The organism is Synechococcus sp. 8F6, assembly GCF_002252665.1.
Classification (GTDB): domain Bacteria; phylum Cyanobacteriota; class Cyanobacteriia; order PCC-6307; family Cyanobiaceae; genus Cyanobium_A.
In genome coordinates this window covers 1-109,203 of record NZ_NQKZ01000002.1, presented here as the reverse complement: position 1 = coordinate 109,203, position 109,203 = coordinate 1, and the positions used below count along the sequence as shown (strand labels likewise).

The 109,203-nt window shown below is 67.2% G+C and carries 115 protein-coding genes, 1 tRNA gene and 2 pseudogenes (1 of these 118 only partly in view); 49 read left to right on the top strand and 69 right to left on the bottom strand.

Annotated elements, in window-relative coordinates; all coding sequences use genetic code 11:
* Both tpiA and folP read left to right on the top strand, forming a co-directional pair.
* A protein-coding gene (gene tpiA, locus CJZ78_RS02580) for a triose-phosphate isomerase (RefSeq protein WP_094559333.1) crosses the window boundary here: on the top strand, positions 1-221 show its final stretch. The gene continues 508 nt to the left of window position 1, outside the view; only the last 221 of its 729 coding nucleotides appear in the window; the start codon falls outside the window, past its left edge; it ends in the stop codon at positions 219-221.
* 13 nt (positions 222-234) lie between these two features.
* The gene (gene folP, locus CJZ78_RS02575; protein WP_233128423.1) at positions 235-1,095 is read left to right on the top strand and encodes a dihydropteroate synthase; all 861 of its coding nucleotides are present in this window, start codon (positions 235-237) and stop codon (positions 1,093-1,095) included.
* Here folP and CJZ78_RS02570 read toward each other — a convergent pair.
* Positions 1,050-5,054, bottom strand: a complete 4,005-nt coding sequence (locus CJZ78_RS02570) for a magnesium chelatase subunit H (protein WP_094559331.1) — start codon at positions 5,052-5,054, stop codon at positions 1,050-1,052. The genes folP and CJZ78_RS02570 overlap by 46 nt on opposite strands.
* Before the next feature lie 107 nt (positions 5,055-5,161).
* On the opposite strand from CJZ78_RS02570, the gene dapB reads away from it, so the two are divergent.
* The 5 genes from dapB to CJZ78_RS02545 all read left to right on the top strand — a co-directional run bounded on the left by dapB (position 5,162) and on the right by CJZ78_RS02545 (position 8,682).
* The gene (dapB, locus tag CJZ78_RS02565) at positions 5,162-6,013 is read left to right on the top strand and encodes a 4-hydroxy-tetrahydrodipicolinate reductase (protein ID WP_094559330.1); all 852 of its coding nucleotides are present in this window, start codon (positions 5,162-5,164) and stop codon (positions 6,011-6,013) included.
* Positions 6,013-6,660, top strand: a complete 648-nt coding sequence (locus tag CJZ78_RS02560; RefSeq protein WP_094559329.1) for a hypothetical protein — start codon at positions 6,013-6,015, stop codon at positions 6,658-6,660. Before dapB ends, CJZ78_RS02560 begins: the two co-directional genes overlap by 1 nt.
* Before the next feature lie 214 nt (positions 6,661-6,874).
* Complete coding sequence (locus tag CJZ78_RS02555) at positions 6,875-7,132, top strand: high light inducible protein (RefSeq protein ID WP_094559328.1); 258 nt, start codon at positions 6,875-6,877, stop codon at positions 7,130-7,132.
* A gap of 79 nt (positions 7,133-7,211) precedes the next feature.
* Positions 7,212-8,423, top strand: coding sequence for an FAD-dependent monooxygenase (locus CJZ78_RS02550; protein WP_094559327.1), 1,212 nt, complete (start codon positions 7,212-7,214; stop codon positions 8,421-8,423).
* Between the two features lie 46 nt (positions 8,424-8,469).
* Complete coding sequence (locus CJZ78_RS02545; protein WP_094559326.1) at positions 8,470-8,682, top strand: DUF2949 domain-containing protein; 213 nt, start codon at positions 8,470-8,472, stop codon at positions 8,680-8,682.
* Between the two features lie 35 nt (positions 8,683-8,717).
* Here the strand turns inward: CJZ78_RS02545 and CJZ78_RS02540 are convergent, their stop codons facing one another.
* Positions 8,718-9,242, bottom strand: coding sequence for an adenine phosphoribosyltransferase (locus CJZ78_RS02540; protein ID WP_094559325.1), 525 nt, complete (start codon positions 9,240-9,242; stop codon positions 8,718-8,720).
* Between the two features lie 41 nt (positions 9,243-9,283).
* Here CJZ78_RS02540 and CJZ78_RS02535 point away from each other — a divergent pair, with 41 nt between their 5' ends.
* The 5 genes from CJZ78_RS02535 (at position 9,284) to CJZ78_RS02515 (ending at position 11,860) form a co-directional block, all read left to right on the top strand.
* Entirely contained in the window at positions 9,284-9,826 is a 543-nt protein-coding gene (locus tag CJZ78_RS02535; protein ID WP_094559324.1) for a DUF3038 domain-containing protein, read from the top strand.
* A 13-nt stretch (positions 9,827-9,839) separates the two neighbouring features.
* Positions 9,840-10,454 carry a DUF4335 domain-containing protein gene (locus CJZ78_RS02530; protein WP_094559323.1) on the top strand — a complete coding sequence of 205 codons (615 nt, stop codon included), beginning with the start codon at positions 9,840-9,842 and terminating at the stop codon, positions 10,452-10,454.
* Between the two features lie 40 nt (positions 10,455-10,494).
* Positions 10,495-10,743 carry a hypothetical protein gene (locus tag CJZ78_RS02525; protein ID WP_094559322.1) on the top strand — a complete coding sequence of 83 codons (249 nt, stop codon included), beginning with the start codon at positions 10,495-10,497 and terminating at the stop codon, positions 10,741-10,743.
* Positions 10,740-11,105, top strand: coding sequence for a hypothetical protein (locus CJZ78_RS02520; protein ID WP_233128422.1), 366 nt, complete (start codon positions 10,740-10,742; stop codon positions 11,103-11,105). The genes CJZ78_RS02525 and CJZ78_RS02520 overlap by 4 nt, the downstream gene beginning before the upstream one ends.
* Before the next feature lie 416 nt (positions 11,106-11,521).
* A complete protein-coding gene (locus CJZ78_RS02515; RefSeq protein ID WP_233128421.1) occupies positions 11,522-11,860 on the top strand; it encodes a hypothetical protein in 339 nt (112 codons plus the stop codon).
* A gap of 42 nt (positions 11,861-11,902) precedes the next feature.
* On the opposite strand, the gene CJZ78_RS02510 is transcribed toward CJZ78_RS02515, so the two are convergent.
* Both CJZ78_RS02510 and nrdJ read right to left on the bottom strand, forming a co-directional pair.
* Positions 11,903-11,987: transfer RNA gene (locus CJZ78_RS02510), tRNA-Ser, on the bottom strand.
* Positions 11,988-12,052: 65 nt separating this feature from the next.
* Entirely contained in the window at positions 12,053-14,419 is a 2,367-nt protein-coding gene (nrdJ, locus tag CJZ78_RS02505) for a ribonucleoside-triphosphate reductase, adenosylcobalamin-dependent (RefSeq protein WP_198953816.1), read from the bottom strand.
* A gap of 129 nt (positions 14,420-14,548) precedes the next feature.
* Between nrdJ and CJZ78_RS02500 the strand changes: the two genes are divergently transcribed.
* The 5 genes from CJZ78_RS02500 (at position 14,549) to CJZ78_RS02480 (ending at position 18,619) form a co-directional block, all read left to right on the top strand.
* Positions 14,549-15,223 (top strand): trans-aconitate 2-methyltransferase, encoded by a 675-nt coding sequence (locus tag CJZ78_RS02500; protein WP_094559321.1) that lies wholly within the window; start codon positions 14,549-14,551, stop codon positions 15,221-15,223.
* A gap of 21 nt (positions 15,224-15,244) precedes the next feature.
* Entirely contained in the window at positions 15,245-16,873 is a 1,629-nt protein-coding gene (locus tag CJZ78_RS02495; protein WP_094559460.1) for a peptide chain release factor 3, read from the top strand.
* 65 nt (positions 16,874-16,938) lie between these two features.
* On the top strand, positions 16,939-17,178 hold the full coding sequence (locus CJZ78_RS02490; RefSeq protein WP_094559320.1) for a hypothetical protein: 240 nt from the start codon (positions 16,939-16,941) through the stop codon (positions 17,176-17,178).
* A gap of 68 nt (positions 17,179-17,246) precedes the next feature.
* The gene (locus CJZ78_RS02485; RefSeq protein ID WP_094559319.1) at positions 17,247-17,936 is read left to right on the top strand and encodes a CPP1-like family protein; all 690 of its coding nucleotides are present in this window, start codon (positions 17,247-17,249) and stop codon (positions 17,934-17,936) included.
* A 44-nt stretch (positions 17,937-17,980) separates the two neighbouring features.
* A complete protein-coding gene (locus CJZ78_RS02480; protein ID WP_143592830.1) occupies positions 17,981-18,619 on the top strand; it encodes a hypothetical protein in 639 nt (212 codons plus the stop codon).
* On the opposite strand, the gene hslO is transcribed toward CJZ78_RS02480, so the two are convergent.
* Both hslO and CJZ78_RS02470 read right to left on the bottom strand, forming a co-directional pair.
* On the bottom strand, positions 18,606-19,520 hold the full coding sequence (hslO, locus tag CJZ78_RS02475) for an Hsp33 family molecular chaperone HslO (RefSeq protein ID WP_094559317.1): 915 nt from the start codon (positions 19,518-19,520) through the stop codon (positions 18,606-18,608). The genes CJZ78_RS02480 and hslO overlap by 14 nt on opposite strands.
* Entirely contained in the window at positions 19,517-20,176 is a 660-nt protein-coding gene (locus CJZ78_RS02470) for an ABC transporter ATP-binding protein (RefSeq protein ID WP_094559316.1), read from the bottom strand. The genes hslO and CJZ78_RS02470 overlap by 4 nt, the downstream gene beginning before the upstream one ends.
* Before the next feature lie 62 nt (positions 20,177-20,238).
* Between CJZ78_RS02470 and CJZ78_RS02465 the strand changes: the two genes are divergently transcribed.
* Together CJZ78_RS02465 and CJZ78_RS02460 are read left to right on the top strand one after the other, a co-directional pair.
* Positions 20,239-20,769, top strand: a complete 531-nt coding sequence (locus CJZ78_RS02465) for a DUF3531 family protein (protein ID WP_094559315.1) — start codon at positions 20,239-20,241, stop codon at positions 20,767-20,769.
* An 8-nt stretch (positions 20,770-20,777) separates the two neighbouring features.
* Positions 20,778-21,560 (top strand): 16S rRNA (uracil(1498)-N(3))-methyltransferase, encoded by a 783-nt coding sequence (locus CJZ78_RS02460; protein WP_094559314.1) that lies wholly within the window; start codon positions 20,778-20,780, stop codon positions 21,558-21,560.
* Here CJZ78_RS02460 and CJZ78_RS02455 read toward each other — a convergent pair.
* A complete protein-coding gene (locus CJZ78_RS02455) occupies positions 21,557-21,958 on the bottom strand; it encodes a hypothetical protein (protein WP_094559313.1) in 402 nt (133 codons plus the stop codon). The two genes, CJZ78_RS02460 and CJZ78_RS02455, sit on opposite strands and share 4 nt — an antisense overlap.
* A gap of 100 nt (positions 21,959-22,058) precedes the next feature.
* Here CJZ78_RS02455 and CJZ78_RS02450 point away from each other — a divergent pair, with 100 nt between their 5' ends.
* Positions 22,059-22,895: a DUF92 domain-containing protein gene (locus tag CJZ78_RS02450; protein WP_233128420.1), complete on the top strand. Its 837-nt coding sequence runs from the start codon at positions 22,059-22,061 to the stop codon at positions 22,893-22,895.
* On the opposite strand, the gene CJZ78_RS02445 is transcribed toward CJZ78_RS02450, so the two are convergent.
* From CJZ78_RS02445 to CJZ78_RS02415, 7 genes are all read right to left on the bottom strand, one after another.
* On the bottom strand, positions 22,814-23,704 hold the full coding sequence (locus CJZ78_RS02445; protein ID WP_158217021.1) for a sigma-70 family RNA polymerase sigma factor: 891 nt from the start codon (positions 23,702-23,704) through the stop codon (positions 22,814-22,816). The genes CJZ78_RS02450 and CJZ78_RS02445 overlap by 82 nt on opposite strands.
* 210 nt (positions 23,705-23,914) lie before the next feature.
* Positions 23,915-24,595 (bottom strand): GDSL-type esterase/lipase family protein, encoded by a 681-nt coding sequence (locus tag CJZ78_RS02440; RefSeq protein WP_094559458.1) that lies wholly within the window; start codon positions 24,593-24,595, stop codon positions 23,915-23,917.
* On the bottom strand, positions 24,552-26,138 hold the full coding sequence (locus CJZ78_RS02435; protein ID WP_094559311.1) for a phosphonate ABC transporter: 1,587 nt from the start codon (positions 26,136-26,138) through the stop codon (positions 24,552-24,554). The genes CJZ78_RS02440 and CJZ78_RS02435 overlap by 44 nt, the downstream gene beginning before the upstream one ends.
* The gene (locus CJZ78_RS02430; protein WP_094559310.1) at positions 26,135-26,878 is read right to left on the bottom strand and encodes an ATP-binding cassette domain-containing protein; all 744 of its coding nucleotides are present in this window, start codon (positions 26,876-26,878) and stop codon (positions 26,135-26,137) included. Before CJZ78_RS02430 ends, CJZ78_RS02435 begins: the two co-directional genes overlap by 4 nt.
* Positions 26,879-26,979: 101 nt before the next feature.
* Positions 26,980-27,216: a hypothetical protein gene (locus CJZ78_RS02425; protein ID WP_233128419.1), complete on the bottom strand. Its 237-nt coding sequence runs from the start codon at positions 27,214-27,216 to the stop codon at positions 26,980-26,982.
* A gap of 61 nt (positions 27,217-27,277) precedes the next feature.
* Positions 27,278-28,237 (bottom strand): putative selenate ABC transporter substrate-binding protein, encoded by a 960-nt coding sequence (locus tag CJZ78_RS02420; RefSeq protein ID WP_094559309.1) that lies wholly within the window; start codon positions 28,235-28,237, stop codon positions 27,278-27,280.
* Positions 28,238-28,284: 47 nt separating this feature from the next.
* Complete coding sequence (locus CJZ78_RS02415) at positions 28,285-29,490, bottom strand: pyridoxal phosphate-dependent aminotransferase (RefSeq protein WP_233128418.1); 1,206 nt, start codon at positions 29,488-29,490, stop codon at positions 28,285-28,287.
* A 112-nt stretch (positions 29,491-29,602) separates the two neighbouring features.
* Here CJZ78_RS02415 and CJZ78_RS02410 point away from each other — a divergent pair, with 112 nt between their 5' ends.
* The 4 genes from CJZ78_RS02410 to CJZ78_RS02395 all read left to right on the top strand — a co-directional run bounded on the left by CJZ78_RS02410 (position 29,603) and on the right by CJZ78_RS02395 (position 33,255).
* A complete protein-coding gene (locus tag CJZ78_RS02410; protein ID WP_094559456.1) occupies positions 29,603-30,232 on the top strand; it encodes a uracil-DNA glycosylase in 630 nt (209 codons plus the stop codon).
* Between the two features lie 81 nt (positions 30,233-30,313).
* Positions 30,314-31,570, top strand: a complete 1,257-nt coding sequence (ispG, locus tag CJZ78_RS02405; protein WP_094559307.1) for a (E)-4-hydroxy-3-methylbut-2-enyl-diphosphate synthase — start codon at positions 30,314-30,316, stop codon at positions 31,568-31,570.
* A 100-nt stretch (positions 31,571-31,670) separates the two neighbouring features.
* Complete coding sequence (locus CJZ78_RS02400) at positions 31,671-33,017, top strand: S41 family peptidase (protein ID WP_094559306.1); 1,347 nt, start codon at positions 31,671-31,673, stop codon at positions 33,015-33,017.
* Between the two features lie 4 nt (positions 33,018-33,021).
* Entirely contained in the window at positions 33,022-33,255 is a 234-nt protein-coding gene (locus CJZ78_RS02395; protein WP_094559305.1) for a DUF6737 family protein, read from the top strand.
* Positions 33,256-33,261: 6 nt separating this feature from the next.
* Here CJZ78_RS02395 and CJZ78_RS02390 read toward each other — a convergent pair whose 3' ends face one another.
* From CJZ78_RS02390 to CJZ78_RS14005, 3 genes are all read right to left on the bottom strand, one after another.
* On the bottom strand, positions 33,262-33,441 hold the full coding sequence (locus CJZ78_RS02390) for a hypothetical protein (protein ID WP_094559304.1): 180 nt from the start codon (positions 33,439-33,441) through the stop codon (positions 33,262-33,264).
* Positions 33,442-33,705: 264 nt separating this feature from the next.
* Positions 33,706-34,368: an HD domain-containing protein gene (locus CJZ78_RS02385; protein ID WP_094559303.1), complete on the bottom strand. Its 663-nt coding sequence runs from the start codon at positions 34,366-34,368 to the stop codon at positions 33,706-33,708.
* Positions 34,369-34,378: 10 nt separating this feature from the next.
* On the bottom strand, positions 34,379-34,606 hold the full coding sequence (locus tag CJZ78_RS14005) for a hypothetical protein (protein WP_094559302.1): 228 nt from the start codon (positions 34,604-34,606) through the stop codon (positions 34,379-34,381).
* 74 nt (positions 34,607-34,680) lie between these two features.
* Between CJZ78_RS14005 and CJZ78_RS14000 the strand changes: the two genes are divergently transcribed.
* From CJZ78_RS14000 to CJZ78_RS02340, 8 genes are read left to right on the top strand one after another with little or no spacing between them, the layout of a single operon-like run.
* On the top strand, positions 34,681-35,343 hold the full coding sequence (locus CJZ78_RS14000) for a MerR family transcriptional regulator (protein WP_158217020.1): 663 nt from the start codon (positions 34,681-34,683) through the stop codon (positions 35,341-35,343).
* 52 nt (positions 35,344-35,395) lie between these two features.
* The gene (locus CJZ78_RS02370; RefSeq protein ID WP_094559300.1) at positions 35,396-36,646 is read left to right on the top strand and encodes a VWA domain-containing protein; all 1,251 of its coding nucleotides are present in this window, start codon (positions 35,396-35,398) and stop codon (positions 36,644-36,646) included.
* The gene (locus CJZ78_RS02365; protein WP_094559299.1) at positions 36,633-37,298 is read left to right on the top strand and encodes a metallophosphoesterase family protein; all 666 of its coding nucleotides are present in this window, start codon (positions 36,633-36,635) and stop codon (positions 37,296-37,298) included. The genes CJZ78_RS02370 and CJZ78_RS02365 overlap by 14 nt, the downstream gene beginning before the upstream one ends.
* Entirely contained in the window at positions 37,295-37,669 is a 375-nt protein-coding gene (locus CJZ78_RS02360) for a hypothetical protein (RefSeq protein ID WP_094559298.1), read from the top strand. Before CJZ78_RS02365 ends, CJZ78_RS02360 begins: the two co-directional genes overlap by 4 nt.
* Positions 37,670-37,716: 47 nt before the next feature.
* Positions 37,717-38,970 (top strand): PD-(D/E)XK nuclease family protein, encoded by a 1,254-nt coding sequence (locus tag CJZ78_RS02355; protein ID WP_158217019.1) that lies wholly within the window; start codon positions 37,717-37,719, stop codon positions 38,968-38,970.
* A 9-nt stretch (positions 38,971-38,979) separates the two neighbouring features.
* Complete coding sequence (locus tag CJZ78_RS02350; RefSeq protein WP_094559296.1) at positions 38,980-42,531, top strand: TM0106 family RecB-like putative nuclease; 3,552 nt, start codon at positions 38,980-38,982, stop codon at positions 42,529-42,531.
* A gap of 57 nt (positions 42,532-42,588) precedes the next feature.
* Positions 42,589-42,930, top strand: a complete 342-nt coding sequence (locus CJZ78_RS02345) for a hypothetical protein (protein ID WP_094559295.1) — start codon at positions 42,589-42,591, stop codon at positions 42,928-42,930.
* Entirely contained in the window at positions 42,930-43,430 is a 501-nt protein-coding gene (locus tag CJZ78_RS02340; RefSeq protein WP_094559294.1) for a hypothetical protein, read from the top strand. Before CJZ78_RS02345 ends, CJZ78_RS02340 begins: the two co-directional genes overlap by 1 nt.
* Positions 43,431-43,436: 6 nt before the next feature.
* Here the strand turns inward: CJZ78_RS02340 and mfd are convergent, their stop codons facing one another.
* A complete protein-coding gene (mfd, locus tag CJZ78_RS02335; RefSeq protein ID WP_094559293.1) occupies positions 43,437-46,985 on the bottom strand; it encodes a transcription-repair coupling factor in 3,549 nt (1,182 codons plus the stop codon).
* A gap of 73 nt (positions 46,986-47,058) precedes the next feature.
* On the opposite strand from mfd, the gene CJZ78_RS02330 reads away from it, so the two are divergent.
* A complete protein-coding gene (locus tag CJZ78_RS02330; protein ID WP_143592827.1) occupies positions 47,059-47,811 on the top strand; it encodes a hypothetical protein in 753 nt (250 codons plus the stop codon).
* Here the strand turns inward: CJZ78_RS02330 and CJZ78_RS02325 are convergent.
* Positions 47,808-48,524 (bottom strand): hypothetical protein, encoded by a 717-nt coding sequence (locus CJZ78_RS02325; RefSeq protein WP_094559291.1) that lies wholly within the window; start codon positions 48,522-48,524, stop codon positions 47,808-47,810. The two genes, CJZ78_RS02330 and CJZ78_RS02325, sit on opposite strands and share 4 nt — an antisense overlap.
* 91 nt (positions 48,525-48,615) lie before the next feature.
* Here CJZ78_RS02325 and CJZ78_RS02320 point away from each other — a divergent pair, with 91 nt between their 5' ends.
* The 5 genes from CJZ78_RS02320 (at position 48,616) to CJZ78_RS02300 (ending at position 52,221) form a co-directional block, all read left to right on the top strand.
* Complete coding sequence (locus tag CJZ78_RS02320) at positions 48,616-49,398, top strand: DUF475 domain-containing protein (RefSeq protein WP_094559290.1); 783 nt, start codon at positions 48,616-48,618, stop codon at positions 49,396-49,398.
* On the top strand, positions 49,395-49,760 hold the full coding sequence (locus CJZ78_RS02315) for a DUF6464 family protein (RefSeq protein WP_094559289.1): 366 nt from the start codon (positions 49,395-49,397) through the stop codon (positions 49,758-49,760). The genes CJZ78_RS02320 and CJZ78_RS02315 overlap by 4 nt, the downstream gene beginning before the upstream one ends.
* On the top strand, positions 49,753-50,436 hold the full coding sequence (locus CJZ78_RS14160; protein ID WP_094559288.1) for a hypothetical protein: 684 nt from the start codon (positions 49,753-49,755) through the stop codon (positions 50,434-50,436). Before CJZ78_RS02315 ends, CJZ78_RS14160 begins: the two co-directional genes overlap by 8 nt.
* A 236-nt stretch (positions 50,437-50,672) precedes the next feature.
* Positions 50,673-51,950: a DEAD/DEAH box helicase gene (locus CJZ78_RS02305; protein WP_369802009.1), complete on the top strand. Its 1,278-nt coding sequence runs from the start codon at positions 50,673-50,675 to the stop codon at positions 51,948-51,950.
* An 85-nt stretch (positions 51,951-52,035) separates the two neighbouring features.
* A complete protein-coding gene (locus CJZ78_RS02300; protein ID WP_094559454.1) occupies positions 52,036-52,221 on the top strand; it encodes a hypothetical protein in 186 nt (61 codons plus the stop codon).
* A 6-nt stretch (positions 52,222-52,227) separates the two neighbouring features.
* Here CJZ78_RS02300 and CJZ78_RS02295 read toward each other — a convergent pair whose 3' ends face one another.
* From CJZ78_RS02295 to CJZ78_RS02240, 12 genes are all read right to left on the bottom strand, one after another.
* Complete coding sequence (locus CJZ78_RS02295) at positions 52,228-52,413, bottom strand: hypothetical protein (RefSeq protein WP_094559287.1); 186 nt, start codon at positions 52,411-52,413, stop codon at positions 52,228-52,230.
* 102 nt (positions 52,414-52,515) lie between these two features.
* Positions 52,516-53,556 carry a methionyl-tRNA formyltransferase gene (gene fmt / locus CJZ78_RS02290; RefSeq protein WP_094559286.1) on the bottom strand — a complete coding sequence of 347 codons (1,041 nt, stop codon included), beginning with the start codon at positions 53,554-53,556 and terminating at the stop codon, positions 52,516-52,518.
* 35 nt (positions 53,557-53,591) lie between these two features.
* Positions 53,592-54,962, bottom strand: a complete 1,371-nt coding sequence (locus tag CJZ78_RS02285; RefSeq protein ID WP_094559285.1) for a TldD/PmbA family protein — start codon at positions 54,960-54,962, stop codon at positions 53,592-53,594.
* A 2-nt stretch (positions 54,963-54,964) separates the two neighbouring features.
* Positions 54,965-56,383, bottom strand: a complete 1,419-nt coding sequence (locus CJZ78_RS02280) for a TldD/PmbA family protein (protein ID WP_094559284.1) — start codon at positions 56,381-56,383, stop codon at positions 54,965-54,967.
* 44 nt (positions 56,384-56,427) lie between these two features.
* A complete protein-coding gene (acsF, locus tag CJZ78_RS02275) occupies positions 56,428-57,498 on the bottom strand; it encodes a magnesium-protoporphyrin IX monomethyl ester (oxidative) cyclase (RefSeq protein WP_094559283.1) in 1,071 nt (356 codons plus the stop codon).
* Between the two features lie 48 nt (positions 57,499-57,546).
* Positions 57,547-57,948, bottom strand: coding sequence for a DUF2996 domain-containing protein (locus tag CJZ78_RS02270; RefSeq protein WP_094559282.1), 402 nt, complete (start codon positions 57,946-57,948; stop codon positions 57,547-57,549).
* Between the two features lie 48 nt (positions 57,949-57,996).
* On the bottom strand, positions 57,997-58,479 hold the full coding sequence (locus CJZ78_RS02265; protein WP_094559281.1) for a hypothetical protein: 483 nt from the start codon (positions 58,477-58,479) through the stop codon (positions 57,997-57,999).
* A gap of 1 nt (position 58,480) precedes the next feature.
* A complete protein-coding gene (locus CJZ78_RS02260; RefSeq protein WP_094559280.1) occupies positions 58,481-59,137 on the bottom strand; it encodes a flavin prenyltransferase UbiX in 657 nt (218 codons plus the stop codon).
* 3 nt (positions 59,138-59,140) lie between these two features.
* A complete protein-coding gene (locus tag CJZ78_RS02255) occupies positions 59,141-61,486 on the bottom strand; it encodes an RNB domain-containing ribonuclease (protein WP_094559279.1) in 2,346 nt (781 codons plus the stop codon).
* Between the two features lie 138 nt (positions 61,487-61,624).
* Entirely contained in the window at positions 61,625-61,957 is a 333-nt protein-coding gene (locus tag CJZ78_RS02250) for a TMEM165/GDT1 family protein (protein ID WP_094559453.1), read from the bottom strand.
* A gap of 15 nt (positions 61,958-61,972) precedes the next feature.
* Entirely contained in the window at positions 61,973-62,326 is a 354-nt protein-coding gene (locus CJZ78_RS02245) for a TMEM165/GDT1 family protein (protein WP_094559278.1), read from the bottom strand.
* 20 nt (positions 62,327-62,346) lie between these two features.
* Positions 62,347-62,733 (bottom strand): YkgJ family cysteine cluster protein, encoded by a 387-nt coding sequence (locus CJZ78_RS02240; RefSeq protein ID WP_233128417.1) that lies wholly within the window; start codon positions 62,731-62,733, stop codon positions 62,347-62,349.
* A 127-nt stretch (positions 62,734-62,860) separates the two neighbouring features.
* Here CJZ78_RS02240 and psb30 point away from each other — a divergent pair, with 127 nt between their 5' ends.
* On the top strand, positions 62,861-62,968 hold the full coding sequence (psb30, locus tag CJZ78_RS02235) for a photosystem II reaction center protein Ycf12/Psb30 (protein ID WP_094559277.1): 108 nt from the start codon (positions 62,861-62,863) through the stop codon (positions 62,966-62,968).
* On the opposite strand, the gene CJZ78_RS02230 is transcribed toward psb30, so the two are convergent.
* Complete coding sequence (locus tag CJZ78_RS02230) at positions 62,947-64,284, bottom strand: chloride channel protein (protein WP_094559276.1); 1,338 nt, start codon at positions 64,282-64,284, stop codon at positions 62,947-62,949. The genes psb30 and CJZ78_RS02230 overlap by 22 nt on opposite strands.
* A gap of 1 nt (position 64,285) precedes the next feature.
* On the bottom strand, positions 64,286-66,181 hold the full coding sequence (gene recJ / locus CJZ78_RS02225; protein ID WP_094559275.1) for a single-stranded-DNA-specific exonuclease RecJ: 1,896 nt from the start codon (positions 66,179-66,181) through the stop codon (positions 64,286-64,288).
* A gap of 88 nt (positions 66,182-66,269) precedes the next feature.
* Between recJ and CJZ78_RS02220 the strand changes: the two genes are divergently transcribed.
* The 3 genes from CJZ78_RS02220 to CJZ78_RS02210 are packed head-to-tail and all read left to right on the top strand — an operon-like array spanning position 66,270 to position 68,250.
* Positions 66,270-67,022: an HAD-IA family hydrolase gene (locus tag CJZ78_RS02220; protein ID WP_094559451.1), complete on the top strand. Its 753-nt coding sequence runs from the start codon at positions 66,270-66,272 to the stop codon at positions 67,020-67,022.
* Positions 67,019-67,366 (top strand): DUF565 domain-containing protein, encoded by a 348-nt coding sequence (locus tag CJZ78_RS02215; RefSeq protein ID WP_094559274.1) that lies wholly within the window; start codon positions 67,019-67,021, stop codon positions 67,364-67,366. The genes CJZ78_RS02220 and CJZ78_RS02215 overlap by 4 nt, the downstream gene beginning before the upstream one ends.
* A complete protein-coding gene (locus CJZ78_RS02210; protein ID WP_094559273.1) occupies positions 67,366-68,250 on the top strand; it encodes a hypothetical protein in 885 nt (294 codons plus the stop codon). The genes CJZ78_RS02215 and CJZ78_RS02210 overlap by 1 nt, the downstream gene beginning before the upstream one ends.
* On the opposite strand, the gene rpmF is transcribed toward CJZ78_RS02210, so the two are convergent.
* Entirely contained in the window at positions 68,211-68,390 is a 180-nt protein-coding gene (gene rpmF / locus CJZ78_RS02205; RefSeq protein WP_094559272.1) for a 50S ribosomal protein L32, read from the bottom strand. The genes CJZ78_RS02210 and rpmF overlap by 40 nt on opposite strands.
* 144 nt (positions 68,391-68,534) lie before the next feature.
* Between rpmF and ftsH the strand changes: the two genes are divergently transcribed.
* Complete coding sequence (gene ftsH, locus CJZ78_RS02200) at positions 68,535-70,388, top strand: ATP-dependent zinc metalloprotease FtsH (protein ID WP_094559450.1); 1,854 nt, start codon at positions 68,535-68,537, stop codon at positions 70,386-70,388.
* Here ftsH and CJZ78_RS02195 read toward each other — a convergent pair.
* The 3 genes from CJZ78_RS02195 to thrC form a co-directional block, all read right to left on the bottom strand.
* On the bottom strand, positions 70,326-71,309 hold the full coding sequence (locus tag CJZ78_RS02195) for a cupin domain-containing protein (protein WP_094559271.1): 984 nt from the start codon (positions 71,307-71,309) through the stop codon (positions 70,326-70,328). The two genes, ftsH and CJZ78_RS02195, sit on opposite strands and share 63 nt — an antisense overlap.
* Before the next feature lie 100 nt (positions 71,310-71,409).
* On the bottom strand, positions 71,410-71,685 hold the full coding sequence (locus CJZ78_RS02190) for a MoaD/ThiS family protein (protein ID WP_094559270.1): 276 nt from the start codon (positions 71,683-71,685) through the stop codon (positions 71,410-71,412).
* Between the two features lie 50 nt (positions 71,686-71,735).
* The gene (gene thrC, locus CJZ78_RS02185) at positions 71,736-73,001 is read right to left on the bottom strand and encodes a threonine synthase (RefSeq protein ID WP_094559269.1); all 1,266 of its coding nucleotides are present in this window, start codon (positions 72,999-73,001) and stop codon (positions 71,736-71,738) included.
* 153 nt (positions 73,002-73,154) lie between these two features.
* Here thrC and CJZ78_RS02180 point away from each other — a divergent pair, with 153 nt between their 5' ends.
* Positions 73,155-76,001 carry a UPF0182 family protein gene (locus CJZ78_RS02180; RefSeq protein ID WP_233128415.1) on the top strand — a complete coding sequence of 949 codons (2,847 nt, stop codon included), beginning with the start codon at positions 73,155-73,157 and terminating at the stop codon, positions 75,999-76,001.
* A gap of 92 nt (positions 76,002-76,093) precedes the next feature.
* Here the strand turns inward: CJZ78_RS02180 and fba are convergent, their stop codons facing one another.
* From fba to CJZ78_RS02105, 15 genes are all read right to left on the bottom strand, one after another.
* Positions 76,094-77,167, bottom strand: coding sequence for a class II fructose-bisphosphate aldolase (gene fba, locus CJZ78_RS02175; protein WP_094559267.1), 1,074 nt, complete (start codon positions 77,165-77,167; stop codon positions 76,094-76,096).
* Between the two features lie 72 nt (positions 77,168-77,239).
* On the bottom strand, positions 77,240-78,310 hold the full coding sequence (locus tag CJZ78_RS02170) for a Gfo/Idh/MocA family protein (RefSeq protein ID WP_094559266.1): 1,071 nt from the start codon (positions 78,308-78,310) through the stop codon (positions 77,240-77,242).
* Positions 78,307-78,693 carry a hypothetical protein gene (locus CJZ78_RS02165; RefSeq protein WP_094559449.1) on the bottom strand — a complete coding sequence of 129 codons (387 nt, stop codon included), beginning with the start codon at positions 78,691-78,693 and terminating at the stop codon, positions 78,307-78,309. Before CJZ78_RS02165 ends, CJZ78_RS02170 begins: the two co-directional genes overlap by 4 nt.
* Positions 78,694-78,741: 48 nt before the next feature.
* Positions 78,742-79,617: an acetyl-CoA carboxylase, carboxyltransferase subunit beta gene (gene accD / locus CJZ78_RS02160; protein WP_094559265.1), complete on the bottom strand. Its 876-nt coding sequence runs from the start codon at positions 79,615-79,617 to the stop codon at positions 78,742-78,744.
* A gap of 48 nt (positions 79,618-79,665) precedes the next feature.
* Positions 79,666-80,511: an A24 family peptidase gene (locus tag CJZ78_RS02155; protein ID WP_233128414.1), complete on the bottom strand. Its 846-nt coding sequence runs from the start codon at positions 80,509-80,511 to the stop codon at positions 79,666-79,668.
* A 7-nt stretch (positions 80,512-80,518) separates the two neighbouring features.
* Entirely contained in the window at positions 80,519-80,908 is a 390-nt protein-coding gene (locus CJZ78_RS02150; protein ID WP_233128413.1) for a hypothetical protein, read from the bottom strand.
* A gap of 41 nt (positions 80,909-80,949) precedes the next feature.
* A complete protein-coding gene (locus tag CJZ78_RS02145; RefSeq protein ID WP_094559264.1) occupies positions 80,950-81,852 on the bottom strand; it encodes a phosphoribulokinase in 903 nt (300 codons plus the stop codon).
* Between the two features lie 81 nt (positions 81,853-81,933).
* Positions 81,934-83,016, bottom strand: a complete 1,083-nt coding sequence (gene leuB / locus CJZ78_RS02140) for a 3-isopropylmalate dehydrogenase (protein WP_094559263.1) — start codon at positions 83,014-83,016, stop codon at positions 81,934-81,936.
* A gap of 78 nt (positions 83,017-83,094) precedes the next feature.
* Positions 83,095-84,147, bottom strand: coding sequence for a UDP-3-O-(3-hydroxymyristoyl)glucosamine N-acyltransferase (lpxD, locus tag CJZ78_RS02135; protein ID WP_094559262.1), 1,053 nt, complete (start codon positions 84,145-84,147; stop codon positions 83,095-83,097).
* Positions 84,148-84,184: 37 nt separating this feature from the next.
* On the bottom strand, positions 84,185-85,273 hold the full coding sequence (gene proB / locus CJZ78_RS02130; protein ID WP_233128412.1) for a glutamate 5-kinase: 1,089 nt from the start codon (positions 85,271-85,273) through the stop codon (positions 84,185-84,187).
* Positions 85,273-85,782: a YqeG family HAD IIIA-type phosphatase gene (locus CJZ78_RS02125; RefSeq protein WP_094559260.1), complete on the bottom strand. Its 510-nt coding sequence runs from the start codon at positions 85,780-85,782 to the stop codon at positions 85,273-85,275. The genes proB and CJZ78_RS02125 overlap by 1 nt, the downstream gene beginning before the upstream one ends.
* The gene (locus tag CJZ78_RS02120; RefSeq protein WP_094559259.1) at positions 85,782-86,336 is read right to left on the bottom strand and encodes a DUF3727 domain-containing protein; all 555 of its coding nucleotides are present in this window, start codon (positions 86,334-86,336) and stop codon (positions 85,782-85,784) included. The genes CJZ78_RS02125 and CJZ78_RS02120 overlap by 1 nt, the downstream gene beginning before the upstream one ends.
* Positions 86,337-86,355: 19 nt before the next feature.
* Positions 86,356-86,856 carry a Holliday junction resolvase RuvX gene (gene ruvX, locus CJZ78_RS02115; RefSeq protein WP_094559258.1) on the bottom strand — a complete coding sequence of 167 codons (501 nt, stop codon included), beginning with the start codon at positions 86,854-86,856 and terminating at the stop codon, positions 86,356-86,358.
* A complete protein-coding gene (locus CJZ78_RS02110; protein ID WP_094559257.1) occupies positions 86,849-87,928 on the bottom strand; it encodes a GNAT family N-acetyltransferase in 1,080 nt (359 codons plus the stop codon). Before CJZ78_RS02110 ends, ruvX begins: the two co-directional genes overlap by 8 nt.
* A gap of 111 nt (positions 87,929-88,039) precedes the next feature.
* Positions 88,040-89,236, bottom strand: coding sequence for a F420-0:Gamma-glutamyl ligase (locus CJZ78_RS02105; RefSeq protein ID WP_233128411.1), 1,197 nt, complete (start codon positions 89,234-89,236; stop codon positions 88,040-88,042).
* 93 nt (positions 89,237-89,329) lie between these two features.
* Here CJZ78_RS02105 and CJZ78_RS02100 point away from each other — a divergent pair, with 93 nt between their 5' ends.
* Positions 89,330-90,748: a PhoH family protein gene (locus tag CJZ78_RS02100; protein WP_094559256.1), complete on the top strand. Its 1,419-nt coding sequence runs from the start codon at positions 89,330-89,332 to the stop codon at positions 90,746-90,748.
* 10 nt (positions 90,749-90,758) lie between these two features.
* On the opposite strand, the gene glnT is transcribed toward CJZ78_RS02100, so the two are convergent.
* The 9 genes and pseudogenes from glnT to CJZ78_RS14325 all read right to left on the bottom strand — a co-directional run.
* Positions 90,759-92,075, bottom strand: coding sequence for a type III glutamate--ammonia ligase (gene glnT / locus CJZ78_RS02095; RefSeq protein WP_198953815.1), 1,317 nt, complete (start codon positions 92,073-92,075; stop codon positions 90,759-90,761).
* Positions 92,068-93,069, bottom strand: coding sequence for an alpha/beta fold hydrolase (locus CJZ78_RS02090; protein ID WP_094559255.1), 1,002 nt, complete (start codon positions 93,067-93,069; stop codon positions 92,068-92,070). The genes glnT and CJZ78_RS02090 overlap by 8 nt, the downstream gene beginning before the upstream one ends.
* On the bottom strand, positions 93,066-93,983 hold the full coding sequence (locus CJZ78_RS02085; RefSeq protein ID WP_094559254.1) for a fatty acid desaturase: 918 nt from the start codon (positions 93,981-93,983) through the stop codon (positions 93,066-93,068). Before CJZ78_RS02085 ends, CJZ78_RS02090 begins: the two co-directional genes overlap by 4 nt.
* A gap of 68 nt (positions 93,984-94,051) precedes the next feature.
* Positions 94,052-95,425, bottom strand: a complete 1,374-nt coding sequence (gene fumC, locus CJZ78_RS02080; protein ID WP_094559253.1) for a class II fumarate hydratase — start codon at positions 95,423-95,425, stop codon at positions 94,052-94,054.
* Positions 95,425-96,009 carry a thylakoid membrane photosystem I accumulation factor gene (locus tag CJZ78_RS02075; RefSeq protein WP_198953814.1) on the bottom strand — a complete coding sequence of 195 codons (585 nt, stop codon included), beginning with the start codon at positions 96,007-96,009 and terminating at the stop codon, positions 95,425-95,427. The genes fumC and CJZ78_RS02075 overlap by 1 nt, the downstream gene beginning before the upstream one ends.
* 36 nt (positions 96,010-96,045) lie before the next feature.
* The gene (locus CJZ78_RS02070) at positions 96,046-97,680 is read right to left on the bottom strand and encodes a DUF3685 domain-containing protein (protein WP_094559252.1); all 1,635 of its coding nucleotides are present in this window, start codon (positions 97,678-97,680) and stop codon (positions 96,046-96,048) included.
* A 61-nt stretch (positions 97,681-97,741) separates the two neighbouring features.
* Positions 97,742-98,146 carry a transcriptional repressor gene (locus CJZ78_RS02065; RefSeq protein WP_094559443.1) on the bottom strand — a complete coding sequence of 135 codons (405 nt, stop codon included), beginning with the start codon at positions 98,144-98,146 and terminating at the stop codon, positions 97,742-97,744.
* Positions 98,147-98,322: 176 nt separating this feature from the next.
* A complete protein-coding gene (hisA, locus tag CJZ78_RS02060) occupies positions 98,323-99,084 on the bottom strand; it encodes a 1-(5-phosphoribosyl)-5-[(5-phosphoribosylamino)methylideneamino]imidazole-4-carboxamide isomerase (RefSeq protein WP_233128443.1) in 762 nt (253 codons plus the stop codon).
* A gap of 33 nt (positions 99,085-99,117) precedes the next feature.
* Positions 99,118-99,306: pseudogene (locus tag CJZ78_RS14325) on the bottom strand (TIGR02450 family Trp-rich protein); the annotation flags it as partial.
* Positions 99,307-99,351: 45 nt separating this feature from the next.
* On the opposite strand from CJZ78_RS14325, the gene CJZ78_RS02055 reads away from it, so the two are divergent.
* Together CJZ78_RS02055 and CJZ78_RS02050 are read left to right on the top strand one after the other, a co-directional pair.
* Positions 99,352-100,269 carry an AEC family transporter gene (locus CJZ78_RS02055; RefSeq protein WP_233128410.1) on the top strand — a complete coding sequence of 306 codons (918 nt, stop codon included), beginning with the start codon at positions 99,352-99,354 and terminating at the stop codon, positions 100,267-100,269.
* Between the two features lie 67 nt (positions 100,270-100,336).
* On the top strand, positions 100,337-101,260 hold the full coding sequence (locus CJZ78_RS02050; protein ID WP_094559250.1) for an NAD-dependent epimerase/dehydratase family protein: 924 nt from the start codon (positions 100,337-100,339) through the stop codon (positions 101,258-101,260).
* 72 nt (positions 101,261-101,332) lie between these two features.
* Here CJZ78_RS02050 and CJZ78_RS02045 read toward each other — a convergent pair.
* Positions 101,333-101,776 (bottom strand): annotated as a pseudogene (locus CJZ78_RS02045) (carbonic anhydrase); the annotation flags it as partial.
* Positions 101,777-101,893: 117 nt separating this feature from the next.
* A complete protein-coding gene (locus CJZ78_RS13630) occupies positions 101,894-102,154 on the bottom strand; it encodes a hypothetical protein (protein WP_143592826.1) in 261 nt (86 codons plus the stop codon).
* Here CJZ78_RS13630 and ppk2 point away from each other — a divergent pair.
* Entirely contained in the window at positions 102,099-103,064 is a 966-nt protein-coding gene (ppk2, locus tag CJZ78_RS02040; RefSeq protein ID WP_369802006.1) for a polyphosphate kinase 2, read from the top strand. The two genes, CJZ78_RS13630 and ppk2, sit on opposite strands and share 56 nt — an antisense overlap.
* On the opposite strand, the gene CJZ78_RS02035 is transcribed toward ppk2, so the two are convergent.
* Positions 103,055-103,594: a CDP-alcohol phosphatidyltransferase family protein gene (locus tag CJZ78_RS02035; RefSeq protein ID WP_094559248.1), complete on the bottom strand. Its 540-nt coding sequence runs from the start codon at positions 103,592-103,594 to the stop codon at positions 103,055-103,057. The two genes, ppk2 and CJZ78_RS02035, sit on opposite strands and share 10 nt — an antisense overlap.
* Before the next feature lie 78 nt (positions 103,595-103,672).
* On the opposite strand from CJZ78_RS02035, the gene CJZ78_RS02030 reads away from it, so the two are divergent.
* The gene (locus CJZ78_RS02030; RefSeq protein ID WP_094559441.1) at positions 103,673-104,110 is read left to right on the top strand and encodes a CBS domain-containing protein; all 438 of its coding nucleotides are present in this window, start codon (positions 103,673-103,675) and stop codon (positions 104,108-104,110) included.
* Here the strand turns inward: CJZ78_RS02030 and CJZ78_RS02025 are convergent, their stop codons facing one another.
* The 5 genes from CJZ78_RS02025 to CJZ78_RS13625 all read right to left on the bottom strand — a co-directional run bounded on the left by CJZ78_RS02025 (position 104,111) and on the right by CJZ78_RS13625 (position 109,047).
* On the bottom strand, positions 104,111-105,499 hold the full coding sequence (locus CJZ78_RS02025; RefSeq protein ID WP_198953813.1) for a hypothetical protein: 1,389 nt from the start codon (positions 105,497-105,499) through the stop codon (positions 104,111-104,113).
* Positions 105,500-105,558: 59 nt separating this feature from the next.
* Positions 105,559-106,245 carry a ligase-associated DNA damage response endonuclease PdeM gene (gene pdeM, locus CJZ78_RS02020; RefSeq protein ID WP_094559247.1) on the bottom strand — a complete coding sequence of 229 codons (687 nt, stop codon included), beginning with the start codon at positions 106,243-106,245 and terminating at the stop codon, positions 105,559-105,561.
* Positions 106,242-106,856, bottom strand: coding sequence for a glutathione S-transferase family protein (locus CJZ78_RS02015; protein ID WP_094559246.1), 615 nt, complete (start codon positions 106,854-106,856; stop codon positions 106,242-106,244). The genes pdeM and CJZ78_RS02015 overlap by 4 nt, the downstream gene beginning before the upstream one ends.
* 872 nt (positions 106,857-107,728) lie before the next feature.
* Complete coding sequence (locus CJZ78_RS02010) at positions 107,729-108,058, bottom strand: Nif11-like leader peptide family natural product precursor (protein WP_158217018.1); 330 nt, start codon at positions 108,056-108,058, stop codon at positions 107,729-107,731.
* Positions 108,055-109,047: a hypothetical protein gene (locus CJZ78_RS13625; RefSeq protein WP_143592824.1), complete on the bottom strand. Its 993-nt coding sequence runs from the start codon at positions 109,045-109,047 to the stop codon at positions 108,055-108,057. The genes CJZ78_RS02010 and CJZ78_RS13625 overlap by 4 nt, the downstream gene beginning before the upstream one ends.
* Positions 109,048-109,203: the final 156 nt, after the last annotated feature.

Sequence of the window (109,203 nt, the reverse complement as noted above, 5' to 3'; positions counted from 1 at the left end):
TCGGTACCGGCAAAACCTGTGCCGCCGAGGAGGCCAACCGCATCTGCGGGCTGATCCGCGGCTGGGTGGGCAATGCCAGTGTCACGGTGCAATACGGCGGTTCGGTGAATCCGGCCACCATCGACGACCTGATGGCCCAGAGCGAGATCGACGGCGTGCTGGTGGGTGGTGCTTCCCTCGATGCGGTGAGCTTCGCCCGCATCGCCAACTACGGCCGCTGAGGGGAGTCGCCTGATGGGCGAGCCTCGCTTCCCCTGGGGTGGGCGCACTGCCGTGATGGGGGTGCTTAACCTCACCCCCGACTCCTTCAGTGAAGGCGGGAGGTTGGCCAGTGTGGAGGCCGCAGTGCGACAGGCCGGCCTGATGCTGGTCCAGGGGGCTGATCTGCTCGATCTGGGTGCCCAGAGCACCCGCCCCGGTGCCGAGGAGGTGGGGCCGCAGCGGGAGCTGGAGCGGCTTTTGCCGGCCCTGGCCGCGATTCGCGCTGCCCATCCCAACGCCCTGCTCTCGATCGACACCTTTCACGCCCCCGTGGCCGAGGCCGCCCTGGCGGCTGGGGCCCACTGGATCAACGATGTGAGCGGCGGCCGCCGCGATCCCGCCTTGCTGCGGCTGGCGGCGTCGGCGGGGTGCCCCCTGGTGCTGATGCACAGCCGCGGCGATAGCCGCAGCATGGATCAACTGGCGCACTACGACGATGTGGTGGGGGAGGTGCGCGCTGGCCTGCTTGAGGCCACCGAAACCGCGATCGCGGCGGGCGTGCGCCCCACTCAGGTGATCTGGGATCCGGGTCTGGGCTTTGCCAAGGACACGGGCCACAACCTGGCGCTGCTGCGGGGCCTGGCGCTGTTGGCGGGCGAGGGCTTTCCACTGCTGGTGGGCCCCTCACGCAAGCGCTTCATCGGGGCCGTGCTGAACGAATCCCGGCCTCGGGCGCGGCTCTGGGGCACGGCGGCGGTGTGCGGCTTTGCCATCGCCCAGGGGGCGCGGATCCTGCGGGTGCATGACGTGGGGCCGATCGCGCAGACCGCCCGCATGGCCGATGCCCTTCAGGGCTCCGTGACACCTTCGATCCGGTCTTCGATCTCCTGGTAGATCTCCTGCAGTTGGGCGATGTTCTCGTCGCTGGTTTCCCAGTAGCCGCGGCCGTTCACTTCCAGCAGGGTGCCCACGATGCGGCGGAAGCTGTGGGGGTTGAGCTCCATCAGCCGCTTGCGCATCTCCGGGTCGTTGATGAAGGTGTCGTTGGCTTCCTCATACACGAAGTTGTCCACCGCGCCGCTGGTGGCACTCCAACCCAGGGTGAAGTTGAGCCGCTTGGCGACTTCGCGCACACCCTCATAGCCGCTGTTCAGCATGCCCTCATACCACTTGGGGTTGAGCAGCTTGGTGCGCGAATCGAGCCGAATTGTTTCACTAAGTGAGCGCACCTGGGCATTGGCGGTGGTGGTGTCGGCGATGTAACTCGATGGTGCCTTGCCGTCGTCGCGCAGGCCCTGGATCAGCTTGGTGGGATCGGAATCGAAGTAGTGGCTCACATCGGTGAGTGAGATCTCGGCAGAATCCAGGTTCTGGAAGGTCACATCGGCAGTTTTCATCGCCGATTCGAACACGTCGCGGTTCTGGTTCATCTCGCCGGGATTATCGGCGTTGAAGGCAAAGGTTTTGCGCGAGAGGTACATCTCCTGCAGCTCGTTCTCCTCCTCCCAGGTGCTGTTCTCCACCGCCAGGTTGACGTTGGAGGAATAACTGCCGCTGGCATTGGAGAACACCCGGGTGGCCGCGTCCCGCAGGGAGACGCCCTGGGCTTCGGCCTGCTCCTGGGCGTGACGCCGCACGAAGTTCATCTCCAGGGGCTCATCGGCCTCGGCCGCCATCTTCACGCCCTGGTCGATCAGGCCCATCTGGTTGATGAACAGGTCGCGGAACACGCCGCTGCAATTGACCACCACGTCGATGCGGGGGCGGCCCAGTTCTTCAAGGGAAATCAGTTCGAGCTTGTTCACCCGGCCGAGGGAATCGGGCATGGGCCGCACGCCGATGAACCACAGGATCTGGGCCAGCGATTCGCCGTAGGTCTTGATGTTGTCGGTGCCCCAGAGCACGCAGGCGATGGTTTCGGGCCAGGCGCCCTGCTCCGCCTTCTGGCGCTCGATCAGCCGGTCCACCACCACCTTGGCCGCTGCAATCGCGGCGCGGGTGGGAATCGACTGGGGATCAAGGGCGTGGATGTTCTTGCCGCTGGGCAGCACGCCGGGGTTGCGGATCGGATCGCCGCCCGGGCCGGGCAGCACGTATTCGCCATCGAGGGCCTTGAGCAGGCTCTCCATCTCCATGTCGGCGCAGATCTGCTCGAGGCAGAAGCGCAAGTAACCAAACAATTTGTCGAGCTCGGCTTGATCCACCTCGCCAAAGCCGGCGCTGCGGCAGGCGCTCAGCCAGGGGCTGGGCAGCTTGAAGCCAAACTGCTCGAGCAGCTTGAACAGCCAACCGAAGTTTTCGCGCAGGGTCACCCGGCCATCGGCGCCGGTGACGGCCTTCACCATCGCGCCCACCGCTGCGCGACACACCTCGGTGATGGTGCAGTTGAGCTCCACATCGGCGAGCACGCCCTCGTCGTTGCCCTTGTAGACGTCGGCAATCGTGCGGCCCCGGCTCTCGGCCAGCAGGCCTGGCAGGGAGCGCAGACCGTCTTCCTCGCGCTCGAGAGCAGCGATGTTCACCAGGGTGGCGATTGCCTCTTCGGCGGTGGGAGGCTTGCCGATCGTGTGCAGACCGCAGGGCAGCAGCCGGCTCTCGATCTCCATCAGTTGGCGGTACACCGCCCCCACCACGCCGTCGCGGCCGTCGAGGTCGAGCTCGGAGCCGTCGACGTCGGGCAGCACCACGTCTTTGTCAAGGTTGCACTGGCGCGCCGTTTCCACGATCGCGTTGACGATCTGCACGCCTCTAGAGCCTTCGCGCAGCTGCTGGTAGGAACCCACCAGCTCACCCAGCTCCTTGAGGCCCTTGTAGAGGCCAGCGTTTTCAGCTGGCGGCGTGAGGTAGCTGATCGTGGAGGCGTAGCCGCGCCGTTTGGCGATCGTGGCCTCGCTCGGGTTGTTGGCGGCGTAGTAATAGAGGTTGGGCAGGGCGCCGATCAGCGAATCGGGGTAGCAGGTTTCGCTCATGCCCATCTGCTTGCCGGGCATGAACTCCAGCGAGCCGTGGGTGCCGAAGTGCAGCACCGCATCGGCCTGCCACACCTTCTCCAGGTAGGTGTAGTAGGCGGCAAAGCCGTGGTGGGGGCTGGCGCTGCGCGAATAGAGCAGCCGCATCGGGTCGCCCTCGTAGCCAAACGTCGGCTGTACGCCGACAAACACGTTGCCGAAGTGGCGGCCGTAGATCAGCAGGTTGGTGCCATCGCTGTTGAGGTTGCCGGGGGGCTTGCCCCAGTTTTCTTCGAGCCGCTCGGAATAGGGAGTGAGCCGCTCGTATTCCTCCACGCTCATGCGGTGGGCGATCGCCAGCTCCGGGGCGCCCTGGAGCGCTTCGGGGTCGTTGATCACCGCCTCCATCAGCGCCTTGGAGTTGTGCGGGAGATCCTGCACGTCGTAGCCCTTGGCCTTCATCTCCTCGAGCACCCGGTGGATCGAGCCGAACACATCGAGGTAGGCGGCGGTGCCCACGTTGCCCTTGTCGGGCGGAAAGCTGAACACGGTGATCGCCAGCTTCTTCTCGGCCCGGGGCTTCACCCGCAGCGAAGCCCAGCGAATCGCCCGCTCGGCGATCGCATCCACCCGGTCCTGCAGGGTGTGGGCCTTGCCGGTGGCGTCATCGCGGCCGCTCAGCACGATCGGCTCGATGGCACCATCGAGTTCGGGGATGGCGATCTGCAGCGCCACCTGCACCGGGTGCAGGCCCAGGTCGCTCTCCTCCCACTCCTGGGTGGTCTGGAACACCAGCGGTAGGGCCACCATGTAGGGGCGGTTGAGCTTTTTCAGCACCTCGATCGCCTTGGGATGGTCCTGACGGGCCGGGCCACCGACCAGGGCAAAGCCGGTGAGCGACACCACCCCATCCACCAGGGGCACGTCCGGGTTGAGCGGGTCGTAGAAGAAGGCATTCACCGGCTTGGTGAAGTCGAGCCCGCCGCAGAACACCGGAATCACGGTGGCGCCGCGGTATTCCAGCTCCTGAATGATCGCCACGTAGTGGGCCTCATCGCCGGTAACAATGTGGCTGCGCTGCAGCACCAAGCCGATCACAGGACCCTTGCGGGCCGCCTCTGATAGCTCGCTGCGGCTGGCGGTCCAGTTGAGGTATTCCTTGAGGTCTTCGAACATCCCCGGCGCCAGGGGGTGCCAGATGCCCAGGTCGGGAAACACCTCGGGCTCGGCCACCACCACGGCGGCGCGGTCGCTGTCGCCCTTCGGGAACACGTATTTGTCGGCCAGCATCAACAGGAAATTCCTGAGGTTGTCTGGCGTGCCGCCCAGCCAATACTGGAAGCTGAGCATGAAGGAGCGGGCGTCTTGAGCCTTCTCCACCGGCAGATATTTGAGAACCGTCGGCAGGGTGTTGAGCAGCTTCAACATCGCGTCCTGGAAGCCGGCGCCGCCAGCCTCCTTGCGCTTTTTCATGAAGCTGGCGATGGCGCTCTTGCTCTGGCCCAGCTGGGCCATCGAGAAGGTGCCGAGCTTGTTGAGCCGCATCACCTCCGGCATGGAGGGGAACACCACCGCCGCCTTGAGCCGGTCGCGGTGGGGGGCCACCGCCTCCACCACTTTCTGAGCCAGGTCCTCAATGAAGATCAGCGAAGCGATGAACACATCGGCTGAGGCCACATCGGCCTGGAAGTCGGCGTAGTTCTGGGGGTCGCGCAGCTCCTCGATCAGGTAGCCGCTCAGCTCGATCGCCAGGGGGCCGTTCTGGGCGTTGAGCGAGGTGGCGGCCTGGGTGAGGGCGTTTTGATATTGGGGTTCGAGCACCACATACACGGCCTTCATCACGGCCCGGCCGTTCACGTCGCCCGGGGTGACGCGGCGGTTGGTGGAGCGGACCTGCGTGAACATGCGCGCGGTGGGAGTGAGCACTGGAAAGGAATCTACGGAGGGAGGCGCCGGGATGCCAGCGCTGCACGCCGTTGAGCCATAGGCTCGCGAACACTGCTACCGCCGCCATGTCCAGCTCTGCCACGCCTCCGCCGGCGCCGATCCCCGTGGTGGTGGCCGGTGCCCTGGGCCGCATGGGCGCCGAAGTGGTGAAGGCGGTGCAGACCGCGGCGGATTGCGCGTTGGTGGGGGCGATCGACACCACGCCGGACAAGGAGGGCACGGATGTGGGCCTCGAACTCGGGCTGGGCGAGCTGGAGGTGGCGATCACTGCCGATTTCGAGGGGGTCCTCTGCCAGGCCAGTCAGGCTGCCCGCCAGGGTGGCGCGGCGGTGCTGGTGGATTTCACCCACCCCTCGGTGGTCTATGAGCACACCCGCGCCGCGATTGCCTACGGGGTGCATCCCGTGATCGGCACCACCGGCCTGAGCCCGCAGCAGCTGACCGATCTTGCCGCCTTTGCCGACAAAGCCTCGGTGGGCGGGGCCGTGATCCCCAACTTCTCGGTGGGCATGGTGCTGCTGCAGCAGGCCGCCGCCGCCGCCGCCCGCTTCTACGACTTCGCTGAGCTCACCGAGCTGCACCACAACCGCAAGGCCGATGCCCCCAGTGGCACCTGCATCAAGACCGCCGAGCTGATGGAAGAGCTGGGCAAATCCTTCAACCGCCAGCAGGTGGAGGAGCACGAAACCCTGGCTGGCTGCCGCGGCGGCCAGCGCGAGAGCGGCCTGCGGCTCCACTCCATCCGCCTGCCCGGTCTGGTGGCCCATCAGGAGGTCATGTTCGGAGCTCCCGGGGAGACCTACACCCTGCGCCACGACACGATTGATCGTTCCGCCTACATGCCTGGCGTGCTGCTTACGGTGCGCAAGGTGCGCCAGCTGGGTGGCCTGGTGTATGGCCTGGAGAGGTTGCTCTGATGTTGATTCCGCTTCGACCGGGTGAACTGCCGCGTTTGATCCCAGCGGTCGCCACTGGACCGCAGTTCAACGCCTGCACCGGCAACCCCCGCAAGGTGCTGCAGCGGGTGCTGATCTCGGTGATCGGCGCCGTGATCACCCTGCTGATCAGCCAGACCTTGTTGTTCACCAGTCAGTTCGGTCCAGTGTTTCTGGTGGTGGGCGTGGTGTTTGCCCTCTACCTGCTCTGGGGGCCGATCCTGGAGGCGGGCCAGAAAAACGCCACCCTGCGCCGCTACCCGGCCGCCGCCCTGTTTGAGGGTAAGGTCGCCGACCTCTACACCCGCGAGATCGTTGAGGAGCGCCGCGAGCAGGCCAACAACAACGGCCGCCTCGAGCTGGTGGAAAACCGGCGCACCTGGCTCACCCTTGAGCTGGCGGATGAGGAGGGCTATCTCGGCAAGGTGCGCTTCCCGTTCGAGAAGAAGCACCAGCAGATCCGGGCCGGCATGGTGGTGCGGGTGCTGGTGCTCAGCGAGCGCAAGGACTTCTCACGGGTGGGGGCGATCAGCGACGCCTGGCTCCCCCAGCTGAAGCTGTGGGTGGGCGAGTACCCGTTCCTGCTGCGGCCGGCCTTTGAAGAGCTCTGCCTGAAGCGGTTCCGCTAACGCCAATGCGTGGCTGGCGCCGCCTGGCGTTGGACGTGTTGGCTGTTTTTGGAAACTGGACGTTGTTCAACAGCCTGTTGAACAAACCGAAATCGCCTATGAGACGGGCTTCTCGCAGTGGGCACCCCGGCTCGCCCGCCACGATGAGCGCGGGATCCGTTATGGGCTGCAATATTGCGTTACAATTCATCCATCGCCACGCCAGAGGCTCCTCGTGACTCAGACCACCCCCTCCATCGAAGCCGCCACTATCCGCGGTGCCACCGTCACCACCGAAGACGGCGGCCGCCTCAACGCCTTTGCTACCGAGCCCCGCATGGAAGTGGTGTCCACCGAGAGCGGCTGGGGCTTCCATGAGCGCGCCGAAAAGCTCAACGGCCGCATGGCCATGCTCGGCTTCATCGCCCTGCTCGCCACCGAATTCGCCCTGGGCGGTGAATCCTTCACCCGCGGTCTGCTCGGCATCGGCTGAGGCTCCTGCTGAGCCATCGCCGCAGCACTTTTGCTGCGGCTTTTTTGTGCCCCTGCCCTGGGCTGCGCTATCTCCCGCCATGGTTCCTTCAAATCCGGTGTTGCGGGCCCAGGTGAACGGGGCGGGACCCACCGGAGCCCTGGCGGCGCTCGCCCTGGCGGATGCCGGCTGGCAGGTGTCCATCAGCGACCCGTTGCTCGCCGCCAGCCTGCTGGAGCGCAACCGGGCCTACGCCTTCACCCACTCCAGCCAGCGCCTGCTTGCGCAGTTAGGGCTGTGGGAGGAGCTCCGAGCGGCCATGGTGCCGTTCCGCTCCCTGCAGCTGCTGGATCTGGCCATCGATCAGCAGGTGCCCTTTGGCCTGGCGGATCTGGGCCGGCGGCTGGCGGCCGCCCCTGGAGCGGCGGTGGGTTGGGTGGCCCTGCACCGTCCCCTGCTCGGCGTGCTTCTGGAGCGCCTGGCCGCCCACCCAGCCATCAGCCTGAAGCTGGGGGTGGGGGCAACAGCGGATCCTGCCCGCCCGGCTGATCTGAGCTCGGCAGATCTGAGCCCGGCTGATCTGAATGCGGCAGATCTGATCGTGGCCGCCGACGGGCCCCATTCCCCCAGCCGCGACGCCCTCGGCATCGGGGTGGTTCAGTGGCCCTACCGCCAGAGCTGCCTCACGGCCCTTGTGCAGCTGCGCGGCAGCGCCGACGACCAGGCCTGGGAGCTGCTGCGTCCGGAAGGGCCGTTTGCAGTGTTGCCCCTGGGGGCAGGGCAGTTTCAGCTGGTGTGGAGTGCGCCGGCTCCGCGTTGCCGTCAGCTCGAGAGCCTGGGCGATGCCGCCTTTCTCGATGCCCTCGCCGGGGCCCTGCCGGATCAGCTCCAACCCGATGCTCTGCTCGACGACCCTCGGGCTTTCCCGGTGTCGTTGTTGCTGGCCCGCCGGCTGCACCGCGGCCGCACGGTGCTGGTGGGGGAAAGTGGCCACCGCTGCCATCCGGTGGGCGGCCAGGGGCTGAATCTGTGCTGGCGCGACGTGGCCCAGCTGCATCGTTTGGCCCGGCGGGTGCGTGCCGGCCGCATGGCTGTGGAGCGGCTGCCAGCGGCCTACGGGCGCCGCCGCTGGCCCGATCTGTTGCTCACCCTGGTGGCTACCGACCTGCTGGTGCGTGTCTTCTCCAACCGCGCGCCACTGCTGCTGGCCCTGCGCCGGTTTGCCCTGCTCCTGCTGGCCCGCCTGGCGCCCCTGCGGCAGCTGAGCCTGGCGGCCATGACCCAAGGCCCTTGCCAGCTGCTGCGGCGTTGATCAGCATGGAGGTGCTCCAAGCGCTCGATCCCCCGCTGAGCTGCCCATGGTGATCAGCACCACCTCCCAGCCGCCGCCGTCGCCAGCCCTGGTGCGGTTGCTGCGCCATCAGTTCGGCCTGAGTGAGAGCGCCCTGGCCCTGGGCCTGCGCCAGGCCCAGCAGGAGCAGGCACCCCTGCCGGTGGTGCTCTGGCGCTTTGGCCTGATCAGCCTCGAGCAGTTCGATGCCCTGCTGGCCTGGCAGGACAGCAACCCCTAGGGCCCGCCCGGCTCAGTTTTCCAGTTCAGCTCAGTTCAGCTGTAGATGATCAGCGACTCCACCGGCTGATCGTCAGGCAGCTTGCGCCGTCCCTCCAGGGCCGCCAACTCGGCCACAAAGCCGAAACCACACAGCTGCCCGCCGGCGGCCGCCACCAGCTCGGCGCAAGCCGCCGCGGTGCCGCCGGTGGCCAGAAGGTCGTCGATGATCAGCACCTTGGAGCCATCGGCGAGGGCATCGCTGTGGATCTCCAGGCGGTCGCTGCCGTATTCCAGGGCGTAGTCGACCCCGGTCACGGTGCCCGGCAGCTTGCCGGGCTTGCGCACCGGCACAAAGCCCAGCTGCACGGCCGTGGCCAGAGCGGTGCCCACGATGAAGCCGCGCGATTCGATGCCCACGATCAAGTCGGGCTGCAGCCGCTCACACACGGAGGTGAGCTGGCGGATCACCTCCTGCCAGCCGTCGGGGTCGCGCATCAGGGGTGTCAGGTCGCGAAACAGGATGCCGGGCTTGGGGAAATCAGGCACATCCCGCACGAATTCCCGCAGGTCTGGAGCCATGGACGTGACGGGTGGGTGCACTTGCTGGCATCATCGCAGCCATGCCCCAGGACCCAACCGCGCCGGAATCCAGCGCCCGGCTTCCCCGCCGGGGCCTGGAACGCCTCGACCTGCTCTTGCTCAGCGTGGAGGCCCTCGACCTCAACGGCGGTGAGGCGATGGTGTGGATGAGTGAGCAGATGGGTTTCACCAGCCTCTTCCCCAACCGGGTGGAGCTGTGGAAGCGTCGCTGCACCAACCCCCTGCGCCGCACCACCCGCCGCGGTGCGCTGGAGCCAGCGGAAACCGATGCCCTGATCCGCATCCTCTGCGCCCTGGCCGATCGCCTCTACCCGTTGCTGCGCGGCCTGCTCTCCACGGCCGAGCCGCCCGAGGTGCTGAGCCAGCGCTGGGCCCTGTTTCGCGGCCGCCTGGCCGAATTGATTCGCGAGCGGATGAACCCCCGCCGCAGCGGCGTGCAACTGTTGCTGGATCCAGAGGGCGGCGCCCGCCAGGCGCGGCTGCTGGTGCAGGCCCTCTCGCTGGGTTCCGGTGTGGGCGGCTTTGAGCGCCTGCGGGCCAGCCTCCTCGATGCCCAGTCATGAAGCAGGTCAACCCATGAAGCAGATCCTGCAGTTCGACCAACTCAGCTGCCGTCTCAAGGTGGAGGGCCTGCCGGATGTGTCGGTGGGCCAGAGCGGTGCTGCTCTCGGCATCATCACGGGCTGGTCCTTGCAGTGGGCGGGACGCCCCGAGCTGGAAGGCCGCAAAGAGCACCTGTTGGCGCTGATGCAGGTGGTGCTGCCCTATGCCCGCTACCTGATCAGCGGCGTGCCGCGGCGCTTCGGTGCCGAGCCCCAGCCTGTGGAGATTGGCCCTGCCTCCGAGGGGGGCCACAGCCTGCTGTTGCGCAGCAGCCAGCCCGACACACCGCCCCTGCAGCTCGCCCTCGATGACGCTGAGCTGGCTGATCTGGTGCGGGTGCTCGATCAGCTGCGGCTCGACGCGCGCCTGCAGCTGCCCCTGGAGTTGCCCGCTCCGGTGCCCCTGCGGGCCCGCGAACTGCTGGAGCGGCGCCCCCTTGCCCAGCGCCTGGCGGCGCCGCTGGGCGGTGTGTTGGCCCTGGCCCTGGCCTCGGGCCTGGGTTTGCTGATCCCCGAGCCCAAGCCCGCCGCCGCCCCTGGCCGGCCGGAGTCCAGTCAGCCGGCCCGGGGTGCGACTCCTTCCCCTTGACGTTGCCGGTCGGCTGGCCACACTGAGCGACAAAGAGTCCATGGCGGCGATGACCTGGTCGGAACTGCGGATCAGGGTGGCGCGGCTTGGAGCGGCCCTGGATGTGGTGGTGCGCAGCGATCCGGAGGTCTGTGGACTCAGCGGCGATGATTTTCGCCTGTCTCTGCACCACGGCGGTCAGGGGGATTGCACCGTGGTTGATCTCTCGTTGATCGATTGCCCCAACGAGCTGGTGTTGATGGAATTTGAGCGCTGGATGCGCGGTGCCGGCTACGCCCTCGAGGTATGACGTCTCCCCGCCGCCGTGCCCTGCAGCTTCCGGCCACCGGCACCTCGACGCGGCGGGTGTTTCGCCGCCGCCGCCGGCCAGTCCGCTGGCGACAGGTCTGCATTGCCCTGCTGTTGGGGGCAGCCGGGGTGGGCTTGCTGATCGTCCTCTTGCAGTTGCCCGAGCGCTTCGACACGTTCCTGGTGCTCAGCACCGCCTTGGCCAACCTGATCGGAGGGGTGCAGCAGGCACTCTGGGGTTTGCTGCAGTTGCTGGCCGTGGTGCTGCTGGTGCTGGTCGCCATCGCGGCCCTCGGCCTGGTGGCGGCGGGACTGATCCGTCTGGTGCGGGCCTTCTTGCCCCAGCCCTCGCCCCGCCGTTGATCCGGGGGGCCAGTCCTCGAGGCGCGCAACAACGCTTTCTTCGCCCACAACCATTGATGTCAGCTGTGCAGCCGCTGGAACCACAGCCCCGCCAGTTGGTAAGAGCTCCACAGGAAGGCCAGCAGGAACAGCCAGTTCAACCAGGCTGGACGCTGGGGAGACTCGGGGGCCATGGGCGGCAGACGGTGGGGCAATGGTGTTCCAGACTGGCACCGGGATCCCATAAAAAAGCAGGGATTCCTCCCTGCCTGATCACCACTCCCTTCATGGCGCTCAATGGCACCGTAGGGAGGAGCTCCGTTGTGGCCTCGAATCCACCCCTTTTTCACTGGATCACGCACTGTGAAGGCCTGGGCGGTGCAGGCTTGATCCCCCGTAACCTTTGGCCTCCTGACTGATGCGATCGGGGCCTGGCCATGGGGAACCCAATCAGTCGAGAGCTCTTTCTGGAACGGGCGCGTTCTCGGTTTGGCGATCAATACGACTACTCGGCCATTGTTTACAAGAGCTACAAGACGCCGATCAAGATTCGCTGCACCAGCCATCCGGTAAAGGAGATCTCTATCACCCCTGAGAAGCATCTCCAAACCATGGGTGGTTGCAAATACTGCCTGCGTGAGAAGCGCATTCTCAGCCTCGAGCGCGAGTTGAACCGGGCCAGCGCCGACCGCCCCCAGACACCTATTGGGCTTGGGGCTGGTGAACCACCCCAGGTGATTGGCGCCCTGCCTTTGTCCACCCGGCTTCCCGGTTAGGACTGAATCAAGAGGATTTGCCTCACACGGGCTGGCATTAAACGGAGAGGGTGGGATTCGAACCCACGGTGCCTTTCGGCACGCCGGTTTTCAAGACCGGAGCCATCAACCACTCGACCACCTCTCCAGGTGCAAGGTGCGGCTGCTGCCGCACCTCTTTCTATTTTCTCATGGTGGGAGGTCTGGACTCGTTCAGTTGTTGCTCGGCTTCGCAAGAGGCAGCAGGCACTTGTCGGAGTCGCAGCCGGCCGGACCGGCTTCCACCAATTCGCCGCGGTCGTAGCGCTGCAGGGCTTCGAAGAAGCAATCGGTGCGCCGCCGCGCTGCCACCTCGGCATTGAGGCGCAGGTAGGTGGCGTGGTCGATCGGCTCAAACGGCAGCCGCGGGAAGGTGGCGTTGGCATCAAACCGGGCTAGCAGGGCCGCGGAGATGTAGCCCTCGCCGTTGTCGATCGCCTGGTGGATGGCATCGGCCAGAGGTTCGATCTCATTTTCGCGGAACTCCACCGTGGCACTGGTGTTGTGGGCTGTGTAGTGCTTCTGCACCTGCATGTAGAAGTCGAACTGGGCCAGGGCGGAGAAGTTGTTGATCTCCACCGCATCAGCGCCGGGGATGTTGGCCCAGCTCACTTCCGTTGGGATCTCCACCAGCCACTCGGTGCAGCGGGGATCGAACGGATCGTCCAGCAGGCGGCCCTGCTCGTCTTTGTCGCTCTGGCTCGGCACGATCGTGTAGCCGTAGTCCATGCAGGCCAGCGCCACCGGATCGTTCTTGCGGAAGGTGATGCGGCGGATGAAACGCTGGGCCTTGGGGGGGTGCCAGCCGGGGGAGGCGCCGGTGAGCAGGCTCTTGGTGCCGGCCGGCTGCACGGTGGTGCAGCGGTTGGGGCGCCGTAGGCCGTGGCGATCGCAGTAATCCCACACGGCCTCGTTGACGATCTCCTTCCAGCGGCTGAGGAATTCGGCCTCCTTGGCCTTGAAGGCCAGGCCCGCTTCCGTGTTGGGGCGGCCCGCTTCCCACCACTGCAGCCAGGGGGTGCCGAAGGCGTGCACGAAGAAGTCGAACAGACCGGTGAAGCTCACGCCCACGATCGGGTCCCAGGCGCGGCTCTGGCGGTAGCGCTCCACCTCGAAGCGGTGGTTGAGCAGGCAGGCCACGGCCAGGCCGCCGGCGCGGAAGGCCTCCTCCTGGGCGACCAGGTCGGCTGGATCGATCTGGTTGAGGTGAATCTCCGCCAGGTTGCAGTGGAAGTCGGCGCCGAGGATTTCGCCGCAGGGGTTGAGGCCGTAGCGCCCCAGGCGGTGCTCCAGCTCAGCGGCGCTGATGTCGGGGTGGTGGGTGGTGAGCCAGCGGCCGGCTTGCTCGCGGCCCTGGTCGCAGTAGATGCCGATGAACTCCGTGCGCAGTTCGGGGGTGGTCAGCAGGTCGGCGTTGGAGCGGGCAATGGCCTCAGGCGCGAACTGGATTGCGCCCTCCCCGCTCTGGAACTGCTTGATCACGGCCTCCAGCACCGTCTCCCGTGAGGGGCGGCTGTGGAAGACACGGGTGTGGTTGGCCATGCGCAGGGCGTCGCGTTCTGGATCGATGCTCCAGTTGCCCTCGCTGTCCTGCTGCCAGAGGTTCTCCTTGGCGCCGGCGGCGGAGTTGTCTTCAGCACTGAATTGGCGCATGCCGGCGCTGCGACGGATGTTGCCGGCCACGATCGTGACGGCGGCCTCATCGATCAGCAGGCAGCACTCCACCGAGGTGAGCTGGCGGCCCTGGGCCTTGTTGAGGATCTGGGCCACCCGGCCGTAGAGATCCTTCAGCTTCACCGGGTTGGCCATGCCGCCGAAGCCCTTGAGGGTTTCGCCGACCGGGCGCACATCAGAGAGATCAACGGCGATCTCAATCGGACTGTTGGCGTCGAAGCGCGCGTCGCTGCAGAGGTTGAGCAGCAGCTGGTAGCTGTCCACCCAGCCGCGACGGGTGTCGCCCACCTTGATCGCCACCCGGTTGCCCTCGATGGTGTGGCTGGTGTGGTCCTGGCGCTGATCCGCTGGGGTGGCACCGATGTCGGTGACGCCGGTGACGCTGAGGCGATTGCGGACCGCCGGCAGACGGTTGATCAGATGGGGCTCAATGATGGCGCCGGTGCCGCAGCCCATCATCGCCAGGTCCATCATTAACCCGAAGGCTTCCCAGTCCACCAGGTTGGTGGAGGTGCAGTTGTAGGAGCCGGAGAAGTTTTCGCTGCGCTCGATCCATTCAGTGCCACCGATCCACAGCCAGCGGCCGGAGGGCAGGGCCTTCTGCTGCTGCTGCATGCGGCACAGCAGGTCCACTTCCGCATCGTTCAGATCACCCAGGCGGCGCAGTCCGCCGAGGTTGCGCTCGGCCACCTGATGCCAGCTCTCCCGGCCAGTTTCGGTTTTGCGGCTGTAGGTGCGATAGAAGACCGGATTGGCTGCAGGAGCGGTGGCCGGAAAGTCTTGGGCTGCGCCCGCCGGTCTGCCGCTGGGGGCGGCAAAGGCCTTCTCAGCACTGGCGGCTGTGGGGGGCGTAGCGGAGAGGGTCACAGGTGGTATGGCCTGATGGTGAGCTGAACCATAACGCCACCAGTGGGGTGTGCAAGACAGCGTTGACACCAGCAACAGTGCGCGGCCCCGCCGGCGCCCCCAGACTGGCAAGGCAGGTGTGGTGTGCCGATGCAGCGAATCCCCGAGTCGGAATTGATGAATGGGGCCGACCAGGTGCAGGCCTATGGCGCCGCCGATTTCGACGCCTCCGACCAGGCGATGCTGGATCGCCTATCGGCGCTCTGCGGCGGTGATCCCGGCGGGCGGCTGGTGGATCTGGGCTGCGGCCCCGGCAACATCAGCCTCCGCCTGGCTCGGCGCTGGCCGCTGGCGCGCGTGCTCGGACTCGATGGCGCGCCGCGGATGCTGGCCCTGGCCCAGGAGCGGCTTGCGGCTGAGCCTGGGCTGGCAGAACGGCTGCAGTTTCAGCAGGCACTGCTGCCCCTGGCCGAGCCGGGCCCCCTGGCCGCTGCCTTCTCGGCGGTGGTGAGCAACAGCCTGTTGCACCATCTGCATGATCCGGGGGGGCTTTGGCGGGCCGTGGCCCAGCTGGCAGCACCAGGGGCCTTTGTGGTTGTGCAGGATCTGCGCCGCCCTGCCAGCCCCGCGGCGGTGGAGGCCCTGGTGGCCGAGCAGATGGGGGGTGCCCCGGAGGTGTTGCGCCACGACTACCGGGCCTCCCTGCATGCCGCCTTCACGCCTGAGGAGGTGGTGGGGCAGCTTGAGCAGGCGGGATTGGCGGGACAGCTGCAGGTGGCGCCGCGGCAGCAGCGCTACCTGGAGGTGTGGGGGCGCATCGCGTGAATGGCCTGGCAGGCTGACCCCATGACGAGCTCTCCCGAACTGGCGGCCTTGGCCGAGGCCGTGGCCCGGCGCCGCAATTTCGCAATCATTTCCCACCCGGACGCGGGCAAGACCACCCTCACCGAAAAGCTGCTGCTTTACGGCGGTGCCATCCAGCAAGCCGGTGCCGTGAAGGCCAAGGGGGAGCAGCGGAAGGTGACCTCCGACTGGATGGAGCTGGAGAAACAGCGCGGCATCTCGATCACCTCCACCGTGCTGCAGTTCGACTACTCGGGCAGCACGGTCAACCTGCTCGACACCCCAGGCCACCAGGACTTCTCCGAAGACACCTATCGCACCCTTGCGGCCGCCGACAACGCGGTGATGCTCGAGGACGCGGCCAAGGGGCTCGAGCCCCAGACCCGCAAATTGTTTGAGGTGTGCCGGATGCGGAGCATCCCGATCTTCACCTTCATCAACAAGATGGACCGGCCGGGCCGGGAGCCGCTCGAACTGATCGATGAGATCGAGCAGGAGCTGGGCCTGGCCTGCTGGCCGGTGAACTGGCCGATCGGCAGCGGCGACCGCTTCCGCGGTGTGATCGACCGGCGCAGCCATGACGTGATCCTGTTTGAGCGGGCCGAGCGGGGACGCCAGAGCGAGGAAAAGGTGCTGTCGGTGCAGGAGGCCCGCGACTCAGGTGCCGTGGAGCCGGAACTGCTGGCTCAGGCCCTGGAGGAACTGGAGTTGCTGGAGGGGGCTGGTGCCGACCTCGACCTGGAGCTGGTGCATGCCGGTGAGCTCAGCCCCGTGTTTTTCGGCTCGGCCATGACCAACTTCGGCGTGCGGCCGTTTCTCGATGCCTTTCTGGAGCTGGCCCAAAAACCCATCGCCCGCGCCAGCAGCGCCGGTGAAATTGAGCCGGTGGCGGCGGGTTTCAGCGGTTTTGTGTTCAAGCTGCAGGCCAACATGGATCCCCGCCACCGCGACCGGGTGGCGTTTGTGCGGGTGTGCTCCGGCAAGTTTGAAAAGGACATGACGGTGCAGCACGCCCGCACCGGCAAGGCGATTCGCCTCTCGCGCCCCCAGAAGCTGTTCGGCCAGGACCGCGAGGTGGTGGAGGACGCCTACCCCGGCGATGTGATCGGCCTGAACAACCCCGGCATGTTCGCCATCGGCGACACCCTCTATCTCGGCCCCAAGGTGGAATACGAGGGCATTCCCTGCTTCAGCCCTGAGATCTTCGCCTGGCTGCGCAACCCCAACCCTTCGGCCTTCAAGAGCTTCCGCAAGGGGGTGAACGAGCTGCGGGAGGAGGGAGCGGTGCAGATCCTCTACGACACCGACGAGAGCAAGCGCGATCCGATCCTGGCGGCGGTGGGCCAGCTGCAGCTCGAGGTGGTCCAGTACCGCCTCGAGCATGAATACGGCGTGCAGACGCGCCTGGAGCCCCTGGGCTTCGCGGTGGCCCGCTGGGTGGTGGGTGGCTGGAGCGAGCTTGAAAAGGTGGGGCGGATTTTCAACTGCAAAACCGTGCGCGACGCCTGGAGGCGGCCGGTGCTGCTGTTCAAGAACGACTGGAACCTCAACCAGCTCTTGGAGGAGCATCCGGAGCTGGAGTTGAGCGCCGTGGCGCCGGTGGTGAGTGGGGTTGAGCCGATCGGGCTCTAGGGGCAGGTGGGTCCACGGCCAGCCAGGGAGCGCGCCAAACTGATGCGTAACAAACCATTACAGCGATGCCCAAGCCGCTCTGGCTGGTGCGTCCCCGCCCGGACGGGGGCTGCGATTACGTGAGTTTCCTGCCCGCCCAGGGACCCATCGGTGCGACCACCGTGGAGATGCGGGAGGGGAGCCACCTTCCCCCCCAGTTGCCCCTGCTCAAGCACCGCAAGCGCCTCGGTGCAGAAGAGGCGGAACACTGCCGCCGCCGTTTGCAGCTCGAAGCGGGTTTCCGCTGCAGTGAGCCCCTTTTTTAGCCAAGTCTCGATACGCTCTAGTCCAGGCAACGTCCTGCGATCTCCCTGGTGCCGCGGCGCGGCTCGTCATGACCCAACGCTCCGATCAGCCCTCTCCGGCGGCCGACCCCTCGGGCCCCTATGAGCGGTTGGGTGTTTCGTCTGATGCCAGTTTCGATGCGGTGCAGGCTGCCAAACTGGCCCGCCTTGAGGAGGTAGGCGATGACACGATGGCCCGCTCCCGCATTGAGGCGGCCTACGACGCTGTGTTGATGGAGCGGCTCAAGGAGCGTCAACAGGGCCGTGTCAGCAGTGCCGCCAAATCCGCCTCCCAGCGCGAACAATTGGCCCCGCCACCGCCGCAGTTGGCGGTGCCGGCGCTGCCCCAGCTGCCCCTGCCTCGGATGGCAGCGCCCCAGCTCAAGTTGCCGGGCCTCGCCTTGGCCAGTGGCCGGGAGCGGTGGTTCCCGCTGGCGACCGCCGGGGTGTTGCTGCTCCTGCTGCTGTTGGCTCCGGGTTTCCCCCCGGATCTGGTGCTAGCCCTGGCCACTGCCATGGCGGTGATCAACCTGCAGTGGCGGAATCGCCGCTTTCTGGCAGCTGTGGGCTGGGGCTTTGGCCTGCTCTGCCTTGGCCTGTTGGTTGGAGCGATTCTGGCCGGTGCCCTCTCCACCAGCCTGCCCCTGGGCCTGCCTCTGACGCCCCTGCAGGTTCAGAGCCTGCCGGCTCTGCTGCTGTTGCTGCTGGGGGCCCTGTTGATCGGTAACGAGCGCAGCTGAGCACCATGCACGGTCTGGGCCCAGTTGTTGATTCAGCGGGCTGGGTGGCCGTCGCCCAGTTGCCGTTCGGCGATGGCGAGGCCCAGCTGTTCGACAACCTGGATGAGCTGCACGAGAGGCTCTCGCTGGCGATGAACCTGCGTCGGCTCGAGCCCTGCGCCAACCGCGTGACGCTGGCCCAGCGCTCGGCCCTGCGCCTGGTGGGTGACATCGGCCTTACGGCGATGGCCTGCACGCCCACGGCTGCCCTGGTGGATGACCACCACGAGGCCGTGATGGCGTTTCTGCAGCTCGGCCGGATCGACTACCGCATTGGTGGTCGCTCGTTTTCGGCTGAAGCGGGCCGCTCGCTCATGTATCTGCCGGGCGAGGCGATGAAGGTGCGCACCCACCCTCACGTTGGCATTGCCTACAACCTCAATCGGCCCCTCTTAGCGCGTTATCTGGTGGAGCAGGATCGCGCCCTCAGCCTGGAGCGAGCCCTGCTCGACCTGCATCGGCCTTGGCAGGTTGACCTGCGCGATCCGGACACCCGCTCTGCCCTGCAACATCTGAACCTGATCATTCGCCTGCTGGATGGCACCGGTGAGATGGTGCCGGGCCAGTCGATCCTCTCGTTATTGGAGGACCGGATCTACCAGGCCACGGCCCAGCTGCTGCTTCCCGCCATCAGGCGGGGGTGAGCTCGTCGATCAGCTCCTGGAGCTCGCCTCCACCCACCTCGTACACCGCGCTGCAGAAGTGGCAGGTGAGTTCAGCCTTGCCGTCTTCGGCCAGCATGGCGCTGAGTTCGTCGTGGCCCAGCAGCTTGAGGGCACCGACGCTGCGCTCGCGGCTGCAGGGGCAGTGGAAGCGCACCGGCGTGCAGGCTGCACGGTCGTCGAGAGGTTGGGGATCGAGGTCGGGGAAGATGTCCTCCAGCAGGCTATGCAGCTGCCCCTCGCAGGCGGCCAGCCGCTGGCTGAAGTGCTGCACCTCGCGGCAGCGCTCTTCCAGCAGGGCCACCAGGGCCGGTTCCCGGGCAGCCTTGGGCAGCACCTGCACCAGCACGCCACCGCTGCAGCGCACGCCGCTGCTGTCGATCTGCTCGCCGACGAACACCGCCGAGGGGGTTTGCTCCGAATGCAGCAGGTAGGAGGCCAGATCGTCGCCGATGCCACCGCTCACCAGCTCAACGGTGGAGCTGAACGGCTCGCCTTCGCCCAGATCCCGCACCACGTGGAGATAGCCGGTGCCGGTGGCGGTGCGGAAATCGAAGTGATGCAGCCCGTCGGGCTCGCTCACCAGATCCAGCTCCAGGCCGGGATGGCCCACATAGCCGCGCACGCTGCCGTCGCGGCCCGCATCCACCATCAGCCCCCGCAGCGGGCCGTCCGACTGGATGCGCAGGTTGACGCGGCCATGGGCCACCTTCATCGAGCTGGCCAGCAGCAGCCCCGCCGTCATGGCACGGCCCAGCAGGGCCGTGGTGAGGAAGGAGAGGCCGTGGCGCTCCTGGGCGGTGCGGCTGGTGTGGGTGGTGCTCACCGCCACCATCCGGATGCCCCCGCCGGCGGCCGTGGCCCGCAGCAGCTGATCGCTCAAGGCTCGCCGTTTCGATGTGAAGGCATCGTACGGAGCTCACTCAGCTGGCCCGCCTCCAGCCGCCAGCCCCCATCGATCACGCCTCTGAACAGCTCGGGTTCGTGGGTCACCACCAGCACGGCCCGCTCCTCGGCCAGGGCGGCCAGCAGCTCCAGCACCTCGCGTCGCACGGCCCAGTCGAGGCCGGCGGTGGGCTCATCCAGCAGCAGCACCTGAGGATTGCGCAACAGCTGCACTGCCAGGGCGAGCCGCCGCTGCTGGCCGCCGCTGAGCTGCTCTGGCGCCTGCTGCAGCGAGAGGCCCTCCAGCCCCACCAGCTGCAGTGCGTTCTGGGCCTGCTCGGCCGTCAGCCGCCGGTGGCCGAGCTTGAGCTCCTGGCCCACGCTGAGGCCGAGGAAATGGCGCTCCGGAAATTGAAACACCAGGCCGCACAGCCAGCGGCGTTGGCGGCCGTTGAGGGGCTGTCCATCCCAGAGCAGCTGGCCGGCGGAGGCCTCGGCCAGGCCGCTGATCACCTCCAATAGGGTCGTTTTGCCACTGCCGCTGCGGCCGGCCACCAGCACGGCGCGGCCCACCGGCAGGGTCAAGTTGACGCCTTTGAGCACCGGTTCCTGCGCCGTAGCGGGCTGATAGCAGACGTTGCGCAGCTCGAGCATCGACCCAGCATGCCGCCGGGCGTGTTTGATGGAGCCAGTCTTCCCCCCGATCCCGCTCTGCCATGGAGGTGCGCTTCCGCGAGTTCAACCCCTTTAATTGCTGGATCTGGATGCGCTTCCCCCATCCCCTGGGCTCAGGGGAGCGGGGCTATCTGGAAACCGCTTTCGACAGCTGGTTTTTCCTGGGCAAGCTGGGCGGCTTCAACGCCGAAAACCTCCAAGCCCATGAGGAGGGGGAGGAGCTGGGCTGGATGGCCTACAGCCATGAGGCGGCAGCGTCCGCCTTGCCGGCCCTGATGCACAACATGGGCCCGATGGAATACCAGGACGACTGGGCCCGCTGTTGGGTGGACCTGGGCACCAGCGATGCCTTCGCCCTGGATGTGTTGATCAATGCTCTGGGTCAGCTCAACAACGACGTGCTGGAGATCGAGGAGTTGCTGATCGGCGGCCTCAATGACGACTGGCCGATTGAGGAGCAGCCCGAAGCGATGTTTGCGGGCCTGGATGCCATCGATGATCAGGACGAGCACGCCGACGAGGACGCTGACGCTGAGGAAGAAGATGCGTCCGGCAACGAGGCCTGGAGCTAGCCGGCGCTGTGGCTCGCGAACTGCGACGCCTGCTGATCGCCCCGGAGCGCCTGGCTGCTGCTGCGGCTGGATCGGGCGCCCTGGCCCTCAGCCTCGAACGGGCCGAGGGCCACTACCTCGGCCGCGTGTTGCGGTTGCGCCCCGGCGATCGCTTCGCGGTGGTGGACGGGGCCGGCCGGCTCTGGAGTGCGGTGTTGCAAGCCAACGATCGCGCCCAACTGGAGCAACTCCTGGCGGCTCCGTTGCAGATGGAGCCGCCGCCGGCGGTGCCCCTGGAGCTGGCGGTGGCCCTGCCCCGGCGGGATGCCGATGTGCTGCTGCGCATGGTCTGCGAACTGGGGATCGACCGGCTGATCCCCCTGCAGGCCGAGCGGAGCGTCGACCCCGAACCCCTCACGCCTGGCCGCTCAGGCACCATCCTGCGGGAGGCGCTGGAGCAATGCGAGCGGCTCTGGCTGCCCGTGCTGGCCCCATCGCTGCCGGCTCAGGAGCTGCTGGGGGGGCCACCGCCAGGCGGCCCAGGCCGGGGATGGCTCTGCACCACACGCCAGAGCAGCACGCCCCTGTTGGCGGAGGCGTTGGCAGATCTCGGTTCCACACCCGATGGCCTGCCAGGAGCCCTGACGGTGGCGATTGGACCGGAGGGTGGTTGGACGTCGCAGGAAGAGGACCTGGCCCGGGAGCACGGCTGGCAAGCCGTGAGCCTGGGCGACACAATACTGCGCTGCAGCACGGCCGCCGTGGCTGCAGCAGCCCTGCTCAGCCACTGGCGTGCCCAGCGGTTGCCCTAGTTGCGGAACATGCCGGAGGCCATCTCCTTGAAGCCGGCCAGGTTGGCGCCAGCCAGGCGGCGGCGGCTGCGCAGGGTGTTGGCCGGATTGAGGCAGTCGGGGGCAAAGGTGGCGTTGCTGGGCGGGGGCAGGGCCTCCTGGGCCGCCCGCAGCTCAGCGGCAATGGCTTCGGCCGTGGTGAGGCGGCTGCTGCCGGCGGCGGCCTCTGCGCTGGGGGACGCCTGGCTGGGCGCGGGGGTAGCCGCGGTGATTGTGACCGGCGCGCTCTGGCCTTCGGCTGACTTGGCTGGTGGTGTTTTGGGTTGCTGGGCTTTGGGTTCGGCGATGGCCACCTTGGCCGGTTCGGCGCCTTCACTGCCCAGGTCTAGGAAGAAGGAGGCCTTGCGGTTGAACACCATCACGGCAGCAGCGTCGTAGGTCGATTATCCGCTGCCCCGCTCCCCAGCTGCGTCACCGGTCGCGCTGTGCAACACACTTTGATGGCGCCGTCGCCGCCCCGTGCCGATCCCCGCCCCAGCCCTGGTGGCCCCCCAGACCTGGAGCCACTGGTTGGTGGCCCTGGCCCTGAACACCCTGTTGATCGGCGTGGCCCAGCGCCTGCCCCTGCTCACCCGGGCTGGCTGGGTGCACGCCGGCATCCTCGGCAGCCTGCTGTGGGGCTGCCTTGGGCTGAAGGGTTGGCTGGCGGTGGTGCTCTATTTGGCCCTGGGATCCCTGGTGACCCGCCTCGGCTTCCGCACCAAGCAGGCCCGCGGTCTGGCGGAGGGGCGCGGTGGGGTACGGGGTCCGGAGAACGTCTGGGGTTCGGCGGCCACCGGCGCCCTGCTGGCGATGGCGGCGGTGCTGGCGCCGCCGTCTTGGCAGCCCTTGCTGTTGCTCGGCTTTGCCGCCAGCTTCGCCGCCAAGTTGGCCGACACCTGCGGCAGCGAGATCGGCAAGCGCTGGGGGCGCCACACGGTGCTGATCACCTCCCTGCGTCCCGTGCCGCCGGGCACCGAAGGGGCGATCAGCCTCGAGGGCACCGCCGCCAGCCTCGCGGGCAGCGGCCTGATGGCGGCGCTGATGCTCGTGCTCGGCCTGGGGGCTGGCAGTTGGGTCAGCACCAGTTCGGTCAGTTCCAGTGCCGTCAACCCAGGAGCCGTCTGGCTGCTGATCACCCTGGTGGGACTGGCGGCCACCCTGATTGAAAGCCTGATCGGCGCCAGTGCCCAGCAGCGCTGGGCCTGGCTTAGCAACGAACTGGTGAATGGGATTCAGACGGCGATTGCCGCCCTGCTCGCCATGGCACTGGCTCCGCTGCTGCTGGCTCCGCTGGTGCTGGCGGCGGCCTCCTGAAGCCAAGCCAGCAGGGCATCCCCCCGGACCCTGGCCTGGCGACTGGTGAGCCGCAGCTCAAGGGCCAGCTCGCTCCAGCTCAGGCCCTCCATCCAGCGCCCCTCCAGCAGCCGCTGCTCCAGCTGGTTGAGGCGGGTGAGCTGGCTGTGCAACCAGCGGCACTGCAGCTGCTGCTCTGAGTCTGCGTCTGTGTCTGATTCGGTGTCTGGTTCGGTGTGGGGTGTTGCTCCTGCTGTTGCCCAGCCTGTTGAACAACCCGTTGCACAACCCGCTGTGCTGTCGGCGTCATGGGTGGTGCTGCCAGCGGCCAGTTGATCCAGAAGGCAGCCAGCCTCCTCACCATCGCTGCCGGACAGCGGGGCATCGAGGCTGCGCACCTGCAGGGCTCGCTGGACCGCTGCGGCCTCCTGGAGCTGGGTCGGGGTGCAGCCAAGCTCCTCGGCGAGCTGGGCCGTTTGCAGGGGAGCCAGACCCTGGCCGCGGCGCTGCTCCTGCAGGCGCCGGGCCCGTTGCTGCAGTTCCCGCAGCCGCCGCGGTGTGTGTAGCGGTTGGCCGTGGTCGCGCACGTCGTGGCGCATGGCCCCTTCGATGTAGGGCACGGCGAAGCTGCTGAAGTTGCAGCGCTGGCGCAGGTCGAAGGCCTCCACGGCCCGGATCAGGCCAAAGCCTCCGGCCGACACTAGGTCGTCGAAGGGCTGGCCACTGCGGCGGGTGTGGCGCTGGGCCACCATGCGCACCAGGGCCAGGTTGTGCTCCACCAGGGCATTGCGCCACAGCAGTCGGGTGGTGGCGTCGGGGCTGGCTGCCATGGCTTCGAGCCAGCTGCGGTTGCGCGCGTGAAGTTCGGATGCGGCGAGTGTTGATGCGGTGGGCTTGGGAGCAAGAGACTGGGGAGCGGGGACCTTCGGAGCGGGTGCCATGGAGGGCGAGACGTCGGTGTTTTCACCGTCGCCGCGGTGCCCCAACCGTCGCTTCCCCCGCGCGGGGGACTTGCGCTCACCCAAATGGGGGATCGCCCCTCAGTAGGCCAGAGGCGTCTGGCCGTGCAGGGGCTGCAGATCTGCCCAGGTCAGCAGGGCCGGCCAGTTGCGCACCCGCTCATACACCTGACGATGCCCGTCGCTGTTGAGATGCAGGCCATCGCTGCTCAGCCACTGAGGCCAGTCGGGATCGGCCAGCAATCCCTTCAGCAGGGGGAGGAACGGCACGTCGGCTTCCAGGCAGGCCTCCTCCAGCAGGCCCTCGTAGCGGCGGATGTCGGCTAGGGAATACCAGAGCACGTCGGCGTAGGGCATGGCGGCCTCCTCCACCGGTGTAAGCCCGATCACGTGCACCGGGGCGATCGCTCGGGCCTGTTGCAGCAGCTGCTGCAGGCCAAACAAAAAGCCCTCGGCATCGAGCTGGGGCCGGCCATCAGCCCGTCCCACCCGGGCCGTGTCGTTGAGCCCGATCCCCAGCAGGATTCCCTGGGGCTGCTGGCGCCGCAGCTCTCCGCGGCAACCCACTTCGGCGCTCAAGCGAGCAGCCAGCCGCTCCAGCCCGTCGCCCCGCACGCCCAGGTTGTAGAGCACCGGGCCGCCCGGCAGGTCCATCCAATGGCGCCGCAGCCGCTCGCACCAGCCCCCCTCCAGCGGGTCGCCCCAGCCGAACACACCGCTATCGCCAAGCGCCACCAGCTTCCTGGGGATGGCCATCACCATGGGGGGTCTCCAACAGCCACAGGCGGGCGCGATCGCTCAGATCTTCCCCCAGCAGCGTCAGCAACGCATAGGCCAGCACCAGCGCCAGCAGCTGGTCGCCGGCAAACGAACTGAGGGCCTCGAGCAGCTGGCTGCCCAGACCGGTGGCGCCCACCAGACCCACCACCACCGATTCCCGCAGGATCACGTCGGCCCGGTAGGCGCCGTAGGCCAGGTAGGGGCGGGCCAGGCCACTGAAGCGGCCGTAGAGCAGGGCCAGGCGCGGCCCGCCGCCAGCGGCCAGCAGGGCCTGCTGCTGGTGTGCGCCTGTGGTTTCGGTGGCCTCCAGCAGCAAGCGGCCGAGGATGCCGAGGTTGTGGAACCCCAGGGCCAGGGCGCCGGTGAGCACCCCGGGCTGGAGCACAAACAGCAGCAGCAGGGCGGTCAGCGGTGGCGGCCACAGCCGGCCCAGGGCCCAGAGCCCGCGCACCAGAGCGCCCCCAATCGGCCAGGGCGCGACCACCAACAGCAGCAGGGGTGCCAGCCCCACGGCCAGGGCCGCGGCCAGCACCGTTAACAGCACGGTGTTGGCGATCAGGCCCGGCCAGGGCAGGGCGGCCACGGCACCCCAGTCGGACGGGCCCAGGGGGGGCAGGCCCTGCCACTGCAGCAAGGCGGCGGGCTCTACCTCCAGCTGCCAGGCCACCACCGCCAGCAGCGGCAGCAGGGCCAGACCCGCGGCCACCAACTCGCGCGCTTGCCGTCCCACGGACCGCTGGCGCAGCCCCAGCCGCGCCGGCATGGCCCAGCGGCGCCGCAGCCAGCCCAGCAGCGCTTCGAGCAGCAGCATCAACAGCAGCAGCAGCCACAGGCCGGTCCAGAGCTCACGGAAGGCCAGCGACTGCAGGGTGAGCCGCAGCTCAGTGCCCAGACCCCCCAGGCCGAACACCCCCAGCAGGGTGGCGCTGCGCAGGGCGCACTCGAGGCGATAGCCGCTGTAGCTGATCACCTGGGGCAGCAGCGGCGGCCCCAGGGCCGTGAGCAGGGCCGCCGGGGCCGGGGCTCCGCCAGAGCGCAGGGCCTCCAGGCTCGCGGTGGGCAGGGTGTCGAGCAGGTCGCTGACCACCCTGGCCACCAGGGCCCCGAAAGGAATCGCGATCGCCACCACCGCCACCTCCGGTTGCAGGCCCACCAGCTGCAGCAGCAGCAACCCCCAGAGCAGTTCGTGAAGCGAGCGGGGCAGGGCCAGCAGGCGGCGGATCCAACCGGCCGGGGCGGCACTGCCCGTGCAGGTGCGCCACACCACCCGGGAGCTGGCGATGCCGAGCCCCAGGCCCAGCACCAGGCTGCCGGCCCAGCCCAGCAGAGCGATGCCTGCGGTCACGCCCAGCCCTCCCAGCACCGACCTCAGCACCAGCGGATCAGGGGAGGGCTGCAGCGCTGCCGCCGCAAACTGCCCCACCAGCTCCCAGCCGCCGCCATGGCTGATCCCGGGCAGCAGGGCCAGCACCGGCAGCAGCACCAGGGCGGGCAGCAGCACCCACAGGGGCGCAGCGGGCCTCATGGTTCAGCGCCGGCGTAGAGCGCCTCGAGTTGGCCAGGATCCAGGCTGGCGCAGGGTTGGTCGAAGACCAGACGCCCATCCCGCAGCCCCACCACCCGATCGAAACCCGTCAGCAGGTCGGGGCGGTGCAGGCTCAGCAGCAGGCCCCGCGGCGGGCCGGCCAGCTCCAGCAGCAGGGTGAGCAGATCGGCAGCCAGGCGCGGATCCAGGCTGGCCAGGGGTTCATCGGCCAGCAGCAGCAGCGGCTCCTGGCGCAGCAGCCGGGCCAGGGCCACCCGCTGCCGCTGGCCGCCTGAGAGCGCCGACACCGGTTGGTTGAGCAGGGCCGGATCCAGATCCAGCCGCTGCAGCACCTCTGCGCAGGCCGGGGTGTCCAGGGGCAGCAGCAGGTTGAGCAGGGCCCGCGGCCAGCCCCACGCCGCCAGACGGGCGGCGTTGAGGTTCTGCTGCACCGTCAGCTCCTCGATCAGGCGCAGGTCCTGCCAGAGGGTGCCGATGCGGGCCTGCTGGCGGCGACGGGCGCGGCGGCTGCGGGCCCGGGGTTCGCCCTGCCACCGCACCTGGCCGTGATCCGGCGCGAGCAGGCCGTTGGCCACCGCAATCAAGGTGCTCTTGCCGGCGCCGCTGGGCCCCAAGAGGGCCACCCGCTCGCCGGGCTCTAGCTGCAGCGACACCCCATCCAGCCGCGGCTGGGTGCGCCCCCGCACGGTGATGGACTCCAGGCTCAGCAGGGACGGCAAGGTGAGGTCAGGCCAGGGTGAGTCGATAGACGATCAGCGCCAGGATCAAAGCCACCAGGCTCATCTCAATCAGATCGGGGCCGCGGGGGTTCATGGCCGGATTAGAAGCGCCGCCGCTCAAGGCTGGCCGCCGAGGGCAGCGCCAGGGCCACCGCCAGCAGGGGAATCTCCAGCAACAGCTGGCCATTGCCGAAGGCGATGAAGGCCAGATCGAGGAAGGCGATGCTGCGCAGAAACAACGACCACGCCTCATCGCCCTCGTTGCCCGCCCGGCGCCAGAGCACCAGGCCAGCCAGTAGCAGCACCAGATCGATCAACCAGACCACAGACAGAGGCACCGGGATGCGTCAATTGTGAATGGTCTGGCACCCAGCGTGGCCAGCCTGGGCGTGGGGCCTGTTAGCGGATCTTGCCGATCTGGCGTCCCACGGATTCGATGGCCTTGTATTGGTCGTTGCTGGCTGGCACGAAGCGCTCAGCACCGAACAAGTCGAGGATCTGGGCTTGGCGAGGGTTGCTGGCTTTGAGCCCCACAAAGGCCTGCTCAAGTTTGATGGTAAAGCCCTTGCCATACTCTTGGTCAAGATTGGGTTGCACCACCCAGGTGTAGTTGGCGTAGCCAGGGGTGCGCCAGATCGGGATGACTTGTTGGGTAGTTACTTTCCCGGCCTTGAGCGTGCTTGTCCACACCTCTTCATTGACCACGCCGGCATCGTAGGTGCCGCTTTTCACCAGGGCGATCAGGGCGTCGTGGCTGCCGCTGAAGCCCGGTGCGCCGCCGGCAAAATCATTGAGCTGCACGCCCGCTTCATTGAGATAAAACTGCGGCATCAGCCGGCCTGATGTAGAACTTTCCGAGCCGAAGGTGAAGCGCTTGCCCTTCAGTTCGCGCAGGCCGTTCACGCCGCTGATTGGCTTGAGGCCGCTGCGGGGGTTGGCGATGAACACGCTGTGGAAAGAGCGGTCGATGTCACGCTGGGCCAGGGCGCGGGCGCCGGGCTTCTGCAGCCAGGCCTGCACGCCGGTGAGTCCGCCAAACCACACCAGGTCGAGATCGCCGGTGCGGAAAGAGGTCACCGCGGCGGTGTAATCGGTGACCGGGATGAACTTGACCGGCACCTGCAGCTGCTCGCTCAGTTCATCGGCCACAAGGCCGTACAGCCGATTCAGTTTTTCGGGGTTTTGATCGGGAATGGCGCTGATGCGCAGCACCCGCTTGTCTTGCGGCTGCACCGCGAGGTCGGCCCCTGTGCCGGGGGCTGAAGATCCGCGATCGGAGGGATTGGAGCAGGCCGTTGGGAGCAGACCGATCAGCAGGAGGCCGGCGAGTGCAACGGCCCAACGTTCTCGTGTGATCAAGGCAGGAGTGGCTCGGAAACGACCCAATCCTCCGCCATCGGCTGGCGCTACAGGCTGGCCAAGAAGCGCTGCAAGCGCGCCAGGCCGTCCTGGATGGTGGCAGGTCCGGCGGCGCAGGACAGGCGGATGCAGCGGTCGTCGCCGAAGGCCACGCCGGGCACCACCGCCAGACCAACCTCATCAAGCAGGCGATTGCACAGGGTCATGGAATCGAGGCCGTAGGCACTCACGTCGGGGAACGCGTAGAAGGCTCCCTCCGGCGGCAGCAGTTCCAGCCGTTCGATCGCCATCAGTCCCGCCGTCAGCAGGCTGCGGCGCTCATCGAACTGGGCGGCCATGGCGCGCACACAGTCGCGGGAGGCGCTGATCGCGGCCAGGGCCCCGAACTGGGCAAAGCTGCACACGTTGCTGGTGCTCTGGCTCTGCAGGGCGCTGGCGGCGGCCACCACCGACCGTGCACCCGCCAGCCAGCCGATGCGCCAGCCGGTCATGGCCCAGCCCTTGGCGAAGCCGTTGACGGTGAAGATGCGATCGGCCAGGTCGGGTGCCACCGCGGCAAAGCTGTGGTGGCTGTGGCCAGGAGCCAGCAGAAACTCATAGATCTCGTCGCACACCACCGCCACCTGGGGATGGCGGCGCAGCACGGCAGCGATCGCCTCCAGCTCCGGCCGGCTCAGCACCATGCCGGTGGGGTTGCCGGGGCTGTTGAGCACCAGCAGCTTGCTGGCCGGGGTGATGGCCGCTTCCAGAGCGGCGGGATCGAGCCGAAATCCCTGGGCCGCTGAGCTGGGAATCAGCGCTACCGAGGCTCCGGCCAGTCGGGCGATTTCGGGGTAGCTGAGCCAGTAGGGCGCCGGCAGCAGCAGCTCGTCGCCAGGCTCCAGCAGCACCTGGAACAGGTTGTAGAGGGCCTGTTTGCCGCCATTGGTGACCAGCACCTGGTCGGCGGTGGTGGCTACGCCGTTTTCCTGGCTCAGCTTGGCGGCGATGGCCTCGCGCAGGGCCGGTTCGCCGGCGGCGGGGCCATAGCGGGTGTGGCCCGCCTCCAGGGCTGCGGTGGCGGCCTCACGGATGAAGGCGGGCGTGTCGAAGTCCGGCTCGCCGGCGCTGAGGCTGCAGATGTCGTGGCCGTCGGCCTTGAGGGCCTTGGCGCGGGCGGCAATCGCCAGGGTGAGGGAGGGCTGCAGCGCCCTCGCCCGGGCCGAGAGAGCCGGGGTGGTGGTGGGTGCGGCGAACATCCCTGTGTCCGGCATCGGGATGCGCGGCTTCAGCACTGAAATCCATCCTGCCGCACGGTTTCTCCACCTACGGTTCGAGCTGGCACGAAAGGGGCAGTTCGTTGCTGAGCGTCACCACTGGTCCTTGATGACTTCCCCACTCCCGCCGCGCGACCCCTTGCAGCAGCTGGCCCGCTCCTGCGCTGCCTGCCGCCGCTGCGGCCTGGCGGCGGGCCGCCAGCAGGTGGTGGTGAGCCGAGGCAATCCAACCGCCCGGCTGATGCTGATCGGCGAGGGGCCGGGTGCCCAGGAGGATCTGGCGGGGCTTCCCTTTGTGGGTCGCTCCGGCCAGCTGCTCGAGCAGCTGCTGGCCGCCGCCGGGCTGGACAGCCAGAGCGACACCTACGTGTGCAACGTGGTGAAGTGCCGGCCGCCGGGCAACCGCAAGCCCACGGCTGCGGAAATGGCTGCCTGCCGCCCTTGGCTGGAGCAGCAGATCGCCCTGGTGGATCCCCTGGTGATTGGACTGGTGGGCGCCACGGCCCTGGAAGCCGTGCTGGGCATCCGCGGCGGCATCACCCGGCTGCGGGGCCAGTGGCGCGCCAGTGACCAGGACACCCCGAACCTTGGCGTCCTGCAGGGGCGCTGGTTGATGCCCCTGCTGCATCCCTCCTATCTGCTGCGCAATCCTTCCCAGGCGGAGGGATCTCCCCGCTGGCACACCGTTCGCGATCTGGCCGAGCTGCGCCGCCGTTTGATCGACCCGCCACTTGGCTGAGGTATCACTTGGCTGATCCGCCAGCGGTGGTGATGTTGTGACAGGCTTTGCGCAGCCTCCGGCCCCCAGCGCTCTCCCGTCATGACCGGCACCCTGGCCCGCCCCGACGCCTTCTCTCCCGACCGGGCCACCGACCCGACCAACGACTGGGCCAGCGACCCCCGTTTCGACACCCAGATCCACCGCCGCAAAACCCGCAGCGTGCGGGTGGGCGGCATCTGGGTCGGCAGCGACCACCCGGTGGTGGTCCAGTCGATGATCAACGAAGACACCCTCGACATCGAAGGGGCCACGGCTGGGATTCGGCGGCTGCATGAGGCCGGCTGCGAGATCGTGCGGCTCACCGTGCCGTCCCTGGCCCATGCCAAGGCGGTGAAGGAGATCCGCCAGCGGCTGGAAGACAGCTACAAGCCCGTGCCGCTGGTGGCGGACGTGCACCACAACGGCATGAAGATCGCCCTCGAGGTGGCCCAGCACGTCGACAAGGTGCGGATCAACCCCGGTTTGTTTGTGTTTGACAAGCCCGACCCCAACCGCACCGAATTCAGCCCCGAGGAGATCGCCGCTATCGGCGAGCGCATCACCGACACCTTCGAGCCGCTGGTCAGCCTGCTCAAGGAGCAGGACAAGGCCCTGCGCATCGGCGTCAACCACGGCTCCCTGGCCGAGCGGATGCTGTTCAGCTACGGCGACACGCCCATGGGCATGGTCGAGAGCGCCCTGGAGTTCATCCGCATCTGCGACCGGCTCGACTTCCACAACATCGTCGTGTCGATGAAGGCCTCGCGGGCGCCGGTGATGATGGCCGCCTACCGGATGATGGCCGCCCGCATGGATGCGGAGGGGTTCCATTACCCCCTGCACCTGGGCGTGACCGAAGCCGGCGACGGCGACTATGGCCGCATCAAGAGCACCGCCGGCATTGCGCCCCTGCTGGCCGAGGGCCTGGGCGACACGATTCGCGTCTCCCTCACCGAAGCGCCGGAGAAGGAGATCCCGGTTTGCTATTCGATCCTGCAGGCTCTGGGGCTGCGCAAAACGATGGTCGAATATGTGGCCTGCCCCAGCTGCGGCCGCACCCTGTTCAACCTGGAGGAGGTGTTGCACAAGGTGCGCAACGCCACCGCCCACCTCACCGGCCTCGACATCGCCGTGATGGGCTGCATCGTCAACGGCCCCGGCGAGATGGCTGATGCCGACTACGGCTACGTCGGCAAGACCCCTGGCAGCATCTCCCTCTACCGCGGCCGCGAGGAGATTCGCCGGGTGCCGGAGGCGGAAGGGGTGGAGGCCCTGATTGCCCTGATCCGGGAGGACGGCCGCTGGGTTGATCCCTGAGCGCTCCTGGCTTGTTGTCGTCCGGTTACCCACCCCCGTGGAAACCTTGCGGCGGCGCTAGTTTCAGAGAACGTTTCCCGTGCCTCCACGGCTTTTTCTGATGGCCAGCCCCCGCACCAGCCTGGTTGTGCTGGTAGGCATCGGTGCCTGTGCGGCCACGGCGGTTGTAGCTCGGGAAGTTGTCACGCCCCCGGGGGGCACGTCGCGGATCAGCGACAGCCCCAAGGAGGTGATCGACCAGACCTGGCAGATCGTCTTCCGCGACTATCTGGACATCAACGGCAAGTACAAACCGGAGCAATGGCGCAGCCTGCGCAGCAGTGTGCTGGCCAAGAGCTACGGCAGCACCAAAGAGGCCTACGAAGCGATCCGGGGCATGCTCGGCAGCCTCGATGATCCCTACACCCGCTTTCTCGATCCGCGGGAATTCAAGGAGATGCAGATCGACACCTCCGGAGAGCTCTCCGGGGTGGGCATCCAGCTGAGTCTCGATAAGGAGACCAAAAATCTTGTGGTGGTGTCGCCGATCGAGGGCTCGCCCGCGTCCAAGGCGGGGGTGCAACCCAAGGACGTGATCGTGGCCATCGATGGCAAGAGCACCAAGGGGATGAGCACCGAGGACGCGGTCAAACTGATCCGCGGTCAGGCCGGCACCTCGGTAACCCTCACCCTGCAGCGCAAGGGCCAGACCCTGGAGGTGCCGCTCACCCGCGAGCGCATTGAGCTCCATGCCGTTGACCATCAGATCAACACCACCACTGATGGGGTGAAGGTGGGCTACATCCGCCTGCGCCAGTTCAACGCCACGGCCACCAAGGACATGCGTCTGGCGGTGAAGGATCTGGAGGAGAAAGGCGCCCAGGGCTACGTGTTGGATCTGCGCAGCAACCCCGGCGGCCTGCTGATGGCGAGCGTGGAAATCGCCCGCCAGTGGCTCAACGAGGGCACGATTGTGTCCACCAAAACCCGCGATGGCATCCGCGATGTGAAGCGGGCCAACGGCCGCGCCCTCACCAACAAGCCGCTGGTGGTGCTGGTGAATGAAGGCTCGGCCAGTGCCAGTGAAATCCTCTCCGGCGCTCTGCAGGACAACCAGCGGGCGGTGTTGGTGGGGCAGAAGACCTTCGGCAAGGGTCTGGTGCAGTCGGTGCGGGGGCTCTCCGATGGCTCCGGCATGACCGTGACCATCGCCAAATACCTCACCCCCAGTGGCCGGGACATCCACAAGCACGGCATCGACCCCGATGTGACGGCGAAGATGACCGAGCTGGAGGCCCAGCGGCTCAAGCTGGAGGATCTCGGCACCCGCAAAGACAGCCAATACCGGGTGGCCGAGACCACCCTGGTGAAGCGGCTTCGCGCTGCCAATGGTGTGGAGAAGGCCTACAACCCGGCCAGCACCAACCTGCCTTCGGCTTTGGCCAAACCAACGGGCGCCGCCCGCTGACTGAATGACGGCTCCCGCTGAGTCGATCTGGACCCTGAAACCCTGGTGGTGTCAGCCCTGGAGCATCGTGCTAACAGGGGCTGTGGCTGTGGCCACGAGCTGGTGGTGGCTGCAGCGTTGGTGGATCACTGGGCCTGTGGCCCTGGTGGTGCTGCTCTGGTGGCTGCTATTTCTGGTGCTGGTGCCAGCCAGCTATCGGGCGCAGCAGCAGCAGCAGCGCCAGAGCCTGGATCCCTGATACGGCCTAGGCAACAGGCTGCATCAGGCCGCCACCGGGGCTGGAATCGTCATCGTCGTTGTTGTTTGTGTCGCCCTGAAGGAGGGCGTAGAGACCCAGGGCCACAAGGCTGACCACTCCGGAGATCAGACTGAAGCCACCGCTGAATCCGCCGAAGCCCGAAGTCGCGTCGATCACCTCGCCCATCGGACCCCGTTACACAAGTTCTCATGAATGTAACGGATTTTTGCGGGAGCTGGGCTGCTGGCTCGGCGGTGGCCTGATCGCATTCATCGGCTGAGTCGCCTGAGCTCCAGAGGTCTTCTCCGAGGCCGGTGATGGCATCCATCACGTAGGCAGAGCCTGGCGGCCAGCGCCCATCGCCCCAAATTTAGGGATGCCCCATGCCTGCGGCAGTGGTGTGCTGGAGCATCACTCCGTACCTCTCGCTGACCCAGTAACGAAACGGGGTCATGGGGTGTTCTCCTGGGAGTGGTTGTTGCGCTCGGCATAGCCCGCAGCCCACACCGCAGGTGCGATGCCATTAGGCACGATGCGCCGGTAGGGCTCGCTGGACAGGATCTCCTCAACCGCTTCACCAAGCCGTGCCACGGATCGACTGTGGGGCAAGCGCTGCTTGAGCTGCTGATGCATACGCAGCAAATACCAGGCTGAGCCATCGAGGCCGGCATTGAATTTGCACCACATGTCGGGTTGGCTGCGGGCATCGAGCACCATGTCGCCGGCGTTGTGGGCTTTGTCTGCCGCGGTGACCAGCAGGGATTGCACCGTCTTGGCGGCCAGGGAAGCGACGTAGCGGGTTTTGCGGATCAGCCAGGGCTCTTTCTCCCCAGGCGCGGTATCAGCGCTGGTGTCGGTGCAATCGCGCACGATGTCGGCCACCACCGCTCCAAAGCGCTCTGCGATGGAGGCATGGCTTTGGCCCGCATCCTCGATGGCGTCGTGGAGCAGGGCAGCGATCGCCTGGTCTTCTGTGCCGCCGTCTTCCCACACCATGGCGCTGACCGCCATCAGATGGGAGACGTAGGGCACGTTTTTGCCTTTGCGGCGCTGGTTGCGGTGCAGGGCCTCGGCCCAGAGCAGGGCTTCGCCAAAACGGGGGGTGATGGTCATGGCGTCTGGCCTACTGACGAACTTTGCAGTACCCCGCGCCGGCGTAGGAGGTGCCACCGGGACAGGTGGTGCCGTTTTTCGCCGAAACGTATTGGGCGTTGTTGCGCACCTTGCAGTAGCCGGCGCCGCCGTAGCTGGTGCCACCAGGGCAGGTGTTGCCGTTTTTGGCGGGGATCAGCAGCGGGTTGGCCTGGGCAAGGAGAACAGCGGCCGCCAGAGGAAGCAGGGGAAAGGACATCGGGATCACGGCGGAACATGACCACCCTACCTCGTTGCTTGACACTTGCAGTGCAAGCGTGTAACCATTGGTGCATGGCTGACTCCCTTTCCCTCTCGACGGCTGCCTCCCTGGGCTCCGATTCCCTCTACGGGCTGGAGGAGCTGCTGGCGCTGGCCGGTGAGCGTCTGGGGGAGGAGGTCACGCCACGCACGGTGCGCCTTTATGCCACCGAGGGCCTGATCGATCGACCCGGCAAAGACCGCCGCCGTGCTGTGTATGGCCAGCGCCATTTGCTGCAGCTGCTGTTGATCCGTGCCCTGGCCAGGCGCGGTCTCAGCCTCACGGCGATCGCTCCCTTGGTCACTTGCAGTGACGAGGAGCTCGGCCAGCAGCTGCTGCAGCTGGAGGAGCCATCCCCCTCGGCAGAGCAGCAGGAGGCCCTGTCCTATCTGCAGAGCCTGCAGGGCGAACGATCCCTATCGAGCTCCCCAGGCAGCAGCGCTTCTTTGCTGCCGCTGTTGGGCTCACCCCTGAGTAGCAGCTCCGCCTCCCTGTCTCCTCAGCGATCTCTCTCCACCCGATCGGCTGGGCGCTCCAACGTCGCCTCCAGCCGCTGGCATCGCTTCTCGCTGGCGCCAGGGGTGGAGCTGCATCTGAGCGAATCGGCCTCGATCCCACCAGCAGGCAAGCGCCGCGAAGCCTGGCTGGCCCGCCTGCTTGAGCGGTTGCGCGAGCAGCTCGAGAGCGAGAGCTGAGCGCCTCTGATCAGCCCTGAACAAACACCAACCCGATACCCCCGATAGACCCATGAACCCCTCTCTGCACTTCCGGCCGCTGCGGCCGGCGGTGGCCGCCGATGGCGCCACCACCCTCGATCTGCTGATCACGGTGCGTTCGCCTGAACACCCTCCGATGCAACTCAAGGAGCGTCCGGGTCTGAACCTGGCGCTGGTGATCGATCGCTCTGGCTCAATGGCTGGCAGCAAGCTCAGCCATGCCCGTAAGGCCGCCCGGTTCCTTGCGGGTGAGCTCACCGAGCGCGACCGGCTGGCGATCGTCACGTTTGACGAGGAGGTGAACGTGCTGGTGCCCTCCCAGCCGGTGCGTGATCCGCTCCTGTTTATCAGCGCCATCAACACCATCCACAGCGGTGGCTGCACTGCTTTGTTTGACGGCTGGCTGGCCGGTGCGACGCAGGTAGCCAATCAGCTCGATCCAGCTGGCTTGAATCGGGTGCTGCTGCTCTCCGATGGCCAGGCCAACGAGGGCCTCACCGATGCCGAAGCGATCGCAGCCAAGGTGGAGGGCCTGACCCAGCGCGGCATCAGTACCAGCGCTTTTGGCCTGGGCAGCGGCTTTGATGAGGACCTGATGGGGGCAATGGCTGCCGCCGGCGACGGCACCCTGGCCCAGATCGAATCCCCGAAGCAGCTGGCAGATCTCTACGCCAGCGAACTGCAGGGCCTGGCAAGCACGGTTGGGCGCAAGGTGAGCATTGGCATCCGTGCCAAGCACGGGGCTGAGTTGGTGGACCTGCTCAACGATCTACCGCTCACCAGCGCTGGGAATCACCAGCTGCCCAACCTCCGCTACGGCCAGGAGCTCTCGGTGGGTGTGCGGCTGCAGTTGCCGGCCTGGATGCCGAACCAGGAGATCGCCAGCGTGCGGCTGGCCTGGGATAGCCCAGATCAGGAGGGCCGCAAGACGCTGATCGAGCAGTTGACACTGCCGGTGAAACCCGAGGCGGAACTGGAGGGCCTCGAGGTTGATCCAGAGGTGGCTGAACAGCTGGCGCTGCTGAGGGCCAACCGCGAACGGCGCCTGGCGATCGAGGAACTCGACCGGGGTGATCTGCGGGCCGCCATGGCGAGCATTGAAGCGATCGACCAGCGCCTGAAGGGTCTGCCCCAGAGCGATGCCATCACCAGGGAACGCCGACTGCTGGCGGAGAAGAAGGAACTGATGACCCAGGACCGCAACCTCAGCCGCAAACGCCTGCGGCGTGAATCGCTGCGCTCCAGCCTCAACGTGTGGGAGAGCGGCGATGACAACGTCTGAGCGCAAGGCACCGGTGGTGGCGATCGGCGATGTGCATGGCTGCGCCACCTTGCTGCGAGAGACCATCTGGCCCCATCTGGGCAGTGGAGCCGAGCTGATCTTCCTAGGGGATCTGATCGACCGCTCGCCTGAACCCGATGGTGACCAGCAGGTGATCGAGCTGGTGCGTGAGCTGCAGGCCAATCCAGAGGTCTATGGGCTGGCTGGGGTAACCGTGCTGCGCGGCAACCACGAGCAGATGCTGCTCGATGCGCTTGCAGAGGAGGAGCCCGATCACGCCACTGATCTATGGCAGTGGAACGGAGGCAATGCAGGCTTCCTGCCGGTGGCCCGTGAGCATCAGGCCTGGCTGGAGAGCCTGCCGCTGACGGCACAGCGGGGCGAGTACCTATTTGTGCACGCCGGCGTTCGGCCGGGGGTGCCGCTGAGGCAGCAACGGGCAGAGGACCTGCTGTGGATCCGCGGACCCTTCTTGAACCGCGATCACGGCCTGCCCTACACGGTGGTGCACGGGCACACCTTCCAACGCAACTACCGCGTCGCCCAGCTGCCCCACCGGATTGGGATCGACACGGGGGCGTTCGTGAGCGGCCGACTCACCGCCCTGCCGATTGATCCTTGGGCAGAGCACAAACTGGAGGTGGCGGCATGAGCGCTATCAGCCCAATCAGCCGCGAGGAGCGGCTGGCCTATATCGATCTCTTCTACAGAGAGCGGGACCTGGCGATTGACAGTCCCTTCCACTACCTGGTGTTTGACGAGGCACTCTCGCCGGTGGTTCAGGCTGTGACGTTAGATCAACTACTGGAACTATATCCCACCGACGCTAGCTATTCAGAGAGAGTATGGAGCTGCTCTGATGTGGTGGACTTTGTGCGCGCCAAGCAGAAGCTCTGGCAAGGCGAGGGACTGCTACCGCAGCTCCACCGCAGAATGGGGACGATGATGCTCTATGTGCCGCAGCTTGATTCCGATGGACTTCGAGAGGCAGGGGCAATCGAAACGATTTACAGGAAGGCCTAAGGGCAAATAGCCCGCCAGTAAACAAATCACGACCCGAACCGTACCTATTGAACTATCAGCACGAGGCTAAATTGGAGCTAGATAAAGAACGCCTAGTCCGAATCGATCAGTTTTCCGAGCTCGTGAATAGCGAAGGCTTTGATGAGCTGGATCTCAAGCTGAAGGATCCGAATATCTTCTCCGTACTCGGTATCGAGCGAATGGAGATCAGGCATTCCAACTTTCTGGCCTGGCTACTCGACCCCGAGGGGACCCATGGCCTTGGATCGCTCTTTCTGAAGCGCTTTCTTCGGGACGTCTCCCTTCTAGACAGCCCCGAGTCCGTCAACGAAATAGGAATGCAAGACATAAATGCCAGGCGAGTCGAAGTTAGGCGCGAGTGGCGCAATATTGATATCCTCCTCGTCGCTGACGACTTGGCAGTATGCATCGAAAACAAAGTTGACAGCTCTGACAGCCAGAAACAGCTGGCTCGCTATAGGGAAATTGTCAATAAAAGCTTCCCTTCTTGCAGAAAGACGTTCGTCTACCTGACCCCTGATGGGCGCGACCCAGGAGACGAGGGCGAGCAAGCAAACTATATCAATTACTCATATCACCAAATCTCTTTGCACCTTGAGAGAATACTAAAGCTGCACAGGGAGTCGATGGCTCCAAGTGTCGGCATCTACATCAGTGACTACCTAGACAACCTCTGCACGAATCTCATGAAAGAAAGCCCGCTTAACGCCCTGGCCAGGCAGCTTTACGAAAGCCATAAAGAAATTTTAGACTTTATCTATGACAACAAGCCTGACGCGGCAACAATCGCCTGTGACTATATCAAGCAAAAAGTCTTAGACGAAGGCTGGAAGATGGGTTCATGCAGCAACTGCTATGTCCGCTTTCTGACGGGAGGTCTCAATGAAATTATTCCAAAAAATGCCAAAGGATGGAAAGGTCGTGAGCAGTTCTTGTTCGAGATTCGTCTGTGGGAGCAGAAGGGTTCTGTAGAGGGTTACTTCGCAACCGTGATCTCGCCGGGCGGTGCGCCCCTTGCGAGGTCGATTATTCGTGAGGCCATCGATCAAGTGCAGGATCCGGCCCGCAAGGACAACATCAGGGCAAAAAACTGGATCTCACAAATTCGAATTAGGATCAAGCCAGGAAATACCGACGAGGCGCCAGGTGACCAGGAGCCAATTCGGATTGCCATCGATGAGATATGGCCTCGAGTCCGCGAGATTGTTAACAAAGTGGACGAAAAACTGATGCTTGAGGGCGGCCGACTGGTGCCACTCAAGAACTTGTCGGAGGACTGATGTCAAAGCATGAGCAGCTTCATAAGAAACACGGATGCTTCAAAGCAGCCGGCCCTCATCACCCCCAGCAAGCTCTCACTCTTCTCCCGCAGCCCGCTCATCGGTGCCTGGTGGGAAGAGCTAGAAGCACGCGGCCTCTTTGAGGGAGCCAAACCTGAGCCCAATGCGCTGGATCAACAGCTTTTTGCCGATGGTCTGCGCCATGAGCAGGTGCTCCTCGCCAAGCTGGAAGCCCAGGGCCATCGCATTGCCCGTCTGCCCGGCAAGCAGAACAGCGCCGACTACGCGGCCACAAAGGCAGCAATGGCAGAGGGCTTTGACTTTATCCACCAGGCCTCGCTCTGCAACGACGAACTACGGGGCTCAGCTGATCTGCTGCGCCGCATCGAACAACCCTCATCCCTGGGGGCCTGGAGCTACATCCCAATCGAGTGCAAGCTCGCCTCCAAGCCCAAGACCACCTTTCTGGTGCAGGCCTCGGCCTACTGCGAGCTGCTGACTCCGCTGCTGGGCCAGCGGCCTGATCACTTTGAGCTTTACCTCGGTGGTGGCCGCTTTCAGCGCTATGCCACAGATCAGTTCTGGGCCTGGTATCAGCTGCTGCGCCAGCGCTACCGCACCTTCCGAGCAGCCTTTGACCCACAGGCCATTCCGGAGGACATGCCCGGCGACCACGGCGGCTGGACTGCCTTCATCGAGCAGCGGCTGGCCGATCAGCGCGATTTGATGCTGGTGGCGAACATGCGCCAGAGCCAGCGGCAGAAGCTGCGCGCTGCTGGCATCACCACCATTGACGCCCTCGCGGCATTGCCCGGCGGCACATCGGTACCGGGGGTGAACCCTGAAACGCTGCATGAACTGCGGCAACAGGCCGAACTGCAGCTCACCCCTGCTGGGGCCGATGGCCGGCCGGCCTACCGCCTGAGGCCCGTCGTCAACGGCAAAGGTCTGGCGGCCCTACCTGCCGCTGACGATGGTGACATCTGTTTTGACATGGAGGGCGTCCAGGACTCGGTGGCTGGCACAAAGCTCGAATACCTCTTTGGCGCTTGCTATCGCGATGTGCCTGGCGGCGAGTCGCAGTTCAAAGCCTGGTGGGCCCACAGCCCTGTGGAGGAGAAGAAGGCCTTTGAGCAGTGGGTGGACTGGGTGGAAGCGCGGCGTACGCGTCATCCGGGCCTGCGGGTGTACCACTACGCCAGCTACGAGAGGACGGCGATGCGCCGTCTGGCCCAGCAGCACTGCACCCGAGAAGCGGTGATCGATGAGTGGCTGTGCTCTGGCCTGCTGGTGGACCTGCTGCCGGTGGTGACTAGCTCGATCGTGCTGGGTGAGCCCAGCTATTCGATCAAGAAGGTGGAGCACCTCTACATGGAGAAGCGCGAGGCAGAAGTGACCAACGCCGGCGACTCGGTGGTGGCCTACCTCAACTGGCAGAACTCTGGCGAACCCGATCGCCCCGGGGTTTTGCCCGCTGGTAGTCCCCTGCTCAAGAACATCGAGAACTACAACCGCGAGGACTGCGAGTCGACCGTCCTTCTGCATGACTGGCTGCGCGATCTCAAGCGGGAGCAGGGGCTGCCGGAGGAACACCTGCAGCTGAGCAGTGAGGGCCAGGAACCCAAGGAGCCCTGGCCGCTGGAGCAACTCAGTGCCCAGCTGCTGGCCGAACTGCCGGAGGAGCTGCAGAGCGATCCGCCTGCCAACGCCAGAGATGCGCTCCTCGCCGCCCAGGAAGAAGGCGGGAAACGAGGCATGAGTTGGCGGGTGCAGCGCTTGTTGGCCCAGCTGCTGCCCTTCCACCACCGCGAGGCCAAGGTGGCCTGGTGGGCCTATTTCGACCGGCGCAACAGGGCCGAACTCAGCCCGGGTGATCTGGTTGACGACGGAGAAGCGATCGCCGAGGCCCGCTGGAAAAGTGTGGAGCCGCGCGAGAGCAAGCTCACCGGAGCCGATTACCACACCTTTTCATTTGATCCGGCGCAGCCGCTGAAGTTGCGGGCCGACAGCGGTGATCGGGGCCTGCAGCTGGAGATCCCCGAAACCGGCCTGAAGGTGAGTGTCGAGTCGCTCGATGCCGAACGCGGCCGCGTCACTTTGAAGCTGCCATGGAAAAAGCGCGATCAGCGCCGCGCCGATGGGCTTGGCGATGGCATCCCCGATCGGCTCACATCGCTGATCAAGGTGCCGGCCGACATCAGCGAGAAGCTGCGCGAGAGCCTGCTGGAGCAGGCCAATGCATGGCTGGACGGCAACCAACCACTGCCGCCGGCGATGCTGCAGCTGCTGGAGCGCCAGCCCATTGCCGAGCTGGTGACCCTCAATAGCGCCATTGCGGCTGAGCCGGGCTCTGTTGCACCCCGGCTGGCGAGCTTCCTTGCCAACTCCAGCGGCGTCACCCTGGCGCTGCAGGGCCCGCCAGGGACGGGTAAATCAACGGTGACAGGCCAGGTGATCGCCCAGCTGGTGGCCGACGGCAAGCGGGTGGCGATCAGCTCGAATAGCCATGCCGCCATCAACAACCTGCTGATTAAGGCCCACACCACCTGCCAGAAACAGGGGCTTGGGGAGAGGGTGGTGAAGTGCAGCAGCAGCAAGAAGGAAGAGGTGCTGCAGGAGCGCGGCATCCCCTTGGTGCCTCCAGCAGCGATCGCAGAGGAGATGGCGGTAGTGGGCGGCACGGCCTGGATGTTCTGCCGAGAGGAGCTGGCTGATCAATTCGACCTGCTGGTGATCGATGAAGCAGGCCAGATGTCGCTGGCCAACCTGCTGGTGATGGCCCGCTGCGCCAAAACGATCCTGCTGGTGGGCGATCAGCAGCAGCTGGCCCAACCATCCCAGGCCGATCATCCCGGCGACTCAGGGCGCTCGTGCCTTGAGTACCTGATGCAGGGCGCCCACGTGGTGCCTGACGATCGCGGCGTGTTCCTGGCCACCAGCTGGCGGATGGAACCCTCGCTCACGGCGATGGTGTCGCAGCTCTTCTATGACGGCCGGCTCAAGGCCAATCCCGCCAACGCCGTCAACGCGATCTGCTGGCGCCAGCGCTGTCTGGCGGCGACTGGTGAGCCTTTGCCAGAGCAGGGGTTGGTGTTTGAGCCCGTGGCCCACAGCGGCTGCAGCGTTGTCTGCGAAGCCGAGATCGATCGGATCGAGCAGATCGTCGATGCCTTGCTCAACGGCAGCTACTGCCATGCGCGTGCTGGCGGAGAGCAGCGAGGCGTGCTCGGGCCGGAGCAGATCCTGGTGACCGCTCCCTACAACGTGCAGGTGAACCGTCTGCAGCAGCGCCTCGGCAAGCGGGCGCGGGTGGGCACGGTCGACAAGTTCCAGGGTCAGGAAGCGCCGGTGGCGATTCATTCGCTCACGGCCAGTGACGGTGATGCCGCACCACGGGGCCTGGGCTTTCTGCTGGAGCCCAACCGGCTCAACGTGGCGATCAGCCGCGCTCAGTGTCTCTCGATCGTGGTGGGCTCACCCGGCCTGACCACCGGGATTGCCAACACGGTGGAGGAGGCCGAGCAGATCAACCGGCTGTGCAGCATCACGTCGAACGCGTAGAAAGCGGCACCCCCATACTGGAATCTGTGACACACTGAAATCGGTGCAGCAGGTTCCATGGCCAGCGTCAACTTCACCGCCTCCGTGGACCGCGATCTTCTGCGCCGGGCCAAGGTTTTGGCGGCTCAGCACGACACCTCGATCAGCGCCCTGCTCAATGCGGAGCTGCGCTATCTGGTGGAAACCTGCGAGCTGGCCGAGCAGCACGGCAACCGCAATGCCACGTTGCTGCTGGGGTTTGCCCTCGGCCGCATCAGCGACATCGAGGTGATGGAGCAGCTCAATCTCGATCACGAAGAGGACCTGTTCCTGTTGCTGGCCCAGGCCCACCTGCCGATGCCGCGCCTCGCCGATCAGGCCACTGAAGCCATGGTGAGCGACCTGCAGCAGCTGGTCTGATGGGGGACGCCCCCGTTCTGATTCCTGATGCCGGGCCCTGGATCACCCTGGCCTATGCCGATGGTCTGGATCTGTTGCTGAAGCCGGGCTGGCCTCTGGCCATGGTGGACATGGTGCTGGAGGAGCTCACCCGTAGCCACACACCCACAAGCCAGCAGATCGCTGCGTGGGTCACCGATCAGCAGATCCCCGTTTTGAGCACAGAGGTGTGCCGCCGGGCAGCAGGGCGCCGCCAACGCCATCTGGGTGAGATGGCCATTCAAGAAACGATGCAGGCCATGGCAATGGAGCAGCCTCCCCGTCGAGGCGTATTTCTGTTTGAAGACCACAAGATCGCCCGCGCCACCTTCCTGCTGCCGCCGGGTTGTCTCAAGGTCACCACCCGCGCCTGGTTGTTGTTTCTGGAGCGTGAGGGGTGGCTGGATTCAGCCGTGGCAATCGAGAGGCGGGCCATCGAGGCCGGGCGTCAGTTTTCGCGGCTGCGGTTTCCGCTGGATTGATCGCCCTCACACCGCCAGCACCGCCTCGTTCTGGGCCGCCTGCTGCTCGCTGCGCTGGGCCTCGGTGAGGCCATCGGCGCCGGGGAGTTGGGCGGCCATCTGGTTCAGCCAGCCCATCAGCTCCTCCAGTTGCTTCTCGGCGGGCAGCACGCCCAGGCCCCGGGCCAGCACCTTGGCGGTGCTCCCCGACCCCGGCTGATACACGAGCCGCCCATGCAGGTGCTGGGGCAGACCCTGGCGCAGCAGCCGGAAGGCCGGCTCTTCCATCGGTGTGTCCAGGGCGATGTTGGGCTTTTCCGGCTTGATGCGCGAGAAGCCGCAGCGCTTGGCCACCAGCTTCAGCTCCATCAGCTGCAGCAGCGATTGCACCGGCGCAGGGATGGCCCCATAGCGATCCACCCAGCCGGCCGCCAGCTCCACTAGGGTTTCCCTGTTACTGCAGTCGGCGGCGGCGCGGTAGGCCGCCATCTTTTCGTCGTTCTCGGTGATCCAGTCGCCCGGGATGAAGGCGGTGATCGGCAGGTCGATCTGGGTGTCGTCCACCGCCGGGATGTCCTGGCCCTGGATCTCGGCGAGGGATTCCTGCAGCATCTCCATGTAGAGGTCGAAGCCGATCGCCTCCATCTGGCCGCTCTGTTCCACCCCCAGCAGGTTGCCCACGCCGCGGATTTCCATGTCGCGCATGGCCAACTGGTAGCCACTGCCCAGCTGGGCGAATTCCTGAATCGCCCGCAGCCGCTGGCGTGCCGCTTCGCTGAGGGAGGCATCGCCGGGATAGAAGAGCCAGGCGTGGGCCTGGATGCCGCTGCGGCCCACCCGGCCGCGCAGCTGATACAGCTGGGCCAGACCAAACTTGTGGGCGTCCTCGATCAGGATCGTGTTCACCCTGGGGATGTCGAGGCCGCTCTCCACGATCGTGGTGCAGAGCATCAGGTCGGCCTCACCGGCGTTGAAGGCCACCATGGCGCTCTCCAGCTCCCCCTCGGCCATCTGGCCGTGGGCCACCAGCAGCCGTAGGCCCGGAATCATGCTCTGCAGTTGGGCGGCCACATCGTCGATGCCCTCCACCCTGGGCACCACGTAAAAGATCTGGCCGCCGCGGTCGATCTCCTGGCGGATGGCGCTGCGCACCGCCTCCTCATCGAGGGCGGCCAGGTGGGTTTTGATCGGCCGGCGCAGCGGCGGCGGTGTGGTGATCAGGCTCATCTCGCGCACGCCCGAGAGGCTCATGTAGAGGGTGCGTGGGATCGGTGTGGCGCTGAGCGTCAGCACGTCCACGTCTTTGCGCAGGGCCTTGATTTTTTCCTTCTGGTTTACGCCGAAGCGCTGCTCCTCATCCACCACCAGCAGGCCCAGCTGCTTGAAGCCGGTGCCTTTGGAGAGCAGTTGGTGGGTGCCCACCACCACATCGACTTTGCCGCTGGCCAGCCCCTCGAGGATCACCTTGCGCTCGCCGGCGGTGCGGAAGCGGTTGAGCAGGCTCACCTTGAGCGGATAGGGCGCGAAGCGCTCCGAGAGGGAGCGCCAGTGCTGCTGGGCCAGCACGGTGGTGGGGGCCAGCATCGCCACCTGCTTGCCGGCGGTCACAGCTTTGAAGATGGCGCGGATGGCCACCTCGGTTTTGCCGAAGCCCACATCGCCGCACACCAGCCGGTCCATGGGCTGGGGCTGCTCCATGTCGCGTTTCACATCGGCGATCGCCTTCACCTGATCGGGGGTGGGTTCGTAGGGGAAGGAGTCTTCGAGCTCGTGTTGCCAGGGGCCATCGGCCGGGAAGGCGAAACCCGGGGCCTGGTGGCGCTCGGCATAGAGCTTCACCAGATCCAGCGCCACCTTGCGCACGGCCTTCTGGGCCCGCTCCTTGGCCTTGGTCCAGGCCGTGCCGCCCATGCGGTTGAGCTCGGGCGGGGCATCGGTGCTGGCGCGGTAGCGGCCGAGGCTGCCCAGCTGGTCGGCGGCGACCCGCAGCAGGCCGTCGGCGTACTGCACCACCAGGTAGTCGCGCGATTCGCCGCTGATCGCCAGCTTTTCCAGCTTGAGAAACCGGCCGATGCCGTGGTTGCGGTGCACCACAAAGTCGCCCGGCTGCATCTTGTTGGGATCCACCGTGCGGCTGGCGGCCTTGCGCCGCCGCCGCACATAGCCGCTGGCGGCCAGGGCGTGCTGGCCGAAGAACTCCCGATCGGTGATCAGCACCAGCTTCCAGGCCGGCAACTGCAGCCCTTCGAGCTCGGCGGTGCCCTTGGTTTTCAGCGCCACCGGCGTGGCCTGCTCCACCAGCCGATCAATGGCCGGGAAGTCGGTGGGGTTGGGCACGAAGCGGGTGATGCAGTCGTGCTCCTCCAGCAGGGCTACCGCCCGGCTGGGCTGGGCCGAGAGCAGCCACACCGTGGCCTTCTCGGCCACAAAGCCCTTCACCAGCCCCGCCAGCTTGCCGAAGGCGTTGGGGTAGGCCGGCACCGAGCGGGAGGCCAGATCGAGACTGTTGGGGTAGCTGTCGGTTTCGTGCAGCTCGGCCAGATCGAAGCCGCCGAAGGCTGCCGCCTGCTCCAGGGCCTCGCTGGGCGGGCGGTGCAGCAGCGGTGGCAGCAGAGCCAGCTCCTGGCACACCTCGCTGTGATGCTCCACAACATGGTCGAACCACTGCTGGCCGTGGGAGAGGCAATGGCGCCGCTCGTCCACGGCGATCAAGGTGTGGGCGGGCAGGTAATCGAGCAGGCAGGCCGGTTGCTGCCAGGCCAGCCCCATCAGCCGCCGCAGGCCCTCGGGGGTGCCGCCCTCCAGCAGCTGGTCGCTGGCCTCGGCGCTCAGCAGCTGATCCAGTTCATCGGGCATCGCCTCGCGCAGGGCATCGGCGATCAGTGGGCCGTAGCCGGTGGGGGTGAGGCGCACCACCTCAACGGCATCGAGGGAGCGTTGGGAGGCTGGATCAAACTCCCGCAGCTTCTCCAGCTCCTCGCCAAAAAATTCCAGCCGCACCGGCAGCTCGGCGCTTACCGGAAACACGTCGATGATGTCGCCGCGGCGGCTCCAGCAGCCCTCCTGCTCGATCGTGGGCACCCGCTCATAGCCAAGGCGCGTCAGCGTGGTGGCTAGCTCGTCGAGATCCACCGTGTCGCCCTTGCGCAGGCTCAGGCACTGGGCCTGCAGGGCCTCCGGCGGCGGTAGGTGGGGCTGCAGGGCCCGCTCGGTGGCCACGATCGCCAGGCGCTGGCCGCCATCCAGCAACTCCGCCAGCACCTGCAGCTGGCCCCAGGTGATTTCGCTGGTGGGATCGAAGGGCTCGTAGGGGCTCGCTTCACTGGTGGGATAAAGCTGGCAGCTGGGCCAGCCCATCAGCTCCAGCAGCGCCGCCCAGCGCCCGGCCTCCTCCAGGGTGGGCACGATCACCAGCAGGGGAGCGCCGGCGGCGCCCGCCAGCGCCGAGCTGATCAGGGCCCTGGCCCCCCGGCCAGCGCCGCTCAGTCGCAGGCGCTCGGGCCGCTTGCTGCGCTCCAGCACCTCCCCGGTGAGGGATGCCTGCTGCAGTTGACGCACCAGGGCGGAGAGGGGCATGGAGGCGCGGGAGGCAAGAAGCCCCGATCTTCGCAACCAGCCTCAGACTGGTGCGGACCGTCCGACTGCCCTGGTGCGTTCTCGCCGTCCGTCCCGCCTGGATCGCCCCCACGGCCAGGTTTCCCTGCGTGTGCTCAGCGGGCTGCTGGCTTTACTGGGCGCCGGATTGGTAGCCCAACTGTCGAGGCCTGGGGTGGAGGCCCCGCCGCTTCCCCCGCCCGCCCTCTCCCAGCCCGCTGCCCCGTCGTCGGCATTGGAGGCGTCTCTGCTGCAGCAATTGGCTGTGGCCGATCAGCAGTGGATCCCCAGGGCAGAAACCCTTGCCAACGGTGCAATCCGTTACCACTACCGCCGCCGCGCCGATCAACCGACGCTTTCAGTGGCTGAGCTGCGTGCCCTGATCGCCAATCCCCCCAGCTTTGGAGTGGAGCGGCAGGCGATTGCTGAACTGCTGAGCGTGTTGGCGACAGCGGGGGTGCGCCTGGAGCTCACCGAGCCGCCCAAGCTGGGGGCGGCGGGTGAATGGGATCCCCAGGCGCGCACGCTGCGCATCCAGCCCCGGGTGGTGGAGAAGGGCAGTGCGGAATTCGCCACGGTGCTCAACCATGAGGCCATTCATGTGGCCCAGAGCTGCCGCAACCGGGGGGTGCGCTCCAGTCCGCGGCTGCTGGGTCTGCCCACCGCCTTGCCGGCCCACCTGGCGGGGGTGCTTAATGATCCGGTGTACCGCCAGGCCTCAGCCCACGAACAGCAGCTCGAGCGGGAGGCCTATGCCAACCAGGCTCAATCGGGTCTGGGTGCCCAACTGGTGCGCCAGCACTGTTAAGGGTTCTGCCCGGCCAGCCATTCACTCTCCAGCAGCATGTTGAACTGCAGCAACTGGGCGTCGCTGAGCTGCTGGCGGCTGGTGAGGGAGAAGTGCTGCTCGAGAAAGGCCCGGCCCTGGCCGGGATCCCATTGCAACTGTCCCAGCAGCGCGTCGCACTGGCTGAGCAGCTCCCGGCGCCGCAGCGGAGCCGGGGCGGTGGCTGGATCCGTGCCCGGTGCAAATCCCTCCAGGGCCTGGAGGTAGGCCAGCAGATCGCCGTAGCTGGTGAGGCGATTGCGGTTGGGGTGGTTGAACACCCGCTCCAGGTAAATCGCCTCCTGGTCGCGGTCCCAGCCGAGCCGTTGCAGTTCCAGATCCAGTCGGGCCAGTTCGCTGCTCCAGTCCTCCGGATCGGCAGGGGGTTCCTCGGCGAGCTGGGCGGCCGGCGGGCTCGGCTGCTCTTGGTGTGGCGGCGGGCTGGGCGTTGGGTTGCTGGGCAGGGCTGATGGGGTTGCTGAAGCGGGTGTTGGAGCCGCTGTAGCTGCTGGCGGCGTTTTGGGGGTGAGGCGGGCCGCCAGGCGTTGGCGGGCCCTGTCTTCGGCCTCCTCCGCCGTGGCGGCTTCCCCAAGGGCACCGTCGACGAGAGTGCCGCCGCGCCGCGCCTGCACCAGCACCACCCGGCTGCCGTTGTCGGCATGCACCAGTTGGACCTCCAGCTGTGACTCCTCCACGTGCTGTAAACCCTCCACGAGCTGTGAATCCTGCAGCGGGCGGCTCAGGGTGTCTTTCTAGACTGCTTTTCATCTTGGCCCGCTGCAGCCCGTGGAAGCCGAGTCGATCCAGTCCCTCACTCCCCTGATCAACCAGGCCGATCAGTGGAAAGAGGTGCTGCTGCTGCTGCCCTTGCTGGTGGCGCTCGAGGCCGTGCTTTCCGCCGACAACGCCATTGCCCTGGCGGCGATCGCCCGTGGCCTGGAGGATCCGGCGCGTCAGCGCCAGGCTCTCAACCTGGGCCTGGCGCTGGCGCTGGTGTTTCGTCTCGGCCTGATTGTGGCGGCTCAGTGGGTGCTGAATTTCTGGCCGTTGCAGCTGGCGGCAGCGGGGTATCTGCTGTGGCTCTGCGGCCGGCATCTGCTGCTGGTGTGGTCGGAGCCCGGAGATGGGGCTGAATCCAGTGATTTGGCCACAGCCGGCGCTGGTGCCGAAGGCTCCGGTGGATCAACCCATCCCGGCTCGCTCCACCACGCCGGCCTCGGCTCGATCGTGGCCACCCTGGCCCTCACCGACCTCGCCTTCTCCCTCGACAGCGTGGCTGCGGCGGTTGCGGTGAGTGATCGTTTGCTGCTGGTGATGGCGGGTGGTGTGATCGGAGTGATTGCCCTGCGGCTCACCGCCGAGCTGTTCATCCGTTGGCTGGAGGTGTACCGGCACCTCGAGACCGCCGGCTACCTGGCGGTGGGTCTGGTGGGGATTCGGCTGTTGCTGCGGCTTGGTCTGCCCCAGGTGGTGCCGCCGGAATGGGTGCTGCTGCTTGTGGTAGCGGCCCTCTTCGCCTGGGGCTTCTCGGCGCGCAACGCCCCACTGGAAATACCGCCCGAGTCATGAGGGTGGAGCTGCGCCAGATCGGCAGCGATCAGCTGCTCGATGCCCTGGAGGTGGCCGAGCTTGGTGAGGTGCCCCAGCCCGGCCGTTGGCTGGAGGCGGCTGGCCGTAGTTTTCTGGTGCTGCAGCGCCGCCACCGCTACCAGCTGCGCAATGGCCGCTATGAACTCGCCTCCGTGGCGCTCCAAGTAAAGGCCCAGCGGCGGCCCGCCGATGCCCGCTGGTGGCAGAACCAATGGGTGATCGGCGATCCCAGCTGCCGTTTCAACGCCCGTAGCCCGCTGCTGCGCTGCGCCGTGCTGCCCGATGGCCCCTGCGAGCGCTGCAGCCACTTCGCCGTGGCGGGCGCTGCCGGCCATGGCTGAACCAGAGCAGCCGGTCTGGATCACGGGGCGCCTGATCCGGGGTTATGGCGTCGCCTCTGGGCGCGATCCCGGCTCCCCCTACCCGGCCGGCACCATCAGCCTGCAGCGCCCCCTGTTTGCCCAGCGGGGCCTGGATCTGTCTGACTGTTTCGCCGGCACCCTCAATCTCAGCCTGGCACCCCTGGAGTTGCGCAGCGAGCACCCCGACCACTGCTTTGAGCAGCTCCTTTGGACCGATCGCCATCCGCCGGAGACCTTTCGGTTTTGGCGTGTGCTGGTGCGCTGCGGCGACTCCCCTGCCGTGGAGGGGTGGATCTATCAGCCCGATCCGCAGACCAAACAACGCCACGGGCAGCCGCCCCAGGTGGTGGAAGTGCTGGCGCCGCCGCTGGAGGGGATTGCGCCCGGTGTGGAGATCGCCCTCGGGGTGGACCCCCACCGCCTCTGGACTATCGAAGGCACCCGCCTGTGGGCGCGCCTGCTGGAGTTTTTCAAATTTCGGGTGTTGGCAGCCCAGGACGCTTTCTTCCGCGACTGGCGCGATTCCCCCAGCGGTGCCGTGGATCCGGCCCGTCTGCGGCTGTGGCTTCTGGGGGCCTGGCCCGAGGCTCTGGCCCTCTGCGACAGGGATCTGCTGGCCACCTGTGACCAGGCCTGGCGGCTCTATGGCCCCTGACAGGGGTGCGGTCCGTTGCCCAGGCCCCCCCTAGGGTGGAGAATCCCGCAGAGCCGGCGATCCGTCAGTCCCCTCCCCGATCCCGCACCGCAACGGCCATCTCCAGCCCAGCAGCCGTTTCCAGTCATCCGGCCGTTGCCAGTCTCCAGGAGCCTGACAGTCTCGTGAGGGCTGCTAGCCAGGTGCAGGCTGCTAGCCAGTCGCAGGCTGCCGCTGATCCAGCAACCAGCACGGCGTTGGTCGACTTTGCCTCCTTCGGACTGGGTGAGCCGATCCTCAAGGCGGTGACCGAAAAGGGCTACACCAAGCCGTCGCCGATCCAGGGCCAGTGCATTCCGGCCGTGTTGGCGGGCCACGACGTGATGGCGGCCGCCCAGACCGGCACCGGCAAAACCGCTGGATTCACCCTGCCGATGCTGGAGCGGCTGCGCCATGGCCCCCATGCGCGCGGCGGTGTGGTGCGTTCGCTGGTGCTCACCCCTACCCGCGAGCTGGCGGCCCAGGTGGCCGAGAGCGTGCGGGCTTATGGCCGCTACCTCGACCTGCGCAGCGACGTGGTGTTCGGCGGCGTGAAGGTCAACCCCCAGATCAGCCGGTTGCAGAAGGGCACCGATGTGCTCGTGGCCACACCGGGCCGCTTGATGGATCTCTACCAGCAGCGGGCCCTGCGGCTCGATCGGGTTGAGATCCTGGTGCTCGATGAGGCGGATCGGATGCTCGATATGGGCTTCATCCGTGACATCCAGAAAATCCTGGCGCTGCTGCCTCCCAAGCGTCAAAACCTGCTCTTTTCAGCCACCTTCTCCGGTGATATCCGGCGCCTGGCCACTGGACTGCTGCACAACCCGGTGCAGCTCCAGGCCACTCCGGAAAACCGCACGGCCCCCACGGTGGAGCACCTGCTGCATCCCTGTGACATGGATCGCAAGGCGGATCTGCTCAGCCACCTGATCCGCAGCAACGATTGGCAGCAGGTTCTGGTGTTTTCCCGCACCAAGCACGGCGCCAACCGGATGGCCGAGCGGCTCAGCCGCGAAGGCATGTCGGCGGCCGCCATCCACGGCAACAAGAGCCAGGGGGCACGCACCCGGGCCCTCGCCGACTTCAAGGCCGGCACGTTGCGGGTGCTGGTGGCCACCGACCTGGCTGCCCGGGGCATCGACATCCACCAGCTGCCCCACGTGGTCAACCTGGATCTGCCCAACCAGGCCGAGGACTATGTGCACAGGATCGGCCGCACCGGTCGGGCCGGCCACAACGGCCACGCCATTTCCCTGGTGGCGGCCGAAGAGAGTGAGCTGCTGCGTGCCATCGAGCGCATGATCGGCACCCGCCTGCCGCGTCAGGAGGTGCCCGGCTTCGAACCCAAGGTGCTCTCCGCTCCACCTCTCGATCTCAGTGGCGGCCGGGGTCGCGGCGGACGCCGCCCCTCCTCCTCCCGACCCGACGCCTCCCCCCAGGGGGCCCGCCGTGAGGGCCGTCGCAGTCCGCGCGCTCCTGGCGCGCGACGCTGAACGGCAGCAGTCGCGCTGAACGGCAGCAATGGACACACCGGCTGCGGTGGGTCTCCGCTCGGATGGTGCGGTTGAGACGTTTGACATGCCCTACGAGCCCGGATCCCCGGAGTGCCGCGTGCTGATCGATTGCAAGGGGCAGATTGAGGCGATGCTCCTGGCCCTTGGGCGCATCGACAACAGCCAGCACATCCGCGACCAGCTGGTGTCGGTGCACAACCAGCTGGAGGGCCTCCATGGGCTTTACCGCAAGGAGATTGGCTTGGGCTGATCGCGATCAGCTGGCCTCGGTGATCCGCTCCATCTGGAGGCACTGACAGGTGGCGTAGGCACTGGCCAGCGTGGCGACCCTGCGGCGCTGCTTGGGTTGTTGTTCGTGGCTGACCACGTAGCGACCCGACGTCTCCCGGTAGATCAGGCAGCCCTGGCCTGTTTCACCGACATAGGACAGCTCGCTTCCCATGGATCCTCAGCAAAGTCTCCACCCTCTGTAGCGACCTTGGGGGATCAGGAAAAGTGTGCGAGCCCTAACAACACAGAACGTAAGCCATGCCGTCATGGAGCTTCATGCGGAGCCCAGGCGATCGCCAGGCTGGGCCGCGAGCTGTTGGAGCAGGCTGCCGCCCCGGGCGGTCGCCTTGCCCTCCTGCTGGGCTTCACGAACCAGCACAGGGCAACCACCGGTGGCCACCACCAGGCCTGTGCTTGCTAGCAGCGCCAGCACCGTGCCTGGGGCAACGGCCGCTGCCGGCTGAGCTGGTGCGGCTCCGCTGCTGGAGGCAAGTGCCGCCTGGGCTTCGGGGCTCAGCTGCTCGGCAAGGCGAGCCACCAGCGGCTCGGTGCTGAGCAGTTTCAGCCGTTTGCCCCGCCAGCTGGTGTGGGCTGCGGGATAGAGACCCATCACCCGCCGGTGGATCGCCAGGGCGGAAGCGCTCCAGTCGATCACCGCGTCGTCTTTGGTCAGCATGCGGGCGATGGTGAGCCCCGCCTCCCCCTGGGGGCGCACTCCCAATCGGGTCAGCCGTTCGGTTTCCGGGCCCGTGCCAGCGGCCTCGATCCGGGGCAGGGCTTCAACGAGCAGCTCGGCGCTGAGCTGGGCCAGCCGCTGCCCCAGCTGTTGGGCGTTCTCCCGCAGACCGATGGCGAGGCTGCGCTCCAGCAACACCGGACCGGTGTCGAGCCCCACCTCCATGGCCATGATCCCCACGCCGGTTTCGGCGTCGCCCTCCAGCAGGCACCACTGGATGGGCCCGGCGCCGCGCCAACGGGGCAGCAGGGAGCCGTGGGCGTTCCAGCAGCCCAGGGGGGGCTGGGCCAGCACCTCGGGCGGCAGGATCTGACCGAACGCCACCACCACTGAGACGTCGGCGCCCAGGGCCGCGAGCTGCTGCTGGCAGGCTTGATCCCGCCGGATCCTTTCCGGCGTGAACACCGGAATCCCGAGCTCCAGGGCTCTTGCCTTCACTGGGCTGGGCTGCAGCTCCTTGCCGCGCCCACGGCGACGATCCGGCTGGCTCACCGCCCCCACCAGGGTGTGACCGGCAGCCACCAGAGCCTCCAGGCTGGGCACGGCGTAGGCAGGGGTGCCCCAGAACAGGATCTTCACAACAGCGACCTCAGGGCCCGTTCAGAACTGGGGGGTCAGGCTTCGCCGGTGATGGAGAGACCTTCCACCCAGACGTAGGGGCAGAGGCCATCGGGGGTCACCTTGGCCTCGCCCTCAAACCCGACGATCGCCTGGAGCAGCGTGCGGATGTCACCGGCCACGGTGGCGGCTTCGATCGAGCGGCTGTTACCGCCCTGCACCAGCCAGCCATCGAAGGGCAGGGAGAAGGAGCCCTGGCTGGCCTTGACGCCGGCGTGCAGGGCGGAGAGGGAATCGATCACCACCACGGGCCCGTCGTGGCCGAGGCGGTTGAGGCCCTGCTGGCCACCGCCACTGCCCGGGGTGGCGCCGATCTCCAACCAGTCGACCCCCACCGACACCTTGGCCCCCATGCCGGCATGGCCGGTGGGGGGCACACCGAAGGCCCGGGCCGTGGCCTCCGAGTGCAGGAAATGCCGCAGCACCCCGCCGTCCACCAGGTCGAGGGGAGCGGTGGGTGTGCCCTCGCCATCGAAGGCTGAGGCGCCCACGTTGCCGGGGTGCAGGCCGTTGTCGCGGATGCTGAGGAATGGCACCGCCAGGGTTTGGCCCAGGGAATCGCGCTGGCTGAGGCTGACGCCATCGAGCACCGCCCTGGCGTTGAACAGGCTGCTGAAGGCGCCGATCAGATCCAGGAATGCCTCGGGGCTGAACACGCAGGTGTAGTGGCCGGTCTCGATCGGGGCGTAGTCGAGGTGGGCAATGGTGCGCTGGGCGGCTTCGTCGATGCAGCCTTGGATGTCGAGGTTGGCGGTGCCGTAGGCCAGGCGCACCGCGCCCGAGCTGCGGGGCTTGCGGCCGGCTTCCTCGGCCCGGGCGTAGAGATACAGGCTGGCTGTGGTAAGGCGCTGGTGGCGGCAGGCCCCCTCGCTGTTGAGGTAAAGCCGCTCGCTGCTGCGCTGGGCCAGGCCGTTGTAGGGCACGGTGCCGATGGCGGCATGGCGATCGAGCAGTTGCCGTTCGGCCTGCTTGAGGGTCTCAAGCAGGGTGAGGATCGGCTGGGGCTCATGCAGGGGCTGCTCCAGGCTGGCCAGGGGGGCCGTGGCCAGGGGCGAGAAGGCCGGGGTCTCATCGGCGTTGCCAAAGGCGCTGGCGTCGCGGGCACCGGCGAGGGCCCGGGCAAGACCTGCGTCGCTGAGGTCGGATGTGCTGGTGATGCCCACCAGGCCATCGCCGTTCCACACCCTCACGGTGATGGCGCTGCGCTGGGCCCCTTTCATCTGTTTGGCCTCGCCGCGGTCGACCTGCACGGAGGTGTCGGTGCTGCAGGAGGCGCCTAGATCCCACTGCTGGATGCCGGTCTGCTGGGCCAGCTGCTGGAGGCGGCTGCTCAGGGCCTCGGCATTGAGGCCGGCGGAGGTGGCCATCGTCAGCGGCCCCCCACGGTGATCGAGTCGACTTTGATGTGGGGCTGGCCCACGGTGACGTAGACACTGCCGCTGACGGAGCCGCAGAAGCCAGCCGCCAGTTCGAGGTCGTTGGCACACATCGAGATCCGGGGCATCACCTCCTTGGCTTCGCCGATCAGGGTGGCGCCTTTCACCGGCTTGGTGAGCTGGCCGTTTTCGATCAGGTAGCCCTCCTCCACAGCGAAGTTGAACTGGCCGGTGGGGCCGACGCTGCCGCCGCCCATCGATTTGCAGTAGAGCCCTTTGTCGACCGAGGCGATCAGTTGGTCGGGCGTGTGCGGACCGGCGGCAATGAAGGTGTTGCGCATGCGGCTGGCGGCGGCGAAGGCATGGCTCTGGCGCCGGCCACTGCCGGTGCGGCCATGGCCGGTGCGCCGTTCGCCGGCGCGATCGCTGAGAAAGCGTTTGAGGATGCCGTTTTCAATCAGCACCGTGCGCTGGGGCTCCATTCCCTCGTCGTCCATGGACAGGGAGCCGAAGGCGCCGTCGGTGAGGCCTTCGTCGATGGCCGTCACCGCTGCGTGGGCGATGGGCTCGCCCACCTTGTCGGCAAAGGGGGTGGTGCCGCGCTCCACCTGGGTGGTTTCCAGCAGGTGGCCGCAGGCCTCGTGGAAGATCACGCCACCGAAGCGGTTGGCCAGCACCGCCGGCATCTGGCCGGCTTCCACGTAGTCGGCGTAGAGCATGGTGCCAACGCTGGCGCACACGTCCTGGGCTGACGCGTCCGCATCCCAGGCGCGCAGGTCGTCGGGACGGCCGGAGGTGCCGTAGCGGCGGCCGAGGCCGGCGCGGTGGTCGCCATCGGCGGCGAGGACGTTCAGGCCCAGGGATTGGTGAAGGCGGATGTCGCGGGCGAAGGTGCCGTCGCTGGCGGCCACCAGCACGGCTTGCCAGTCGCGGGAGTAGCTGCCCCGGCGCGCCTGCAGGTGGCGGCCGTGGTGGGCCAGGCGGCCCGTGCCGTCCAGCAGCTTCAGCGTGGCCTCCGCCAAGGAGGGGCAGCGTTCCAGCCAGTCGGCCTTGGCGGCGGCAAAGTCGCGCAGGGTACCGAGGCCGTCGAACTGGGCGGCGGGGGCGCTGCTGCGCAGCAGCCCGAGCATGCCCAGGGCCTGATCAAGGGCCTGGAGCAGGCCGGAGTCGCTCAGGTCGTTGGTGCTGACGAAGCCATCCCGATCGCCCCGAAACACCCGGATCCCGGCCCCCATGCCGAAGGACGGACTGACACTGGTGATGGTCTCCTGCTCGGCCAGCACCCCGAGGTGATCGGTGCGCTCCAGAAAGATCTCCACCAGATCGGCCCCAGCCCCCTGCCCTACCGCCAACAGGCTTTCGAGACGGGGCTGCCAGGCCAGGTCAAAGGCGTCGGGTGCGGAGGCAACCAAAAGAGATCAGCGATGGGGGGCAAAAGGGTTGGGCCGCAGAGGCCTCAGCGCACCGAGGCTTGGAACTGCTCGCTGCGGATCGGGGCCATCAAATAGAGCTTGGCCATCTCGGCGCCATTGGCGATCCAATAGGGCAGCTTGCGCAGCACCTTGATCGGGGCCGGAGCCGAGCTGGCATCGGCCTCGCTCAACTTGGTGTTGTTGCTCACCAGCCGCTCCAGCCGGGTGTAGAACTTCGGATGCTCCACATTCAGCACCACCGGGAAGACCCGGGCGGACGTTTCGTTGGTTTTGGCGATCACGTACTTGTCGTAGTCACGGGCATCCAGGCCCAGGGCCTCATAAAACTCCTTGCGGGCCACGTCGCGCACATACATGGTGGCGAACACCGCCAGCAGGAAGAAGCGGCACCAGAGGCGGGCGGTCAGGCCACGCACCGTGTCGGGCTGGGCCTTCATCAGGGCGTCGAAGAAGTCGCCGTGGCGGTTCTCGTCCTGGCACCAGTTTTCAAAGAAGTTGAAGATTGGGAAAATCTTGCTGTCGGGATTCTTCTCGAGGTGACGGAAGATCGCGATGTAGCGCCAGTAGCCAATCTTCTCGCTCAGGTAGGTGGCATAGAAGATGAACTTGGGCTTGAAGTGGGTGTAGGCCTTGCTGGCAGTCAGAAAGCCAAGATCCAATTGCAGGCCGAAATCACCCATGGCCTTGTTGAGGAAGCCGGCGTGGCGGGCTTCATCACGGGCCATGTGGGCGAAGCACTCCGCCAGCAGGGGGTTCTTGTCTTTGATGCGGCGGCTGAGCTCCTTGTAGAGCAGGAAGCCAGAAAACTCTGAGGTGCAGCTCTGCTCCAGAAACTCGATGAACACCTGGCGGGTTTCAGGATCGAGCTTGTCGGCGGCGCCTTCAAACTCCGCGTTGCGCACGAAGTGGTGGCGGTTGTAGTCCTTGCGGAACTCCTCGCAGATCGCTTCCAGCTCAACGGCATTGGGGCGCAGATCCATCGCCGCCATGGCGTCGAAATCCGTGGTGTAGAACCGCGGGGTCAGGATCGTGTCCTTGACCGGATCCTTGATGGCCGGTGCAGCTGGGCTGGCAAGTGCGGCGGGAGAAACCATTGAGCGTTGCGGCTTACGGCAGTGAGGTCATCGTAGAGGGACCGCCCGTCAGTTCGGGCCCAGCCATTTCTGACCGTTCAGCCGCTGCACCAGCCGGGATACCAGCAGCGCCAGGCTCATTTTCTTCTCATCGATCAGAAAGGACTCCAGCAGGCTCGGCTCACTGCCGGCTTCGGCCACGGCCACGGTTTTGGGGGAATTGATGTCCGCTGTGGTGAAGCACAGCCAGAAACGCCGCTCCCCGGGCAGCTCGCCTTTCACCATCCAGCAGTCCGCGCCCACCACGGGCATCGGACCTTGCTCGAAGGCCAGCTCGGGGGCCGGACCGCCGTACCCCTGGATCTCCTCAGCCAAAGCGGGGAGCAGCAGCTCGGGCACAAACGTGGCAAACGGCTGGTCTTCCGGGGCCGGTGGCTTGGCTTTGGCGGCTGGCTGGGCGGATTCGCTCACCGGTGCAGGCCCCTTTTGGCTTCTGCGCCGACTCTACGCAGATCGCGCTCACCAGTCGTCGCCGCCGGGGTTGTCCCAGCCGTCGCCCACGGCGCTGGTTTGGGGCGTGGCGCTAGCGGGCTCGGCGGCAGCTGCCGAGCGGCCCTTGCGGATCACCCGGAACGGCACCGCCACGGTGGGTGCAGGATCGCCGGGTGGACGTTGTGGCCCGGCGGCCTGCCGGGGTGGTGGCGGGGGCGCTGCCGCTTGGGGCGGTTCCTCCCAGGACTCCACCGGGTCGCGGGGTTCGCGCCGCACCTGGCGGCGCAGCGAGACCGGCCCCGTTTGCAGGGCCAAGGCGGCGGCGGCAGCGCTGAGGCCGGCGCCACCGCCGGCGGCCAGGGCGATCCAGGCCCCGATCGGCAGTGCTGGGGTGCTCCAGATCAGCAGCCGCAAGGCCAGGTTGGGCCTGGGGTTGAGGGCAGCCACCAGCAGCACCAGCAGCAGCGGGGCGAGCAGGGGGAGCAGCAGTAGGCGTTGCAGCAGGGCCAACCTAGGCGGAAGGGTCGTCCGGGGATCCTGGCTGGTGGGGCGGCCCCTGCCAACGGCGCAGGCTGCCGAGCTCGTAGCCGAGCACGTCAAACACCCGGATCACCAGGAAATCAACCATGTCGTCGATGGTCTGGGGTTGGTGGTACCAGGCGGGCACCGGTGGGGCGATGCGGGCGCCGGCCTCGGCCAGGGTTGTGAGGTTGCGCAGGTGAATCAGGCTCCAGGGTGTTTCCCGTGGGCAGATCACCAGGGGGCGTCCCTCCTTGAGATGCACATCGGCGGCGCGCTCCACCAGATCCAGAGCCACGCCGGAGGCGATGCGACCAACGGTGCCCATCGAGGCGGGCAGGATCACCATGCCGCGGGTGCGGAAGCTGCCGCTGGCAATGCCGGCAGCTTGGTCGTTCCAGCGGTGGCAGCGCAGCTGGCCGGAGCGGACACCGGTGCGCTCGCGCCAGAACGCTTCCTGGGCCGCAGGCTCCGAGGGCACCCTCAGGCCCAGCTCCGCCTGCCACACGCCAATGGCGCCGCGGGAGGTGACCAACTCCACCGACTCGCCGGCCTCAAGCAGCAGCTGCAGGGCCCGCTGCGCCAGCGGTTGAGCCGAGGCGCCGGAGACAGCCAGCACCACCGGCCCGCTTCCGGCCGCAGGGGTCATGGCTCAGGCCTCGCTCAACACCGGTATCGGCGCAAACGGATCGTGGTCATGTTCGAGAGCGCGGGCGTCATCGGCGTCATCGGCCCCCTCGGCCAGCCCGTCCCCGTCGGCCATCACGCCTTCGGGTAGCACCACGGCCAGATCGATCTGATGGCGCAGGGCATCCACCTTCTGGATCTCCACCTCCACCTGGTCGCCGAGCATGTAGGTGCGGCGGTTCTTGCGTCCCACCAGCCTGTTCTGGCGCGAGCGGTATTCGTACCAGTCGTCTTTGAGGGAGCTGACGTGCACCAGACCCTCCACCTGGGAGGGGGGGACTTCGACAAAGAAGCCGTAGCTCTGCACGCCGCTGATCACACCAGGGAGCACCTGGCCCACCAGCGGCTCGGCCTGGCGGGCCTGCAGCATCGCCAGCAGGTCGGCCTGGAGTTCGGCCAGGAAACGGCGCCGGCCATTGAGGCGTTGCACCAGCCCATGCTCCTGGGCCTCCAGGAAGGGGGTGAGCTGGCTGGGGGCCAGCAGCGGCCAGTCGATGGCGCCGTGGCAGGCATCGGAGGCCAGGTCGACGGTGGTTTTGTGGCGCACGCTTGGGCGATCCTTGCCCTCGGTGAGCAGCAGCACCAGCAGCTGCTGGTTCCAGATGTCCGCGTAATGGAGGGTGGGGCAGCACCACGGGGCCAGGGCCGCATCCTCTTCCAGCCAACCCGATAGGGCATGGGCGCCGGGGGCGCTGCTCAGCTGAATCGGCTTGAGGATGGCCTGCAGCTGCTGCTGCAGAGGCCGGCTGCGATCGGTGCCGGCGAAGGCGGCCGCCAGTTCGGCCCCACTGGCGTTGCCCTCCTCGCTCAATTCGAGGGGGATGTCGAGGGCGAGGGCCGAGCGGGCGACGTCGTTGAGGTCGTTGGCGTCGGCGGGGGCGTTGGTGGCGTAAACCGCTGGCAGCTCGAGGGTCTGGAGGTGCTGGCCCAGGGCCTGCTCGGCCACCAGCACCGCTTCGCGCAGCAGCGCCAGGGGATGGTGGGGTTCGAGGGTCACCATCCAGCCCTCCAGGGGAGCATCAGGACCTGGCACCGCCAGGTCGCCGAGGCTGTCGATGGCGGGCAGCGGCAGGTTGAGGTCGAGGGAGCCGGCCGCCTGACGTTGTTGACGCAGCAGGCCGGTGACAGCGATCAGCTGCTCCAGCAGGGGCAGCTGATCTTTAAGTCCCTTGAGGGCCGCCGGCACGGTGCGGCTCTTGGGCTTGCGATCCTCCAGGGCGGTCAGGGCTTCAAGGCCCGCGGCGGCTACCGGCTGGATCTGGCTGCGGCAGAAGCGGTAGTGCTCCAGCTTGCCGTCGGTGCTGAGCTCCAGGCTCACCGACAGGGCTGCCTGCACCTCGCCCACCTTGAAGGCGCTGGCCTTGGCCAGGGCTGGACTGAGCAGGGGCAGCCACTGTCGGCCCACGCAGTAGGCATCGGCCTGGTTGCGGAGCCAGGCGTCGAGGGCGGTGCCGTTGGCGAAGCGCTCCGCGATGGCCGGGGTATGCACCCACAGGGTCCAGCCGCCTTCACGCTCCTCAAGGGCCAGGGCCGGCAGTCCCGGGGCTTCCTTGCCGCTCCACGGTTCCAGCAGCAGGGCTGCTTGGCCGGTGAGGTCGGTGCGCTCTTTGGCTGCCAGGGCCTTGAGGGTGGCCCGAGGGGGCTGGGGACGGTTGTGAAGCCGGTGCTTGGTGAGTAGCAGATCGAGGTCGGCGGCCTCGCCGCCGTTCACGGGCAGGCACCGGGCCACGTGGCCTAGGGGTGCAAACTGGCCCACTGGATAGCGGTCTACCAGCACCTCCACCACCGAGCTCTGCTCGCTGTCGAGATGGGTGGCATCACCGGCCGGCAGTTCCACAGCGGTCAGCAGCCGGTCGTCGAGGGGGGTGGCCACCAACCGCTCCTCCTGTTGCTCCACCTGGGCCAGCAGCGAGGTGGTGTGCCGCTCGAGGATGCACTGCACGCCCCCTTCCGGAGAGCGGCGCCGTCCGCCTTCGCGGATCACCTTTACCAGCACCCTATCGCCGTTCCAGGCGTGGTTGAGCTGGTGATCGCGGATGTAGATGTCTTCGCCGCCGTCTTCCCGCAGGGCGAAGCAGAAGCCTTTGCTGGAGCAGCGCAGCCGCGCGGGAATCAGCTCGGGGTCCTCGCGCCGGGCGATGCCGGCATCGCTGATTTCCACCAGCCCCAGCTTGGTGAGTCCGTCGAGCCCGATCTGCAGCTGCTGCTTTTCAGCTTTCTGGCTCAGGCCAAGGGCCTTTTCGAGCTTGGTCAGTGGCAGGGCTTCATGGGCGGGAAGCTGGTCGAGCAGGTCGGCGACCGTGAACTTCATCGGTGGGAGGGCTGGTTGGCTGTGGGCCACCCAGGAATGCCCCGGGTTGCAGGGGCGGGCGGCGAGGGGATGAAGGCGGCTGATGGCGGACTGGGCTCGGAGCGATGCCCACGGCCACCAAAACCTTCATTTCAAATGTTAGTCGGCTGAGGGATCCTCAGCCGCGGCGGCCGCCGCGACGGTCTTTTCGCCCTCTTCGCCGCTGGAGCGCTGGATCAGCCGCACGCCGATCACCAGGAAGCCCACCGAGGCCGCCAGTTGCAGCGCATTGGTGGGGATCACGGCCGAGAGGGATCCGCCCGCCGCTGCCCCCAGCAGGCTGGCCAGCACCAAAGCCAGGGAGCTACCAGCGAAGACCGCCCCGGGGCGGGTCGAGGTGCCGCTGATGGTGACGATGGCCAGCTGGGTCTTGTCCCCCAATTCGGCCAGGAACACAGTGACGAAGGTGGATGCGAGCAGGGCGAGCGGCAGGGCGGACACGGTCGTTCAGCTGAGGGGGAGTTCGGAGGGAGAGGGCACCAGCCCCAGCACGGCCTGACGGCCCAGCCAGAGCCCCAGGGCCACCATCAGGATTCCCGCCAGGCGTTCCAGCTGCTGCGGCGGCATCACCCGCGCCAGCCAGCGGCCCAGAAGCACCCCCACCAGGCTGGAGCTGATCAGGGCCAGGGAGGCCCCCACAAACACCACCACCGGACGTCCCGACTGGGCCGACAGCAGCAGGGCGGCGAGCTGGGTCTTGTCGCCCAGCTCTGCCAGGAACACCGTGGTGAAGGTCGTCAAAAAGACCGCACCCCAGGTGCCGGCTGGGGCGGGTTTGGGGAGCTCGCTGTCGTTGCTCATGGGAGTGCTCATGGGCGTGCTCATGGGCGCTGTCGGATGGCCCGCCGGAAGCGCCGCATCACCCTGCCACGGCCTCCGTATTCGCTGCGGATCTGTTGGAGGCAACAGCCGATCGCCAGGCGGTCGCCGGCGCCGGGGTCCTCGGGCGAACCAAACAGCTTGACCAGGTTGGCGACGTTGCAGAAATCGGGGCGGTCGGCGTAGATCCGGCAGCTGCGGGAGCCGGTGTTGAAGTGAATGCACCAGCCATCGGCGCCCACCATCGCCAGATACTGCTCCTGCTGAGCGGGGCTGAGGGCGTCGATGGCCTCCTGCCGCAGGCTCGGATCCAGGCGGCAGCAGGCCCCGCAACCGCTGATGCAGCTCCACTTCTCCTGGTCCATCGGCCGGTCGCGGTTGCTGTCCATTCAGCCACAGTGATTCCCGCGCCGCCGCTGTGACAAGCCGTCACAGAGCCAAGCCGAAGCCCTGGAGCGGCGGGCGCGGCGCCTACCCTGTGGTCGCAGCGTTTGCCGCTTCTCAGCCGCCACCACCATGGGTATCGACTTTCATCTGATCGCGAATTTCGCCGCCCTAGCCCTGATCACCCTGGCCGGTCCGGCCGTGATCTTCGTGCTCTTCTACCGCCGCGGCGCGCTCTGATCCAACGCCAGCTCTGGCGTCCTGCCCAGCTTCCAGAGGGCGTGATAAACCGGTTCGGGTTGGACCCGGCGACCAACGCTGGCTCCAACCACTGCGCTGAGCAGGATGCCGAACAGCCATTGCTGATCGCCCAGCATGCGCAGGGCGAACAACACCGTCATCAGCGGCAGCTGGGTGGCTCCGGCCAATCCTGCTGCCATGCCCAACGCGAGGCCGAGCTGGGCGTCGCCGCCGAGCAGCTCGAGTGAGCCGCTGCCGAACAGGGCGCCGATTGCAAAGGCCGGGTCAATCAGCCCCCCAGGGACTCCGGCAGCCAGGGCCAGCACGGGCGCCACGATCCGTGAGCCCAGCACCAGCCACCAGGCGGCGATGCTCATCGGCTCCCCCGGGATGGGCAAGCTCCCCTGACTGTCCAGCAGCTGGCTCATCAGTGCCTCGCCATCGCCACCACTCCAGCCACCGCTGGCAAAGGCGATCAGGCCCAGGGCCAGGCCCAGCCCGAGCCCCCAGGCCAGGGGGCGTTGCCGCACCCGCTGGCGCAGCAGCGCAGTGCCAGTCCAGAGGAGGCGGCTGAACAGTCCGCCCAGCAGGCCGCCGCCGATCCCCACCGGCAGGGCCCAGAGCAGCTGCTGCCACTCGGGTTGAGGGGTCTGCACCAGGCCCAGGGTGAAGATCGAGATGCCGTTGAGGTTGCTCACGAGGGCGGCGGCGGCGCACACCACCGCCGCAGGCCAAAGCACCGACGTTTGGAAGCTGCCGGTGAGCTCTTCCAGCACGAACACCATCCCCATCAGCGGGCTGTTGAACCCGCCTGCCAGGCCGGCGCCGGCGCCGATCGCCATCAAGCTCTCGGGCGCGAGCGCGCCTAGCAAGCGGGGAAAGCGGCGGCGCAGCCCATGGGCCACGGCCGCGCCCACCTGCACCACCGGCCCTTCCCGGCCCAGGGGCATTAGGGCCAGGCTGGCGGTGCTCCAGAGCGCCATCCGCGCCAGCGTTGGGCCGCGGCTCATCAGCTGTGGGGCCTGCGCAGGATGCTCCAGGCTTTCGATCGTCTGGGGGATGCCGGAGCCGGCGCCCAGGGCCAGCGGCCCAGCCTGCAGCCACAGCAGCAGGGGCATGACCAGCACCGGTGCGAAGGCCAGGGCAAGGCTCTGGGGCGTCCAGTGCCCACCCCGGAAACCGGGCAGCTGCTGCAGCAGCAGGTCCTGGGCGCGGTCGACCAGGTTGAGGGGCCAGCAGGCCAGACCCACCAGCACGCCGATCAGCAGAAGCTGAAGCAGGGTGCGCAGGGGGGGGCGGAGCAGGGGGAAGGCCATCTCAGGCAACGAGTCCCAAGGCGATGGCCGCATCCTGGATGAGGGCCCGCACATAGGGATGGGCATGGCTGCTGCCCTCCGCACTGGTGAGTTCATCCCCGGCCGCATTGCGCACCACCAGGCCGGCCCCCTCGCGGCGGCACCAGTAGGTGCGGTCGCGCCGCTTGAGCACCACTTCATCGCTGCCGCTCGCCCCGCCGGCGCTGGGCCGCAGTCCCACCAAGTCAAGTTGCAGGCGCTCCTCCCCCTGCCAGCTGTTGAGCGCCAGGCGGTAGGCCACATCCACCCGCCCCGGCAGGTTGGCCTCGCCCTGCCAGCGCCAGCCCATGGCCCGCAGGCCAGCTTCACCCTGGCGCAGCTCCAGCTGCAGGTGTCCCCCGCGCAGCAGTTTCTGGCTGGCCACCTCGCAGCCCTGGCTCCAGAACACTGGCTGGGGGTGGCCGATACCAAAGGGTTCGAGCCGCTGCAGCTGCCGGTGGAAGTCGCGGTCGATCTGGGCGAACGGCAGCAGGGCCTCGGGTTCCACCGGGGTGCCCTGGCCGGCCTGTTGCAGCCAGGCGTCGGCCAATTGGTTGAGCTGCTCGTGCAGCGCTGCCACCTGTTCGGCCCGCACCGTGAACCCCCCCGCCGCAGGGTGGCCGCCAAAGCGCTCCAGCAGCGGGGCGCAGTGCTGAAGGGCCCGGTCCACCGCAAAGCCCCGGGGCGCCCGCACCGAGGCCCGCAGGCGGCCCTGCCCCTCGCCGGCCAGCAGGGCGGCGGGCAACCCAAAGCGCTCCACCAGCCGCGCTGCCACGATGCCGATTACGCCGTGGTGCCAGTGGTTTTGAGCCAGCAGCAGAAAGGCGGGACGCCGGGGACCATCGGCCTCCAGCAGGGCGATCGCCTCCGCCTCGATGGCGCTGCAGAGGTCGCGGCGCTGCCGGTTGAGGGCCTCGCAGTCCCGCGCCAGATCCAGGGCTCGGTCGGGATCGTCGGTGGTGAGCAGCTCCACCACTAGCTGGGGATCCCCCAGCCGGCCCACGGCATTGATCCGCGGGGCGATCTGAAATCCCACCGCCTGGGCATCGAGCGGGGCCTCGTCCAGTCCGGCCAGCCGCTGCAGGGCCTGCAGGCCCGCCAGGGGGCTGCCCCCCAGCCCGGGTAGCCCGTCGATCAACCAGCGCCGGTTGACCCCCACCAGGGGCGCCATGTCGGCGATCGTGCCGATGCAAAAGAGATTGAGGGCGATCTGCAGGCCATCGGCCCGCTTGAGGCTTTGGCACAGGGCCGCCGCCAGCACGTAGGCCAGGCCAACGCCCGCCAGACCGCGATACGGCGACTTGGGTGGCGTGCGTTCCGGGTGCAGCAGGGCCAGGTGGGGCGGCAGGGGATCGGGAATCGTGTGGTGGTCGGTGAGGATCGCCTCGACGCCGAGCGCCTCAGCCCGCACCAGGGCCTCCAGGGCTGAGACGCCGTTGTCGACCGTCACCAGCAGGGCCACGCCTTGCTCGGCCAGCCGTTCCACCATGGCGGCGTTGAGGCCGTAGCCGTCGTCCATGCGGCTGGGGATTGCCGCGACGGGTCGGGCCCCCAGGCGCTGCAGCACTCCCACCAGCAGGGCCGTGCTGGTCATGCCATCGGCGTCGTAGTCGCCGCAGATGGCCACCGCTTCCCCTTGGCTGCAGGCCTGTTTCAGCCGGGCCACGGCCTTGGCCAGGTCGGGGAAGTGGCGGCCAGCCGGCGGTGCGGCGGGCGGATCCAAGAGGGCCGCGATCGCCTTTGCACTGTTGAAGCCGCGCCGGCTCAGCACCGCCAGCAAGGCCTCCGGCAGCGGACTGTCTGCTGGCGCCTGGCAGAGTCCTTCGGGCGCCAGGGGGCCAGGCAGGTGCCAGCGTTGCTGATCAAGGGCAGGCAGCAACGACGGCGCAACCAGGGCCCCGCCATTGTGCGGCGCCTGCCGTGCGGATGCATCCCCGTAGCCTGACTCGGAGATGCAGCACCGGCCGATGGCCTTGGGGGCCCTGCTCTGGGACGTCGATGGCACCCTGGCGGAGACGGAACGGGACGGCCATCGCCGCGCCTTCAACCGGGCTTTCGCGGAGCTGGGCGTGCCCCTGCACTGGGACGGGCTGCGCTACGGCGAGCTGCTGGCCATCAGCGGCGGCCGCGAACGCATTGCCGCCGCCCTGGCGGAGCTGCAGGGGGCCCCGCCCGAGGCCGCGCTGGTGGCCGATCTGCAGGCCCGCAAGCAACGCCATTACGCCGCCCTGGTGGGTGCCGGTGAGCTGCAGCTGCGCCCTGGTGTTGCGGAGCTGATCGCCGCGGTGCATGCCGCCGGTCTGCCCCAGGCGATCGTCACCACCAGCGGCCGCTTGGCCGTGGCCGCCCTGGCCGAGCATCTGCTGGGTCCGTTGGCCCCCTGCTTCAGCGTCTGGGTGTGCGGCGACGATGTCGCCCGCAAGAAACCCGATCCCGAGGCCTACCAGCGCGCCCTGGTGCAGCTGGGATTGCCCCCCGGGGCGGCGCTGGCCCTGGAAGACTCCGGCAATGGCCTGGCAGCGGCCGATCAGGCCGGGGTGGCCTGCCTGCTGACGCTCAGCCATTACGGCAGCGCCGAACCGCCCGAGCGGTTCAGCCGGGCTCGGGCCGTGGTGACACAGCTGGGCAGCGGTGCCAGCGTGTTGTGGGGCCCTGCTTGCCAGGGCGGACAGATCACGCTCTCCTATCTGCAGGATCTGCTGGAGGCTCCACAGCTGTGACGCGCCTGCCCCTTCAGCGCACCCGCTTCAACCAAGCCCTGGAGCAGCTCGGAGCCCTGCTGCTCGGCAGCCTGCGCGGCAACTGGCGCCATCGCAGCACCGTGCTGCTAGCGCTGCTGCTGGGTTTCTACGCCGGCAGCAACGTCACCGCCTACGTGCTGTTGCTCATCCCCGGGGGGCGGCCCATGGCGGTGTTGCTGATGGTGCTGCTGGTGGAGCTGATCGTGCGCTTGCGGGGCCGGCTGGTGAAGACGGCGCCTGGCCTGGGCTGGCTGGTGGTTGACAACCTGCGCGTTGGGGCGGTGTATGCGGTGGTGCTGGAGGCCTTCAAACTCGGCACCTGATGGCCTCCCCTGCGCTGGATCCCAGCATTGATCCAGGCCTGGATCGCCACTGGCTTCAGCCGCTGATGGCGGAGCTCGCGCGCCTCGGAGCTGGCGGACAGCGGCCTGTGGTGGCCCTCAATGGACCGGTGGGCGCCGGCAAGAGCACCCTGGCGGCGCTTCTGCGTCAACGGGCTGCCGCTCGGGGCCTGAAGCTGGCTGTGGCCTCCATCGACGACTTTTACCTGCCCTGGGAGCCGCGCCGGCTGGCCCTGGCCGGCAATCCCTTCGGCGTCTCGCGGGTGCCTCCGGGCAGCCACGACGTCGCCTTGGCGCTTGCCTGTTTGCAGCAGTGGCGGACGGGCGGGCTACTGCACCTGCCACGGTTTGACAAAACCCAGCGCGGTGGCCAGGGCGACCGGGATGGGATCGACGGCCGTGAGGCTGAGGTACTTCTGCTGGAAGGCTGGTTGCTGGGCTGCCGGCCGCTGGGGCCAACCCGGCTCCTGGAGCTTCAGGCCCATGGGGTGGCGGGCCTGAGCAGCGACGAACAAACGTGGCTATCCCGCTGGGATCAGGCCTTGGAGGCCTACCAGCCGCTCTGGGATCAATGCAGCCAGCTCTGGTTGCTGCGTCCGCAGTGGTGGCACCTGCCGCGCCGCTGGCGTTTTCAAGCAGAAGCCAGGCAACGCCGCCGTGGCGCTGCCTGGCTTCCATCCGATGCGCTCGAGCGGCTGGTGCGCTCCAGCCTCTGCTCGCTGCCCCCGGGTTACTACCAGGATCCTCTAATCCACAAAGCCGCTGGTTTGGCTGTCCTGGATGGACGCCGCCGCTGGTGTGGTGGCTGGATCAGGGATCAGAACGATCAGCTTTCGCCGTCGTCGCCCTCTTCATCCACGGGATAAACAAAGCCTTGGGCACGGCCACTCAGCACGGCCTTGCCGATCGAGAGCGCTTTCTGGGCCGCAACAGCAGCTTTGCCTTTCCAGGTGGCGTGGCGCTGATTGCGCTTGCCCTTGGAGGTTTTCTTCTTGGGAACAGCCATCCCCGCACACTCACTGCCAAACCAAGATCTTCCGTTGTCGCCTGGCCTTTCGTCAAATCGCTAAGCTCCTGCCAAAGCCTGAACTCAGTGAGCGACAGCCTTCCTCCGGACGCCTTCACTCCGGGAAGTCTTCCTCCGGGACGCCTGTCTTCAGGCAGTTCTGCTCCGGGCAATCCTCCTTCAGGCCCGCAGCCCTTTCGCTGGGACGCCCTGTCGGCCCGTGAACCGGTGCCCTCCTACAGCCAGCTGCTGAAGGATCTGCGGGCCGGCAAGGTCAAGGACCTGGAATTGTCGTTGCGCCAGCGCGAGGTGCAGGTGCGCTTCGAGGATGGCCGCCAGGCCTCCGTGCCGGTGTTCAGCAACGACCAGCTGCTGCTGCGCACCGCCGAGCAGGCGAAGGTGCCGCTCACGGTGCGGGACGATCGCGCCGATGGGGCTTTGGCCGGTTTGGTGGCCAACGGCATGTTGGTGCTGTTGCTGCTCGGCGGCCTGGCGCTGCTGATCCGTCGCTCGGCCCAGGTGGCCAACCGGGCGATGGGATTTGGCAGCAGCAAGCCACGCCTCCAGGCCGATGGTGCTGTGACGGTGCGCTTTGAAGACGTGGCTGGCATCGCCGAAGCCAAAGAGGAGCTCCAGGAGGTGGTCACCTTCTTGAGGGAGCCCGATCGATTCACCGCAGTCGGCGCCAAGATTCCCAAGGGGGTGTTGCTGGTGGGGCCACCCGGCACCGGCAAAACCCTGCTGGCCCGAGCCATCGCCGGTGAGGCGGGGGTGCCCTTCTTCTCGATGGCCGCCTCCGAATTCGTCGAGATGTTCGTGGGTGTGGGGGCCAGTCGGGTGCGGGACCTGTTCCGCAAGGCCAAAGCCAAGGCGCCCTGCATCATTTTTATCGATGAGATCGATGCGGTCGGCCGCCAGCGGGGTGCTGGCATCGGCGGCGGCAACGACGAACGGGAGCAGACCCTCAACCAACTGCTCACCGAAATGGATGGCTTCGCCGACAACTCCGGCGTGATTCTGCTGGCCGCCACCAACCGCCCCGACGTGCTCGACGCTGCCCTGATGCGCCCAGGCCGCTTCGATCGCCGCATCACCGTCGACCTGCCCGACCGCCGCGGCCGCGAGGCGATCCTGGCGGTCCACGCCCGCAGCCGTCCGCTGGCGGCGGCGGTGTCGCTGTCGGCCTGGGCCAGCCGCACCCCGGGTTTCTCCGGAGCCGACCTCTCCAACCTGCTCAATGAGGCGGCCATCCTCACGGCCCGCCGCCACCAGAGCGAAATTGACGATGCCGCCATGGCCGGTGCCCTGGAGCGGATCACCATGGGCTTGTCAGCGGCACCCCTGCAGGACAGTGCCAAGAAGCGCTTGATTGCGTATCACGAAGTGGGCCATGCCCTGCTCGCCACCCTGGTGCCCCATGCCGATCCCCTCGACAAGGTGACCCTGCTGCCCCGGGCCGGTGGTGTTGGCGGCTTCGCCCGGATGATGCCCGATGAGGAGATTCTCGATTCCGGTCTGATCAGCAAGGCCTACCTCCGCGCCCGCCTGGTGGTCGCCCTCGGGGGGCGCGCCGCCGAGCTGGTGGTGTTCGGTCCTGGGGAAGTGACCCAGGGGGCCAGTGGCGATCTGGACATGGTGACGCGCATCGCCCGCGAGATGGTCACCCGCTATGGCTTCTCCAGCCTGGGTCCGGTGGCTCTGGAGGGGGATGGGGCGGAGGTGTTTCTGGGGCGCGACTGGTTGCGCTCGGAGCCCCACTACTCCCGGGAAACCGGTAATCGCATCGACGTCTTGGTGCGGGATCTGGCCCGCGGAGCCCTCGATCAGGCTGTGGGGTTGCTGGAAGCACGCCGCACCCTGATGGACGAGCTGGTGGAGTTGTTGATCCGGGAGGAAACCATTGAGGGCGAGGCTTTCCGGGCCGTGGTAGCCCGCTCAGCTGTCGCTGTGGATGCCTCCAGCAAAGCAGATGTCGAGGCTGCGCAAATAGGTGTGTAGGCCAGCGTCCTGAATCGGCAGCAGCCGGGCCAGGCGATTGCTGCTGTTGACGTGGGCGTGCCAGTGGCCCGGGGGGGTGATGAAGGCTCCGCCGGCTTGCCAGTCGATGCGGCGGGCATTGGCGATGGCGCCGCTGGCATCGAGCTCGGTGCCCACCAGCGTGTAGCAGCCAGGGTCGCAATCGATGATCAGATCCAGGGCCACCGATTGGTGCCGATGGGGAGGCTGAACCGCGCCGGGGGGCACAAGCCCGAGCATCGCCCAGAGGGTGTGGGTCACGGTGCGGCTCTGGGGCAGGTCGCTGTTGGCCAGCAGCAGGCTGAGGCGATTGCTGCGGGCGGCCGTGGGGTCGGCCAGCAGCTGGTCGAGTTCCTGCTGCAGCCAGGCGGCCGGGTAGTGGGCGGGCTCGAAACGGGCCTGGGTCGCCTCCACGCCGAGGTGGCTGAGCAGGGGGCCGTCGTGCACCCAATAGAGAACGCTGGTGTGCTCGGCCTGCAGCAGGGGGGCCTCCCCGGCGGGCAGCACGAACAGGTCGCCGGCGCCCCAGTGCAGGGCACGAGCCGCCCACTGCAGCTGCCCGGCGCCTTGGAGCACGTAGAAGAGGGAGCTGGTGGCGTTGGCGGCGGCCTTCAGCCCCTCGCCGGCCTGGATTCGTAGGAAATGGGCCGCCAGAGCGGGGCTCGTGGCTGGGCCGCTGCAGCCGAGCTCGGCGCTGAGATCCAGGGGGATCACCGCCGTGGGGCCGCTCTGATGCAGCTCCGGCGACCACTGGTGGTAGCGGATCGGTTCGGTGAGGCCAGGGCGCACCGGGTTGGCGGCCTGGCGGTAATCGAACAGCTGGGCTTTGGCCTGCCAGCTGGACGCGCTGGCCTGGCTGGCTTCAACGGCGCGGTCGCCCGGTTGGATCGGGGCTTGGGTCATCGGAAACGCCTCCAAGCGAGATGGGCTAATGCTGTGGGAACCAACCTATTGAGCCCGACTTTAGCGCTGCCGTGCTGCTGCAGGGAGCACCGTTCGCGATTCAGCCGCCGGCCACCGCGGGCACGATCGACACCTCATCGCCGTCCTTGAGGGGCGTGTCCTGGTTGTCGAGGAAGCGGATGTCCTCGCTGTTGACGTACAGATTGAGAAAGCGGCGCAGCTTGCCGGCCTCATCGCAAAGGCGCCCCTTGATGCCGGGGTAGCGGCCCTCCAGTGCCTCGATCAGCCCATCAACGCTGCTGGCCTCGAGATCGACACTGGCCTCGTCGTTGGTGAACTTCTGCAGGGGAGTGGGGATCAGAACCTGAACGGCCATGGGCTGGATGGGAAGGAGGAGGAGGACGGTGTCAGTTGTGGTGCCGGCGATCAGGCCTGCTGGGCGGACTGGGCCTGGGCCCAGGCGGCTTTGAAGCTGTCGAGCTGGGCTTCGATCGTGTAGGGCGCGCCGATGCAGTCGGCCACTGCCTCTGTTGTCTTGAGGCCGTTGCCGGTGATGTAGGCCACGGTGCGCTCTTCGGGGTTGATCTTGCCCTGCTCCACCAGCTTCTTGAGCACCGCGATCGTGGTGCCGCCAGCGGTTTCGGTGAACACGCCCTCGGTTTCGGCGAGCAGCTTGATGCCCTCGATGATCTCGGCATCGCTGACGGCCGCGATCGAGCCGCCGGTCTTGTTGGCGATGTCGATGGCGTAGGGGCCGTCGGCCGGGTTGCCGATGGCGATCGACTTGGCGATGGTGTTGGGCTTCACCGGCGTGATGAAGTCGCGGCCCTCAGCGAAGGCCTGGGCGATCGGGCTGCAGCCCTCGGCCTGGGCACCGCTGAAGCGCACGGGCTTCTCATCGACCAGCCTGCACTTGATGAATTCATCAAAACCCTTGCGGATCTTGGTGAACAGCGACCCGGAGGCCAGCGGCGCCACGATGTGGTCGGGAAGCTCCCAGCCCAGCTGCTCGATCACTTCATAGCCGAGGGTTTTCGAGCCCTCGGAGTAGTAGGGGCGCAGGTTGATGTTGACGAAGCCCCAGCCGTAGGTGTTGGCCACTTCCGAGCACAGGCGATTCACCTGGTCGTAGTTGCCCTTCACCGCCATCAGGGTGGGGTTGTAGATCAGGGTGCCGAGCACCTTGCCCAGCTCCAGATCGCTGGGGATGAACACACAGCAATCAAGGCCGGCGTGGGCGGCGATGGCCGCGGTGGAATTGGCCAGGTTGCCGGTGGAGGCACAGCTCACCGTGGTGAAGCCCAGCTCGCGAGCGCGGGTGAGCGCCACCGACACCACTCGATCTTTAAACGAGAGCGTCGGCATGTTGACGCCGTCATTCTTGATGTAGAGGCTCTTGAGCCCCAGGCGCTTGGCCAGGTTGCCCGCCTTGAGCAGGGGCGTGAAGCCGGTGCCCACATCAATGGGATCGCCCTCGATCGGCAAAAATTCGCGGTAGCGCCAGATCGAGGCGGGGCCGGCTTCGATCGTGGCGCGGCTGACGCGGTTTTTGATGGCGTCGTAGTCGTAGACGACCTCCAGTGGGCCGAAGCAGACGTCTTCGCAGACGTGACGGGCACCGGCCTCATAAGGATGGCCGCATTCCTTGCAGCGCAGCCCGGTGAAGGTGGAGCGGGAGAGGGTGGCAGTCACAGTCACGCCCAGCGATCGAAGGAGGCTAACAGCGCTTCCAGGTGCGACGACTTAATCCCGATTGCAGAAGTCGGGTATTCATGGCCAGTGGTCCGAGCGCGTCTCGGGGCTTGCTGGGCTTGCTGTTGAGCCAGGGCTTCCTACCCTCGGCCGGTGCCCCGATCCCCCATGCTGAGGCGTTCCTCGCCCTCTGCTGTCCGCCAGGTGGCCTCCGTGGCCCTTGGTCTGGCCCTGCTGGCTGGTTTCACTGTGCTGGCGGCGCGCCTGTGGGTGGAGTGGCAATGGTTTGAGCAATTCGCCAAGGGGGAGGTGCTGCTGCACCGCTGGCTGTTGCAGTTGGCTGCGGCTGCCTTTGGCCTGGTGGTGGGCCTGGCTCAGCAGCGCTGGTTGATCCGGTTTTGGCGCCCTGCGCCGGCGGCTGCCCCGGAGCGGCGCTTCGCCCTGGCGCCCCTGCCCTATGCCACCAGCCTGGTGGTGCTGGCCCTGGCCCAGTTGGTGCCGCTTGCCTTGCTGTTGCGGCTGGCCGAGCGCCTGATGGTCGACCCCTTCGATCCCCGCCGGTTGCACGGCCTCACCGTGCTCAGTGGCGTGTCGGCCCCGCTGCTGCTCCTGCTGGCGGGGCTGGCTGGGGCCCTGCTGGCCCGTCCCCGCACGGCCCCCCGGCTGGTGGCGGCGATGGCGTCGCTGGCTGCGGCCACGGCCCTGGGCAGGGCGTGGGGTCTGTGGTCGTTGGCCTTGCTCGCCCCGGACAGCGGCCTGCGCGAGCCCATGCTTCAGGCCGACATCGTCTTTGGGCTGGTGCGCTTTCCCGCCCTGGCCTTTGGTCTCACCCTGTTGATCGCCTTGGTGCTCTGCCACTTGGGGGCAGGGCTGTGGGGCATCGTGGCCCGCCCGCCCCAGCTCAGCGACGGTCGCTTCCACGGCTTCTCCGCTGCCCAGCTGTTGCGGCTGCGCTGGCCCCTGGCCTTGATGGCGTTGCTGGTGGCCTGCAGCTTCTGGCTCGGCCGCCACCAGCTCTTGCTCAGCACCGCCGGCAGCGTGCCGGGCGCCGGTTGGTTGGATGTGCACTTGGTGCTGCCCTTGCGCACCCTGGCCGCCGTGGTGGCTGTGCTCACCGCCGTGGCCCTGCTGCTTCCCCTGCCGCGGCAGGGGATCCGGGGGGGCCTTCTGCTTGGGGTGTCGCTGGCCCTGCTGCTGGTGCCGCTGCTGGAAGCCGCGCTCACTCCCGTGCTCCAGCTGTTGCTGGTCAAACCCCGGGAACTGCAGCTGGAAACCCCCTACCTGGCCCGTTCGATCCGGGCCACCCGGGCCGCGTTCCAGCTCGACGACATCAGCACCCGCTTTGTCAAACCGCGCCGCCGCCTCACCCGGGCCGATGTGCAGGCGGGCGATGCCACCCTGCGCAACATCCGGCTCTGGGACAGTCAGCCGTTGCTGTCCACCAACCGTCAGCTGCAACAACTGCGGGTCTATTACCGCTTTTCCGGGGCTGCGGTGGATCGCTACGGCCTCAGTGGCAACCCTGCGCTGGGGCGCCAACTGGTGATCATCACGGCACGGGAGCTCGATCAGGCGTCCCTGCCGCCTGCAGCACGCACCTGGCTCAACACCCACCTGGTGTTCACCCACGGCTACGGCTTTACCGTTTCACCGGTGAACACCAGCAGTCCTGATGGCCTGCCCGATTACTTCATCAGCGACCTGGGCGCGTCCACGCGGGTGCAGGGCAACAGCCAGCTCGGCATCACCACCGCCGATGTGCGCGCTGGCATTCCGATCGGCCAGCCCAGCCTCTACTTCGGGGCCCTGGTATCGCCCTACGCCCTCGCCCCCACCCGGGTGCAGGAGTTTGACTATCCCCAGGGGGATGAAAATTTCTACACCCACTACGCCGGGTCGGGCGGGGTGCCGATCGGCTCACCCTGGGGGCGGCTGGCCTCGGCGATCTACCTGGGGGAACCGAAGCTCTTGGTGCAGGGGGCGATCACGCCGCAGACCCGGCTGTTGCTGCGCCGCGAGGTGCGCGAGCGGTTGCGCACCCTGGCTCCGTTTGTGCGCTTCGAAGGCGATCCCGTTCTGGTGTCGGTGCAGCTGAAGGATCCTGGTCCCTTCGCCCCCAACCAGCACCAGTTCTGGATGGTGGAGGGCTTCACCACCAGCCGCAGCTATCCCTACAGCGCCGCGGTGCCGAGCGATCCCGATATCCGCTATCTGCGCAACTCGGTGAAGGCGCTGGTGGATGCCTACAACGGCACTGCCGTGCTCTACGTGGCGGATCAACGCGACCCGATCATCGCCGGCTGGCAGCGGCTGTTCCCGGGCCTGTTTCAGCCCCTTTCGGCCATGCCGGCGCCGCTGCAGAACCACATCCGCTACCCCCAGCGCCAGTTCGAGCTCCAAACCGCCCAGCTGCTCCGCTACCACGTCACCGATCCGCGGGTGTTTTACAGCGGCGACGACGTTTGGCAGGTGCCCAAGGAGCTCTATGGCCGCAGCCAGATCCCGGTGAAGCCCTATCACGTGAGTGCCCAGCTGGCTCCGGAGTTGCCACCCGAATTCCTGCTGTTGCAGCCCCTCACGCCCCTGGCCCGCCCCAATCTGGCGGCCTGGTTGGCGGCCCGCAGCGATGCGCCCAACTACGGCCAGTTGGTGCTGCTGCGCTTCCCCACCCAGACCCAGATTTTCGGTCCGGAGCAGGTGCAGGCCCTGATCAACCAGAACCCTCGCATCAGCCAGCAGTTTGGCTTGTGGGACCGGGCTGGATCGGAAGTGATCCAGGGCAACCTGCTGGTGGTGCCGGTGGGAGAGGCTCTGCTCTATGTGGAGCCGGTGTATCTCAAGGCTCGCAATGGTGGACTGCCCACCCTCACCCGCGTGGTGGTGAGTGATGGAAGCCGGGTGGCGATGGACACCACCCTCGAGAAAGCGATCGAGGCCCTGCTGGACCCCCGCCGCTCCCTCCCGACCTTCCCCAGCCCAGCTGAAACAACCACCCCCTGACGCCATAAAAATGGGCCCCTTTCGGGGCCCATGCTGTTGTTGGAGACAGGCCGGATGGCCCAGCTGCCAGGTTGATCAGGCGGCTGTTTAGCTCAAGCAGCCACGGCGGTTTTGGGGTCGAGTTCGCCCTTGGCGTACAGACCGGCGTAGTAGTTGATGTCGCGCTGCTTGATCTTGCTGGCGTTGCCGGCACACCAGAACTGCTGGTAGCGATCCAGGCACACCTGCTTCATGTACTGCCGGGCCGGCTTGTTGAAGTGGCGGGGATCGAAGTTGGCGGGATCCTTGAAGGCGGCTTCCCGCACGGCGGCGGTGAAGGCCAGGCGGTTGTCGGTGTCGATGTTCACCTTGCGCACGCCGTTGCGGATGCCCTCCTGGATTTCCTCCACGGGCACGCCGTAGGTCTCTGGGATGGCACCGCCGAACTTGTTGATCATGTCCAGCCACTCCTGGGGCACCGAGGAGGAGCCGTGCATCACCAGGTGGGTGTTGGGGATCGCCTTGTGGATCTCGGCGATGCGGCTGATGGCCAGCACTTCACCGGTGGGCTTGCGGGTGAACTTGTAGGCGCCGTGGCTGGTGCCGATGGCGATCGCCAGGGCATCCACTTTGGTTTTGGCCACGAAGTCAGCGGCTTCGGCGGGGTCGGTGAGCAGCTGGCTGTGGTCGAGCTTGCCCTCGAATCCGTGGCCGTCCTCGGCCTCGCCCATGCCGGTTTCCAGGGAGCCCAGGCAACCCAGCTCACCCTCGACGCTGACGCCGATGGCGTGGGCCACGTCCACCACTTCCTTGGTGACAGCCACGTTGTACTCGTAGCTGGCGGGTGTCTTGGCGTCGGCCATCAGCGAGCCATCCATCATCACCGAGGTGAAGCCGTTGGCGGCGGCACCGAAGCAGGTGGCGGGGCTGTTGCCGTGGTCCTGGTGCATCACCACCGGGATGTCGGGATAGGTTTCCACCGCAGCCAGGATCAGGTGGCGCAGGAAGTTTTCACCGGCGTACTGGCGCGCGCCCCGGGAGGCCTGCAGAATCACCGGAGAGTCGGTTTCGTAGGCCGCCTCCATGATCGACTGCACCTGCTCCAGGTTGTTCACGTTGAAGGCAGGGATGCCATAGCCGTTCTCAGCGGCATGGTCGAGCAGCAGCCGAAGCGGAACGAGCGCCATGGGAAAACCTCTCGGGGTCGAAAGTTGGGACTGGGGGGGAGTCTAGGGGATGCCCTTTGGCCGAAAACGGCGCTAGCTGCCTGACTGGCGGGCCCAGTCGCAGCAGTGTTGGCTGCGCACCGCTTCGCCAAGGCCAGGCACCATCGGCCGGCCTTCCCGGACCGCGGCACTCCACCAGCTGTGAATTCGCTCCACGGGGGCAATCCGGCCGTCGGACCAGGTGCGGGCGAAGCTCCAGCGGGCGTCGGCATCGACCGGCCGCAAGGGCTCCCCCGCCTGGGACTGCCACAGCCCGAAGCCATGAACGTAGTCGGCCTGGTTGTCGGAGCCGAGCACGGCGGTGCCGTCACGGCCGTAGAGCTCCAGCCAGCAGCCCCTTCCTCGGCGGGCTACCGAGGCCAGATTCAATTGGGCCGGCACCCGTTGCCCCTGGTGGGTTTCCAGTTCGAGCTGCACCAGGGCGATGTCTTCGGCATCGACGCTGGCCAGCCGGCCGCTGCCATCGGCCAGCGGCCGCTCCCGGATGGCCGTGCTCAGCTGGGCCTGCAGGGAATGGGTGGGTCCCACCAGCCAGTGCAGGGTGTCGAAGGCATGGGTGCCGAGGGCGCCCAGCACGCCGCCACCTTCGGCGGCCTGGGAATACCAGCTCCAGGGGCGGGAGGAGTCGGCGCGGCTGCCCATCAGCCAGTCAAATTTCACCAGCACCAGCTCCCCCAGGCTGCCGCTCTCCAGCAGGGCTGCCAGTTGCTGAAACAGGGGCACGGCCCGGTATTCAAAGTCGACCGCCACGGTGAGGCCCCGTTGCAAGGCCAGGCGCTGCAGGCTCTCCACCTGCTCGGCGCAGAGGGCCACGGGCTTCTCCAGCAGCAGATGCTTGCCGGCCTCCAGGGCCCGTCGGGCCAGATCAAAGCGGGGTGCCGGGGGGGTGGCGATCACGATCGCCTCCACTGCGGGGTTGGCCAGCAGGGCGTCGAAGTCGCTGGTGCCGGGCAGCTCGGCGCTGCGGCAGGCGGCCTCCAGCCGCTGCGCCCTGGGGTGCCAGAGGGCCACCGGCGTGGCGCCGCGGCAAGCGCGCAGGGCCGGCAGATGCACCGCCTCGCCAAAGCCCAGGCCCGCAATGGCCACGCCCAGTGGTTTGGTCATGACAGGGCCTCAGGGGCGGCGGCACACACCTCGCCGATCACGCTGGCGATCAGGGAGTCTCCGGCGGCTGGTTGCCACTCGGCCCCGAACTGGGGCAGGCCGTTGATCGAGGTGTCGCGGAACAGTGCCTGGCCGCAATCGATCTCCATCACGTAAAGATCACTCACTGGGCGGGGCTTGTCCTCAGTGGCGGCGGGCTGAAATCGGCTCAGCACCGACACATTGCCGCTGCGGCTGCGCCGCAGGCTGCCGCCGTCCCACCACTGGCGTCCCTCGCTGGTGGTGGCCACTTCGTGCCAGTCCACGGGGCCAGCCAGTGCAGGGCCAGCTGCGCCCGTGAACAGCGCCACCAGCAGCACCAGGGCTGCGATTCGGGACACCATCGTGGAGATGATCTGTTTCACGCCAGCAACTGTTTCACGCCAGGTTGCTCAAGCGGGCACCGTTTCGCGGCAGCCGTGCATCTTCAGCAGGCTGGCCAAGGTGGCCTTGAAGGTGGTGCGCTCGACGATGGCGTCCACGAAGCCGTGGTCGCGCAGGTATTCGGCGGTCTGGAAGCCGTCGGGGAGTTTTTCGCGCAGGGTCTGCTCGATCACCCGGCGGCCGGCAAAACCGATCAGGGCTTTGGGTTCGGCCAGGATCAGATCGCCCAGCATCGCGAAGCTGGCGGTGACCCCACCGGTGGTGGGGTAGGTGAGCAGGGGCATGTAGAGCAGCTCGGCCTCGCGGTGGCGCTCCAGAGCGCCGGAGATCTTGGCCATCTGCATCAGGCTGAGCATGCCCTCCTGCATGCGGGCGCCGCCGGAGGCGCACACGATCAGCACTGGGACGCGGCGTGCCGTGGACGTTTCGATCAGCCGGGTGAGTTTCTCGCCCACCACCGAACCCATCGAGCCGCCCATGAAGCGGAAATCCATCACCCCCAGGGCCAGGGGCAGTCCGCTGGTGCGGCACAGCCCCGTGATCACCGCGTCTCTCAGGCCGGTGCTCTGCTGGCTGTCGCGGATGCGGTCGGCGTAGCTGCGGCGGTCCTTGAAGGCCAGCGGGTCGGTGGGCGCCATGGCGCTGTCGAGCGGTTCAAAGCTGCCCGGATCGGCGATCAACGCGATGCGCTCTTCGCTGTCGATGCGGTTGTGGTGGCCGCATCCTTTGCAGACGCTGGCATTGGCCACCAGATCCTTGCGATACACCACCAGCCCGCATTCCGGGCATTTGCTCCAGAGGCCATCGCCTTCCTCCACGTCCTGGGTGACCCGGACGGTTGGTGCATTTTTCTGGCGATCCGCAAACCAGTCGAACAACGACATGCGATCTCGGGGGGCAGTGGGCCTGGCGCTGAACCTATTTAAGGCGCTTCACCACACCAGCCCCAGCGCAGCAAGCCAGACGTCGTGGCCCAGCAGCCACACGGCGGCCCCGCCAGCGGCCAGGAAAGGCCCAAACGGAAAGGGCTGGTGCTTGCCGAGCCGGCCACTGAGACGGCCGATGCTGCCCACCACGGCGCCACTGAACACCGCCAGGATCACCGTGAGCCCCAGGCCGGTCAGCCCGAGCCAGGCTCCAAGGAGGGCGGCCAGCTTGGCGTCCCCCAGTCCCAGGGCCGGCTTGCCGATCGCCTTCTGGGCCAGGGCGCTGACCGCCTCAAAGCCCACCAGCCCAACACCAGAGGCCACCAGGTGGTGGAACAGCAGCTCGCGGCCCACGCCCGCGTCCTGCTCGAAGCCGATCAGGGCCGTCACCGCCAGGCCGAGCACCAGGCCGATGCGGCAGAGGGGCTCCGGCAGCCAGAGGCGATCGAGGTCGATCAGCACCAGGGGGATCAGCCAGCTGAGCAGCAACCAGCCCGCCGCTACCAGCAGCCAGGGCTGGGGTTGGGGGCCCATGGCGCTAGGGCGGGCCAGCAGCGCCGCCACCCACAGACCGGCACAGAGCAGTTCCACCAGGGGGTAACGGATCGCGATCGGGGCGCCGCAGTGGCCGCAGCGGGCCCGCAGCAGCAACCAGCCGAGCACAGGCACGTTTTCGCTCCAGCGCAGCCGGCTGCCGCAGTGGGGGCAATGGCTGGGGGGCAGCACGATCGATTCTTCCCGCGGCAGGCGCCAGGCCACCACGTTGAGAAAACTGCCGACGCAGGCCCCGAGCAGGGCCGCCAGCAGCGGCAGGGCTGGAAAGCTGGACAGAAGTGGAGCCGTGGCGCTCAAGCGGACCTCAGGCGGGAGGCATGGAGGAAGGTTTGCGGGGCAGGCGCAAGCGGGATCCGCCGCTGCGGCCCAGCCGGCCCCGGATCAGATCGATGGGCACAAAGTGTTCGTCCGGCAGTAGCACCGGCAGGTCGAACACCAGGCGGCCCTGGTTGCCGTGGAGCACCACACCGGCAGGATCCGCCCCCGCAGAGGCATTGTTGAGAGCCTGAAACAGCACCCGCCGTGCCGCCTGAATCACCAGCTGGCTGTTGATCTGATCGAGACGAAGTCCGGGAGCCGCCTTGGCGGAGGCCCCCGGAATCAGAAACGACGGCGCCGAGGTCTGTGGTTCATCCGCCTGGTGGTGTTCCACACGGGGTGGATTCGTGGGTGTGGCGAAGGAAATCGGCCTCACCAGAACGAATTGCAGTCCCAGACTAAAGGCTGCAGATGCAATCAGGCCAGCTTCTTCTTCTCTTCGATCATGCGGTGGATGATCGGGGTGAGGATCAACTCCATGGCAAAGCCCATCTTGCCGCCGTTCACCACGATTGAGGTGGGTGTGGACATGAAGGAACCGTTGATCACGTTGAGCAGGTAAGGGAAGTCAATCCCCCACTTGTCGCGGGCCACCTTGCGGATGTGGATGATGACGAAACTCTCATCCGGGGTGGGGATGGTCTGGATGAAGAAGGGGTTGGAGGTGTCCACGGTGGGCACCCGCTGGAAGTTGATGTCGGTGAGGCTGAACTGTGGGCAGATGTGATTGATGTAATCCGGCATCCGGCGCAGGATCGTATCCACCGTGGCTTCAGCCGAGTAGCCGCGCTCCTGGTTGTCGCGGGCGATCTTCTGGATCCACTCCAGGTTGACGATCGGCACCACGCCGATCAGGAGATCCGCCAGATTGCGCAGGTTGTAGCCCTCGCCCACTACGCCGCCGTGCAGGCCCTCGTAGAAGAGCAGGTCGGTGTCGCCGGGAATCGGCTCCCAGGGGGTGAACTGACCAGGCTCCAGGTTGGTGCCGAGGCGGGCGTTGTGCTCAGCGGCCTCCTCAACGGAGTGCAGGTAGTAACGCTTCTCGCCGCCGCCGGTTTCGCCGTAAGTGCTGAACAGCTCTTCAAGCTTGTCGAAGCGGTTGGCGTCGGGACCGAAGTGGGAGAAGTTCTCGCCCTTGGCCACGGCAGCGGCCATCGCTTCCTTCATTGGGCCCCGCTCGTAGCGGTGGTAGCTGTCGCCCTCCACCACCGCCGGGGTGATCCCCTCACGCTTGAAGATGTATTCGAAGGCGCGCTTGACGGTGCTGGTCCCAGCGCCGGAGGAACCGGTGACAGACACAACCGGGTGACGCTTCGACATGCGCGGGGATTCAAAAACCGACCGTGAGTTTGGCAGGTCGCCGGACCGATTCCCCCATCCCTGCGGTGAACCGTTGCAGGATCAGCCCTCCAGCGCTGCCAAAAGTTGTTCGCCCATGGCGCGGCAGCCCAGTTGGGTGCAGCCCTCGGCCATCAGGTCGCCGGTGCGGTAGCCGGCTGCCAGCACGCGATCCACCGCTGCTTCCAGATCGGCGGCAGCTGCCTGCTGCTGCAGGCCGATGCGCAGCAACATGGCGGCGCTGAGCACCATGGCCATCGGGTTGGCCTTGTCCTGCCCAGCGATGTCTGGCGCAGAACCGTGGATGGGCTCGAACAGGCCCGGACCGCTGGACCCCAGGGAGGCCGACGGCAGCATGCCGATCGAGCCGCTGAGCATGGCGGCCTCATCGCTGAGGATGTCGCCGAAGAGGTTGCTGGTGAGCAGCACGTCGAACTGGCGCGGGTTGCGCATCAGCTGCATGGCGGCGTTGTCGACATACATGTGGCTGACCTCCACGCCTGGGTGGTCGCTCGCCATCGCGTTGACCCGGTCGCGCCAGAGCTGGCTCACATCCAGCACGTTGGCCTTGTCGACGCTGCACAGGCGCCCGCCTCGCTGCATGGCCAGCTCAAATCCGACCTTGGCGATCCGATCGATTTCGTCATCGAAGTAGGCCATGGTGTTGAAGGCCCGCACTCGGCCTTCCGCTTCGACACGCCCCTTAGGGGTGCCGAAGTACACACCGCCGGTGAGTTCGCGCACCACCAGCAGGTCCACCCCCTCGATCACCTCGCGCTTCAGGGTGGAGGCGTCGATCAGGGCCGGAAGGATCTTGACGGGTCGCAGATTGGCGAACAGGCCCAACCCTGCCCGTAGCCCCAGCAGACCGGTTTCGGGGCGCTGCTCCCGGGGCAGGGTGTCGTATTGGGGGGAGCCGATGGCGGCCAGCAACACCGCATCGGCATGCCTGCAGGCCTCCAGGGTGCTCGCGGGCAGGGGCTCGCCGGTGGCATCGATGGCGGCGCCACCCATGGGCTGCTCGTCGTAGGCGAGGTCAAAGCCATGCCGGGCACTCACCGCATCCAGCAGCTGCCGGGCCACTGCGGTGATCTCCGGTCCGATGCCATCGCCGGGGAGCAGGGTGATCCGGTAGCTGGTCGTCATGGTGGTGTGGGGGTGCCGCCGGCGGTGTTTAGGGCTGGCGGCGAGGCTAGGCGCTGGCTGGTTGCACCCCTGGCGGGCTCAGCTCTGCACGCGTTTCTCCAGTTGGCGCAAACTCTTGGCCAGCTCGGGCAGCTTGTTGAAGGCGGCCGAGCAGCGCAGCCAGAGGCGATTGGGGATGGCCGGATAGCCGCTCACCACTTCGCCGGCGGCCACCTCGCCATGCACGCCGGATTTGGAGGAGGCGATTGAGCGGTCGCCCATCACCGCCTTGTTGGCCAGCCCCACCTGGCCCGCCAGGATCACGCCGTTGCCCAGGCGAGCGCCACCGGCGATTCCCACCTGGGCCGCCAGGGCGCAGCCCTGGCCGGTGATCACGCCGTGGCCGATGTGCACCAGGTTGTCGATTTTGGTGCCGGCGCCGATGCGGGTTTCACCCACCGAGGGGCGATCCACCGTGCTGCCGCAACCCACCTCCACGCCGTCTTCGAGGATCACCTGGCCGGTCTGGGGCATCTTGCGCCAGCCGTTGGCGGTGGGCACAAAGCCGAAGCCCTCGCTGCCGATGACGGCGTTGGAGTGCACCACGCAGCCGCGGCCCAGGCGCGTGCCGGGCTGCAGCACAGCCCCGGCGTGGAGCTCGCAGCCCTCGCCAACCTGCACATCGTCGTAGAGCACCACCCGGGGGTGAAGGATGCAGCTGGCGCCGATCTGCACGTTGGCGCCGATCACCACCTGGGCTCCCACATGGGTGCCCATCCCCACGACGGCGCTAGGATCAACCACAGCGCTGGGGTGAATGCCGGAGGCCGGGCGGCTGCGGGGGTAGAGCGCCTCGAGGGCTTCGGCAAAGGCCAGCCTGGGATCGGCCAGGGCGACCCAGGCCAGGCCGCGATCCCTGGCCTCCTGTTGGAGAGCCTCGGCCTCCTCGCCCCGGACCGGAATCAGGACCGCACTGGCGCCACTGGCCTGCAAGGCCGCCGCCAGGGCATTCCCCGGTTCGAGGAAACTCAATTGGCCGCTCCCGGCCTGGTCGAGGGCGGCGGCACCGCGGATCTCGGGGTCGCCGGCCAGGTGGCGCGGGCTGGCATCAGTCACGTCGCTCAGATGGCTGAGCAGGTCGCTGAAGCGCATTCCAAGGGAGCCGTCCAGGCCGGATCGTAGGCCGGGCCTAGGAGCTGGTGAGCACGAGTTGGTCGCGGTGCACCACCTCCACGCCGGCGCGCCCCATCAGCTCCCGCAGCTCCGTGCTGCTGAGGGTGGCCAGCCCCCGGCCCAGCTCCCGGCCATCGCTGGCCAGCAGCCGCACGGCCTCGCGGCGGCCAAAGTCGCCCTCCACAGCCTTCACCCCCACGGCCAGCAGGGAGGCCCCCTGGCGGGTCAGGGCCTGTTCGGCGCCCGCATCGAGGTGCAGGCTTCCCTTGGGCAGCAGGGCATGGGCGAGCCAGCCCTTGCGGTCGGGCAGGGGGGTGGGGCTCGGCTGGAACACGGTGCCGACCCGCTCGCCAGCCAGGAGGGCATCGAGGACGGCGGGGTCGCGGCCGTCGGCCAGCCGCACGCGGATGCCGCTGGAGGTGGCGATGCGGGCGGCAGCCAGTTTGGTGGTCATGCCACCGGTGCCCCACTGGCCGCCACCGGTGGCCACGTTGTGCAGGCTGTCCAGCTCCGCCAGGTTGCGCACCTCCTCGATCGGCCGCGCCTCGGCATCGGTGCGGGGATCGCCGGAATAGAGCCGATCCACATCGGTGAGCAGCACCAGCTCGTCGGCGCCGATCGCCACCGCCACCAGGGCCGACAGGGTGTCGTTGTCGCCGAAGCGCAGCTCATCGGTGGCCAGGGTGTCGTTTTCGTTGACCACCGGCACCACCCCCCAGTCCAGCAGCTGCTCGAGGGTGCGGCAGGCGTTCTGGTAGCGACGCCGGGAGGCCAGATCGCCGCGGGTGAGCAGCACCTGGGCCACGGCCAGGCCCCGCACCGCGAACGCGTCTTGATACAGAGCCATCAGCCGCCCCTGGCCTACGGCGGCGGCGGCCTGCAGGGCCACCACCTCACTGGGTCTCTGGTCCATCTCCAGGGCGACGCAGCCCAGGCCCACGGCACCGCTGGTGACCAGGGCAATCGCGTCGCCACGGCGCTGCTGACGGCTCAGACTGGCCGCCAGATCAGCGATCACCGCCGCGGTGGGGCGATCACCGCTGCCCCGCAGCAGGCTGGTGCCCACCTTGATTACCCGGCGCATGGCGCTTTGCTCGTGTGCCATCAGCCCAGGGTCGTGCCGACCCAACGGGCCAGGCGCAGCTCCAGCTTCTGCAGCCGATCCCGCTGGCAGGGCTGGCCGAGCGGATCGATCGGCTTCACCAGCACGGTGAACAGCCCGAGCCGGTTGCCAGCAATCACATCGGTGAAGAGGCGATCACCGATCAGGGCCACTTCCTGGTGGGGCAGCTGCAGCTCGGCCAGCACCTTGCGCAGGGCGCTGCGTCGTGGTTTTCCCGCAGAGATGGTGTAGGGGAGGTCGAGCTGGGCCGCGACGGCTCCAATCCGTTTGCGGGAGGGGTTGTTGCTGAACAGGTGGATCGGCATGTGCTGCCGCGCCAGCCGCAGCCAGCGCAGGGCGCTGTCGGGCAGCTCTGCCTGGCGGCGGGGCAGCAGGGTGCGGTCGACATCGAGCACCAGGGCCCGGATCGGTTGGTCCAGCAGCTCCTGCAGGGGCAGCTCGGCCAAGGTGCATTCCCGCAGCCAGTTGGGGCGCAGCAACTGACGCAGCATCAGTCGTCGCCCTCCCGCTCCTCCAGCTCAGCCTCGATCCGGGGCTGGACCCGCTCAAACTCCTCGCCTTCCACCAGCACGGCACCGTTGCCGTCCATCCGGGCGACCACAAAGAAGGGATCGAGGGGGATGTAGAGCCCGTACTCCCGTTCGTCCGCCAGGAAGCTCACCAGCAGTTCGTAGGTCTCCGAGTCGTCATCAGCGTCCTCGTCGTCGTCGAGCTCCTCGGGTTCGTCCAGTTCACCGCTCACCGTGAGGGTGACGGCAGAACGCACCAGGGTAAGGTCGTGCTCCTGGAGCACCACATCGGCGACAGACAGGATCGGCTCGGTGGCATCGATCGTGTCGATCAGTTCCGGGTCTTCGTCGTCGTCCAGGCGGAACAGGCAGACCGGGGTGTCCACCGGGGTGAGCAGCACATAGTCGTGGCCGTCGAGGGGGATCAGCTGCTCGAGGAAGCAGAGCAGCTGGCGGCCGCGGCTGTCGTGCACGAGCACCGTTGGCACATCGGCGGAACTCTCCGAGGGGGGCTGGGAGGGGGCTTCGGGGCTCATGCAGGGGGCGCGTGTCTTCTCAGGATGGTGCAACGCCGGCCATCTCGCCGCCGCCGATGGTCGCCGGCTGCACCGGTTCTGGCCCCTCCTGCAGCCACTGCTCCAGCAGCAGCGCTGCCGCAGCGCTGTCGAGGGCGCCGCTGCGGTCGCCGTGCAGGCCATGGCGCTCGGCGGCGGCCCAGCTGCTGGTGTGCTCGTTGACCCAGGCCAGGGGCAGCTGGAGCGCTCGGGCCAGCTGATCGCCATACCGCTGGCAATGCTGAGCCTGGGCGGTCGGTTGGCCGGCCTCATCGAGGGGCAGGCCCACCACCAAGGCGCTGACGCGCCGCTGGCGCACCAGCGCCCTCAGGTGCTCCAGATCCGTGGCAAAGCGCCCCCGGGCCAGGGCCGGCAGGGGCGTGACCGTCAGCCCCAGGGGGTCACAGCCGGCCAGGCCGATGCGCCGGCGGCCCACATCCAGGGCCAGGGTCGAGCGGGGCTGGGGAGGCTGGCGGCGGGCCCGCTGGGCAGCGTCACGCACGGGGAAGGGTGGGTGTGAGAGGGGTGGGTGTGGGAAGTGGACGGCGGCGGGGTTGCCACTGGCCGAGGATCGCCTCCAGGCGCTGGGCGGCCCGGGCGGGTGCCTGCAGGCCCTGGCGCCGCCAGACGCTGCGCGCCATCAGCACCCGCTCACCGCGCTCCTGGGCGCCGAGGCCCGCCATCCAGAGCTGTAGGGCCTCGTCGCGCAGATCGCAGCGCAGCCACAGGGGTTCACCAGCCCCCAGCTCGCTCTGTGCCCGCTGCAGCAACAGCTCGGTGGCGGGGCCCACCAGATGCGTCCAGCCGGGATGGACACTCAGTTCCACGTCGTGGCCGCCGCCGGGATGGTCGCCGATCCAGCGCACGGCCGCCACCGCTTGCTCGCGATTGGGATCCACCCACATCCAGCCCCGGCCGTGGCTCTGGTCGAGCAGGTCGTCGACGCCCCGATCCAGCAGGTGCCGCAACCGGGCCGGGCAGACCGCCTGCTCCAGGTGCCACAGCAGCGGCGCCGAGCGGCGGTTCAGGGCGGTGAGCTGCAGGTCGGCAGGCGCTGGCAGGGGGGGCGCTGCGGATGCGCTCGCGGGCTGCTGCCAGCACCAGAGGCGATCCGTGCGCAGGGGCTGGAAGCCCTGCTCGCGCAGCATCGCCAGGCGGGTGTCGTCGAGGGTGGAGGCCGCGGCAATCCAGCTGGCGGCGCCCTTGGCCCGCTGAATCGCGGCCCGTAGCAGGGTGGCGGCCAGCTCCTGGCGGGCGGCGGCGGGGGCCAGACGCAGGTGCTGCATCTGCCAGCAGCTGCCGCTGCGGTTCAGCCGGCGGCACACGATCAGGCCCAGGGGTGTTTGGCCGTTGAGGGCAACCAGCACCTGGGGCGCCAAGGATGGACGGGCCAGCAGGGATTGCAGCAGGCGCTCCGGCAGCCCCAGCAGCAAGGCGCGCTGCAGTAGCGGCTGCAGCGGCAGGAAGGCGGGGTCGCTGAGCAGGGGCAAGTGCCAGCCGGCGAGTGGCTCGAGCCGCCAGCTGTCGGGTTCGGGCCGCCCTGGTGGTGCCGGCTGGGCAGAGGGGGGCTGCAATATCCCGAGCATGGGGCGTGGCGAAGATGCCGGGGCTGAACGGGCGCCGAGGCTGATCCGATCACCCAACTGTATCGGCGGCGCCCGATGTGCGCTCCACCCCGCGGCCGCTCAGGCCGGCCGCACCAGCACCAGGGGGGTGCGCTCGTTGGCGTTGCCTGCCGGGTTGGGGCGCAGGGCCCGCTCCAGCAAGGCCTCATCGCAGCCCGGGCTCGAGGCCAGCACCTTGACCCGGCCCAGGTCGTTGACATCCACCACCGCCACCGCCACACCGAGGGAGCGAGCCATGGCGGCGCAGAAGGCAGCGGGCTGGTCGGGGCCCAGCACAATCGTCTGGTCGTAGGGCGGGGTGGTGCCCGTGATGTCGTCGATCAGGCGGGCTTGCTCGCCGGCCAGTCGGTAAAACCAGCCCTTGCTCCCCACCAGCTTCAGCGCCAGACCCACCAGCCAGGCCCCCAGCACCCGGGCCGGCCCCACCACATCGATCAGGCTCTGCAGGCCGCAGGCGGTGGCCAGGGAGCTGGTCGGGTGGAACACCCGGCAGAGCAGCCGGGCCAGGCCGCTGGGCTGCACGGTGGAAGGGTGGTGATAGCGGCCCTGGATCACCGCCAGCGGGGTTTCGCCGATGGTCAGCACGTCGCCCGGCTGGATCAAGCCGCCGGCGTAGCGGCGCAGCACAGCTTCCGGATCATCCAGCACCCCCAGCAGGTGGGTGCCCAACGGCAGCACGCGACAGCGGTCGCCGTCGCGCCAGCGGGCATTTGCGGCGGCCAGGGGGGTGGGCATTTGCAGCGGCACGAGCACGCCGTCACGGCGCTCGAGCCGGCCGAAGGGGCCGTAATTGATCCAGAGGATGTCCAGCCAGAGGGTGTCGAGCAGCTGCTCGAGGGGCTGGCCCGGCGCTCCGCTGAGGCTGATGTGGATGCGGGCGCTGGTGCTCTTGCGCCCCTTGACGATGTAGGCGGCCCAGTAGCCATCCGGGCGTGACTCCTCATCCGGATGGAGCGCCTCGATCCGACTGCTCACCGTGACGCCCGCCAGGTCGCCCCGGCCCAGCAGGGTGGGCCGCAGCGTGATCTCCGGCACCATCACCTCCATGCGGCGATGGGGGTTGCTGATCGTGATCGTGCCGGTCACCTCCAACCCCGCGGGGGTGCGCTCCACCTGGAAGCCATCGGCCCGCAGCTGCAGCGGCGACGCGGGCCGCAGCCGGTGGCGCAGCTCCAGCCACACCAGGGTGAGGCCCAACAGCAGGGCCAGCACCAGCACGAGCTTCAGCAGGGCGAGGGCGACAAGCGAAGAAGCCAATTGCGACCGGGCAAGAATCGCCGGAGCGTAAGTGGGCCTGCGGTCTTAGCTTCAAACCGTCAGCTTCAAACCGTCGCGATTTCGGTGCCCGGCATGCGCAAGACCTTCGTGCTCGACACCAATGTGCTCTTGCACGATCCGGCTGCGCTAACCCGGTTTGAAGACAACAACATCTTGATTCCGATCGAGGTGGTGGAGGAGATCGATCGCTTCAAGCGGGATCCGGCCGAGAAGGGACGCAACGCCCGCCAGGTGTCGCGCCTGCTGGATGGGCTGCGGGCCCAGGGCAACCTGGCCGATGGGGTGCCCAACGGTGACCAGGGCGGCACCCTCAAGGTGGTGTTCTGCCGCAGTGAAACCCTCAGCCAGTTGCCGCCGGAGCTCAAGGCCGGCAACGGCGACAACAACATCCTGGCGGTGGCCCTCGAGGAGCAGCGGCTGCAGGCGGTGATGGGCAGTCAGCCGCCGGTGATCCTCGTGACGAAGGACACCAACCTGCGCATCAAGGCCGATGCGGTGGGCCTGATCGCCCAGGACTACACCAGCGATCGGGTTGACATCGGCGACCTTTACCCCGGCCTGTGTGAGTTGTGGGTGAGTGCCGAGCAGATGGACCGGCTCAAGCTGCCGCCGGGCCTGGAGGTGAACGGGCTGGCGGTGGAGACCTCCCTGCAGGCCAATGAGGGGGTGACCCTGATCGACCAGGCCCAACCGGCCCACACCCTGCTGGCTCGCTTCAATGCAGCCACCGGCACCCTGCAGCCGTTGCAGCGGGCGCCCAAGGCCAAGCTCGGCCGCATCCAGCCCCGCAACCGGGAGCAGACCTTTGCCCTGGATCTGCTGCTGGATCCCGAGATTCAGCTGATCACCCTGGTGGGCAAGGCCGGCACGGGCAAGACCCTGCTGGCCCTGGCGGCGGGCCTGCACCAGGTGGCCGATGAGCGGCTCTATGAGCGCTTGCTGGTGACCAGGCCGGTGATCTCCCTGGGCAAGGAGATCGGTTTTCTGCCGGGGGATCTCGAGGAGAAGATGGGGCCCTGGATGCAGCCGATCCTCGACAACCTCGACTTTTTGCTGGGCGGCAGCGGCGAGGACGAGGGGCGCGGTGCCGGGCGGACAGCCGGTGGCGGTGGCGCTGGAGCGGGTGGCCGGGGCGGCAGCCACCGCGGGCCGCGCAGCAACTGGACCGACCTCAAAGGCATGGGTCTGCTTGAGGTGGAGGCGATCAGCTACATCCGCGGCCGCTCGATTCCCCGCCAGTTCATGGTGGTGGATGAGGCCCAGAACCTCACGCCCCACGAAGTGAAAACGATCGTGACCCGGGTGGGCGAAGGCACCAAGATCGTGCTCACCGGCGATCCCTACCAGATCGACAATCCCTACGTGGATGCCGAGAGCAACGGCCTCACCTGGCTGGTGGAGCGCTTCAAAGGCCAGGCCCTGGCCGGCCACGTGACCCTGCTGCGGGGTGAGCGAAGCGAACTGGCTGAGCTGGCGGCCAACCTGCTCTGAGCTTGGTTCCCTAGCCGTCGAGACCGGTGCGCCGCTCCCAGGGGGTCACTTCGGAGCGGTGCTGATCCCACTGGCGCCGCCGCAGACGCTCGTAGGCCTGGCAGAACGCCTCGCCCAGGGCCTGGCGCAGCACGGTGTCGGCGGCAAAGGCATCGAGGGCATCCCCGAGGCTGGCGGGGAGTCGTCCGGCGGTGCCGGTGGGGAGTGGCTCGGCGTAGTTGTCGTTGTCGTGGCGGGGGCCCGGATCGAGTTGGCGCTCGATGCCATCGAGGCCGGCCGCCAGCACGGCCGCCTGCAGCAGGTAGGGATGGGCGGCGCCGTCGGGCAGGCGCAATTCGAGGCGCTGGTCGTCGGGGATGCGCACCATGTGGGTGCGGTTGTTGCCGCTGTAGCTGATGCCGCCCGGACTCCATGTGGCGCCGGAGCTGGTCGGTGGCGCGGCCAGCCGGCGGTAGCTGTTCACCGTGGGGTTGGTGAGGCAGCTGAGGGCCGGCGCGTGGGCCAGCAGGCCGGCGAGAAAGTGGTAGGCCAGGGTGGAAACGCCCAGGGGACCGCTGGGATCGTGGAAGAGGTTCTGGTTGGCGTTGGGGCTGCCGGCCGTGCCCCAGAGCGAGAGGTGGGTGTGGCAGCCGTTGCCGGTGAGCTCGGCGAAGGGTTTGGGCATGAAGCTGGCCCGCAGCCCCTGCTGCTCGGCCATCGCTTTCACCATCACCTTGAAGAAGGCATGGCGATCGGCGGTGGTGAGGGCGTCAGCAAAAGTCCAGTTGACCTCAAACTGGCCGTTGGCATCTTCGTGGTCGGCCTGGTAGGGGCCCCAGCCCAGCGCCTCCATCGCCTCCAGCAGGGGGCCGATCAGCGGGTAGCGGCGCATCAGGGCCAGTTGGTCGTAGCAGGGTTTCTCCTGGCTGTCGGCCCCATCGGCGATCTGCTCACCAGAGGGATCGAGCAGGAAGAACTCCGCCTCCACGCCGCTGCGCAGCTCGAAGCCCACGGCGGCGGCCCGCTCCAGCTGGCGGCGCAGCAGCCGGCGGGGGCACTGCTCCATCGGCGCGCCGTTGAGCTGCAGCTCGGCCGCCACCCAGCCCACCTCCGGCTGCCATGGCAGGGGCGTGAGGCTGGCGGCCGCCGGGATCGCCATCACATCGCCATCGGCGGGTGAGAGATCCAGCCAGGCGGCAAAGCCAGCGAAGCCGGCCCCGTCCCGGGCCATGCCGGCCACCGCTGAGGCGGGCACAAGCTTGGCCCGCTGGATGCCGAACAGGTCGGCGAAGGAGATCAGCAGAAACTTGAGGTTGAGCTCCTGCACCTGCTGGGCGAGATCAGACATGGGACGCTTGCTGGAGGAGGGTGGCAACGATGCGGTGCAGGCTCTGTTGCTCCGCCGGACTGCTGTGGGGGTTGCCGGCGCGGTGGCCGAGCTGTGAGCGGATCAGGTGCAGCGCAGCACCGGGGATGGCGTCGGCGTCGGCGGCCAGATCGTCGACCGGGAAGTAGAGGTCGTGGCTGCCGGCCACCACGGCGGTGCGGGCCTGGATCCGGCCCAGGGCTTCCGCCAGATCACCTCCGGCGGCCACGTCGTGGGCGAGCCAGGTGTCGAGCATGGCGATCAGATCGCGGGGGTCGTGGCGCTGGTAGTGGGGCAGCCACTGGCGTTCCACGTGCTCCTCCATCGGCTCGGGGATGCTGCGGAAGAAGGGCTGGCTGGCGGCCCAACTGGCGTAGATCAGGGCATAGGTGCGCAGTCCTTGATCCGGCGGTGCGTCGAAGCCCCCGCCGTTCCAGTGGCCATCAGCGGTGAGGGCCTGGCGCAGGCTCAAGCAGAACAGGCGGTTGTGGGGCGAGGTGCGGGCTGTGCCGCAGACGCAGCAGATCCGCTCCACCTGCTCGGGATGGTCCACGGCCCACTGGTAGGCCTGTTGGGCCCCCATCGACCAGCCATAGATCAGGGGGAGCCGTTCGACGCCGAACACCTCGCTCAGCAGCTGACGTTGGGCGGCGACATTGTCGCGGTGGCTCACCACCCAGCCCTGCTCCGCCAGGCCCATGGCGCCGTGGCTGGGGCTGCTGGAGGCGCCGTTGCCGAACATGCCGGCGATCACGACGCACCAGCGCTCGGGATCGAGCACCGGCCCCACCAGCCAGGCCAGATCCTCGGGTCGGGCGCCATAGGAGGTGGGCACCAGGATCAGGTTGGAGCGATCGGCGTTGGGTTCGCCGATCTGCAGATAGCTGACCTGGGCGCCGGGGATGGTGCGGCCGCAGGCCAGGCGCCAATCGCCGAGGCAGTGCTGGGCCCGCTGGGCAACGGCGGTGGCGCTCATGCCGGCAGACGCAGGGCCGGCAGGTTGCGCAGCAGCCGGCGGTGCACCGCCAGGTAGCCCCGATCGCAATGGCGAAGATGGGGCGCGATCGGGAGATGGGCGGCCGGCAGGGCGTGGAAGGGCAGGGAGGGGTAGAGGTGGTGCTCGGCGTGGAACGGCATGTTCCACATCAACCAGCGCACGGCCGGGTTGGTGAGGGTGGTGCGGGTGTTCTCGGTGCCGTCACGGCTGAAGCTGCAGCCGCTGTGCTCCGCCAGCAGCAGGACCCGCAGGAAGGGTTGCCCCACCGCCAGGGGTAGCAGCCAGAACCACAGCAGAAATCCGTTGCCCCCCACCAGGGAGGCCAGGGCCAGAGCGCCGTACACCGCGAATTGCAGCCGCACCGAGCGGCGCACCTGCGGAATCGCCTCAGGACTGAGGTAGCTCAGAGCGCTGAGGTCGCCCCACAGCAACCGGCGATAGCCGACCAGCTTGCCGGACCACCAGGTCCAGCCGCTCACCTCCTGCAGATAGGCCCAGGCATCGGTGGGCGCCGGATCGTCGAGTTCTGGATCGAGCCCGGGTTGGTGGGTGTAGCGATGGTGCCACTGGTGGTAACGCCGGTAGTGGGTGGCGTTGTAGAAGCTCAGCAGCCCCGCGAGCCAGGCCACGGTGTCGTTCAGCCGCCGGCTGCGAAAGGCGGTGCGGTGGCCGCACTCATGCAACGGCGCAAAGCAGGTGGCCAGGCCGATGCCGCACAGCAGCAGCCCCAGCAGGCGCAGAGCTAGGGGCCAGCTCTGGTGAGCCCAGCCCAGCCCGCCCAACACGATCGTGAGCAGGTGACTGACCAGCCGCAGGATGGCTGGGCCATCGCGGAGCGTGTTGAGGCTGGCCAGCGCATCGCGCTCCAGCAGCGGTTGGGAGAGTTGGGCCATGGGCCCTATCCCACCAGCTCACTGGCCCCGGCTTCGGTAGGCGATGCGACCATCTGAGCCTCAGCCCCTCACACCATCTGGTTGGGTTGCACCCAGCGATCGAACTCTTCGGCGCTGATCTCGCCGAGCACCAGGGCGGCTTCCTTGAGGCTGAGCTGGTGGTTGTGGGCGTGCTTGGCAATGGCGCAGGCCCGGTCGTAGCCGATGGCGGGGGTGAGGGCCGTGACCAGCATCAGGCTCTGGTCGAGCAAGGTTTCGATGCGGCTTTCGTTGGCCTTGAGCCCCTCGACGCAGTGCTCGCGGAAGCTGCTGCAGGCCCCCGCCAGCAGGGTGATGCTCTCGAGCACGTTGTGGGCGATCAGCGGTTTGAACACGTTCAGCTCGAAGTTGCCCTGGCTGGCGGCGAGTTGCACGGCGGTGTTGTTGCCCATCACCTGCACGGCCACCATGGTCAGGCTTTCGGCCTGGGTGGGATTCACCTTGCCCGGCATAATCGAGCTGCCGGGTTCGTTTTCCGGAATCACCAGCTCGCCGAGGCCGCAGCGGGGCCCGCTGGCCAGCCAGCGGATGTCGTTGGCGATTTTCATCAGGCTGCCGGCCAGCACCGTGAGGGCGCCGTGGGCGGAGGCCAGGGGCTCATGGCCCGCCAGCGCCTGAAACTTGTTGGGCGCTGAGCTGAAAGGCAGCCCAAGGCGCTCGGCCAGCCGCGCCGCCACCGCTTCGCCGAAACCGGCAGGGGCGTTGAGGCCGGTGCCCACGGCTGTGCCGCCGATGGCCAGCTGGCGCACCTGGGGCAGGCTGGCGCGCAGGCTTTCGAGCCCCAACTCCAGCTGGGCCACGTAGCCGCCGAACTCCTGACCCAGGCTGAGGGGCACCGCATCCTGCAGGTGGGTGCGGCCGATCTTGATGATCTCCGCATAGGCCTCGGCCTTGGCCGCCAGGGCGCTGCGCAGCGCTTCCACCGCCGGAATCAGGCGGCGCTCCAGCTCGATCGCCACCGCCACGTGCAGGGCGGCTGGAAAGGTGTCGTTGCTCGACTGGCTGAGGTTGACGTGGTCGTTGGGGTGAACCGGGCTCTTGCTGCCCAGCACGCCACCGGAGGCTTCGATTGCCCGGTTGGCGATCACCTCGTTGACGTTCATGTTGGTTTGGGTGCCGGAGCCCGTCTGCCACACCTTCAGCGGGAACTCTCCATCGAGCGCCCCGGCGGCGACCTCGTCAGCTGCCGCCACGATCAGGGCGGCCAGCTCTGGGCTGAGCTTGCCCTTCGCCTGGTTCACCTCGGCGCAGGCCGCCTTGAGCTGGCCGAAGGCGTGCACCAGCGCCAGGGGCATGGCCTGGCCGAAGGGGAAGTAGTGGATCGAGCGCTGGGTCTGGGCGCCCCAGTAATGCTGATCGGGCACCTCGATGGCGCCCATGCTGTCGGTTTCCAGGCGGCTCATCAGCGGCTCACCACCTCCGAATTGAGTTCGTTGAAGCTCTCGGTGGTGCTGCTGGTGCCCCCTTCCGGCAGGGGGATGCCGGTGGCCTGGCTGACGGCGGTGTTGATCGCATCGACGTCCACGGCGCCCTGTTGATCGAAGATCACATGGCCCTCGGGGTTGAACACCACCACCTGGGGGATCGAGCCCGACCAGTAGTGGGCTGGGTCGGTGGGGCCGGCGTCAGCGCGGTTCTGCAGGGGGTCGGTGACCAGGGGGATCAGCTCGACGCTGTTGAGCCACACCCGCTGCAGCTCCGACACCACCGCCGAAAACTGTTTGCTGGCGGCGTCGTCATCGAGGTAGTAGACGACCACGGTGGTGCGGTGGTCGGACAGGGCCTGGGCGAGGCTGCTGCGGGGCGGCACCAGGGAGCCGTTGCCGGCGTAGAGGGCGTAGATGTTGCCGTCGTAGGTGTTATTGGTGAGCGAGGCCTGGGCCGGCGGGCTCCACAGGCCCCAGAGGCCCGACGCCAGCAGCATCCCCAGGGCGGAGGTGAGCAGGGCCCCCAGGACGCTCTTGGTGGTTGTCGCCGTGCCCGTCATCCCGATCCGCTGGCTTGAATGGGGCCATTGTGGCGTTCAGCCACGGCCCAGGCTGCGGCCCATTCCCTGGGCGATGCCCCGGCCCACCAGGCCGATGGCCCGGCCCAGCACCCGGGTGAGCACCACCACCACCAGATCGCCCAGGCCGCGCACCAGGCTCTGCACCTGGGGAGCTAGCGCATCTCGGGTTTCCAGCGCCAGGGTCACCAGTTGCTGCAGCCAGCCGAGCTGGCGCAATTCGGCGTCGCGGGGTTCGGTGAGCTCCTGGTAGCGGATGGCGCCATCGCGCAGGCAGTAGAGCCGGCGGCGGCTCTCGTAGAGGCTGATCGGCCGCTCCACCCAGCTGCTCCAGCGCTGCTGGGCGTTGAGCTGGTTGCGCAGCCGCTCCAGGTTGCGGGTGGCGAGCAGGTCGGGTTGGAGCAGGTAGCGGCGCAGCTCAGGCCAGTGGGCACAGCTGGCCAGCAGCTCAGCGCTCACCAATTCGGCGCTGCGCACCAGCCAGTTGGCCAGCAGCAGCTCCAGATGCAACACGGCCTGCGGCTCATCGGCCGCCAGCAAGCGACCCTGCACCAGCAGGGGCTGAGCCCGCACCAGCGCTGCCAACATCGGTTGGGCATCGGGCAGTTCTGGGTCGCCTGCGGCGAGGTTGCTGCAGCGGATCAGGGTTTCGGCCACGGGCTGGAGGTTGCCCTCGTGAGGCAGTTGCACGTAGGGATTCACCAGGCTGCGCAGGGCTTGCTGGCGCAGTTCCGGCTGCCACTGCTGCCAGCGCTCCTGCAGCGCTTGCTGAGGAGCGGGGTCGCTCAGCAAGCGCTGGCGCAGGCTGTCCACCTGGCTGAGCAGGGCCCGCAGCAGATCCCGCCGCCGCTCCTCGCTGAGCCCCTCAATGGCCAGCAGTTGGCCGGTTTGGTTGCTCAGGCCAGCGTCGATGCCGGCCTCAAGCCGCTGGCGAATGGCATGCCAGATGCCATCGGCGCTGCGCTGTTGCAGCGTGATCGCCAGCACGGGTTCGGGGCCGCCACCCGGGGCGTTGGCTGCGGCCAGGGTGGGGCTGAGGCTGGAGGCCAGAGGGCCCCAGGCCACACTCACGGGGCCCCAGAGCACCAGCAGCAGTTGGCGGGCCGCCGAGAGTTCCCGGAGGCGACCCTGCAGCACCAGCAGTTGCACCAGGTTGGTGGGGGGCGGTGTCAGCAGACGCCCGATGGCCTGGATGTCGGCATCGATCTGCTGCAGGCCACTGATCAATAGCCATTGGCCCAGCCCCAGCGCCGGGGTGGCCGTTGGCGTGGGCGTTGGGGTGTCATCGGCTACGGCCAGCACCCGGCCGCCGGCCAGCAGGGTGGGGATCGCCTCCAGCAGCTCCTGCGGACTCGGCGATTCCAGCAGTCCAGCCGCGGGCAGTTGCAGCAGGGCCTCGCTCTGAAGGCCGTGGCCTGCCGGCAGCAGCAACAGCAGCGGTGCCGGCTGCCAGCGCTCCTGCAGGCGCAGCACCTCCTGGGCCAGGCCTCCCCTCATGTCTTGGCTGCTGGCCTGCCAGATCACCAACGCGGGCAGACCCTTGAGTTGGTCTGGCGTTTCGGCAACGTGATATTTCCCGGCCTGATCCGTCAGCAGCCGGTTGAGCCCATCACGCAACAGCGGTTCAGCAAACAGCAGCAGCTGCGCACTCACAGGTCGGGCCGGATGGTTCGGCCAACGCTACCGATGTTGGGCCGGTTTCTCCAGCCCTCGATCAGGGATGGTCGAAGGCGGGGGGGCGGTGGTGACGGCTTGCGCGGGCCCGGGGGCGGCCGGTGAGGTGCAGGGTGTAGCTCTCGATGGCAAAGCCCGTATGGCGCTCGATCTGCTCGAGCAGCTCCCGGGGTAGTTCGATATCGAGGTCTTGAATGGCGCCCGATTCAACGCAAGTGAGGTGGCTATGGGGGTCGCTGCGGTAGCCATAGAGCCGCCCGCTGGCCCGATCCAGGCACTCGATCACTCCGGCCGATTGCAGCGCTTCGAGGTTTTGGTACACCGAGGTGTGGCCGATGTTGCGCCCCAGGTTGTTGAGCTTCTCGAAAATGTCCCGGGCGCTGAGATGGCTTTTTTCGGCCCAGAGCAGATCGAGCACCATGCGGCGCTGGCGGCTGAGCCGCATGCCCAAGTCCCGACAGCGTTGGTACACCTCATCCACGTTGGTGGCGCAGCCCAGGTTGGTGCTGGGCGGAGCCACACCGGCGGGTTGGGTAGGGGAAAGGGCGTCGACGCTCACGCGACACACCTCAGGAAGTGTTATGGCTTTATAGCTAACCCACACCCGATCCGCTTACGGGATCAGGCCACCGTGCTGGCGATGGGGTCCTGGAGGCGGCCGTCGCCAATGGCTTGCAGGGCCTCGGCCAGATCGACGCGTCCGTCGTAGAGGGCGCGGCCCACGATCACCCCCTCCACCCCCAGGGGCGCCAGGGCCAGCAGGGAGAGCAGGTGCTCCAGGCTGCCGATGCCGCCGGAGGCGATCACCGGCACGCTGCTGGCCCCGGCCATGGCGCGCAGAAAATCCAGGTTGGGCCCCGCCAGGGTGCCATCGGTGGCGATGTCGGTGCAGATCAGGGCGGCCAGGGGGCTGGCGCTGAAGCGGCGGGCCAGCGCGCTGGCGCTGGTGCTGCTCTCCTCAATCCAGCCGCGGGTGGCCACCTTGCCATTCTTGGCGTCGATGCCCACCACGATGCGGCCGGGGTGGCGGGCCGCCAGGGCCTCCACCAACTCGGGTTGCTCCAGCGCCACGGTGCCGAGGATCACCCGATCCAGTCCGTAGTCCAGGAGCTCCTCGGCCCGTTCGGCGCTGCGAACCCCGCCCCCGAGTTGCACCGGGATGTCCAGGGCGGCGGTGATCGCTTTCACCGCCACGTCATTCACGGGTTGGCCGGTTTTGGCACCGTCGAGATCGACCAGGTGCAGCCGCTGGGCCCCCTGGCTCTGCCAGCTCAGGGCCTGGGCGACGGGATCGTCGCTGAAGCGCGTCACCTGGTCGTAGTCACCCTGGTGCAGCCGCACGCAGTGCCCGTCGAGCAGGTCGATGGCGGGAATGATCTGCATGGCGAGCGGTGGCGGCAACTGCTGCCAGCCAGGCTGCCAGAGCTGTCGATCGCCCAGCTCTCTCAGGGGTACCACCAGCCGAAATTGGCGCTCCAGCACCGCCTCGAGTTCCACGGCCCGCTCGCTGCCCTTGCCCCGCTCCCCTAGCAGGGCGAAGTGGCGGTAGCCGCGGGTTTGCGGCAGCACGGCGACTTGGGCGGTGTAGGCGGCACTGAGACGCATGGCGCCATCCTGGAGCCTGCGCTGCGTCGGGTGTTGCGGTTGGCCTTGGCGTTTCTGCTCGAGCTGGTGCCTGCTCTGCTGCTCGGGATGCTGCTGGCGCAGCGTTGGCCCGATTTGGCCGGCGTGCTGGCACCGCCCCTGGTGCGCTGGGGGGTGCCCTTCAGCTTGATGGGGCTGCTGCTGCGCAGCGGCCTGCACTGGGATGTGCTGGAGATGGGCGTGCTGACGCTGGCCGCCGTTGGCAGCGGCCTGCTGGCGGTGCAGCGCTGGTGTTCCAGCCCAGCCGAGCGTTTGGGGGCGGTGGTGGGCAACACGGCCTATTTCGGCATCCCTGCGGCGCTGGCCCTGTTGCCCCCGCAGGCCCTGAGCTACGCGATCAGCTACGACCTGGCCGGCACCCTGTTCACCTGGACCATCGGTCCCTCGCTGATGGCCCAGCGCCGTCTGGCTCTGCAACCGCTCCTCACCGCTCTGGTGCGGAGTCCTGCCAGCCAGGGGTTGCTGGGGGCGGCCCTGCTGCAGCTGTCTCCCTGGGATGGGGTGCTGGCGGCCTGGTTGTGGTGGCCTGCCCGGGCGGTGGTTTGGCTGTCGCTGGTGGTGCTGGGGTTGCGCATCGCTCCGGTGTTGGGCCGCCCCCTGCCCTTTGGGGTGCTGGTCAGCATGGCGATCAAGCTGGTGCTGTTTCCCCTGGCGGTGCTGGTGATGGCTGTGCTGCTGCGGCTGCCGCCATTGCTGCTCGCTCCTCTGGTGCTGCAGGCGGCGGCGCCCACCGCCGTGGCGGTGCTGCTGTTGGCGGAATCCGTGGGGACTGATGCCGGTGCCGATAGCGCAGTAGATACCCGGCGGCCGGCCGCCCTTGTGCTGTGGAGCACCTTGGCTGCGCTGCTGACGGTGCCGCTCTGGGCCTGGCTGTTGCAGCTTCTGGGCCTGAGCACGGGCCTAAGCACCGGCGCCGGCGCCTGAAGGATCCCCAGAGCGGAACGCAGCCCAGAATGTCGCCGCGTTTCACGGCCCGCCGGCGGGCATCGGCATGGACATCCTGGTGATGGGCGGCACACGCTTCGTGGGCAAACCGCTGGTGGAGCGCCTGCAGGCTGCGGGGCATGCCCTCACCCTGTTCACCCGGGGCAACAAGCCAGCGCCGGCCGGGGTTGAGCACTTGATCGGCGACCGCACCACTCCGGATGGACTGCAGCAGCTCGATGGTCGCCGCTTCGACGTGATTGTCGACAGCTCCGGCCGCACCCTCGACGACTCCCGCGACGTGATCGGGCGCACCGGCGCCCCCAGCCACCGGTTTGTGTATGTGAGCTCAGCCGGTGTGTATGCCGACAGCGAGCTGTGGCCCCTGGATGAGGACAGCCTCACCGATCCGGCCAGCCGCCACGCCGGCAAGGCCGACACCGAGGCCTGGCTGCGCAGCGAGGGGATTCCCTTCACCAGCTTCCGGCCCACCTACATCGTGGGGCCTGGCAACTACAACCCGGTGGAGAGCTGGTTCTTTGACCGGATCGTGCACGGCCGGCCGGTGCCCCTGCCGGGTGATGGCAGCACCATCACCCAGCTTGGCCACGTGAGCGATCTGGCCTGCGCCATGGCCCGCTGCATTGAGGTGGAGGCCGCTGCCAACCGCATCTACAACTGCACGGGTCGCCAGGGCGTCACCTTCCGCGGCCTGGTGGAGGCGGCGGCGCGGGCGGCTGGCCAGGATCCGGCGACGGTGGAGATCCGCAGCTTCGATCCCGCAGGCCTGGATAAGAAAGCCCGTAAGGCCTTCCCCCTGCGGTTGGCCCACTTCCTCACCGACATCACCCGGGTGCGGCGCGAACTGGCCTGGGAGCCGGACTTCGATCTGGAGACCACCCTGGCTGACAGCTACACCCACGACTACGCCCAGCAGATCCCCACCAGCCCCGATTTCAGCGCTGATGCGGCGTTGCTGGGCGAAGGCTGAGGTCGGGGCACGGTTCCGGATAACGAATCGGCCCACCCTGCCCATCCAGTCGATCGAGAAGCTGTGGAGGTCGTAATAGCCGGCCACCACGGCGAGCTGACCGGCCCGCAGGCGATCGGTCAGCAGCACGCTGGAGTGCACCAGATTTCCAGCGGCGCTCAAGGTGTGGCGCCGGCAGGATTCCTCCAGTGAGAGCTGATCGCCGTATTGCAACAGCTCCATGCGCAGTTGCCCCACCACCTGGGCCAGGCTCGGGGTCAGGAGCAGTTCAGGGTGAAGAGCCGCCGATACGGCGCCGCAGGCTTCGTGACCCAGCACGACAATTAAGGGCACGCCCAGATGCCCCACCGCGTATTCCAGCGAGGCAATCGCCGCCGTGGTGCTCATCGTGCCGGCATTGCGCACAACAAAGAGATCACCGAACCCGGTGTCGAACAGCAGCTCCACCGGGACTCGCGAATCTGCACAGCCCAGAACCGCTGCCCGCGGATGTTGTCCCTCCACCACCGCCTGCATGCGTTGCCGCGTGCTGTGGGGGTGGAGGGAATGCCCCTCAAGAAACCGGCGGTGACCCTGCTGCAACCACGCCAGCACCGATTCGGGATTGATCCAGGTTTGAGGTTTAGCCAAGGCTCAGGCGTGACATGGACAACAGGTCATGGCCTGTGAAGAAAGGTATGCGTTTTTCCTGAAGGTAGCGATCGCTGCTTTGGCAGCTTCAGTTTGGCGATAGGTGATTTGCAGTATGTGTTGATCCATAGCCAGTGAAAACGAGACCGAGAGGGCATCGGACACCAGTTCTGAGATGGGTTCGGAGGCCGCTTCCAACGCTCTGGATATGCCGTCGCCAAAGTTGAAGCTGCTGTCTAAGAAAATGAAAAAGAAGAAAGGCAAGAAACAGGTTGAACGGGCTGAATCGACCAACAAGAAAACTTTGTCAGCAGATGCCGCTGGAAACGGCAGCGATCGCTACCACCCGTCGCCGATCTTGGACGATTTTTCGAGTCACTCCGAGGGCCGACCTCCGAAACTGGACCGCAAAATTTACGAAAACGAGCTGGCCCGATTGCAGGTGGAGCTGGTGAAGATGCAGTACTGGGTCAAGCACACCGGATACCGCCTGATCATCTTGTTTGAGGGGCGTGATGCCGCCGGCAAGGGCGGCACGATCAAACGCGTGACGGAGCCGCTGAATCCCCGTGGATGCAAGGTGGTGGCCCTGGGCACCCCTTCAGACCAGCAGAAGAGCCAGTGGTATTTCCAGCGCTATGTGGAACATTTCCCCGCTGCCGGCGAGATGGTGCTGTTTGATCGCTCCTGGTACAACCGCGCCGGGGTGGAGAAGGTGATGGGCTTCTGTAGCCCGGAGCAGGTGGAGGAATTCATGCAGTCCTGTCCGGAATTCGAACGCATGCTCGTGCGAAGCGGCATCACCTTGCTGAAGTATTGGTTTTCGGTGAGCGATGAGGAGCAGGAAGTGCGCTTTCGCTCAAGGCTCAAGGATCCGGCGCGCCGCTGGAAGCTCAGTCCGATGGATCTGGAATCTCGGGATCGCTGGGTGGAGTTTTCCCGTGCCAAGGACGACATGTTTGCCCGCTCCAACATTCCAGAGGCTCCCTGGTTCACGGTGGAGGCCGATGACAAGCGGCGGGCCCGGCTCAATTGCATCCGCCACATTCTCAGCAAGGTTCCCTATGTCGACATGACCCCCGAGGCGATCGACCTGCCACCGCGCAAGAGCGTGGGCGATTACCAACGCCCACCACTGAATGAACAGTTTTTCGTGCCCAATGTTTATGGCTGATCGGCCTTGCGCAGGTAGCCCCAGGCCGAGCTGAGCGCCAGCAGCAGCGACGGCCAGAACAGCCACCAACCCATCAGCTGGGCCCAGCCGGCGCCGCTCCAGGGCCAGAGCAGCAGCAGCAAACTCCCAAACTGCAGGATCGTTTTGGCTTTGCCGCCCCGGGAGGCGGGGCCGCCGCCTGTGGCTCCGCTGCGCCAGCCGGAAATCAGCAGCTCCCGGGCCAACAGCAGCCAGATCGCCCAAAGGGGCAGCAGGCCCACGGCCCCGATCCAGAGCAGGGGGGCGGCGATCAGGATTTTGTCGGTGAGGGGATCGAGTCGGGCGCCCCAGGTCGAGCCGCCACCGGCGCGGCGGGCCAGCACGCCGTCGGCCCAGTCGCTCAGCCCCCCCAGCAGCAGCAGCCACCAGCCCAGGGCCAGCTGGTTGCTCGCCAGAGCCAGGATCAGCGGCAGGCCCAGCAGGGCGCGGCCCACGGTGAGGCCATCGGCCAGGCGGCGCAGTTTCCGTGGCTCGATCCCTTGTGTCGTCATGGTGCTCGCCAGGCTCGGCCCCAGAATGGCTCCAGTCTTGAGTGCTGGCCCGTGGTGCAACAGCTGGTTTCCGCCGTGATGTCGGCCCCGGTGCTGAGCGTCACCGCCGGTAGCCCCCTCCAGGAGGCCGTTCAGCTGATGAGCGAGCACCACATCGGTGGCCTGCCGGTGGTGGATGGGGCGGGGGTGCTCGTGGGTGAACTCACGGAGCAGGACCTGATGGTGCGCGAGAGCGGTTTCCAGCCCGGGCCCTACGTGATGCTGCTCGATGCGGTGATCTACCTGCGCAACCCGCTCAACTGGGACAAGGAGGTGCATCAGGTGCTTGGCAGCACCGTGGGCGAGGTGATGAATGCCAAGGTGCACACCTGCAGCGCCGACCTGCCCCTGCCGGCTGCCGCGAGCCTGCTGCATGAGCGCAGCACCCAACGCCTGTTTGTGCTCGATGGCGAGCGGCACCCCGTGGGTGTGCTCACCCGTGGCGATGTGGTGCGGGCGCTGGCGGCGGCGGGCTGATCAGGGTTGCGGTAGAGGCGGTGGTGGTGGCGCCCCGGGCAGCTGTCCCCCCACCACAACAGGGTCTGTTGCACGGCTTGTTGCACCAGCGGCTGAACCGCTTGGGGCCTCCTGCTGCTGGGACTGCTGCTGGGGCTGGCGCTGAGGGACATCCAGGTTTGCGGTCCCCCTCCCATTCAGGAGATCGTCGCCATCCGTGAGCGCTGCGCCTTCCGGCAGCACCAGCGGCTGGGGCAGGTCGGCGGGCAGGCCAAGGGTTTCCAGCTCCACCTCGGTGATCACCGGGCTGGCGCCCGCCTGCTCCTGGCGTTGCCGTAGGGCCAGGGGGTCGGCGCTGATCGGTGGCTCCCGCAGGGGCGCCTTGGCACGCGCCCGCAGGGGATCCTTGGGCCCCAGGGGCGCCCAGATCAGCTGGGCAATGGGCTCCACGCCTTGCTCCATCAGCCGGTTGAAGCCGGCCAGGGCCCGGTCCACCAGCTGGCCGCCCAGGGTTTGGCCGCATTGAAAGGGATTGCCGCAGCCCTCGGCCGCCGTGCGCCCCGCCAGGCCGGCCAGCAGCGATCCCTGGAGGGGTATGGCACGCCGGCTCAGCCGCAGCAGGTAGGGCACGTGCACAAAGCTGGGGGCGCCACCGCTGATCCAGTTGGCATCGGCCGCGCTGAAGCCCTTCTGGCCCGGAATGATGAAGCGGCTTTTGGAGGCGTGGTCGGGCAGGTAGGCCGCCCGCAGCCCGCACTGACGTGCCAAGGAGCGGGTTTGCTCCAGGGTGAGGCCATCTCGGCTCATCAGCGCCTCCAACCGGCCGTCGGGGCGCAGGCCGATCACCATGCGGATCCGGGGCAGGAAGTAGCGGATCTGCTGCCCCATCGAGATGCTGTACGCGCCTTTGTAGGCCGCTGGGGGCTGCTCCAGGTCGTTGTAAACGCTGTGCAACCCGCCGATGAAGCTGTCGAAGCGTTGGGCGCGCTCGCTCGTGAGTTCGCCGTAGCCGAACTCCACGCCGCCATCGCGGCGGATCCCCACAAAGGCCCGTTGGCGGGCGGCGGTGCGGTTGCGGCCGCGCCAGATCCGATCGCCCAGCTTGATGTCGCCCAGGGGCACCGTGATCTCCCGCCCCCTCTCATCGACATGGCGCTCGTACATCGGCCCGGAGATGAAGGCCAGGGCCTGGCGGTCGGCGAAGGCCTCCTGTTCCCGGTCCCAGCCTTCAAACAGTTGGAGTTTCACCTCTCGGGGATCGAAATCGAGGGCATAGACGCTGTCGTCGGGCTGATAGCGGAAGGGCACCCCGTCGGCGCTGGTGAGCAGCGGTGCTCCGGCCCTGGGGCCCGTCAGGGGTGGTGCGATCGCCACCAGAAAGCTGAGAAATCCCACTGGCACGGCCACCACCAGCGACCGCTTGCGAAGCCACAGCGGTCGTCTCGCCGCGGTGCGTTCAGGCAGAGGGGTCAGGCGGTTGGGGTGTTGCTGGGGGCTGCTTGCGTCCACTCCACAACGGCGCCATCCGCCACCAGCCAGATCCGTTCCCCTGGGGAGCAGGGATGGCCTCCGGTCAGGCGGCCGTAGGCGGGTAGGGCTAGGCGCTCACTGGTTTTGCAGTAGCTGAAGCAAGGCAGCCGCAGCCGATCGGCACCCCGGCCCACCACTGCCACTGGATGCAGGTGACCGCAGAGGTTGAGCAGGCCCGCCCGCGGCTCTGGAATGTGGCTCAGCCACCAGGGGCCTAGGGCTTGGGATGGCTCCTGCGGCAGCCCCTCGATCCAGCTGCCCTGTTCGTGGTTGCCGCCGATTAGGCGCAGCTGGCAGCCCAGCAGCTCCGGTAGGGCAGCCAGCTTGGCGCGAAGTTCGCCGGTGAGCCCCAGGCGGCTGTGGATCAGGTCTCCCAGCACCACCACCTGCTGGGGCTCCAGCTGATGGGCCAACTCCAGCAGACCATTGAGGGTCTCGCCGTCGCCATCACTGGGCAGGGGAATGCCGTGGGCCTGGAAGGTTTCCGCCTTGCCCAGATGCAAATCGGCCACTAATAAGGTCCGGCGCTGGGGGTCCCACGCCGCCTTGGCTCCAAGCAGCTGCAGCGGCTGGTCCCGCCATTCAAAGATGACGCTTGCTGCAGCAGAGCTTCGTTGCGAGTTCAAGCCCTACCCATGCCGCGTTGGTAGGCCGGCCTGTCCTGGGTGGCTGCGATCGTGGCTTGCACGTTGGGGTAGGGCGTTAGATCGATCTGGGGGAAGAAGATCGGCAGATAGGCCAGGTAGGCATTTACGGCGCAGTCGGCAACGCTCCAGGCTGGATCGCCCCAGGGCCCTGCCAGTAGGGAGAGGCCGCCTGCCAGCAGCCCAATAAGCACCCCCAGCAACTGGGGGAATTCCCGCTCCCGGTTGGTAGGCACAAACAACGCCACTGCCAGGGTGGCATTGGCAAACAGGATCCATTGGTTTGCCAGGGCTCGCTGGGCCGCCACCTCAGCTGACGTGCCAGTGAATTCGTGGGCGTAGTGATCGGCTAGATGCAGGAGGATGGCGCCGCTTTCAAACAGCTGCAGCGGTTTGCCGTCTGGTGCGCGCAGGGTTTCATCCACCAGGGCTGGCACCTTGGCGAAGGGGTTGATGGCATAAAAGTTGTCTCCCTTGTGTTCGCCTGCCTCCATGTCGAGCTGAATCCAGTCGTAGGCAATCCCCTTCTCCTCCAGATACCAGCGGGGCATGGAGGCGCGGCTGCGGGCGCCGCCGTTAAGCTTAAGGGTCATGGCGAAGGTAGCTGCACAGGGCATAGCAGGGTCCAGCCTATGGGGGGCTGATGTGAATCCCTTGCCCCCGAGGTTGTTGCCGGGAATTGGTGAAGGTGTTGGACACGGCGCCGGATTCGAGCCCTGCCGGCGCAGGGTCCTGCGGCTGTCGGTTGCTGGGTGTTTGCCCTCTGTGTGGGAGTATCTTCTGGGCTTGCAAAGGCGGGAATTGCAGTCCGCTCATATTTAGCTGTAAATGACGATCGCCCTGTTGGTTGCCCTGGCCGGTTCGCTTGGTTTGATGGCTTTCATCGTTAAGCGTCTCGAGAACTCCTAAGCCACCTCCCCCAGCCATAACTCTGATCAACAGCGTGCTTGAGCTGGAGTTGCGCTGCCGCACCAGCCAGCTCACTTCGATCACGGAGCCAGGAGCATGTTGCGCGTAGATCCGCCTTCAGCTCTTCACAGCCCTCATTCAGATCCAGCTGAGCATTCGGCTCATGTCATGCGCCACTGCAATCAGATCAGCCCTGTTCGATCGGAAAGCCCTACAGCGCAACAGGTTGAGAGCTTTGCTCCGCAAGAGTTTCAGGACCTGGACACCATTGCGATGGGTCTAGCGGTGAGATTCCTCACCTAGCTGGGTGTCGAGGCAAGTGCAACTGGTTTTCGAACGCCCAGGGCTGCCGCGCCAGCCTGAGCAACGCTTTTGGGCTCGAGCTCAGGCTGGTGATTTAGACGCAGTCGGCCGTAGGCCATACAAATGCACGCGGTGAAACGGCTCGCCGTCACGCCGCCGACAAATTTTTGCGGGGGGCTGATGCGCATCTGGAGGGTGGTGCAATTTGTCGTCAGTCGCGTCCTCACGTCAAGCTTAGTTGAGCAATTAATTATTAATTATAGTAGTCTATCTCTGACAATCTTGTATTGCCTTTGTCGATGTGTAGCTGGATGCGGGCCATGTAGCGCCGAGCAACAAATGAGTTCTCCATCTCGAACATCCAAAACGATTGCAGGTGTTCGCATTGACTCTTAAACACATCACTCTCGTCAAAGTGAAAACCGTGAAGCCGGGCTAGCTCAATCAACTTGTGGATGTCGATGTCGAGAGGCAAATGTGCCTCCCCCCATTGGTCCACGCCAAATTGGGCAAGTTGTGCGGCAAGTGCTGGATCCTTTTTTTTGTGTTCAATGAACCGCTTGAGTTCACTCGCGCCATTCATGCAAGGGTCTCCATCGGCACATAGCCGCCGATCCATTCCACGGCAAAATTGCTGAGATCCAGATCTGACGGGAGGCCTCGGATGTACTGGTACACAGTTCCATTGGTACCGATAATGCTCGGAACCAGCGTTGCGTTGTCCGTGATTGTCACGGCCCCGTTCACGATCTCCTGATCAATGGAAACAACGTTGTAGGTCTGGCCTGCGCGTGTATTGAAAGCAACTTCTAGATCCTGTGTGCCATTTCCAGCGGGAATCAGGCGTACGATCGGATCCCCCTTGCTGTAAGCGGATGCCTGCGATGACCCTCCACGATAGCGGTACAAAGTGGGGGCTTTGGATGGTTGAGGCAAAAGAGGTTGAAGCTTGTCATCGATAAGCTGGTCGAGTAGTTTTGACATTTCGATATATGCTTTCCTCTGTTTCTTCGTTGCTATGGGCTTTTCGCCTTGCAAGACGCGGAGCGCTTCTGCTTTGGGGTCAAGACTGCGGAGTTCGAGTGGCGCTGCCTTGAACGGGTTGAGCTGACCTGTAATTGGGTCTACATTAGGGTAGTAGTCACCCCCTTTTGGTCGGAGGTCATACAGTTCTTCCTGCCAATTCTCGGGTGTATAGCTTTTGTCTCCTGAGTAATAGCGTGCGTATTTGAAGTCTTTCGTGCGCACCGCCTGCAGGCGGTTGGGTCCTGGAAGCAATCCATGATCCCATGAGCCCTCAGGAATCGATCCGCGAGGGTCCTGTCCGGCATAGATGTCGTCCCACGTGTAGAGAATCGACGACTGGACGTCGAGCTTCTCATGATCTAGTGAGGAATTCCTTGAGGCACGCTTGATGATTGGTGAGTAATCAACGCCCCTGAGGTCATAATTGGTAATGCTGTCTTCTGTGGCTCCGTAGAGATTGGCGACCGTGGGTAGGAAATCGATCAGCGAAACAAGTGCTTCTGATTTCTGTCCCCCTTTAAAATAGCGCGGGTTGGACCAGATCATTGGTACCCGGGTAGCGCCCCTCCGAGTGGTGTAACTCAGGAGGTCCTGTGTCCCTTTCTGGAGGGTGAACAGGAGCAGTCAAGAGATGACTGCTTGGAAGCTGATTGCGCAGCTCCATTCATCCACTATGAACCCTGATCGCTGAATTGGCAACTC

Coding starts and splice junctions, on each gene's coding strand:
- proB (WP_233128412.1), bottom strand. CDS start 85,273: ATGGCACACGAGCAAAGCGCCATGCGCCGGGTAATCAAGGTGGGCACC.
- folP (WP_233128423.1), top strand. CDS start 235: ATGGGCGAGCCTCGCTTCCCCTGGGGTGGGCGCACTGCCGTGATGGGG.
- CJZ78_RS02015 (WP_094559246.1), bottom strand. CDS start 106,856: ATGACCCTTAAGCTTAACGGCGGCGCCCGCAGCCGCGCCTCCATGCCC.
- glnT (WP_198953815.1), bottom strand. CDS start 92,075: ATGTCTGATCTCGCCCAGCAGGTGCAGGAGCTCAACCTCAAGTTTCTG.
- CJZ78_RS02435 (WP_094559311.1), bottom strand. CDS start 26,138: ATGAGGCCCGCTGCGCCCCTGTGGGTGCTGCTGCCCGCCCTGGTGCTG.
- CJZ78_RS02535 (WP_094559324.1), top strand. CDS start 9,284: ATGCCCCAGGACCCAACCGCGCCGGAATCCAGCGCCCGGCTTCCCCGC.
- CJZ78_RS02145 (WP_094559264.1), bottom strand. CDS start 81,852: ATGTCGAAGCGTCACCCGGTTGTGTCTGTCACCGGTTCCTCCGGCGCT.
- CJZ78_RS02400 (WP_094559306.1), top strand. CDS start 31,671: ATGGCCAGCCCCCGCACCAGCCTGGTTGTGCTGGTAGGCATCGGTGCC.
- ppk2 (WP_369802006.1), top strand. CDS start 102,099: ATGCCGTCGCCAAAGTTGAAGCTGCTGTCTAAGAAAATGAAAAAGAAG.
- CJZ78_RS02340 (WP_094559294.1), top strand. CDS start 42,930: ATGGGGGACGCCCCCGTTCTGATTCCTGATGCCGGGCCCTGGATCACC.
- CJZ78_RS02345 (WP_094559295.1), top strand. CDS start 42,589: ATGGCCAGCGTCAACTTCACCGCCTCCGTGGACCGCGATCTTCTGCGC.
- CJZ78_RS02525 (WP_094559322.1), top strand. CDS start 10,495: ATGGCGGCGATGACCTGGTCGGAACTGCGGATCAGGGTGGCGCGGCTT.
- CJZ78_RS02010 (WP_158217018.1), bottom strand. CDS start 108,058: ATGAATGGCGCGAGTGAACTCAAGCGGTTCATTGAACACAAAAAAAAG.
- leuB (WP_094559263.1), bottom strand. CDS start 83,016: ATGACGACCAGCTACCGGATCACCCTGCTCCCCGGCGATGGCATCGGA.
- CJZ78_RS02165 (WP_094559449.1), bottom strand. CDS start 78,693: ATGGTGTCCCGAATCGCAGCCCTGGTGCTGCTGGTGGCGCTGTTCACG.
- CJZ78_RS02075 (WP_198953814.1), bottom strand. CDS start 96,009: ATGACGGGCACGGCGACAACCACCAAGAGCGTCCTGGGGGCCCTGCTC.
- CJZ78_RS02410 (WP_094559456.1), top strand. CDS start 29,603: ATGACTTCCCCACTCCCGCCGCGCGACCCCTTGCAGCAGCTGGCCCGC.
- CJZ78_RS02220 (WP_094559451.1), top strand. CDS start 66,270: ATGGCCTTGGGGGCCCTGCTCTGGGACGTCGATGGCACCCTGGCGGAG.
- CJZ78_RS02495 (WP_094559460.1), top strand. CDS start 15,245: ATGACGAGCTCTCCCGAACTGGCGGCCTTGGCCGAGGCCGTGGCCCGG.
- CJZ78_RS02090 (WP_094559255.1), bottom strand. CDS start 93,069: ATGAGCGCCACCGCCGTTGCCCAGCGGGCCCAGCACTGCCTCGGCGAT.
- CJZ78_RS02570 (WP_094559331.1), bottom strand. CDS start 5,054: ATGTTCACGCAGGTCCGCTCCACCAACCGCCGCGTCACCCCGGGCGAC.
- CJZ78_RS02500 (WP_094559321.1), top strand. CDS start 14,549: ATGCAGCGAATCCCCGAGTCGGAATTGATGAATGGGGCCGACCAGGTG.
- fba (WP_094559267.1), bottom strand. CDS start 77,167: ATGGCGCTCGTTCCGCTTCGGCTGCTGCTCGACCATGCCGCTGAGAAC.
- CJZ78_RS02260 (WP_094559280.1), bottom strand. CDS start 59,137: ATGACCCCTGCGGCCGGAAGCGGGCCGGTGGTGCTGGCTGTCTCCGGC.
- accD (WP_094559265.1), bottom strand. CDS start 79,617: ATGTCGTTGTTCGACTGGTTTGCGGATCGCCAGAAAAATGCACCAACC.
- CJZ78_RS02300 (WP_094559454.1), top strand. CDS start 52,036: ATGCCCTACGAGCCCGGATCCCCGGAGTGCCGCGTGCTGATCGATTGC.
- CJZ78_RS02540 (WP_094559325.1), bottom strand. CDS start 9,242: ATGGCTCCAGACCTGCGGGAATTCGTGCGGGATGTGCCTGATTTCCCC.
- CJZ78_RS02100 (WP_094559256.1), top strand. CDS start 89,330: ATGCGCAAGACCTTCGTGCTCGACACCAATGTGCTCTTGCACGATCCG.
- CJZ78_RS02465 (WP_094559315.1), top strand. CDS start 20,239: ATGGAGGTGCGCTTCCGCGAGTTCAACCCCTTTAATTGCTGGATCTGG.
- CJZ78_RS02560 (WP_094559329.1), top strand. CDS start 6,013: ATGTTGATTCCGCTTCGACCGGGTGAACTGCCGCGTTTGATCCCAGCG.
- CJZ78_RS02455 (WP_094559313.1), bottom strand. CDS start 21,958: ATGGTGTTCAACCGCAAGGCCTCCTTCTTCCTAGACCTGGGCAGTGAA.
- acsF (WP_094559283.1), bottom strand. CDS start 57,498: ATGGTTTCTCCCGCCGCACTTGCCAGCCCAGCTGCACCGGCCATCAAG.
- hisA (WP_233128443.1), bottom strand. CDS start 99,084: ATGCAGATCATTCCCGCCATCGACCTGCTCGACGGGCACTGCGTGCGG.
- mfd (WP_094559293.1), bottom strand. CDS start 46,985: ATGCCCCTCTCCGCCCTGGTGCGTCAACTGCAGCAGGCATCCCTCACC.
- CJZ78_RS02295 (WP_094559287.1), bottom strand. CDS start 52,413: ATGGGAAGCGAGCTGTCCTATGTCGGTGAAACAGGCCAGGGCTGCCTG.
- CJZ78_RS02440 (WP_094559458.1), bottom strand. CDS start 24,595: ATGGTGATGGCCATCCCCAGGAAGCTGGTGGCGCTTGGCGATAGCGGT.
- CJZ78_RS14000 (WP_158217020.1), top strand. CDS start 34,681: ATGGCTGACTCCCTTTCCCTCTCGACGGCTGCCTCCCTGGGCTCCGAT.
- CJZ78_RS02065 (WP_094559443.1), bottom strand. CDS start 98,146: ATGCGGCTCAGCCGCCAGCGCCGCATGGTGCTCGATCTGCTCTGGGCC.
- CJZ78_RS02365 (WP_094559299.1), top strand. CDS start 36,633: ATGACAACGTCTGAGCGCAAGGCACCGGTGGTGGCGATCGGCGATGTG.
- CJZ78_RS02390 (WP_094559304.1), bottom strand. CDS start 33,441: ATGGGCGAGGTGATCGACGCGACTTCGGGCTTCGGCGGATTCAGCGGT.
- CJZ78_RS02385 (WP_094559303.1), bottom strand. CDS start 34,368: ATGACCATCACCCCCCGTTTTGGCGAAGCCCTGCTCTGGGCCGAGGCC.
- CJZ78_RS02315 (WP_094559289.1), top strand. CDS start 49,395: ATGAGGGTGGAGCTGCGCCAGATCGGCAGCGATCAGCTGCTCGATGCC.
- CJZ78_RS02360 (WP_094559298.1), top strand. CDS start 37,295: ATGAGCGCTATCAGCCCAATCAGCCGCGAGGAGCGGCTGGCCTATATC.
- CJZ78_RS02125 (WP_094559260.1), bottom strand. CDS start 85,782: ATGCTGCGTCAGTTGCTGCGCCCCAACTGGCTGCGGGAATGCACCTTG.
- CJZ78_RS02050 (WP_094559250.1), top strand. CDS start 100,337: ATGGACATCCTGGTGATGGGCGGCACACGCTTCGTGGGCAAACCGCTG.
- CJZ78_RS02240 (WP_233128417.1), bottom strand. CDS start 62,733: ATGGACAGCAACCGCGACCGGCCGATGGACCAGGAGAAGTGGAGCTGC.
- CJZ78_RS02515 (WP_233128421.1), top strand. CDS start 11,522: ATGGGGAACCCAATCAGTCGAGAGCTCTTTCTGGAACGGGCGCGTTCT.
- dapB (WP_094559330.1), top strand. CDS start 5,162: ATGTCCAGCTCTGCCACGCCTCCGCCGGCGCCGATCCCCGTGGTGGTG.
- CJZ78_RS02445 (WP_158217021.1), bottom strand. CDS start 23,704: ATGGCAGCCAGCCCCGACGCCACCACCCGACTGCTGTGGCGCAATGCC.
- CJZ78_RS14005 (WP_094559302.1), bottom strand. CDS start 34,606: ATGTCCTTTCCCCTGCTTCCTCTGGCGGCCGCTGTTCTCCTTGCCCAG.
- CJZ78_RS02285 (WP_094559285.1), bottom strand. CDS start 54,962: ATGGCCACCTCCGCCGGCCTCAATGCCGAGGCCCTGAGCAGCCGCCTC.
- CJZ78_RS14160 (WP_094559288.1), top strand. CDS start 49,753: ATGGCTGAACCAGAGCAGCCGGTCTGGATCACGGGGCGCCTGATCCGG.
- CJZ78_RS02545 (WP_094559326.1), top strand. CDS start 8,470: ATGGTGATCAGCACCACCTCCCAGCCGCCGCCGTCGCCAGCCCTGGTG.
- ispG (WP_094559307.1), top strand. CDS start 30,314: ATGACCGGCACCCTGGCCCGCCCCGACGCCTTCTCTCCCGACCGGGCC.
- CJZ78_RS02210 (WP_094559273.1), top strand. CDS start 67,366: ATGGCCTCCCCTGCGCTGGATCCCAGCATTGATCCAGGCCTGGATCGC.
- CJZ78_RS02530 (WP_094559323.1), top strand. CDS start 9,840: ATGAAGCAGATCCTGCAGTTCGACCAACTCAGCTGCCGTCTCAAGGTG.
- CJZ78_RS13625 (WP_143592824.1), bottom strand. CDS start 109,047: ATGATCTGGTCCAACCCGCGCTATTTTAAAGGGGGACAGAAATCAGAA.
- CJZ78_RS02370 (WP_094559300.1), top strand. CDS start 35,396: ATGAACCCCTCTCTGCACTTCCGGCCGCTGCGGCCGGCGGTGGCCGCC.
- CJZ78_RS02550 (WP_094559327.1), top strand. CDS start 7,212: ATGGTTCCTTCAAATCCGGTGTTGCGGGCCCAGGTGAACGGGGCGGGA.
- CJZ78_RS02120 (WP_094559259.1), bottom strand. CDS start 86,336: ATGAGCCCCGAAGCCCCCTCCCAGCCCCCCTCGGAGAGTTCCGCCGAT.
- CJZ78_RS02085 (WP_094559254.1), bottom strand. CDS start 93,983: ATGGCCCAACTCTCCCAACCGCTGCTGGAGCGCGATGCGCTGGCCAGC.
- CJZ78_RS02030 (WP_094559441.1), top strand. CDS start 103,673: ATGTCGGCCCCGGTGCTGAGCGTCACCGCCGGTAGCCCCCTCCAGGAG.
- CJZ78_RS02195 (WP_094559271.1), bottom strand. CDS start 71,309: ATGACCCAAGCCCCGATCCAACCGGGCGACCGCGCCGTTGAAGCCAGC.
- CJZ78_RS02470 (WP_094559316.1), bottom strand. CDS start 20,176: ATGCTCGAGCTGCGCAACGTCTGCTATCAGCCCGCTACGGCGCAGGAA.
- CJZ78_RS02255 (WP_094559279.1), bottom strand. CDS start 61,486: ATGAAGTTCACGGTCGCCGACCTGCTCGACCAGCTTCCCGCCCATGAA.
- CJZ78_RS02245 (WP_094559278.1), bottom strand. CDS start 62,326: ATGAGCAACGACAGCGAGCTCCCCAAACCCGCCCCAGCCGGCACCTGG.
- rpmF (WP_094559272.1), bottom strand. CDS start 68,390: ATGGCTGTTCCCAAGAAGAAAACCTCCAAGGGCAAGCGCAATCAGCGC.
- psb30 (WP_094559277.1), top strand. CDS start 62,861: ATGGGTATCGACTTTCATCTGATCGCGAATTTCGCCGCCCTAGCCCTG.
- CJZ78_RS02485 (WP_094559319.1), top strand. CDS start 17,247: ATGACCCAACGCTCCGATCAGCCCTCTCCGGCGGCCGACCCCTCGGGC.
- CJZ78_RS02415 (WP_233128418.1), bottom strand. CDS start 29,490: ATGCCGGACACAGGGATGTTCGCCGCACCCACCACCACCCCGGCTCTC.
- CJZ78_RS02230 (WP_094559276.1), bottom strand. CDS start 64,284: ATGGCCTTCCCCCTGCTCCGCCCCCCCCTGCGCACCCTGCTTCAGCTT.
- CJZ78_RS02490 (WP_094559320.1), top strand. CDS start 16,939: ATGCCCAAGCCGCTCTGGCTGGTGCGTCCCCGCCCGGACGGGGGCTGC.
- lpxD (WP_094559262.1), bottom strand. CDS start 84,147: ATGCGCTTCAGCGACCTGCTCAGCCATCTGAGCGACGTGACTGATGCC.
- CJZ78_RS02035 (WP_094559248.1), bottom strand. CDS start 103,594: ATGACGACACAAGGGATCGAGCCACGGAAACTGCGCCGCCTGGCCGAT.
- CJZ78_RS02520 (WP_233128422.1), top strand. CDS start 10,740: ATGACGTCTCCCCGCCGCCGTGCCCTGCAGCTTCCGGCCACCGGCACC.
- fumC (WP_094559253.1), bottom strand. CDS start 95,425: ATGAGCCGCCTGGAAACCGACAGCATGGGCGCCATCGAGGTGCCCGAT.
- CJZ78_RS02190 (WP_094559270.1), bottom strand. CDS start 71,685: ATGGCCGTTCAGGTTCTGATCCCCACTCCCCTGCAGAAGTTCACCAAC.
- CJZ78_RS02395 (WP_094559305.1), top strand. CDS start 33,022: ATGACGGCTCCCGCTGAGTCGATCTGGACCCTGAAACCCTGGTGGTGT.
- CJZ78_RS02170 (WP_094559266.1), bottom strand. CDS start 78,310: ATGACCAAACCACTGGGCGTGGCCATTGCGGGCCTGGGCTTTGGCGAG.
- CJZ78_RS02350 (WP_094559296.1), top strand. CDS start 38,980: ATGAGCAGCTTCATAAGAAACACGGATGCTTCAAAGCAGCCGGCCCTC.